The organism is Lactococcus ileimucosae, from assembly GCF_943193185.1.
Lineage (GTDB): Bacteria > Bacillota > Bacilli > Lactobacillales > Streptococcaceae > Lactococcus > Lactococcus ileimucosae.
Genome location: NZ_CALPDE010000006.1, coordinates 1 through 86,702, shown reverse-complemented (window position 1 = coordinate 86,702; position 86,702 = coordinate 1). Strand labels below are relative to the sequence as shown.

83 protein-coding genes and 1 pseudogene are annotated in these 86,702 nt (G+C 39.6%); 14 read left to right on the top strand and 70 right to left on the bottom strand.

Annotation, left to right across the window (positions count from 1 at the left end; genetic code table 11):
* Nucleotides 1-174: 174 nt before the first annotated feature.
* The 35 genes from esaA to NFR51_RS04300 all read right to left on the bottom strand — a co-directional run bounded on the left by esaA (nt 175) and on the right by NFR51_RS04300 (nt 37,716).
* Nucleotides 175-2,958 carry a type VII secretion protein EsaA gene (esaA, locus tag NFR51_RS04470; protein ID WP_251712538.1) on the bottom strand — a complete coding sequence of 928 codons (2,784 nt, stop codon included), beginning with the start codon at nt 2,956-2,958 and terminating at the stop codon, nt 175-177.
* A gap of 71 nt (nt 2,959-3,029) precedes the next feature.
* Nucleotides 3,030-3,377: a DUF4176 domain-containing protein gene (locus tag NFR51_RS04465; RefSeq protein ID WP_251712537.1), complete on the bottom strand. Its 348-nt coding sequence runs from the start codon at nt 3,375-3,377 to the stop codon at nt 3,030-3,032.
* Nucleotides 3,364-4,074 carry a hypothetical protein gene (locus NFR51_RS04460; RefSeq protein WP_251712536.1) on the bottom strand — a complete coding sequence of 237 codons (711 nt, stop codon included), beginning with the start codon at nt 4,072-4,074 and terminating at the stop codon, nt 3,364-3,366. The genes NFR51_RS04465 and NFR51_RS04460 overlap by 14 nt, the downstream gene beginning before the upstream one ends.
* Complete coding sequence (locus NFR51_RS04455) at nt 4,068-5,312, bottom strand: T7SS effector LXG polymorphic toxin (protein WP_251712535.1); 1,245 nt, start codon at nt 5,310-5,312, stop codon at nt 4,068-4,070. Before NFR51_RS04455 ends, NFR51_RS04460 begins: the two co-directional genes overlap by 7 nt.
* Nucleotides 5,303-5,659 (bottom strand): hypothetical protein, encoded by a 357-nt coding sequence (locus tag NFR51_RS04450; RefSeq protein ID WP_251712534.1) that lies wholly within the window; start codon nt 5,657-5,659, stop codon nt 5,303-5,305. The genes NFR51_RS04455 and NFR51_RS04450 overlap by 10 nt, the downstream gene beginning before the upstream one ends.
* Nucleotides 5,660-5,662: 3 nt before the next feature.
* On the bottom strand, nt 5,663-5,941 hold the full coding sequence (locus NFR51_RS04445; protein WP_251712533.1) for a hypothetical protein: 279 nt from the start codon (nt 5,939-5,941) through the stop codon (nt 5,663-5,665).
* 21 nt (nt 5,942-5,962) lie between these two features.
* Nucleotides 5,963-6,409, bottom strand: coding sequence for a DUF4176 domain-containing protein (locus NFR51_RS04440; protein WP_251712532.1), 447 nt, complete (start codon nt 6,407-6,409; stop codon nt 5,963-5,965).
* A 1-nt stretch (nt 6,410) separates the two neighbouring features.
* Entirely contained in the window at nt 6,411-10,889 is a 4,479-nt protein-coding gene (gene essC, locus NFR51_RS04435) for a type VII secretion protein EssC (RefSeq protein WP_251712531.1), read from the bottom strand.
* Between the two features lie 5 nt (nt 10,890-10,894).
* Complete coding sequence (gene essB / locus NFR51_RS04430) at nt 10,895-12,022, bottom strand: type VII secretion protein EssB (RefSeq protein WP_251712530.1); 1,128 nt, start codon at nt 12,020-12,022, stop codon at nt 10,895-10,897.
* Nucleotides 12,009-12,272, bottom strand: a complete 264-nt coding sequence (locus NFR51_RS04425) for an EsaB/YukD family protein (protein WP_251712529.1) — start codon at nt 12,270-12,272, stop codon at nt 12,009-12,011. Before NFR51_RS04425 ends, essB begins: the two co-directional genes overlap by 14 nt.
* Nucleotides 12,269-12,739 (bottom strand): type VII secretion protein EssA, encoded by a 471-nt coding sequence (gene essA, locus NFR51_RS04420; protein ID WP_251712528.1) that lies wholly within the window; start codon nt 12,737-12,739, stop codon nt 12,269-12,271. Before essA ends, NFR51_RS04425 begins: the two co-directional genes overlap by 4 nt.
* 46 nt (nt 12,740-12,785) lie before the next feature.
* Nucleotides 12,786-13,076 (bottom strand): WXG100 family type VII secretion target, encoded by a 291-nt coding sequence (locus tag NFR51_RS04415; RefSeq protein ID WP_251712527.1) that lies wholly within the window; start codon nt 13,074-13,076, stop codon nt 12,786-12,788.
* 424 nt (nt 13,077-13,500) lie between these two features.
* Nucleotides 13,501-14,865: an acetyl-CoA carboxylase biotin carboxylase subunit gene (accC, locus tag NFR51_RS04410; protein ID WP_251712526.1), complete on the bottom strand. Its 1,365-nt coding sequence runs from the start codon at nt 14,863-14,865 to the stop codon at nt 13,501-13,503.
* A gap of 193 nt (nt 14,866-15,058) precedes the next feature.
* Complete coding sequence (gene fabZ / locus NFR51_RS04405; protein ID WP_251712525.1) at nt 15,059-15,493, bottom strand: 3-hydroxyacyl-ACP dehydratase FabZ; 435 nt, start codon at nt 15,491-15,493, stop codon at nt 15,059-15,061.
* Between the two features lie 13 nt (nt 15,494-15,506).
* The gene (gene accB, locus NFR51_RS04400) at nt 15,507-15,977 is read right to left on the bottom strand and encodes an acetyl-CoA carboxylase biotin carboxyl carrier protein (protein ID WP_251712524.1); all 471 of its coding nucleotides are present in this window, start codon (nt 15,975-15,977) and stop codon (nt 15,507-15,509) included.
* A gap of 92 nt (nt 15,978-16,069) precedes the next feature.
* The gene (gene fabF / locus NFR51_RS04395) at nt 16,070-17,287 is read right to left on the bottom strand and encodes a beta-ketoacyl-ACP synthase II (RefSeq protein WP_251712523.1); all 1,218 of its coding nucleotides are present in this window, start codon (nt 17,285-17,287) and stop codon (nt 16,070-16,072) included.
* A 56-nt stretch (nt 17,288-17,343) separates the two neighbouring features.
* Nucleotides 17,344-18,075, bottom strand: coding sequence for a 3-oxoacyl-[acyl-carrier-protein] reductase (fabG, locus tag NFR51_RS04390; protein WP_251712522.1), 732 nt, complete (start codon nt 18,073-18,075; stop codon nt 17,344-17,346).
* A gap of 83 nt (nt 18,076-18,158) precedes the next feature.
* Complete coding sequence (gene fabD / locus NFR51_RS04385) at nt 18,159-19,079, bottom strand: ACP S-malonyltransferase (RefSeq protein WP_251712521.1); 921 nt, start codon at nt 19,077-19,079, stop codon at nt 18,159-18,161.
* 95 nt (nt 19,080-19,174) lie between these two features.
* A complete protein-coding gene (locus NFR51_RS04380) occupies nt 19,175-19,396 on the bottom strand; it encodes an acyl carrier protein (RefSeq protein WP_202230300.1) in 222 nt (73 codons plus the stop codon).
* Nucleotides 19,397-19,483: 87 nt separating this feature from the next.
* Nucleotides 19,484-20,461: a beta-ketoacyl-ACP synthase III gene (locus NFR51_RS04375; protein WP_251712520.1), complete on the bottom strand. Its 978-nt coding sequence runs from the start codon at nt 20,459-20,461 to the stop codon at nt 19,484-19,486.
* Nucleotides 20,461-20,901 (bottom strand): MarR family winged helix-turn-helix transcriptional regulator, encoded by a 441-nt coding sequence (locus NFR51_RS04370; protein WP_251712519.1) that lies wholly within the window; start codon nt 20,899-20,901, stop codon nt 20,461-20,463. Before NFR51_RS04370 ends, NFR51_RS04375 begins: the two co-directional genes overlap by 1 nt.
* Before the next feature lie 532 nt (nt 20,902-21,433).
* Nucleotides 21,434-22,375 (bottom strand): iron-hydroxamate ABC transporter substrate-binding protein, encoded by a 942-nt coding sequence (locus NFR51_RS04365; protein ID WP_251712518.1) that lies wholly within the window; start codon nt 22,373-22,375, stop codon nt 21,434-21,436.
* 12 nt (nt 22,376-22,387) lie between these two features.
* On the bottom strand, nt 22,388-23,326 hold the full coding sequence (locus NFR51_RS04360) for a FecCD family ABC transporter permease (protein ID WP_251712517.1): 939 nt from the start codon (nt 23,324-23,326) through the stop codon (nt 22,388-22,390).
* A complete protein-coding gene (locus NFR51_RS04355) occupies nt 23,323-24,273 on the bottom strand; it encodes a FecCD family ABC transporter permease (RefSeq protein ID WP_251712516.1) in 951 nt (316 codons plus the stop codon). The genes NFR51_RS04360 and NFR51_RS04355 overlap by 4 nt, the downstream gene beginning before the upstream one ends.
* Nucleotides 24,263-25,045, bottom strand: coding sequence for an ABC transporter ATP-binding protein (locus NFR51_RS04350; RefSeq protein ID WP_251712515.1), 783 nt, complete (start codon nt 25,043-25,045; stop codon nt 24,263-24,265). The genes NFR51_RS04355 and NFR51_RS04350 overlap by 11 nt, the downstream gene beginning before the upstream one ends.
* Before the next feature lie 199 nt (nt 25,046-25,244).
* Entirely contained in the window at nt 25,245-25,511 is a 267-nt protein-coding gene (gene yidD / locus NFR51_RS04345) for a membrane protein insertion efficiency factor YidD (protein ID WP_251712514.1), read from the bottom strand.
* An 8-nt stretch (nt 25,512-25,519) separates the two neighbouring features.
* Nucleotides 25,520-27,262 (bottom strand): 1-deoxy-D-xylulose-5-phosphate synthase, encoded by a 1,743-nt coding sequence (locus NFR51_RS04340; RefSeq protein WP_251712513.1) that lies wholly within the window; start codon nt 27,260-27,262, stop codon nt 25,520-25,522.
* Nucleotides 27,263-27,325: 63 nt separating this feature from the next.
* Nucleotides 27,326-28,726 (bottom strand): sensor histidine kinase, encoded by a 1,401-nt coding sequence (locus tag NFR51_RS04335; protein WP_251712512.1) that lies wholly within the window; start codon nt 28,724-28,726, stop codon nt 27,326-27,328.
* Nucleotides 28,727-28,731: 5 nt separating this feature from the next.
* A complete protein-coding gene (locus tag NFR51_RS04330; RefSeq protein ID WP_251712511.1) occupies nt 28,732-29,400 on the bottom strand; it encodes a response regulator transcription factor in 669 nt (222 codons plus the stop codon).
* Between the two features lie 601 nt (nt 29,401-30,001).
* The gene (locus tag NFR51_RS04325) at nt 30,002-30,976 is read right to left on the bottom strand and encodes a LacI family DNA-binding transcriptional regulator (RefSeq protein ID WP_251712510.1); all 975 of its coding nucleotides are present in this window, start codon (nt 30,974-30,976) and stop codon (nt 30,002-30,004) included.
* 26 nt (nt 30,977-31,002) lie between these two features.
* A complete protein-coding gene (gene pgmB, locus NFR51_RS04320; protein WP_251712509.1) occupies nt 31,003-31,668 on the bottom strand; it encodes a beta-phosphoglucomutase in 666 nt (221 codons plus the stop codon).
* The gene (locus NFR51_RS04315; protein ID WP_251712508.1) at nt 31,661-33,925 is read right to left on the bottom strand and encodes a glycoside hydrolase family 65 protein; all 2,265 of its coding nucleotides are present in this window, start codon (nt 33,923-33,925) and stop codon (nt 31,661-31,663) included. The genes pgmB and NFR51_RS04315 overlap by 8 nt, the downstream gene beginning before the upstream one ends.
* A 23-nt stretch (nt 33,926-33,948) precedes the next feature.
* Nucleotides 33,949-35,556: an alpha-glucosidase gene (locus NFR51_RS04310; protein WP_251712507.1), complete on the bottom strand. Its 1,608-nt coding sequence runs from the start codon at nt 35,554-35,556 to the stop codon at nt 33,949-33,951.
* Nucleotides 35,557-35,565: 9 nt separating this feature from the next.
* Entirely contained in the window at nt 35,566-35,838 is a 273-nt protein-coding gene (locus NFR51_RS04305; protein ID WP_251712506.1) for a DUF1294 domain-containing protein, read from the bottom strand.
* Between the two features lie 120 nt (nt 35,839-35,958).
* Nucleotides 35,959-37,716, bottom strand: a complete 1,758-nt coding sequence (locus NFR51_RS04300; protein WP_251712505.1) for a glycoside hydrolase family 13 protein — start codon at nt 37,714-37,716, stop codon at nt 35,959-35,961.
* Nucleotides 37,717-37,982: 266 nt separating this feature from the next.
* Between NFR51_RS04300 and NFR51_RS04295 the strand changes: the two genes are divergently transcribed.
* The 3 genes from NFR51_RS04295 to NFR51_RS04285 all read left to right on the top strand — a co-directional run bounded on the left by NFR51_RS04295 (nt 37,983) and on the right by NFR51_RS04285 (nt 41,494).
* A complete protein-coding gene (locus NFR51_RS04295; protein ID WP_251712504.1) occupies nt 37,983-39,218 on the top strand; it encodes an extracellular solute-binding protein in 1,236 nt (411 codons plus the stop codon).
* A 70-nt stretch (nt 39,219-39,288) separates the two neighbouring features.
* On the top strand, nt 39,289-40,638 hold the full coding sequence (locus NFR51_RS04290) for a carbohydrate ABC transporter permease (RefSeq protein WP_251712503.1): 1,350 nt from the start codon (nt 39,289-39,291) through the stop codon (nt 40,636-40,638).
* Between the two features lies 1 nt (nt 40,639).
* The gene (locus NFR51_RS04285; protein WP_251712502.1) at nt 40,640-41,494 is read left to right on the top strand and encodes a sugar ABC transporter permease; all 855 of its coding nucleotides are present in this window, start codon (nt 40,640-40,642) and stop codon (nt 41,492-41,494) included.
* A 35-nt stretch (nt 41,495-41,529) separates the two neighbouring features.
* Here the strand turns inward: NFR51_RS04285 and NFR51_RS04280 are convergent, their stop codons facing one another.
* The 5 genes from NFR51_RS04280 to NFR51_RS04260 all read right to left on the bottom strand — a co-directional run bounded on the left by NFR51_RS04280 (nt 41,530) and on the right by NFR51_RS04260 (nt 46,328).
* Complete coding sequence (locus tag NFR51_RS04280) at nt 41,530-41,886, bottom strand: hypothetical protein (RefSeq protein ID WP_251712501.1); 357 nt, start codon at nt 41,884-41,886, stop codon at nt 41,530-41,532.
* Between the two features lie 321 nt (nt 41,887-42,207).
* Nucleotides 42,208-43,566: an LCP family protein gene (locus NFR51_RS04275; protein WP_251712500.1), complete on the bottom strand. Its 1,359-nt coding sequence runs from the start codon at nt 43,564-43,566 to the stop codon at nt 42,208-42,210.
* 166 nt (nt 43,567-43,732) lie between these two features.
* A complete protein-coding gene (locus NFR51_RS04270) occupies nt 43,733-44,773 on the bottom strand; it encodes a VanZ family protein (protein WP_251712499.1) in 1,041 nt (346 codons plus the stop codon).
* Nucleotides 44,774-45,117: 344 nt separating this feature from the next.
* Nucleotides 45,118-45,780 carry a (d)CMP kinase gene (cmk, locus tag NFR51_RS04265; protein ID WP_251712498.1) on the bottom strand — a complete coding sequence of 221 codons (663 nt, stop codon included), beginning with the start codon at nt 45,778-45,780 and terminating at the stop codon, nt 45,118-45,120.
* A gap of 35 nt (nt 45,781-45,815) precedes the next feature.
* Nucleotides 45,816-46,328: an SAG1386/EF1546 family surface-associated protein gene (locus NFR51_RS04260; RefSeq protein WP_251712497.1), complete on the bottom strand. Its 513-nt coding sequence runs from the start codon at nt 46,326-46,328 to the stop codon at nt 45,816-45,818.
* Between the two features lie 45 nt (nt 46,329-46,373).
* Here NFR51_RS04260 and NFR51_RS04255 point away from each other — a divergent pair, with 45 nt between their 5' ends.
* The 5 genes from NFR51_RS04255 to NFR51_RS04235 all read left to right on the top strand — a co-directional run bounded on the left by NFR51_RS04255 (nt 46,374) and on the right by NFR51_RS04235 (nt 50,257).
* Complete coding sequence (locus tag NFR51_RS04255; RefSeq protein WP_251712496.1) at nt 46,374-46,577, top strand: ferredoxin; 204 nt, start codon at nt 46,374-46,376, stop codon at nt 46,575-46,577.
* Between the two features lie 249 nt (nt 46,578-46,826).
* The gene (locus NFR51_RS04250; RefSeq protein ID WP_202230271.1) at nt 46,827-47,816 is read left to right on the top strand and encodes a mannose/fructose/sorbose PTS transporter subunit IIB; all 990 of its coding nucleotides are present in this window, start codon (nt 46,827-46,829) and stop codon (nt 47,814-47,816) included.
* A gap of 30 nt (nt 47,817-47,846) precedes the next feature.
* The gene (locus tag NFR51_RS04245) at nt 47,847-48,650 is read left to right on the top strand and encodes a mannose/fructose/sorbose family PTS transporter subunit IIC (RefSeq protein WP_251712495.1); all 804 of its coding nucleotides are present in this window, start codon (nt 47,847-47,849) and stop codon (nt 48,648-48,650) included.
* A 22-nt stretch (nt 48,651-48,672) separates the two neighbouring features.
* On the top strand, nt 48,673-49,770 hold the full coding sequence (locus NFR51_RS04240) for a PTS system mannose/fructose/sorbose family transporter subunit IID (protein ID WP_251712494.1): 1,098 nt from the start codon (nt 48,673-48,675) through the stop codon (nt 49,768-49,770).
* 106 nt (nt 49,771-49,876) lie between these two features.
* Nucleotides 49,877-50,257, top strand: a complete 381-nt coding sequence (locus NFR51_RS04235) for a DUF956 family protein (RefSeq protein WP_251712493.1) — start codon at nt 49,877-49,879, stop codon at nt 50,255-50,257.
* A 206-nt stretch (nt 50,258-50,463) separates the two neighbouring features.
* Here NFR51_RS04235 and NFR51_RS04230 read toward each other — a convergent pair whose 3' ends face one another.
* Entirely contained in the window at nt 50,464-51,150 is a 687-nt protein-coding gene (locus tag NFR51_RS04230) for a YitT family protein (RefSeq protein ID WP_251712492.1), read from the bottom strand.
* Nucleotides 51,151-51,404: 254 nt separating this feature from the next.
* On the opposite strand from NFR51_RS04230, the gene NFR51_RS04225 reads away from it, so the two are divergent.
* Both NFR51_RS04225 and NFR51_RS04220 read left to right on the top strand, forming a co-directional pair.
* Nucleotides 51,405-52,523: a cysteine desulfurase family protein gene (locus tag NFR51_RS04225; protein WP_277613150.1), complete on the top strand. Its 1,119-nt coding sequence runs from the start codon at nt 51,405-51,407 to the stop codon at nt 52,521-52,523.
* 2 nt (nt 52,524-52,525) lie between these two features.
* The gene (locus NFR51_RS04220; RefSeq protein ID WP_251712490.1) at nt 52,526-52,870 is read left to right on the top strand and encodes a DUF1831 domain-containing protein; all 345 of its coding nucleotides are present in this window, start codon (nt 52,526-52,528) and stop codon (nt 52,868-52,870) included.
* 320 nt (nt 52,871-53,190) lie between these two features.
* On the opposite strand, the gene tuf is transcribed toward NFR51_RS04220, so the two are convergent.
* On the bottom strand, nt 53,191-54,378 hold the full coding sequence (tuf, locus tag NFR51_RS04215) for an elongation factor Tu (RefSeq protein WP_202231300.1): 1,188 nt from the start codon (nt 54,376-54,378) through the stop codon (nt 53,191-53,193).
* 182 nt (nt 54,379-54,560) lie between these two features.
* Between tuf and NFR51_RS04210 the strand changes: the two genes are divergently transcribed.
* Both NFR51_RS04210 and NFR51_RS04205 read left to right on the top strand, forming a co-directional pair.
* Nucleotides 54,561-54,743 (top strand): SPJ_0845 family protein, encoded by a 183-nt coding sequence (locus NFR51_RS04210; protein WP_251712489.1) that lies wholly within the window; start codon nt 54,561-54,563, stop codon nt 54,741-54,743.
* A 69-nt stretch (nt 54,744-54,812) separates the two neighbouring features.
* Nucleotides 54,813-54,929: a DUF4044 domain-containing protein gene (locus NFR51_RS04205; RefSeq protein WP_202231298.1), complete on the top strand. Its 117-nt coding sequence runs from the start codon at nt 54,813-54,815 to the stop codon at nt 54,927-54,929.
* Between the two features lie 65 nt (nt 54,930-54,994).
* On the opposite strand, the gene ileS is transcribed toward NFR51_RS04205, so the two are convergent.
* The 17 genes from ileS to glmU form a co-directional block, all read right to left on the bottom strand.
* Entirely contained in the window at nt 54,995-57,781 is a 2,787-nt protein-coding gene (ileS, locus tag NFR51_RS04200; protein ID WP_251712488.1) for an isoleucine--tRNA ligase, read from the bottom strand.
* Nucleotides 57,782-58,108: 327 nt separating this feature from the next.
* Nucleotides 58,109-58,936 carry a DivIVA domain-containing protein gene (locus NFR51_RS04195; protein WP_251712487.1) on the bottom strand — a complete coding sequence of 276 codons (828 nt, stop codon included), beginning with the start codon at nt 58,934-58,936 and terminating at the stop codon, nt 58,109-58,111.
* 26 nt (nt 58,937-58,962) lie between these two features.
* The gene (locus NFR51_RS04190; RefSeq protein WP_251712486.1) at nt 58,963-59,760 is read right to left on the bottom strand and encodes a YlmH family RNA-binding protein; all 798 of its coding nucleotides are present in this window, start codon (nt 59,758-59,760) and stop codon (nt 58,963-58,965) included.
* Nucleotides 59,757-60,002 carry a YggT family protein gene (locus NFR51_RS04185; protein WP_202231294.1) on the bottom strand — a complete coding sequence of 82 codons (246 nt, stop codon included), beginning with the start codon at nt 60,000-60,002 and terminating at the stop codon, nt 59,757-59,759. The genes NFR51_RS04190 and NFR51_RS04185 overlap by 4 nt, the downstream gene beginning before the upstream one ends.
* Before the next feature lie 6 nt (nt 60,003-60,008).
* Nucleotides 60,009-60,587: a cell division protein SepF gene (locus NFR51_RS04180; RefSeq protein WP_251712485.1), complete on the bottom strand. Its 579-nt coding sequence runs from the start codon at nt 60,585-60,587 to the stop codon at nt 60,009-60,011.
* Nucleotides 60,588-60,626: 39 nt separating this feature from the next.
* Nucleotides 60,627-61,298, bottom strand: coding sequence for a YggS family pyridoxal phosphate-dependent enzyme (locus tag NFR51_RS04175; protein WP_251712484.1), 672 nt, complete (start codon nt 61,296-61,298; stop codon nt 60,627-60,629).
* Nucleotides 61,299-62,573 carry a cell division protein FtsZ gene (gene ftsZ, locus NFR51_RS04170; RefSeq protein ID WP_251712483.1) on the bottom strand — a complete coding sequence of 425 codons (1,275 nt, stop codon included), beginning with the start codon at nt 62,571-62,573 and terminating at the stop codon, nt 61,299-61,301. It lies immediately after the preceding gene.
* Between the two features lie 27 nt (nt 62,574-62,600).
* Nucleotides 62,601-63,962, bottom strand: a complete 1,362-nt coding sequence (gene ftsA, locus NFR51_RS04165) for a cell division protein FtsA (protein WP_251712482.1) — start codon at nt 63,960-63,962, stop codon at nt 62,601-62,603.
* Between the two features lie 120 nt (nt 63,963-64,082).
* A complete protein-coding gene (locus NFR51_RS04160; RefSeq protein ID WP_251712481.1) occupies nt 64,083-64,958 on the bottom strand; it encodes a DegV family protein in 876 nt (291 codons plus the stop codon).
* Between the two features lie 10 nt (nt 64,959-64,968).
* Nucleotides 64,969-65,697 carry a 23S rRNA (guanosine(2251)-2'-O)-methyltransferase RlmB gene (gene rlmB, locus NFR51_RS04155; RefSeq protein ID WP_251712480.1) on the bottom strand — a complete coding sequence of 243 codons (729 nt, stop codon included), beginning with the start codon at nt 65,695-65,697 and terminating at the stop codon, nt 64,969-64,971.
* A gap of 395 nt (nt 65,698-66,092) precedes the next feature.
* Nucleotides 66,093-66,218 (bottom strand): hypothetical protein, encoded by a 126-nt coding sequence (locus tag NFR51_RS10750; RefSeq protein ID WP_277613148.1) that lies wholly within the window; start codon nt 66,216-66,218, stop codon nt 66,093-66,095.
* A gap of 402 nt (nt 66,219-66,620) precedes the next feature.
* The gene (gene asnA / locus NFR51_RS04150; protein WP_251712479.1) at nt 66,621-67,625 is read right to left on the bottom strand and encodes an aspartate--ammonia ligase; all 1,005 of its coding nucleotides are present in this window, start codon (nt 67,623-67,625) and stop codon (nt 66,621-66,623) included.
* A 457-nt stretch (nt 67,626-68,082) separates the two neighbouring features.
* Nucleotides 68,083-69,393 (bottom strand): aminopeptidase C, encoded by a 1,311-nt coding sequence (gene pepC / locus NFR51_RS04145; protein WP_251712478.1) that lies wholly within the window; start codon nt 69,391-69,393, stop codon nt 68,083-68,085.
* A 75-nt stretch (nt 69,394-69,468) separates the two neighbouring features.
* Nucleotides 69,469-70,149 (bottom strand): 5'-methylthioadenosine/adenosylhomocysteine nucleosidase, encoded by a 681-nt coding sequence (locus NFR51_RS04140; RefSeq protein WP_251712477.1) that lies wholly within the window; start codon nt 70,147-70,149, stop codon nt 69,469-69,471.
* Nucleotides 70,150-70,250: 101 nt separating this feature from the next.
* Nucleotides 70,251-70,529: a cell wall synthase accessory phosphoprotein MacP gene (macP, locus tag NFR51_RS04135; protein ID WP_251712476.1), complete on the bottom strand. Its 279-nt coding sequence runs from the start codon at nt 70,527-70,529 to the stop codon at nt 70,251-70,253.
* Entirely contained in the window at nt 70,522-71,106 is a 585-nt protein-coding gene (locus tag NFR51_RS04130; protein ID WP_251712475.1) for an NUDIX hydrolase, read from the bottom strand. Before NFR51_RS04130 ends, macP begins: the two co-directional genes overlap by 8 nt.
* Nucleotides 71,107-71,138: 32 nt before the next feature.
* Nucleotides 71,139-72,515, bottom strand: coding sequence for a bifunctional UDP-N-acetylglucosamine diphosphorylase/glucosamine-1-phosphate N-acetyltransferase GlmU (gene glmU, locus NFR51_RS04125; RefSeq protein WP_251712474.1), 1,377 nt, complete (start codon nt 72,513-72,515; stop codon nt 71,139-71,141).
* 147 nt (nt 72,516-72,662) lie between these two features.
* Between glmU and proC the strand changes: the two genes are divergently transcribed.
* Both proC and rpsO read left to right on the top strand, forming a co-directional pair.
* Nucleotides 72,663-73,454 (top strand): pyrroline-5-carboxylate reductase, encoded by a 792-nt coding sequence (gene proC / locus NFR51_RS04120; protein ID WP_251712473.1) that lies wholly within the window; start codon nt 72,663-72,665, stop codon nt 73,452-73,454.
* 273 nt (nt 73,455-73,727) lie between these two features.
* On the top strand, nt 73,728-73,997 hold the full coding sequence (rpsO, locus tag NFR51_RS04115; RefSeq protein WP_202231280.1) for a 30S ribosomal protein S15: 270 nt from the start codon (nt 73,728-73,730) through the stop codon (nt 73,995-73,997).
* A 153-nt stretch (nt 73,998-74,150) separates the two neighbouring features.
* On the opposite strand, the gene pknB is transcribed toward rpsO, so the two are convergent.
* From pknB to NFR51_RS04060, 11 genes and pseudogenes are all read right to left on the bottom strand, one after another.
* Entirely contained in the window at nt 74,151-76,055 is a 1,905-nt protein-coding gene (gene pknB / locus NFR51_RS04110) for a Stk1 family PASTA domain-containing Ser/Thr kinase (RefSeq protein ID WP_251712472.1), read from the bottom strand.
* A complete protein-coding gene (locus NFR51_RS04105) occupies nt 76,055-76,828 on the bottom strand; it encodes a Stp1/IreP family PP2C-type Ser/Thr phosphatase (RefSeq protein ID WP_251712471.1) in 774 nt (257 codons plus the stop codon). The genes pknB and NFR51_RS04105 overlap by 1 nt, the downstream gene beginning before the upstream one ends.
* 20 nt (nt 76,829-76,848) lie before the next feature.
* Nucleotides 76,849-78,120: a 16S rRNA (cytosine(967)-C(5))-methyltransferase RsmB gene (rsmB, locus tag NFR51_RS04100; RefSeq protein ID WP_251712470.1), complete on the bottom strand. Its 1,272-nt coding sequence runs from the start codon at nt 78,118-78,120 to the stop codon at nt 76,849-76,851.
* Nucleotides 78,110-79,063, bottom strand: coding sequence for a methionyl-tRNA formyltransferase (gene fmt, locus NFR51_RS04095; RefSeq protein WP_251712469.1), 954 nt, complete (start codon nt 79,061-79,063; stop codon nt 78,110-78,112). Before fmt ends, rsmB begins: the two co-directional genes overlap by 11 nt.
* Nucleotides 79,064-79,366: 303 nt before the next feature.
* Nucleotides 79,367-80,023, bottom strand: a complete 657-nt coding sequence (locus NFR51_RS04090; RefSeq protein WP_251712468.1) for a deoxynucleoside kinase — start codon at nt 80,021-80,023, stop codon at nt 79,367-79,369.
* A 256-nt stretch (nt 80,024-80,279) separates the two neighbouring features.
* Entirely contained in the window at nt 80,280-82,607 is a 2,328-nt protein-coding gene (locus NFR51_RS04085; RefSeq protein WP_251712467.1) for a primosomal protein N', read from the bottom strand.
* Between the two features lie 145 nt (nt 82,608-82,752).
* Nucleotides 82,753-83,112, bottom strand: coding sequence for a DNA-directed RNA polymerase subunit omega (gene rpoZ, locus NFR51_RS04080; protein ID WP_202231425.1), 360 nt, complete (start codon nt 83,110-83,112; stop codon nt 82,753-82,755).
* Nucleotides 83,113-83,197: 85 nt separating this feature from the next.
* Nucleotides 83,198-83,821 carry a guanylate kinase gene (gmk, locus tag NFR51_RS04075; protein ID WP_251712466.1) on the bottom strand — a complete coding sequence of 208 codons (624 nt, stop codon included), beginning with the start codon at nt 83,819-83,821 and terminating at the stop codon, nt 83,198-83,200.
* Nucleotides 83,822-84,119: 298 nt separating this feature from the next.
* Nucleotides 84,120-84,803 (bottom strand): type 1 glutamine amidotransferase domain-containing protein, encoded by a 684-nt coding sequence (locus NFR51_RS04070; protein ID WP_251712465.1) that lies wholly within the window; start codon nt 84,801-84,803, stop codon nt 84,120-84,122.
* A gap of 344 nt (nt 84,804-85,147) precedes the next feature.
* Nucleotides 85,148-85,528 (bottom strand): GNAT family N-acetyltransferase, encoded by a 381-nt coding sequence (locus tag NFR51_RS04065; RefSeq protein WP_439108853.1) that lies wholly within the window; start codon nt 85,526-85,528, stop codon nt 85,148-85,150.
* Nucleotides 85,529-85,998: 470 nt separating this feature from the next.
* Nucleotides 85,999-86,702: pseudogene (locus NFR51_RS04060) on the bottom strand (hypothetical protein); the annotation flags it as partial.

Sequence of the window (86,702 nt, the reverse complement as noted above, 5' to 3'; positions counted from 1 at the left end):
ATGTTACGTTTACTTTCTGAGTCTATAGTATAAAAAAAAAAGGTCAAATGAAATGAGTGTTTGATGAGAAAAGGGTGGTTAGTTTGGCTGGGGATTGCTTTTAGGCATGAGAAAAGAAGCCCCGACTGGAGCTTCTTAACTTTATGTTATTGAATATCCTCTGCTTTTATTATCTCAAACTTTCTTATGCTTTTTCGTGATTGCTCGAGAAATAAGGGTACCTAGCACACCCAGCAATAAACCTAGGATAAAGATAATCAGCCAACGCCAATCAAATTCCTTTTTGATTGAATCAACTGCTTCTGTAAGATTCTTAATGCTAAATGGCTGCGCAAAGAAGTTAAATATTTGATTTTTATCAGCAGCTTGGCTACGGGTATTCGACAGAACCTTACTGAAATTGTTATTGTAATCTTCACTCTTATTGAACGAACTATTTCCATCATTCAAGAGATTGTCTGTGTTTTTCAGCAGTTTTTCTGCAGAAGCTTTTGTCTCCTGCGTTGTCGCGACCAGCCGGTTAAATTCGTCAGCATTGTCTTTAATCATATGGGCACTTTTAGCGGTTTCTTCTGCCCTTTGTGCTGTGTTTGTTGACAGTTCGGAAATAGTTTTGTAAAGGTCATCACTGGCTGCTTTGTCTTGATAGAGCGCGACATCAGCAGAATTATATTCTTGCCAAGGTTTTAAGGCGAGTGTCTGCACATCATTTTTCTTCCATGATTTGTAATATCGGTCAATTGAGACCAGCGTATCATTATACCAGTTGAAGAGTTCGCTCATATTTTGTTCAAAATATTTCTCTGGTAACTGATTATCGTTCAAATTGTCTTTAGCTTTGCTTAAATCATCAATACTTCCATTTAGGGCAGTAATTGACTCAATCAAAGTTACAATATTCTCTTGACCTGCCTCTTGATACGCCTTTACATCACTGTCACTTAGGCGTTTTTCCAGTTGAGACATGTCCATATTGCCATACAGGTTGTAAATAGATTTTGGTGATGCGTTTTTAAAGTCCTCCAATGTGTTCATTTTATTCACAGAAGAATTTGGTACCCCGTAAATCCATGTGATAAGAGTAGCAGCCTTATCGATATTCCCCAAGAGTTCAGCAACCCTTCCAAACTTATTCCCGCCTAAATAATCAGAAATTTCATTTCTTGGATACAGTGTGTAATCCGCTGAGGTAGAATTCTTCTTCAGATTTTTTTCACCCCAGCCAAATTCAATGCTTGCCTTTGTACTCTGTGCAAGGGAAACGTCATAAACAATCGTGAAAGTTACATCTTCACCTTTTTTATCCTCTTCTGTCCCCTCTGTGCTTTTGTTGTAAAGAACAAGAGTGTTATTTCCCCTATCAATAATCTCACCTTCTTTTGATTTTATGCTTGATCTGTCCTTATTGTAGGTTACTTGAGCTCCTGTAATTTTAAGCGGTTTAAGCTCATATTGTTTCCCTGCAGGAACTGTGATGTTTAACGTTTGGTGGAAAGACTGTTCCGTTGTGTTGACTGTAGGGATATCGAGAAGGAATAATACTTGTCCTTGCGACACCTTTTCACCAGATGCCTGTAACGCATTCCCGTAGCGTTCAATCAAGTTCAAGTCTTTTTTGTATTGAGAAACATCTACCCCAGAAGCTTCCATAGCCTCAAACAAAGCCTTATAGTTTGAAATTTCCCAAGGTATTTCTCCCAGTAATTTTTTCAGATTTGATAGGTAAGCTGTGTCATTAAGATTATCCTCGTGATTAAATGATGTTATCTTTTGAGCCAAGGCTTTCCTTGCTAGCTTTTCTGCCTTTTTAGTATCTTGTAGAACATCTATCACCTTATTAAAGTCCTCAAACTTTAAGTCTTTTTGAGCAAAAAATTGCTCATAGAGTCCAGCTTCTAACTTGAATAAGTCATCGCGATTATCATTAAGGGCCCCAAGCTGTGTGTCCAAACTTTTCCGCAATTCTTTGATATTTTCATTGTAATCCGTCACTTGCTTCTGGAGATTGGCAAAGAGACCAGATGTCTTACCGTTACCCTCATCTTTATAAAAAGGAGATAAGTTATTGAGTGTATCAAGGTAGAGACCATCAAACTGTTTAAAATAAGCTTTTTGATCTTCTTCTGCTTGATTGATGATAGCTTGATTACCATTTTTCAGATTGACATCTGCGATTTCTTTTTGAGTATCAAAGTACTGCTTTAAGCGAGGCAACTGGTTGTTAAATGTTTTGCTTGTTGAGTCTAGCATGCCTTGTGTCGACTTGCTAAAACTATTTTGCGAAGCAATCCACGCGCTATTTGCTGACTTTAAACTTTCAGCTGCGGTTACAACAGAGGAGTAGTTTTGATTGGTTGTCTGAAATGGACCATAAACTTGATTAGAAAGGTTCGTCAATACTTTCCCATGATTTGCAATGACGGCATTCATGTTATTCTGAGCTTCTAAGATATTCCCTGCAACTGAAGCATAGTACATCTTGACAATACTTTGATTGAAATCACGCAAGATGGTCGTAATCTTATCATCAAGTAAGTTCTGGGACAACTCTGACTGGTTGTTTTGCAGTTTATAATTGACCTGAGACTGTATCGGGTTGATATCCTGTAAGGTCAAGATATCATGAGAGAAGTTTTGCGGAATATAAATCACCGCATCTACTGCCTTATCCTTATAAGCCCGGTCTGCGACAGAACGTGAAACAACTTGCCAGTTGTATTTCGTATCTCCGGATACTAAATTAACAAAGTCTCTCCCAAAATTATAGACTTTCTTGTTAAAACTCGATTCCTTATCTTCATTGACCAAAGCAATCGTTGGTTTTGAGACGGTTTTCTGTGTCTTTTTATTAAAGCTCAAATAAGCAAAGACAGCTATAAGAGCAAGCACAGCAACCGTCAATAAGCCAATAGAGAGCCATTGTTTTTTCTTCACATTTTTTACAAATTTTTTCTCCATAATACTTCCTTTATTTTTCTACTCTTTACTACTGACGATTTCTTTAAATCATCACTAGTAATTAGTAGAGGTTATTCTACTAATTTATTTTCTTCAAGAAATTGACTGACATCTTCACGAATGAATGTGTCACTATTTTTTTCTTGATATTCCTTCATATTTTTTAGATACTGCTCATTCTCGCTATCCGTATAGCCCTCAAATTCAATTTCATCTATATCTTCATGATTAAAAAAGAATACTTTGTCTTCCCCGGCATATCCCATAGGGTACATGACCGCCGAATAATCAAATAAAGCTGGCTTTTCCTTGTTGAAACGATTTAATAAGTTCGAACGACCAATAATCAACATCTTCACTGTACCCTCTTTAAGATACACCAAACTTCCTAATGGAAGCAGTTTTTTACTTTCCTGCATTACTCTCTCCTGTACTCTCTAAAATATATAAATCTGCTGTTCGTAAAATTCCTGCGTAAGCAAAAAGCCCTAACCAAGTTAAAATTGTTAAAACAACTATGCCATTGGTATTATAATTATTCCCCAAAGCTAGAAGAAGAAATATAATACCAATTACAAATATTCCTATGCCAGCAGAAAAAATAAAATCTTTAAATTTCAGTTGAATCAACTTTCTCCTTAATTCAAACCTTTCTAAAGGAATTTTTTTTTGAATAGCTTGCTTACTAATAAAATTGGCAATCACCCACATCAAAAAGCTAGAAATAACAATAAATATAGAAGGAGGAATGTGAAAAAACTTAAGAGTTGTATCCAAAGGTTTTTCAAATAAATTAAGCAAACCGATCATTACCGTACCAACTGCTCCTACACCTAATATTCTTGCTAAAAATGTGCCTGTTAAGGCTTTTGTAGCAGATGACATCATATCTAGTTCACTGGTTAAATATTTTTCCCACTCAGAAATATCCATTTCATTTGGAATTAAATATACATTAAATTTCCGCCTTTTCCTGACGATCGGAAGATAATTAAAAATGTTGGTACCAGGCCAATGATCCACAATAGCTCGTTGACCATCAGGCATTACAATAAATAAATATCTGATGCTAGGAAGACCACACCATTTAATACGCACCCATTTTTTCTTTACCATGAAAATGCCTTTCCAACAGAACCAAAGAAATTTGTCACCCCTTGTATAGCTTTACCCACAGTTTTTTCTACATTCTTAGAGGCATCTTTAACAAATTTTTGCTCAACTAACCAATCAACACCTTTGCCAACTATGACGCCTCCAACTATACCAGCAGCAAGAGCCCATCCAGGTCCTGGAATAAATGATGCTACCCCTGCAGCTACGAATGAACCACCTACAGACAAAGCACCATGGATAACAGCCTTACCAACACTCTTATCTCGTTGATAGTCCTCATATCCATCCATAATGCCTCCAACTACTGCAAAACCACCTGCTACGCATCTTCCTAAACTTTTACCAGATTTGCTAGCCAAGTCTTCTGCTTCTTTCATTGCTGCAGCTGTAGCGCCCTTAGTTTTCCCTAAAATTTTACCGTTAGCCATTTTGATTGAATATCTATTTTTATAGATAGCTTCTGCTGCAATTTTTCCCCGTGTCTTTGCCTTATTATGAATAGCCTTCGTTATATTTTCTTCCCAGAGAGATGTGATACTTTCTTCTTTAAGATCTTCTAATACCTCCCCTGCTATTTCTTTCAAACGTTTCAATTCTTTATTATTTTTAATATTAAGTGTAAAATTACCTGCTTCATCAAATTCTGCCGAACTAAAGGCAGACATCATATCCATAACCGCTTTAAAATCTTCCTTTGATGAAGTGAAAAGCGTGTTCACGTTATCATTAAACTCATGCAGTTTCTCAAGCTTTTTTTCAACTTTCTGAATATCATCGTTGACGTTACTCATGTAGGAGGACAATTGTTCTTTTAGATGAACATAGCTTGTGTTCAAATCGCTATTTTCAGGATGAGCTGAAGCGAGCTGATTGTAAGAATTAATTTGTGAAGTTATGGCGGATTGTTGAGCTTTTAAAGCTTGAAGCTGCATATTTAGCTTGTCTTCATCTAAAACTTCATTGCCCACTGCCGAATCATAATCTTTATATTTTTGGAGTTCTGTTTTTAATTTTTCTACTGCCTTTGAGGCTTTTGAAATCGTCGGAAGCACCAGCTGTGAAAACATTCCCTTACCAGCGGTATAGGCTGCCCCAGATAATGCGTTTGTGTCTAAGGCTGATGTCAAATGTTGGCTGGCTTGATTGAGGTTATCAATTATTACTTCCGCAGTTCCGATGTTTCCGTTTAAGGCAGCTATAAGTCCCTGCGATTCAGATGGATTATAGATTAGTCCCATGATAAACTGTCCCTCTCTTTTTGCAATTTTTCTCGTTCTGCTTCAAGTTTGAGTCTCTCTTTTTTATATTCAGCTTTTAATGCCTCTTGTTGCTGAAAAATAAGTTCCGAGATATATTTTTGCTTTTGCTGGGTCTCACTGTAAGCATTTTGCCTGTGACTTCTCCTATTGATGTCGTCGTCAATGGCTTGAAGTTGCTTAAAGCTACTCATCATGATGGTCGAAAAATTTTCCAATGCCTGTTGTGCTTTTTGCTCTTCCAGATACAGTTCATCACTTTTACTTTCTATGGATGCGATTTTCCAATCACATTCTAAGCGCTTGTCTGCTTTTTTATCCTTCGCCATCAATTAAAAGCCCCAGCTCATGTCGGTTAAAGCAACTGCATCTTGCTTATCTCTTTCTTCAATGACCGCAGCCAGCTTAGGGAACTTATCAGCTTGTGTTTTAATACTTGACTGAAGCTTTGTTAGGTCTTCAATGATGCTATTAGAAACCTCTGCTGCCCTTTTCATGCCTGCAATGTTGCTTTCCCCAAGCTCAAACTTTGTATTTGAAGGCTGTCCACTGCTGTTAAACATCGAAACGGCATCTGAAGCTGCACTTATATCTGATTTTATTGCTCCCATTCTCCTTAACCTTTCTTTGATTTACTTTTTAAATTTATAAAAGGGATCTCTTTTTAAGAGTTCTTTTTCATCCTCCACCTTAGGCGGTTCTGAAACAACTGGCTTTTCTTCCTTTTTTTCTTGAGGAAGTGCTGTAGCCTTAGGAGAGCTTCCCATTTTCTTAATTGCCTTTTCCATCCCAGCTATCATGTCAGACAAAAACTTATCGTCTTTTTCATCGCGATAACCTTCGAAGACAATCTTCGTTATGTCAGATTCCGCAAGCGTGATAATCGCATCTGCTTGTCTTGCAGAACCACCTTGTGGATGAGGCGCAACTTGATAGCGTAAAATTGTCTCCCCCGAGCTGTCCTTTCCAACTGCTCTTGCCACAATCACATAAAGTGTCTCTGCTAAAGCATCCATATGGTCAATCTCAACAACTGATCCCAGCCCTAAAAATTGGAGCTTCTTTTCATTTTCAGACATTTTAAGCCTCCTCACTTTCTACAGGAACGACAATGTTAAAGAATTCTTCATCTTTCACCGCATGCAGAACATTTTTATTGACAACTTCTTTCTTCACTTCCAGAGGAAGATTTTCAATCAGATGCTGACTGTTTAAGTCACCGCCAAAGAGAATCTGATAAGCATTTTCACGCACAGCCGTTGTAGGCATGTTGAAACTATTCCCTACACGAGTGAAGTAATCCATCACAATCAATTGCTTGTTAGGATTATTTTGAGTGAGTAAGGAAACCAGCTGTCCTTGTTGAATGTTGAGTTGCGTCACAAGGTCTGCAAGTCCATTCATGATTAATACACGTACTGTTGTCGATTCTTCTTCTAACCAAGCCTTCAATGCCTTTTGAAGATCCATATTTTGCGTGATGATCGCTTCTTTCGAGATATATGCAGTAGCTTGAGATGCATAGTGTTCCAAGTTCTTGCTGGCATCGATTAAGACAAGCTCTGCCTCGCCAGCAGCTTCAAATATCTGTTCCATCAAGAAAGGCATCAGTAGTTTAAACTGCTTTGCAGATGCAGGGAAAATCCCCAAACTCTTCGCTTCAAAGAATTTGAAGAATTCTGCCTGAGCACTTAATTTATTGAGTCCTAGAGGCATCACGTGTTCCTCACGGCTAATCAGTGATTCGTAGGTTTCCGGTGTCAATTCATCAGGAACCATTGGAATTTCATCTGGTAAAGCCCCTTTCCATTCCTCTTTCATTGCCACGATTTCTTGGTCAAGTGCTGCAAGTGCCTCCACTTCATTTTCTTCCCTTGTAGGCAGGTATATTTGAAGGGCTAAAGGTTGCTCTAATTTAATTTGTGCACGTCCTGGAAGCTCCACCTGTTCTAATTTCTCACGGCCAAAGAGATTGCTGAGGTCTCCATCTTCATTTAAGAAGAGTGCCATCTTTGTCTGAATATTGGCCATCATATTCATGCGGATAGCATTATAACGGCCTGCAGTGAGTACCAAATAAATTCCTACAGCAGCACCTTCACGCAAAACTTTCAGTAAAAGATTGTCAATCGTATCTTTACGATTATCATTTGGACTTAAGCCGTCATAAGAATCTAAAACATTCACAATGATTGGCAGTTCATGTTGCGTTTTACTTTGATACTGTTTAAGATTAGCAACGCCTACTTTCTTGAATAAAGCCTTACGTTCTGCCAGATTTTGTTCCAGGCGCTGAAGCATTTTTTGGAGTTTTTCATTTTCTTCCAAGGTCACGATATCTGCTACATGAGGAAGCTCTTTCAGTGGCAATAAGCCATTGGTTCCAAAGTCAAATAGGTTGAATTGAACCTGCTCTGGTGTATTCTGACGAGCCAAGTTCATAACAAGCGTTTGAAGGGCGGTGGACTTCCCAAAACCAGGACTTGCAAAAAGCACTGTGTGAGAGCTTTCTTCCAAATCATAGTTATAAACTTCTTGACTTTGCAAGCTTGGAATATCAAGCACACCAAAAGGAATAGACAGGTTGCGCTTTTCCTCCCTTTTCACTGGTTCTGTTACAATTGCTCCAGCTAGATTTGGTAACCAAGGTTTATCTGGTTTTGTATAGCTTGATTCCTCAAAGGTCTTCACAATTTCTTGTATCGTCGCCTGTAATTGCGTAGGGAGTTCCTCTTTATCATGATTTTGGTCAATCACTTCTTCACGAGGGTCATAGAAAAGTTCCCACTGTCCAGCAGCATTGATATGGAAGATACGCTCATCTTTTGTTTCCTCCTGTGTAGCATGCGGATTGTATTCTACTCCTCCGTAACCAGATTGGAACAGCTCATAAACTTCACTCTCACCTACACGAAGGTAACCACGCCCTGCATTAGTAATGTGTGCGGCATCCCCTGTCTTAATCAAAGCTCTCGAGTTAGCCTCATCTGACATCTTCAAAGCAACTTTAGACTTAGAGTTGGCATCAATCTGGTCATTGACCACACCATCGGGCTTTTGAGTCGCTAATATCAAATGCACCCCAAGGGAGCGTCCGATACGCGCTACTGATGTTAACTCATCCAAAAACTCTGGAACATTTTCTTTGAGTTCCGCAAATTCGTCTGAAACCAGCATGAGGTGAGGCAAAGGTTTTTCTGGATACTTCACTCCCTCACGTGGATTCAAACGCTCACGGTAAAGCTTCGTATAGCCTGCAATATTTTGAACCCCGTATTCTCTGAATTCACGTTGACGTTTTTTGAGCTCTGCATTAATGGAAGCCAAAGCTCTCGCAGTGCCAGCACCATCCAAATTAGTAATTGATCCCATGAAATGTGGGAGATCAACCAAGGTATCTGCAATTCCTCCACCTTTCCAGTCGATGATAAGCATACCTATGTCTTCTGGAGAAAAATTAATGGCTAACCCCATCAAGTAAGTCGTCAGAAACTCAGACTTACCAGATCCAGAAGTTCCCCCTACGATAGCATGCGGACCATGTACTTGTTCGTGCAAATCCCAAAAGGCAAATTCTTTCTTTCCTTTCCATCCGATCATAGAGGCAATGGACTTACTTGGTTCTGCTTGGGCCCAGCGGCTCGCGATATCCAAATCTTCGACTGTTTCGACCAAATATTGCTCCAATAGGCTAAGGCGCTCAGGAATCGCATTTTTCTCCACTTCCATATGTTCTAAACTGGACATTTGACGAAGAATGACTTCAAAATTTTCTTGACTTTCAAGCGCTGGATAAGGATGATATACCTTATCCATATGGTGGCCATTATCTTGAATGAGTACCCCAGCCTGCTGGTTCTTCACTTCTACAAGAGCAGTGATTGTTTCAGGTAAGAGTTTCTTATCCTCTTTACACCAAATCACAGTCACTCCCAGATCAGACATGTCTTCAGCTAAAAACTCATTGAGTCCATGTCCCGCCAGATAAGAATCGTCAAAAATTGTAAAGACAAAATGAGGAAGGAAGGTTGGTTTCTCACGCCCTGCTGCATTCAACTCTTGCTGCCGCGAATTAATGATTTGATAAAAACTAGAAAGCACCATGTCCCGAGATTTGGCATTATGCACTATTCCTCGCGTATTAATACCTTGTACCTTAAAATGGGGAAGAAAACGCCATTTGTGCCAATCTTTTGCATAGGCTTTTTCAGGTACTAAGGCAATAAAGTTAAGGTCACGGTAAGAATGAAAGAAGGCCAGTTGCAAGTAGAGATTGGAAACTGTATCTTTTAGCAACTCATAGTTCCCGATTAGTCCAAGAGTTTGATGTCTTAAATCCAACGTCACTGGTGTATCTTCTTGTTTAGTGTATTTTCCCACCAGTCCTTTAACATGGCTGGCCCACTCACCCTCATCACGCGGCGTATAGTCTGTTTCCACCTTCAAGCCGGAAGGCTGTGTCCCTGTTCCCAAAGAAACTTGCAAAAAGTCCTTATTATTGGCCATGCGTTCATAAAGACGTGAATCATATTTTTCAATCTTCTCCAGTAATCTCTGTGGAGAAGGTTGTTGATAATGCAGCACTTTATTCTCTTGACGGTGCACTTGGTTTAGCTTGGAAGTAGTCTTTGCTAAATAAATCTGATAGTCTTCTTCCCGTTGCCTTTCACGCTCTAGACGGTCCTTTTTCTCAGTACGGTATTGTGTGACTGTAAAAACAACAGTCATTGCACTGACAAGCGCAGTCGCCATCATCATAAGCGCGTTACGTCCTGCTAAAAGTGTTGTCAGACCTCCCGCCACAAGCATTCCTATAGGAGGCAAAATAGCTTTGAGTAACCCACCTTTAGGTGCTTGTTCCTTGTCTCCTATCTTTTCAAACTTAAAACTTTCTTCCGGAATTTCTAGATTCAAGCGAGGAGAACGACGATATTCAGGGAAATCTTGCGGTTTTTCCAGCTTGCGCTGTTGCTCCAAGAAAAACTCAGGATTGAAAATCACCTCTTGCGAAAAAGCTGTCACTTTCCATTGTTCAGAACGTCGCTCTATCATCAGTTCAGGCGTAAGAAGAGTGTCACCAATCTTGAACAATACACTCGTACTCTTGTTCAGCTTCTCATCGTTATAATAAACAAAGTCCCCTAAGGGTTTTATGAGTGCCAAAGGTTGTGTCTCATCCTCATTGTCAATAATGATGAGGGAATCATCCTGCGTTTGAATAGCACACGGAGTTGTTTGATTATGGATAACAAACTCTTGGTTATCTAAAATCAAAAAATGTGTCTGTAGCTCCTCTGCCAATAAAACAAATAGAGGAATACCGTCAATATCATGCATACCTTTAGAAAGCTTTTCACCGTTAACAAGGAGCTGTTCATTAACGACACCAAACAACAAATGCGCATAAGAAGCAGTCATTTGCGATTCAGTTAATGTCACTTTCTCCAACTTGTCTTTTAATATGAAAATAATATAGAGAATTTCTTCGGGATGACGTGCATCGTAAAGAAAATTCTGATTTTCTTTTTGTGAATGTTCTAATTCAAATAATTCTTTCATACTGTTTATTTTCCTAAGCTTTTACTTAACTCTTGTATTGCTTTATTGTATTCCTCAAGTTTCTTCTGCTTCTCGTCACCATTCATTGTGCTGTTCAATTTTGTAACTTGATAAAGATCGGTGTAGGCAAGCAAAGTCAACTGGTCATCGCCAATGTTCTTTGCTAAATTCAGAGATTTTTCAAACTCGCCCCGTCCTTGATAAATCCAATAATTCAACGTATTGTCATCTGTTGTAGAGGAAATATTATTTAAAATTGCCGCTTTTTGAGTTTGACTCAAATCTGCTAAATGAATGGAAGAAGATGCCATGACAAAACGTGCTTCTTTAGGAAGCTGTTCGGGTTGGTAAGCCTTCAAATCTTCTAAAGTTTTATCGTAATGATTCGTGATAAAATCTGATTGTGCAGCCATAATTGCTTTTTGCTTAGGTATGGTTACTTTTTGATCCATAAAGGTCAAAGCTCCCATTATAATTGCAGCGATTAAGGCAGCAGAACCCGCATATTTGAAGAAACTATAGCGACCTTTGGAAACCTTAATAGTAGAGGCTTCTTCCCTTTGTCTTTCACGAGAAAATTTTTCTTCCAACAAAGCATCTACTTCTTCAAAATTGCTGCAAGCCACTAGAGACTGGCTAAACTTGTCTCTAAGACTGGCTTCTCCTCCTACAAGATTTTCATAAGAGATTTTGGAATTCAAAATTGACAAAATAAGCGCCTTATATTGTGAAAGAAACAGTGCTCTGTCTGTTTCCATAGGTGCAACTCCTTCTTTCATACCAACATGAATAAAAGAGAGTTTTCCATCTGTCAAAAAGATATTTTCTGGATGGACAAAAGGTACTCTGTATCCTGATTTTTGAGCAATCAAATTTTTTAATTTTAGAGCCAGCTCCAGACGTTCTATCTCCGACCTTGCTTGAGTCATAAGAGAAGACAAACTTTTAGCATTACGCATCAGCTTGTAGGAAATTTGAAAAGTATATTCCTCATCTGTAGATGCAGTCAAATCTGTTTTATTCTTGATAAATTCCAATTCTTGTTGGTTGACCTGCGTTCCTGTTAAAAAAACAATAAAACGATTTTCTTCCCTCTTAACCGTTAATGTATCCTGTCCATCAAATAATTTCATTTTCTTCTCCTACAATGAGCTGTAATATATCTCCATTTCCCAAACCCAGCTCTTTTAACGTTAATCCACTTTCAAGAGCCAATGACTTACCTTTAACAATAAAACTCCATTTTTCTGGTAAGCTTTGTCCCTTTGCTTCAAAAGCTTGACTCAGCAATTCAATCAAACGTTCTGAAGTAACCATTGACGGGATAGCTAAGTCAACTTGTTTTCCTATCCATTCTAAACTGATTTCAATATGATCTTTCATCGCTTCCTCTTTCGTCTTGCAAAACGTCTTGCCACAAATCCTGTCAAAACCATTAAAGGTATCGCCAAAATAAGTAATACAAGCATTCCTTTAGTTTTGGCTTCTGTATTTAAAGAAGTCGAAGCAACGTTTGCCTGTTTATAGTCTTTAAATAATCCCGTCCTTACATTTTGAACATTTGTTTTATACAACTTATTCTGACTGTTTTTATTAAAATCTATAGCTTGAACATGCTTAAGAGTTTCTGCTTCTTGCTTTTCTTTCTCTTTTTCCTTTTCATATAGGGGTGTCGAGAATAGCTGAGAACGGATTCCAAACTCCGAAACACTTGCGCCTCCCCCAGATTGGTTAGTTATCATCTCAGACTGAAGCTGTAAACTTCCATCACTGTCTCCCTGTACAGAGACAGGTGAATACGTCAAGAAAAATAGGACGCCAAAAAACCATAAAAATTTATGCTTTTTCATTTATTCTCCATAAAAAACAAAATAAGCACCACAAGGGTGCTCACTTTTAAAATCCAAAACTTTGAGCATCTTGTGCATCACGTTCTGCGACTGTATCCGCATATTTATTCAGTTGCTGATTAATATTTTCTAGCAATTCTTCAAACTTTTGAACATTTTGATAAAGTTGGTTGTACTGTTCCAAGTAAGCTTGGAAAGCTTGACCTTTCCACTCTTCCGCGATTGTGCTGTTCATTGAATTTACACGTTGAATCGCTTGTTCGATTTCTTCTTTAGATTGGATGTAAACTTGCGCTTGTTGTTTGAGTTCTTCAGGTGTGACACTAATTGTTGCCATTTTCATTCTCCTTTAAAATAATATAATATATGTAATTAAAAAATTATTACCTTACTTTATTGGGGCATGATGTATCTGTTTTATAAGAAAGCAGATAAATAAAAATGAGAAAGTGTATCGTTTTCTCACAATATTATTTTACCATTCTCCATTATATCTTGTCAAAGAAAAACAGGAGTCATTTTTGCTATAAAACATAGATAGGATCTGTGCAAGAACAGTTTTTATACCAAGGAAAACCAGATGGAGATCAATAGAATGCTCAGAATAAATCTGTGATAAACTTCACTGTTAACACTGGACACTCACCTCTAAAATTGCCATAAATTAATCAATCAGCCTTAACATTATCGTAAAAGAAAAAGTGGTGAAGAGGGGTTTGAAACCTCTCTTCACCACGCGTCTCAGTGTCGTTTTCTTCTACTCATTTTTCCAAATACTCCGGCAAAAATGTATTGGCTAAAAAGCTCGTGTCATAGTCTCCGGCAATAACATTATCATCTGAAATTAACTCCAGTTGGAAGTCAATATTGGTTGTTAAACCTTCCACATCGAATTCCAACAAAGCACGTTGCATTTTCATCAAGGCTTCAAAACGGTTTTCACCATGGACGATAACTTTTGCAATCATTGAATCATAATAAGGTGGAATGGTGTAGCCTGTATACATGGCTGAATCCACACGCAAGCCTACACCGCCACTTGGTAGAAACAGATTGGTGATTTTATCTGGGCTTGGGGCAAAGTTAAATTTAGGATTTTCTGCATTGATACGGCACTCAATAGCATGTCCCTTGAACTCAATATCTTCTTGTTTCACAGACAGTTCTTGACCATCTGCAATTCGAATTTGTTCCTTAACAATATCCACACCTGAGACAAACTCGGTTACAGGATGTTCAACTTGTACACGTGTATTCATTTCCATGAAGAAGAAATCGCCTGAAGCTTCATCCAAGAGAAACTCAATTGTTCCTGCGTTTTCATAGTTCACATGTGCTGCTGCTTTGACAGCAGCTTGGCAGATGCGCTCTCGTAAAGTATGTCCAATCGCGACAGATGGGCTTTCTTCAAGAACTTTCTGGTTATTTCGTTGGAGGGAACAATCACGTTCTCCTAAGTGAATAACATTGCCATGTTGGTCTGCTAAGATTTGGACTTCAATATGACGGGCAGGGAAAATCATACGTTCGATAAACATGGCACCATTGCCAAAAGCAGCTTTGGCTTCAGCAGTAGCTGCTTCGAAAGCGGGGACGAGTTCTTCTGCATTGCTAACTTTACGGATACCTTTTCCACCACCGCCAGCTGATGCTTTCAGCATGACAGGATAGCCGATCTTATTGGCTAAATCCAGTGCTTCTTCACTCGTATACACTTCACCTTCAGAACCCGGTGTTACAGGAACGCCTGCTTTAACCATTTCTGCACGCGCGTTAATTTTATCTCCCATCATATCCATGACCTGGGCTGAGGGACCGATAAATTTGATATTCATTTCTTCACAAAGACGTGCAAACTTTGAGTTTTCACTCAAAAAACCAAAACCTGGATGAATGGCTTGAGCTCCAGTAGCAACAGCGGCTTCTAGAATATTGTTCATATTCAGATAAGACTCTGTTGCACGGGCTGGGCCGATACAGATAGATTCATCTGCCAACGCAACATGGAGTGCATCACGGTCCGCTTCTGAATATACGGCAACAGTAGCAACGCCGAGTTCGCGCGCTGCACGTATAATACGTACAGCTATTTCACCACGATTGGCGATTAAAATTTTATTAAACATAGATTGATAACTCCTATCAAGCTCTTTTTCCAAAGGATTTCCTCAGTAAAAAAGGAGAAAGACAGTCTTTCTGTCTTCTTAACCTCTGCTGTAACAAACCATCTTGGGTGGATTTAAGCCAAAGCTTTGACTCTGCAAAGTACACTTACTTTTAAAAGTTGCCACAGACTAACTGTGGCATATTTGATATTATTTATTTTCCTAAAGCAAAAGTCAGCGTACCCTTTGCAGCTAATTTACCGTCAACTTTGGCTTCTGCTTCAACAACAGCAATAGGTCCACGGCATTTGATAAATTTCGCGTGCAAAACCAGCTGATCACCAGGGACGACTTGCTTTTTATACTTTACATTATCCATTCCTGCATAAAAAACGAGTTTTCCTTTGTTTTCAGGTTTTGAAAGTTCCAAAACACCTGCAGCTTGTGCCAAAGCTTCCATAATCAAAACACCTGGCATTACTGGATATTGTGGAAAATGCCCTTGGAAAAATTCCTCGTTAATCGTCACATTCTTGATAGCTGTAATTTCATCGTCCGCAATATCAATCACACGGTCCACTAAAAGGAAGGGATAACGGTGAGGCAAGGCCTCCATAATTTTTGTGACGTCAATATTTACTTCTGCCATTTTTACCGCTCCTTTATTTGATGCGTACTAATTCTTGACCAAATTCAACCACATCCTCAGCATTGACCATGATTTCAGTGATTACACCATCTTTAGGTGCTGGAATTTCGTTCATAACTTTCATTGCTTCAATGATGAGTAAGGTTTGACCTTTTTTGACTGTATCTCCCACACTAACGAACTCAGGTTTGTCTGGTGCTGGTTGTAAGTAGGCTACACCGACCAAAGGACTTGTTACTGCTTCGCCTACTGCTGTAGCAGCTTCTTCCACGCGTTCTGTTTCTACAGCAAGTTCTGTGTGGCTTTCGCTTACAGGTACTGGCGCACTTGCTTTTGCTTCTGGAATTGCTGTTCCAGCTGCTGCAAGAACTTTATTTTCATTTTTTGAGAAAGACAGTTCTCCTTCTGCTGTGCGCCAAGAAAATTCACGCAAACTCGAACCATCAAACTGTGACATCAAATCTTTTACTTCATTAATATTCATTTTTATATCCCGCTCGCTTTCTTTTCCACAATCTAAGTTAAACTGCACTTAAACTCTGAGAAAGAAAGCAGAGTGCTTATCTTTCTTTTAAACTAATCTGTGAATTTTTTAAAGGCCAATACGGCATTGTGTCCACCAAAACCAAAGTCTTGTGACAATGCGTAATTAATCTCAGCATCTTGACCTTGACCAAGAACGACATTGATAGTCATGCCTTCATCCAATTCTTTTGTTCCAGCATTTACTGGTGCAAACTGATTTAAAATAGCTTGTACAGTCGCTACTGCTTCGATAGCTCCTGTCGCTCCAAGAGCATGCCCGTGTAAAGCCTTTGTTGATGAAACCAAGGCTCTATCCCCAATGACATTGTGGATAGCTTTTGCTTCTGTTTCTTCATTGGCAGGTGTTGATGTACCGTGTGCATTGATGTAATCAACATCTGCTCCAGAAATACCTGCTTCCTCTAAAGCAAGCTTCATCGCATTTTCAGCACCAACACCTGACGGCGTTGTCATATGATAGGCATCGTTGGTGTTACCATAACCAACAATCTCGGCTAAGATATTTGCACCACGTGCTTTCGCATGTTCAAGGCTTTCCAAAATCAAGACACCTGCACCTTCACCCATAACAAAGCCCGAACGGTCTTTATCAAATGGACGACAAGCAATTGAAGGATCAGCCTCTTTTGTCAATGCAGTCAAGTTGGCAAACCCAGCAATACCGAGCTCACAAATCGCAGCTTCAGCACCACCGGCGATAATGGCATCTGCATAACCATGTTTGATTTCACGGAAAGCTGAACCAATAGAGTTTGCCCCTGCTGCACATGCTGTAACTTCTGCACGAGATACGCCACGCGCACCCGTGCGCAAGGCAACGTTACCTGTCGCCATGTTGGCAATCGCCAAGGGCACATAGAGTGGTGTGACTTTACGTGGACCTTTGAGCAGCGCTTGTGAATTTTTTTGTGTTTGCTCCAAGCCACCAATACCTGAGGCCATGATACACCCTAAGCGATCATAATTTGTGTTCTCTGGAGTAATGCCTGACATTTCCATAGCTTCAAGCGCAGCATAGACAGCATAAAGTGAAAAAGTATCCATGCGACGTGCATCTTTTTTCTCAAAATGCTTTTCAAATGGGAAATCTTTGACTTCTGCTGCCACACTAATACCTGTAGCTTCTGCATCAAAGCGCGTAATTGGACCGATACCTGTTTTACCGGACTTAAGGCTGTTCCAAAATTCTTCTGGTGTATTACCGATAGCACTGGTTACACCGTAACCTGTAATGACTACACGATTCATCTTTTTCTCCTTTGGAGTTTGTTACAAACTTCTTTTTAGACTAATCTGGTGTAAGGCTACATGGCCATGCCACCGTCAATAGACAATACTTGCCCTGTCATATATTCTTGCTCAGCAAGGAATTTCACGACTGTAGCAACTTCTTCTGGTTGACCAAAGCGTTTCATTGGGATTTGGGCCTTCATTGCATCCTTGACTTTATCTGAAAGAACTTCGGTCATGTCAGAATCAATAAAACCTGGTGCTACAGCATTGACACGTACATTACGTCCTGCAACTTCACGCGCAATTGATTTTGTCAAACCAATCAACCCAGCTTTTGAAGCTGCATAGTTGGCTTGACCAGCGTTACCAATTAAGCCTACTACAGAAGTAATATTAATGATTGCGCCTTCTCGCGCACGCGTCATTGGCTTCAAAACAGCTTGTGTCATGTTAAAAGCACCTGTGAGGTTTATTTTCAAAACAGCTTCAAAATCTTCTTCATTCATTTTCAAAGATAAACCATCACGCGTTATCCCCGCATTATTAACCAAAACATCAACTGAGCCTAAAGCATCAACTGCTTCTGCTACCATACGTTTGGCATCATCAGATTGCGAAATATCGCCAGATACGCCGACGGCTTTAACCCCAAAAGAAGTGAACTCTGATAAGAGGGATTCAGAAATAGCTGAACGTCCATTGATAATCACGTTCGCACCAGCTTGTGCAAACTGTAAGGCAATCGCTTTACCAATACCACGTGTTGAGCCTGTCACAAAGACATTTTTATTTTTAATTTCCATTATTTTTCCTGTTCTTATGATTTTTAATTGCTCTCAAACCAAGTTCTACAGCGACAAGTAGCACTTATTTCGTAAGTTTAAGCCTAATCTTCTGCCAATAAAGCGTTGAGCGATACAAGGTCTTCAACATTGGTGAAACTTGCTTCTTTATCTATTTTTTTGATAAAACCGGAAAGGACTTTGCCAGGACCAACTTCAATAAAGCGTTCCACGCCGAGTGCTTTCATTGTTTCAACGGACTCGTAGAAGCGTACCGGCTCCATTACTTGACGCGTGAGAAGTTCTTTTATTTCTGAGTCCTGCATCACTTTTGCTGTCGTATTGGAGATAAGCGCCAACTTAAAGTTATTAAAATTAACCTGTTCAAGATCTTTGGCTAACTTTTCACTTGCAGGTTTCAAGATTGCTGTATGGAAGGGGCCAGAAACTTTGAGTTCAATCATACGCTTTACGCCAGCTTCTTTCAGAAGTTCAACGGCGTAATCCACTGCGGCCGCTTGACCACCAATAACAGTCTGTGCAGGTGTATTATAGTTAGCTGGACTCACAATTCCACGTTCTGATGCCTTTGTACAAATGTCTTCGATTAAAGCAGCATCTGTATTCATCACAGCAACCATCTTACCTGATCCTGTTGGCGCAGCTTCTGTCATATATTGACCACGTTTTGCTACCAAAGCAACAGCTTCTGCAAAACCAAGCGCACCACTAGCTACCAATGCAGAGTACTCTCCTAGAGAAAGGCCAGCCACAAGGTCTGGTTGAATCCCCTTCTCTGAAAGCAAGCGAAGAATCGCTACAGATGTTGTTAGAATAGCCGGTTGGGTATATTGTGTCTCGTTGAGTTTTGCTTCATCATTATCAATTAACTCACGAAGATTATAACCCAAGACTTGACTTGCCTGATCAAAAGTTTCTCTGACAATGGCAAATTCATCAAAAAGGTCTTTAGCCATTCCCAACTTTTGAACGCCTTGACCAGAGAAAAGAAATGCTGTTTTCATATTTTTTAATTTCACAAAATTTAATTTTTGTGACACTTCCTAATTTTCAAAATTTATTACAAGTGAAAAACGGGGCTTTCACCCCATCATTCCGTTTATTGTTGAGCTTCAACGTATTTTACGAGATCAGCAACAGTCTTCATGTCTGCTTCTGTATCTACTTCAACATCAAACTCATCTTCAATATCATTAATAATTTGGAAAAGGTCAAGTGAGTCCGCATCGAGTTCTTCAAATGAAGTTTCGAGTGTTACTTCTTCTTTTTCTTTGCCGAGTTCGTCAGCGATGATGTCTTGTACTTTTTCAAATACTGCCATTTTATTTCTCCTTAATGTGTAGAAAATATATATATTATAGTGTGATAAATCACTCGTATAACCAAATGTAAGATTTGTCTTTCTTGTTTAAAGATTGACAATGAGCGTGCCCCAGGTGAGACCTCCGCCAAAACCCGTTTGGACAATTTTAGAATTTCTGTCCAAAGAAAGTTTACCATTTTTTACAGCTTCTGACAAGAGAATAGGTATAGATGCTGCACTCGTGTTACCATAATCCTGCATGTTCTGTAGGAATTTACTACGTTCAGCACCTAACTTCTTAGCCATTTTATCCAAAATTCGAGAGTTGGCCTGATGCAACAAAAAATAATCAATATCTTCTGGCTTCAAGCTTGCTTTTTCTAAGGTTTCTTGGATGTTTTTTGGAACATCACGAACTGCAAAATCAAAGATAGCACGCCCATCCATTTTGATAAACTCTGCAACAGGTTTTGATCGACCTAAAAGTTCTGGCTGGAGTTCTAAGTGATTAGAAGTAAGCGAATTTCCTCTTGAGCCATCTGTGCGCAAATGTTCAGCGATAATTAAGGGCTTTGTTCCTGTATTTTCCAAGAGAACTCCTCCTGCACCATCGCCAAAAAGAACGGCCGTGGAACGGTCAGACCAGTCCAATGACTTAGACAAGACTTCTGCCCCAATAACCATACCACGTGTATATCCACCTGCAATCAATTTCTCAGCAGTGGATAAAGCAAAAACGAAACCAGAACAAGCTGCTGTCAAATCATAAGCAAAAGCACGATGCGCACCGATTTTTGCTTGAACCAACGCTGCCGTACTTGGCATACTGCTATCTGGAGATATCGTTGCCACAATGATAAAGTCAATTTGGTCCGCTGATAAATCAGCTTGGAGGAGTAATTGCTCACCTACTTTGGCGGCTAAATCACTGGTATTTTCGTCAACTGTAATGTGTCGCTGCTTAATACCCGTCCGTGAATAAATCCACTCGTCACTTGTGTCCATGATTTTTGCCAAATCGTCGTTTGACACAATATTATCGGGCACATAATGTGCCGTTTGGGTAATTTTAGCGAAAGGCATTATTTCATATTCTCCAATGACTTGTGTAGTTCTTCAAGCTCACCTGCAAGTTTGTTCTCCGTTGTCCCATAAACACTGGACATAAGTTTTTCTGAAATCTGACGGAAAAACTCACTATGTGAGGCACAAAGCGCTTTACCCTTTTCTGTTAAAACGACATGCGCCACACGCCGATCACGATCTGAACGCTCGCGTCTAATATATCCCTTAATTTCCAAGCGATTGAGTGTAATGGTAATTGTTGAGAGAACCAACTTTTGGTTCTTGGCAATATCCGTAGCTCGGCAAGTTCCTAAAGTATGGATAAGTGTCAGTTGTTGAAGCTCTTTCACAGTCACATCTGGATAATCGGAATCCTTCAAGAACTGTTCTTCTAAGTTCATGAAATCGTGGAAAAGTTGAATCAACCATTCATTAATTTTGTCAAAATCTGTTTTCATTTGTACGTCCTGATATTTTGATGATGCAAACCATTTACAATACAAAATTGTACCATAATAAAAATAATTTGCAAGTGCTAAGTAGTTTGAGAGATGACAAGGCATGAAAAAAATTATGAGAAGGCGACAAAATTACCCAGCCTATTTCATCCTTAAAAGCCGAGAAACCTCACTCAAAACGGCTCATCTTTCATCAAAAATGCCTTTCGTGTATTTGCCGTGAACCCGAGAACTCAACTCCTCCACGATTTTAAGGCTCCCAGATAATTGCGGATAAAAAATAAGAACCTTTTATCTGTCAACTTTCTCAAATATATTTCTTTCTCAGAAGACTTTAACGCACTTCTATTGCTTTGAGCTTTTCGTCTCGTCTACTTGTGCTTAATTTTATTATAACAAAATAAAAGTTAAATATTCTCTACCTTTTCCAAATTTGAACTGTCTTTAACACAAAAGTTGACGTTTTGATAACTTTTTTACATTTTGTATAAAAAACTCTTGGAAAATCATCCAAGAGCCAGCTTTGTCTTCATTATTTGGTTTGACGAATGAGTGCTTCAGTGTAGTCAGCAAGTTGCTCCATTGATGCTGTCGGACCACCAAAGAAATACACCTTGTCATAGTCCATTGTAACAACATGTCCTTCTTTAACTGCTTTTAGATTTTTCCAGACAGGATTTTTCTGAAGAGCTTCATACTGCGCTCTATCTGCATTTTTAAAATCTACAAATATATAATCCGCATCAAAGTCTTTTAAGCTTTCAGCGTTAACTTCCGCATAGCCCATTCCCTCGGATAGCTCTGTCATCTTGGATGACTTTTGAAAACCTAGACCACGTGTTAATGCTTGACCACCGCGAGCAAAGTTATCTCCATAAGCATAGATTTTATCACCTTGCAATTCTAATAAAGAAATTCTCGATTTTGCTGGATCTATGCCATGCTTTTTAAGTTTCTCTCTTTGTGTCTCCGCTTTTTTATCAAATTTTTTGATAAATTCTTCCTTTTCGCTCTCACGGTTGAGAAGTTTAGCAAAGAAATTCAAAGATTTATCCATAGTGTTCACCTCTTGGTAGTTCACCAGAACGGTGGGAGCTATCTTTTCATAATCTGAAACTTGACTTTTATCCACAGTCACAATCAAATCTGGTTTCTGAGCAATGAGTTTTTCCAGATTAAAACTTGGGGACCCTAGTTCCACCATATTCTCTTTTTGTTTCTTTGAGAGGTAAGGGTTTGGAAAGGTCCACGAGTCTGTTCCTACCACATTTCCTCCTAATGTTACGATATCGTCCGGATAGTTTTGTACAGCGATACGTTCAGGGTGAGCAGGTACTTCTACTTCTCCATTCAGAGCTGCAAAGGTTACTTTTTCAGCTTTTTTTGATTGCGATACATCTAAGCTCGAACAGGCAGAAAGCCCTAAAAGCCCTACTGCTGCTAAAGTTAAAGAAAATAATTTAAGATGTTTCATACCACTCCTCTTTCAAATTTTTTGTATTAAGTATATGTAGTAAGGCGCACCTATGAGCGCGACCATAAAACCCAGAGGTAAACTCGAAGGGGCAATAATCGTTTGTGAGAGGCTATCCGCTAATAGCAAAATAATCATGGCTACAAATGCTGTTGCCCAAGAACGTTTTTTGAATTCAAATCCAACAAGTTCACGCGCTATATGTGGTGCAATCAAGCCAATAAAAGCCAAACCGCCGACCAACAAGACACCTATTGAAGCAAAAAGTAAAGCCAGTATATAGAATTGCATTTTACTTTTCTTGACATCCAAGCCTAGACTTATCGCCATCTCTTCTCCAAGGCTTAGTACCTCCAATTTTTTTCTGTAAAAATACAGGATAATGAGGCCGATAACTAATAAAAAACATGTCAAAGCAAGAAAAGCCTGATTGGTTTGCCACACATCCCCCGACAGCCAGACTGCAACTTGCTGAAAATCAAAACGGTTAATGGTCAATTGCATCAAGGTAATTAAGGCTTGAAAAAGAGCTGTAATTCCAAGTCCTATGAGAAGAACGCGAACATTACTCGCATTTCTCTTCAAAGCAAGCTGGTAAAGTAGGACAAATGCAAGCAGGGCACCCAGTGAAGCAAAGATGGGATACATAAAAACCCAAACTCCGGACAGTTTCAACCACTGACTGAGGAGGAGAAAAGAAACAGCCCCAGCACTCGCACCACTCGTAATCCCCAAAGTTCCAGCATCAGCCAGAGGATTATCCACCGTCGTTTGAATGATAAGACCCGCCATCGCCAAGGCCACCGCAGCAATAAGGACAGCCAGAACACGTGACAACCTAAACTGTGGAACAAGTATAGAAAGCAAGGTCCAATCTGTGGAAAAATATGTCAAATCTATAATAATCAATGCAAGTAGAGTAAGGATCAAAAGTAAAAATTTCTTTTTCATTTTTCCTCCTGACTCATTGTGTAGATAAAGAAGACTGCTCCAACGACTAATGTCAAACTCCCAGCTGGAAACTCATAGGGTTTAAATAAATTCCGCGCCAAGGTGTCGGAAATAAGCAAAAGTAAAATCCCTAATAAATTAGTCATAAGGAGTTTCTTCAAAAAATGGCTTCCCACAAGTCGTCCTGCTAAATGCGGTGCCATCAGTCCGACAAAACTAATCACCCCTACACTTGAAACGGTAACACCACTCGCTAAAGCAACCATAATCATGATCAACAATCTCAATCTATTTACTGATACACCTAAGCTCGTTGCCATCTCTTCACCAAGGGACAGCAATTTTATTTGATTCGCAAAAAGCAACATCAGGCAAACAAAGATAGCCGCCACAGCCATCAAAATTTCCAATTTTAAAAGCGTAACACCTGAGAATGAACCAACAATCCACAGAAAATACGACTGCGTATTTTTACTATAAAAAGTCAATATACTCGCAAGACTTGTAGCAAACAGCCCTACAGAAGTCCCTACAAGCACAACTTTCATCGGTTGAAATTTACTTTTTACAGTTAAGAAAGCAACTATTATCAGTGCTATAAGCGCACCTAAACTGGCTACCACTGTACCCAGCCAGCCACCAGTTGAAAGTTTAAATACCAAAAGCAAGGCAAGCGCAAAACTCGCACCTCCTGATATACCCAATGTGGATATCTCAGCAATGGGATTACCCGTCATAGTTTGAACTAAGAGACCACTACTTGATAAAAGGATTCCCACAAAGACTAAGGCAAGTAAACGAGGCACACGCAATTGTAAAACAATGCTTTCCCGCCAAAATTGACTCAAACTATAGTTTTGCTCGCCCAGCATAAGGTAAAGCACAGATAGAACGATCAGCAAAATAAGGATAAAAACAATCTGGTGAGGGAACTTTCTAATCTTCATTTTTAACCCCTGTGATCATCAAAGATTGGCAAAAAAGATCTCGCCCTAGCCGAACCTGCAAACCAAAGCTCTCGTGAATAACTTCTTCTGTGAATAACTCTTCTACAGGACCCGAAGCAAAAATCTCCCCCTCTTTGACAATAACCATATTATCTGCAAAACGTGCAGCATGGTTCAAGTCATGAATCACATAAACAACTGTCTTTTTCCTCTTTACAGCAAAGCGCTTTAATAATTTCAGTATATCCAGTTGGTGCAAGAGATCAAGATATGTTGTGGGTTCATCTAGAAGAATGATTTCGCTGTCCTGGACCAAAATCATCGTAATAAAGACCCTTTGACGCTGTCCACCAGAAAGCCGTTCAACGTGTTGATCCCGTAAATCCCAAACTTCTGTTTCCTGCATGACCTGCTTGATAAATTTCCTATCTGTTTCAGATAAGCTCTGCTGTGTGAGCTTTTGGTGGGGAAATCGTCCAAGACTTACTAATTCATAAACCGTGATGTCACTCGGCACCTGCAGCGCCTGTGGGAGCAAAGTTAATATCTTAGCAATGTCTAAATTATTCCAATTTGTGAGACGTTCATCCCTATAGATAACTTCTCCCTTATACTTTATTAGACGGCCTAAGGCTTTCAGCAAGGTTGATTTCCCTGAACCATTTACTCCGATAATCGCAGTGGTCTTCCCTTGCTCGATTTCCAAGGATATGTCCTTTAAAACCTGCTTTTTCCCATAATATACATTTAAATTTTTTACCCCAAAATACATGAGTTTTTCCTTTTAGCTCTAGTCACTCTACAGCGCTAATAATGTCAAATACTTTTTACATACCCCATTAAAACATACTTTACAAAAGTTAACAAGTAATTTCTCGATTATTTTAAAATTAAGAGACAAAGTAAAACCCTCAAGCCCTATAGCCTGAAGGTTACTGTTTTCCCTTTCATCTCTGATGATATCAAATGCTCTAAGATTCCTTTGTTTCTTCTTCCGGAATCTCATAATTTCGTCTTAAAGAAAACTTGTCAGGGACCAAATCATAGCCCGGCTTGCAAAAAGGATGGCAACGTAAAAGACGTGCTGAACCCATCGTAATCCCTTTTGCTGCCCCATGTTTTTCGATCGCTTGAATCATATAGTTCGAACACGTCGGATAATAGCGACAAGCTGGTGGCAGAAGAGGAGAAACGAATCTCTGGTAACCATGGACAGTCTTAACTAATATTTTTTTCATTTTCCCCTTTATTTTAAAGCTTCTAAAATATCTGCAACCATAAGCTCTGGTGTAAGATGATAGCGGTCATAAAGTTCTTTCATGGCAACAGAGTCATTAAACTCTTTGGCCGCACCATAGTTCAGTGTTTTAACACCAAATTTTCCAAGATAGCCCGCAACTTTTTGACCAAATCCACCATCAACTACGCCGTCTTCTATAGTCACAAACACCCTGTGATCGGCCGTTAATTTTTCCAAAGTTTCCTTGTCCAAATCAGCGACAAACAAAGGATTGATTAATGTTGCTTTTATGTCTAACTTTTCAAGGGCATCCCTCACTTTCTGCCCATGACTAAAGAGTCCACCGAGTGCTAAAATTGCTACTTCTGTCCCCTTTCGAACAATGTCATACTGTGCTTTGCTAAAGTCAATCAGACTTGAAGGACGGTTCTCTACCCCATGCTCTGGAATTTGCAAGATTACTGGACTTTCTTTTTGAGTGAGCGACCAATCCAACATCGCAATCAGCTCCTCTTCACTTGTAGGCGCCAAATAGACCAAATCTGGAATATTTGAAAGCATCCCTATCGCAAAGCTGCCCTGATGCGTTTTATCAGAACCCGAAATGGAAGCAGACTTTACAATAACTACAGCCGGCTCTTTATTGATAGCCAAATCATGTAAAAATTGATCGTAAGCACGCTGCATAAATGTTGAACTGTGGAATATCATTGCACGGGCACCGCCAGCTGCAACTGCACCTCCAAATGTTGTGACATACTGCTCAGCTATGCCCGCATCAACATAATTTTCTGGATGCTTTTCAGCAAATTCCTTAAGATTATTAATCATTGGTATGCCTCCATTTACAGCGACAAGCGGCATGCCTTCAGAGACTTTTTCTTCCATATAGTCGAGAATGATTCTTGTATAGTTTTTCGTCTCACGACTGTTTTTCAATGTGCCGTCTTCTAGGTTGAAAGGTGAACGCCAGTGAAAGGCTTCCTTCATATCTATGGCTGGCTGATAACCATGCCCTTTTTCGGTGTTAATATGTAAAACAATGGGGTGTGTAATGTCCTTCACTTCTTCAAAAAGGGCAATCAAAGCATCAAGATTATTCCCTTCCGCCAAATATTTATAATCTAGGCCAAAAGCTTTGAACATATTATTTGGAGACTGTCCATTTGTCTCACGTAATTCAGCCAGTCCCTTGTAAATCCCTCCATGATTTTCTGCAATTGACATTTGGTTGTCATTGAGGATAAGAATAAAGTTGTGCTCATAGGTCCCTGCGTTACTGATTGCTTCTAAGGCCAAACCGCCAGAAAGTGAGCCGTCCCCCAAAACAGCAATAATGTTGCCTTGTCCATCGGTCAAGTCACGTGCTTTGGCAAGGCCTAGAGCATTAGCGACAGAAGTTGAAGTATGCCCCACAGTAAAGAAGTCATGCTCAGATTCCTCTTGACTGGTATAACCTGTAATTTCATGGAAATGTCCATCCTCAAAGCCATGTTTACGTCCTGTCAGAATTTTGTGGGGATAAGTTTGATGACTAACATCCCACACAAATTTATCCACAGGCGAATGAAAGACCTTATGCAAGGCAATGGTCAGTTCAACAACACCAAGATTAGGACCTGTATGTCCACCAATCTTACTCACCTTATTCAACACAGACTTCCGAATATCGGAAGCAAGTTCTGTCAGTTCTGAGCGGCTAAGGTTTTTTATATCTGCTGGTATTTTTACTTTATCTAAGATAGTCATTATTGTTTCTTTCTTACTTCTTTTTCTACTTTTCCATAGTGGATAAGTTCTCACTCTATTCTATTACTTTTTGCTCACTTTTGCTGATTTTAGAGACGGGCTTGTACGTAAACGAACAACAAACTTTGTTCCCCTCGGATGGTTGTCCTCAACAGCTATTCGTCCATTATGTGCTTCAGCGATTTGCTGTGCTAAAGAAAGACCAAGTCCTAATCCACCTTTTTGACGTGTTCTCGCCTTATCTACACGGTAAAAACGATCAAATATCTTCTTCTTATCCCCAGCACTGATTCCTTCACCATTATCCGCCACACTCAGTATAAGGGTCGAACCATTTTTTTGGACATCTACTTGAATTTCACCATCCTCGCCCGTATATTTCATGGCATTATCAAAGAGAATAGTCAAAAGCTGCTTGACAAGACTTTGATCTAAACTCAGACTTCCTTCAAATTTTAAAGAGGTTTTTAGAGATTTATCAGAACCTTCTGCCAAGAGCTGATAGTTACTAAAAATTGCTTCAAAAAATTCTTTGTCAGTGGCCTCTGGATTTATTTTGATGTTATTATCTTGACGTGCCATGTTAAGAAGGTTACTTGTTAACAAGCGCATGTTTCGGACTTCAGATAGGCTCTCCGAAATGTTCTCTGATTCCTCGATGATTGTCGCATTGGGATTCTGGAAAAGGAGCTCCAGTCGGTTTTGTAAAATTGCAAGAGGCGTTCTCAACTCATGGCTGGCATTTTCCACAAAAGCTTTCTGCTTTTCATAGGCCACCATCACGGGACGTAAGGTCCAGTTTGCCAAGTACAAGCTAATAATAACAGAGATAAACCAGAACATAACCATCGTGGTAATGATGATAAAATTACTCCGGCTCAAGCTATCTTGAAGCTGATCCACGTTACTAAAGACTTGGATATAAGCCACGCTGTTCTCTTCTGATACAGTTGATTGTGGTAAGGCCAGCGTGATATAACGATAGTGCCAATCTGCCCCATAAGGATTTCTAATCGAGATAGACTTGATCTGTCCAACAGCATCCTTATCTAACTTTGCTACTTTTTCAAGTTGATAGCGAACCACGTCAACTGTGATAATCTGCTGCTGACTTTTCCCTGTTGTCTTGCTTACATCTACTGCCCCTGCAGGTCCTAATATATTTCCCTCAGCATCATACATCACGATACTGTTTGTAGGACTGTAGCTGCCTTGATTAATTTCAAAAGTCCCCTGACTTATTCCCGCTTGATTAAGCGCTAGCGCTCTAAGAATATCTGGATTAGCAGCCAAATCACGTAAATTTTGATCTGTTGACTTATATACTCCACTGGTCAAGACTTGGAGGATAATGACTGTCAATGCAAAGAAAATAATGGTGAAATCTAGAAAAAAATGAAGGAAATTTTTCCCATCATTTTTCACAATTGGCATCAATTTTATTTTTTCTATTATCTTTTTCATAAGGATTACCGTAAAATATAGCCGACATTGCGTAAGGTAGCTAGATTTTGGGCAAAGTCAGTATCTTTTAGTTTTTTACGGATTTTACTCATATATACTTCAACTACAGTCACTGTCGTATCACTGTCAAATCCCCAAATACGGTCAAAAATTTGCTCCTTGGGTAAAATAACGTTTTGGTTCTGCATCAGATAAACGACAAGATCAAACTCCTTGCCTATCAACTCCACAGGTCTATCATCAACAAAAGTCGACTTGTTCGTCAGATTTAAACGCACATTGCCATAGGAAAGACCGTTAGCATCTTCAAGTTTTCCTGTACGTTTCAAAAGCGCCTGAATACGTGCCTTCAACTCATCAAGATAGAAAGGCTTGGTCAGATAGTCATCTGCCCCAATATCGAAACCGTGCATCTTATCATCCAATGACTCTTTTGCTGTCATAATCAACACCGGTGTATCAATTTTTTGATCTCGGAGTTCTTTGAGGACTTCAAAACCATCCTTTTCAGGCAACATCAAATCTAAAAGAATCAAATCATAGATGCCCATTTCTGCCTCATAAAGTCCCTCTTCACCGTCAAATACTTGCTTTACCTCAGCAAAAGATTTTAAAAAATCATAAACTGATTTTGACAAAGAGAGGTCATCTTCAACTAATAATATTTTAATCATCGTATCCATCTTTCTTATATTAACGGGAGAATCATTTGCTCAACGTTGTCCCGTCCCTTCCCTTTATTTTACACTATTATGACCTTTTTTTCTTATTTAAAGCTAAAAGTATCCAGGTTAGCGCCTTTTATTGTTGAGCAAGTTGAAAAAGAGAGAGATTGAGCTATTTTCTCCTTGTTTTTCTGGTGAATAAATAAGAGCGGGACGAACACTCTTAGGGCTTATCGCAAAAATGAACGCCATTTCCTACCTGCTCAAACCGCTGTGAAATCAAAAAGTAAATATGTCAGGAGGGGCTTCCCTATCCATTTTGACAAGAACAGCCTTATTTTTTATGCCTCGGTTGGAGTGGTCGTGCACACGACAGCAATTTAACATCGCACGTCTCTTAAGCAATCATCAATCGTCTGTCGTTTAAAATCGCTAAAATACAAAAGTCCGACTTGTGTGCACAAGGGTTAGACTCCTCTTCTGGTTTTCTCTACTAATTTCCTCCGATAAGTAGAAAAAGATAAAGGAAGTAATAGAAGCCTTGGAGTCAGAAAAAATACTCAAAACGAAACGGCTGTTGGCACTCGCTTTGAGTATTTTATCGTTCACCTTATTTTTTTCGATCTGTGCTTTCTCGCAAGATAAGCTCAAATGGAATAATAGTTTTATCGTGAAATCCTCTCTCATTCTGAGTTAAAGCTAGGAACTTCTCGACAGTCGCAGCACCAAGTCGAACAATATTAATATCAAAAGTTGTCAGATAGGGATGAACGATGGTTGAAAAGGCGGAATTATTATAGGTGATTACACTGACATCTTCGGGTACTTTGAGCCCCTGCTCCGCTAAACGTGCGATAACCTTGAGCGCTACGACCTCATCCATAACCACTAAGCCTGTTTCTGTTTGTAGGGACATGTCTTCGTCAAAAACAAGCAATTTGGGCTGCCTTTTTCTCTTTAACATCTCATCTTGATAGCCTTGATATCGTTCTTTAAAAACTTCACCGTCTTTAGTATCTGTTACAAAAGAAATCTCATCATGTCCTAAGTCTATCAAGTATCGTGCTGCTTCGTGTCCCATTAAGACATTATCATTATCCACATGGGTAATTTCATTTTGTTTCTCAGTTGGCGTACCGAGGAGTACGAAAGGAATTTTCTTATCCAAGAGATAATCTCGCACGCTGTCCGTTTGTCCAGCGTAAAGTACGATAAAACCATCTACGCGCTTTTCAGAATACATTAAGGCAACCTGCTGTTTGAGCTCGCTTTCTTTGTATCCTGTGACAACGGCAATAGAGACATCGTATTTGCGTGCTGTTTCATTTATGGAAGTTAAAACCTTCATATAGAAAGGCTGATTAGACTTGTCTTCAACAGGTGGAAAGACAACACCAATAGTATTTGATTTTCCTGAAGCTAAAATCTGAGCCGCTACATTACGCGTGTAGCCTAGTTCTTGCATTGCTTTTCTTACTTTCACTTTGGTCTTTTCACTGATTTCCGGACTGTCTTTGAGCACGCGACTAACAGTTGAAGCATTGACCCCAGCTTTTTTTGCGACGTCTTTTATGGTAACGGCCATCTTTTATCTCCTGACTCTACTCTCTTCTACTTATTCTCCCAAACTTTTGTCAATAATTCAAGAGACAGAGCGCTTGTATCGGGAACGAGGGCGATATCTGTACCTAATTCCTCGGTAGAACCTACACCGACAGGTACAGCACCAGCAGCCTTTATGGCCGCAATACCAGCCTGGGCATCCTCAATCCCAATACAAGAATGGATAGGCACATCTACTCCAGCAGCGGCAGCCAAGAAGATATCTGGTGCTGGCTTAGAAAAAGCAACTTTTGCTGGATCAGCAATCGCATCAAAATACCCACTTAAACCCATGGCTTCGAGAAGAAAGGGACCGTTTTTTGAAGCGGAAGCCAAAGCAATCTTGATGCCCGCCGCACGTAAGCTTTCTAATAAGTCAAGAATCCCAGGATAAACATCGTCTGGTCCAACTTCTTGAATCATCCGCACATAGTTATCATTTTTTCGTTTTGCGAGCTGAGCAAAGGCTTCGGGGTCATAGTCATCCATTTTACCCCCAAGCTCCAGTATTTTTCTGAGCGAATCTTCTCGAGATACACCTTTCAACTGCTCATTGAAAGTCCTGTCGACTCCTGAAATCCCCAGCTCTTCAGCCAGAGCTTTCCAAGCCTGAAAATGGTACTCGGCAGTATCTGTAATGACACCATCTAAGTCAAATAATACAGCTTTAAACATGTTTCACCTCTGTTTCATATGTATCTTTCAGATGTACTTTTTCTCCGTAAACTTCAAGCTCTATCGCATCACCCTTAAGCAACTCAAGCACTAACTTTTCACCTACGCTAACTTTGAGCAAACGTCCCCGATAATTGATGTGGAAGCTGTAAGATTCCCAAGCTTTCGGAAGGAAAGGCGCAAAGCTCAATTGACCATTCCAAGTTTTCATTTGAGCAAAACCTTGGACAATAGCCAGCCAAGAGCCGGTCATTGAAGTAATGTGTAAACCGTCCTCTGTGTCATTGTTATAGTTGTCCAAGTCTAAGCGTGCTGTACGCTCATACATTTCTACCGCCTTATCCTCCATGCCAAGCTCCGCAGCCAAAACGGCATGAATCGAAGGCGAAAGTGAGCTTTCATGGACTGTTAGGGGCTCGTAAAAATCAAAATTACGGCGTTTTTCTTCTAAGCTATAGCGATCACCAAAGAAATAAATTCCTTGCAACACGTCAGCCTGCTTGATATAAGGGGAACGCAAAATTCTATCCCAAGACCAGTTTTGATTCAAAGGCAAATGTTCAGGTTCCAGCTCAGCCACTGGTGTCAAGTCCTTATCCAGGAAGCCATCATGTTGGACAAAAATCCCTAGCTCCTCATCTTCTGGATAGTACATGTGCGCAATGATGTCTTTCCATTTTGCCAACTCATCTGCTGACACCGCTAAATCTGGACGAGGATACTTTTCCAAGCTTTCTAATGTATAAGCCAAAACCCAGCTGGCCAATGTATTGGTGTACCAATTATTGTTAATGTTGTTTTCATATTCATTTGGACCAGTAACACCATGAATCATGTAAGCTTTTTTACGCTCTGAATAGTGGACACGGTCTGCCCAAAAGCGAGCAATCTCCACAAGAACTTCTAAACCTTCATGAGCCAGATAGCTTTCGTCCCCTGTATAGTTGGTATAGTTATAGATAGCATAAGCAATTGCGCCATTACGATGAATTTCCTCAAAGGTTATTTCCCATTCGTTATGACATTCTATCCCTGTAAAGGTTACCATCGGATAGAGGGCCCCAGCCAAATCTTGCTGTCTCGCATTGTGCTGTGCCTGAGGCAGTTGTTTATGACGATAACGCAAGAGGTTTTCTGTAACCTTCTGATCTGCTAGAGCGAGGTAGAGTGGTACAGCGTAAGCCTCTGTATCCCAATAGGTTGCGCCGCCATATTTTTCTCCTGTAAAGCCTTTAGGGCCAATGTTTAGACGTTCGTCTTCCCCGTAATAAGTAGCAAAAAGCTGGAAAAGGTTAAAACGGATACCTTGCTGCGCGAGATCCGAACCTTTGATTTCAACATCAGCAAGTGCCCAACGTTCAGCCCAGGCTTGCACGTGTTCCTGTAAAAGTTGCGCATAATCCTTTTCATTTATAACTTGTTCTAACTCAAGCAAGGCAGCTTCCATCTCTGTTAAATCTGCATAATCACGGCTGGTCAGAACAAGGACACGCTTTTCAAAATGCAGTTCCTCCTGCTCTAAAACAGCTTCATGAAAATCAAGGACTTTTTCATCTTCTAGCTCCTGCCCTTTGGCTTGAAAATCACCTTTGAAGCTTTGGCCTGCGAGTACCGTAAATTGTTCCACACCAAAAGGATTAGCCACCGTTTGACTGGCAATATAGGAACCTGTGTGGCTTTCCCCTTTATCTAAAACAGCCCAGAATTTTTCTTCATAATTTGAATCTTCATTGTGCACATCTGCATCAATAAAAGACTCTGTCCGAATCACGTGCGCCTTGCCGTCCAAGCTCTTGAAGCGGAAAGAAAAGACGGCTAACTCAGGGTGAACAATAGACAAGAAACGCTCAACTGACACAGCCACACCTGCTTTTTCATAATGGTAAGAGAGTGTCCCTTTTTGCATATCTAGAGCAATATGAAAGTTTTCGATAGTATCCGCATACAGGTCTACTTCTTCTCCATCAATAAAGACAGAAACACCAGAGAAATTCATCGCATTAATGGCCTTGCCAAAATATTCAGGATAGCCATTTTTCCACCAGCCAACACGCGTTTTATCAGGAAACCAAACTCCTGCGATATAGGTACCTTGATGGTGATCGCCTGAATATTTTTCAGAAAAGTTTCCACGCATCCCCATATAACCATTCCCCAGCGAAGTCAGGGACTCCTGTAAACGGCGTTCCTCTTTTTCCAATGTATTTGACTGGATTAACCAAGGGTCAACTTCCATGATTCTATTGATTTTTTTCATATTTTCTTCTCCCTTTCTTACTCTTAATTTTTCTTAAACACATGGTATTCCCAAGGCAAAAGACTCATTTTTTCTTCAAGATTTCTTTCACGGCTCCCGAGAATGTGTTGATAATCCTTTGTCTCAAGCTCTGAAAAATCCAAATGTGCCTTTGTTTTCCCCAGATTAGTAATAATCAAAAATGCCTCCCGTTGATATACAAAAGCGGTCAGATGGCGCTCAAAGAGAAAACGAATGCTGCCTTGCGCGATGTCTTCTTCCTCATGCCGCAGACGTATTAAATCTTTATAAAGATTCAAGAGCTCTTGTGCATTTTTCACATTGATTTCCTTATAGTCTGGATGAATCGGCATCCAGGGTTTCCCGCTTGTAAAGCCCGCATTAGGACTATCATCCCATTGCATTGGTGTACGTGAGTGGTCTCTGCTGTTCGCCATGACCTTGTCTAGGGCTTCCTTTTCAGTGAGACCCTGAGCTAAAAGCACTTCATAAGCATGCCTAATCTCAGTGGCATCCGTTTGCGCTATATCCGTAAAGGGAAAATTACTCATCCCTATCTCTTGTCCTTGATAAATGAATGGCGTTCCTCTTAAAAGCATATACGATACTGCAAGACACTTGGCAGAGGCAATACTGCCATCACCGAAACAACTGATTGCTCGGGGCTGATCATGATTTTCAAGGTAGAGCGCATTCCATCCCCGAGCCAGCATATCTTTCTGCCAACGCATGATTATCTTCTTGTAAGCATATATCCAAGTATGTCCAGGGTTTCCTTCTTGACGAACATTATGCTCCAACTCAAAAATCATATTAAGATAACCAGAACTTGCATCCGTCCAATCTGGAGCCTCTGTTGAAGTTACACCCGATGCTTCACCTACCGTTAATGCATCATATTGGTCAAATATCTCTTTTAAGTCAGACATATACTGCTCAATTCCTGACACATTCATAAAAGGTTGCCAGGGGTCATTTCCCTTTAATGACTTGATTTTAAAATCCCAATCTTCCTTTTGAATATGGGAAATGGCATCCAAACGGAAACCATCCACACCGAACTCCAACCACCATCTAATCATCTTATAGATTTCTTGACGCACGTGTGGTTTTTTCCAGTTCAAATCTGGCTGTTCTTTCGCAAAGACATGAAAATACGCTTGCTCTGTCTTTTCATCGTAGGCCCAAGTTGAACCGCCAAAAAAAGACTGCCAGTTATTAGGCATTTCATCTGGTTTAGCGTCTGCCCAGTGATAATAAGCCCGATAGGGATTATCTTTTGATTTTTTAGCTTCAATAAACCAAGGATGTTGGTCTGAAGTATGGTTAACAACCAGATCCATGATAACTTTTAAGCCACTCGCATGTGCCTTTTCTAAAAGTTCTTTCAGGTCTTCCAAACTTCCAAAACGTTCATCAATACTGTAAAAGTCTGATATATCATAACCACCATCAACTTGTGGACTTTTATAGATTGGATTTATCCAAATAAAATCTACTCCCAAATCTTTCAAATAGGGCAATTTTTGAATGATTCCTTGCAAGTCACCAATGCCATCACCATTACTGTCTTTAAAAGACTTGGGATAAATTTGGTATCCTACCATATGTGAGAAATTTTCTTTTTTCATTTTTTAACCTTAAACTGTATAGCTTAGAATTAAAACAAGCAAACCTACATCAATCAATAGCCCGACTAACCAAGCCAGCCAAAAATACCATTTCCGCGTTTTATGATGGCAAATTTTTCCAGCTAGAAATGCACCGAAACCACCACCGAAAATAGCTTGCATGACCAAGGACTTTTCAGGGACTCGCCAGGCATGTCTCTGTGCTCGACGTTTATCTATAGCGTAGACAACAAATACGATAATATTCCAAACCGTCAGAGCAATCAATAGCATCTCTCTCATTTTCATCTCCCTCTTCTCTATTATGACAAATTTTTTCAATATAGGAAGTAATATAGAAAAGAGCGTTTTCTGCCTAGGAAGTGGTCATCAGCTACCTGTTGTTTAAGAAACTTATTTTAATTATTTTTTATAAATTACAAATCCATCTTTTTGAACTTGATTTTCCTCTGTCAGATGCGCCAGAAGCACTTCATTTCCTGTAAATTCTACAGGTTGCTCACCCGTATTAAAGACTGCACTAATTTCGCCACGTACGAGTTTTACAAGGCCATTCGCATCATCAATCACTTGCCATTCCACATCGGACTGACTCAATATGTCCGCATATTCGCGGCGGAACGCTACCAATTCCTTAAAGAAAGCAAACATCTCTAAATCTTGGTGTTCTTCCGCCCAAGGCATACACTTACGACAGTCTGGATCAGCTCCACCATCTAAACCATACTCATCACCGTAGTAGATACAAGGGACCCCAGGCTGCATATACATAAAGGCTTGAACTTGCTTGACCAAGTCTTTATTACCTTTTGCTTGTGTCAACAGTCGTGGCGTATCGTGCGAATCCAGAATGTTAAACATCACTTGGTTGGTTTGCTTGCGGTAAAGCATAAGCTGAGCGTTAATGGTTGACACCATTTGCTCCAAGTTCAATTCTTTTTTTACAAAAGTGTCAATAATGGCGTTTGTATAGGCGTAATTCATCACTGCTGAAAACTCGTCTCCGACAAGCCAAGGCTGTGCAGAATGCCAAACTTCTCCTAAGATGTAAAAGTCTTTCTTAGCCGCATCGCAAGTTGTACGGAATTTCTTCCAGAAAGCATGATCAACCTCGTCCGCAACATCCAAACGCCAAGCGTCAATATCACACTCTTTAATCCAATATTCTGCAATGTTTAAGAGGTAATCTTGAACCTCTTTATTTGCAGTGTTTAACTTGGGCATATGCGGTGTGAAAGCAAAAGTATCATATGTTGCCGACTCCGCAACTTCAAAGTCATCCGTTGCGACATAGCTTGCCGGCCATTCATTGATATGGAACCATTCTGCGTATTTGGAATTTTTTTGATTTTTCAGAACGTCCTGCCATTGCGGACTTGTATCACCAATATGATTAAAGACCGCATCCAGCATGACTTTTATCCCACGTTGATGCGCCGCTTTTACCAATTTTTTGAAAACGTCCAAGTCACCAAAATGCTTGTCAATTTTCAGATAATCTTCAGTGTCATACTTATGATTGGAATGAGCTTGGAAAACAGGGGTAAAGTAGATACCATTGATCCCCAAGTCAGTCAGATGATCCAGATGATCAATCACACCTTGAAGATCGCCACCATAAAAATCTTGACGTTCTGGTGACTCTGTTGGATCCCACTCTTTTACTCCTTCCGGATTAATTGCTGGATTTCCATTGGCAAAACGTTCTGGGAAAATCTGATACCAGACAGTATTTTTTACCCAATCTGGTGCCTTGAAACGATCCACTTCATGGAAGAAAGGCATACGAAAGGCTGCATATTTCCCTGTGAGTAATTTATCTTCATAGGGCAAGATACCTGAATCTGTGTAAACAATTTTTTCTCCATCATGTCCTGTGATTAGAAATACATAATCCATTCGCTTATGCGGTACACCGACCTCTGTCATATAGAAGTCACTTTCCTCTGTAGAAAGAGCATATCGCATTTCTGCTTCTTGATAATCCCAAGCTTTCGCCGTCTGACCCTCGCGTTCTGAAAACATATAGGGATCACCATAGATTAATACGACACTTTTAACGTCATCACGCGCCACTCTTAAACGTACATGGATTGTCTCTTCCGTATAAAGATAAGCAAATTCTGACTCTGGGCGATGATAAACAGCTGCTTTGTTCATAAATAAAGACCTCGCTTTTTTGTTTTTCTTCATTTTAGCACAAGCTCAATTTTTACGCAACCGTTTGCAAATATTATTTTAAGTTCTTTCATTTTCAAACAGAAAATACATTATCTGGCACATCTGATACATACCTCCATTTTATATATACCAACTTTTTAAAGTAACCAAATTGTAACACACCAGAACTTGACAAAACGGAAGCGTTTGCATAAAATAGAATTATAAAGCAAGAAAAATTATTTTCGAATTTAGGAGGAAATATTATGAACACATGGAAAAAAGTTGCTCTGAGTAGTGTCTCTCTCATTGCTCTAGCCAGTCTAGCTGCGTGTGGCAACAGTAAAGACAGCGGAAGTTCAACTTCAGCTTCTTCAGATGCAAAAGACCATAAGGGTTCGGTGACACTTTGGGTTGACCCTGCAAATGTCGCTTCTTACAAAGAATTGATCAAGGACTTCAACAAGGAATATCCCAACATCAAAGTCACTGTTACCCAATCTCCAAACGGTTCTGCAAACGCTAAGCAAGATGTAAGCAAGGACCCAGCTAAGGCAGCAGATGTCTTCAAAGCGCCTAATGACCAGTTGGGTGCTATGGCTGAGGCAGGTTATATCAACCCGCTTTCTCCATCAGCTACAGACTGGGTGAAATCTAACGATATCCCAATCGCTGTTGATGCTGTTTCTTGGAAAGGCAAACTCTATGCTTATCCACAAGATGAACAATCAAACATTGTTTACTATAATAAAGCAAAATTTAGTGAAGCACCAAAAGATTGGTCAGATTTCACTGCTGAAAAACCAATTGGTACGGACTTTACAAACTCCTACAACTGGTATCCTGTCTTCCTTTCTAATGGCACATATCTCTTTGGTAAAGATGGTGAAACAGTTGATGGTACAGATGCAAACACAGAAGCAGGCGTGCAAGCAATGGCATGGTTTGCTCAACAAAAATCCAACCCAGGCGTAAAACAATCTGGTACAGCACTTCTTTCAGACCTTAAATCTGGTAAAACATCAGCTGTTCTTGATGGGCCATGGGATGGCGCTACAATCAAAGAAATCCTTGGTGATAACTTTGGTGCCTCAGCCTTACCAACAGCAGACTTTGGTTCTGGTTCTAAACAAATGCAAGCTTTCTCTGGTGTAGGTACATTGGCTGTTAACTCACAATCTAAAGATCCTGTTGCTGCTTCTGCCTTGGCACAATACTTGTCAAACACAGAATCACAATTAGCTTTGTACAAGGCTAATAATGCAATTCCAGTATCAAAAGAAGCCCAAAAAGATTCTGAAGTTGCTAAAGATCCTGTTGCTCTTGCAGTAATCAAACAGGTAGAAAATGATACTTTGATGCCTAAGATGCCACAAATGGCAACTTTCTGGAACTTAGCAGCTCCACTGATCGAAAATGCCTATAAAGGTAAAACTCCAGCTGCACAATACCAAGCACAACTTGATAACTTCGTGAAATCAATCTCATCAGCTACTGAATAATTTAATTAACTCTAAGGGGATTGGGCTCATCCTAATCCTCTTATTTTTTATATAAAAAAGGGTAAAATTTATGTTTAAAAAGAAAATTAAACCATCTCCTGAGGCAACATATAAAGAAGTATGGCGTGAAGGTGATATTTTCACTAAGCTTAGTTTCTTCATTATGGGTTTGGCTCAACTAAAAAATAAGCAATGGCTTAAAGGTCTTATCTTCCTTATTATTGAAATTGTCTTTCTCTTCTGGCTTATTTTCAATGGTATAAGCGCAATTAGTCTTTTGAGTAGTCTAGGACACGTCAAGACAAAACAAGTCGTTTTTGATGAAGCTCGCCAGATTTATGTTACACAACAACCTGATAACTCAATGCTCATTCTCCTTTTCGGCGTAATGGCACTGGTTTTCATCGCGATGTTCGCTGTCATCTACATCACAAGCCTACGCTCAACACGTCATCTTTATGCCTTAAACCGTGACGGAGAGCATATCCCAACTACTCTTGAAGACTTAGCAACACTTTTGGACAGTCGTCTCCAGTATACGTTGATGGCTATACCTGTACTTGGTATCTTAGTCTTTACGATTGCCCCACTGCTCTTCATGATTACCATCGCCTTTACCAACTTCAACCAAGAGCATCCTATTGGCTTTTCTTGGACTGGCTTTGCTTCCTTTGGTCAAATCATTACCGGTAATATCGCTGGAACTTTCTTCCCTGTTTTGGGATGGACACTCTTCTGGGCAGTTGCAGCCACAGCTACAACCTTCTTCTTCGGCGTTTTACTTGCCTTGCTCATTGAGTCCTCAGGTATTAAATTCAAAGCTTTCTGGCGCACGATTTTTGTGATTGTCATGGCCGTTCCTTCATTCGTCTCTCTCTTGATGATGAATATGTTCTTGGACAATAACGGACCATTGAACAGCTGGCTCCAGAGTATCGGGCTCATCGATCATCCTATTCCATTTCTGATGGACTCTTTGCTGGCTAAGATTTCCGTTATCGGTGTCAATATGTGGGTCGGTATCCCTGTATCCATGTTAATTTCAACAGCGATTATTCAAAATTTACCACAGGATCAGATTGAAGCCGCTAAAATTGACGGGGCTAACAGCTTCCATATCTTCCGTTCGATTACATTCCCACAAATTTTATTCGTTATGACACCCGCTTTGATTCAACAATTTATCGGGAACATTAACAACTTCAACGTCATTTTCCTCCTAACGGGGGGGGGGCCACTGAATGCGGAATACTTCCAAGCAGGGTCAACAGACTTGTTGATTACTTGGCTTTATAACTTAACCATGAAGTCCATCCCAAGTTACAACATCGCCTCTGCTATTGGTATCATCATCTTTATCATCTCCGCTACAGTTTCTCTGATTGCTTACCGTCGTACAAATGCTTTTAAGGAGGGCTAAAATGAAATCATATAAACGCCAACGTCAGGCTTCTTTGGTCTTAAGATATGTTATCCTAACCTTGCTGGCAATTATCTGGATTTTCCCGATTATTTGGATTATCTTAACCAGCTTCTCAAAAAACAACACAGGATTTGTTTCAACCTTCATCCCACAACAATGGACACTCGATAACTTTATAGGCATCTTTAACAACCCCGTTTATCCTTACGGTAACTGGCTTATCAACACTTTTGTCATCGCTGTTATCTGCGCAGTGGTAAATACATTAATCACTACTGCCATGTCCTACGCACTCTCCCGCTTACGCTTCAAGCTACGTAAGCCCTTCCTCCAGCTGGCTCTCATCCTTGGGATGTTCCCAGGTATCATGGCCATGATTGCCCTTTATTACATCCTCAAGTCTTTCGACATGACCAACTTGGCAGGATTAACTCTGGTTTATATCGGAGGTTCTGGTTTAGGCTTTTACATTTTCAAAGGCTTCCTCGACACAATTCCGGCATCTATTGATGAAGCAGCTGTTATTGATGGTGCAACAAAGTGGCAAATTTTCACTAAGATTACCTTGCCACTCTCAAAACCTATGATTGTTTACACCTCTCTTACAGCCTTCATCGCGCCTTGGTTAGACTTCCTCTTTGCCAGTGTTATCTTAGGTGGGGGAGACCCTAAGTCCCGAACCATTGCTTACGGTCTGCAAAACATGATGACCAACTCCAGAGGTTCCTCAGCAACAAACTTTACCCAGTTTGTTGCTGGATGTGTCATCATCGCTATCCCTATCACCGTCCTCTTTATCGCTATGCAAAAATTCTATGTGAATGGTATTACTGCTGGAGCGGATAAGGGTTAAAGATTACAAACTAAAAAACGTCAATTGACGTTTTTTTAGTTGGATGGGTTGACGATGAGGGCGGGACGGAGTCCACCACCGTCATCACTATGATTTACATTTATACCTGCTATGAATCTACCAAACATAACTGAATTTCGATATACTCCCCCCACATCATTAATGGTGCTTCCGTTGAGTCGGATTAGCCACCAAGTATCGCCAGAACCTACGCATCCGGCTTGATTAGAAAAACCTCGCCCATGACCTGATAAACGTGTAATATTTGCAAAGGAAAGTGAAACGGCGCGCGGACTGCCATTCGGATCCACTTGAGTCACATCTGCTTCTGCTATAGGATAACCCTCTAACCTAGCAGGAATCCATCTTTCAAGGTCACCCCAGTCAACCAAGTAAGGTGCCGCCTACTGCGAGTAACAAGAGCGACAGGAGTGCGAGGTTGCGCAGCCGCCGCTGCTTTTTCTTTTCTGGTGTCATAAACTCCTCCTTTGGCATAACGTATACTTTTAGATTTTCATTACACATGCATTTCTAATGTTACGTTTGCTTTCTGAGTCTATAGTATAAAAAAGGTCAAATGAAATGAGTGTTTGATGAGAAAACTGCAGGATCAAAAGCGAAATTCTGGTTCTCCTACCTCTTAGACGCAACTGTCTTAAGAGATAAAAAAAGCGTTCAACTTTGAAGCTGAATGCTTTTTCTGTCTTCTCCAACTATTGTCCCAGTATGTCTTTTGCCTTAGCACTATATTTGTTCATATCGATTAAAAGACCAGAACCACCATACATATCATAAGCTGCCTGCCAGTCATTGTCATCTGGAATTGTTGTAGTTTCTACTCCGCCAAACATTGCAGGTAAAACTTTCGTTAAAAGAAAGGTATTGGGCAAGTTGGTCATGGTTACGGCACGCGCTGTTCCTAAAGCACTCGCCCCGGTGAACAGGGTCAATGGATTTTTCACTTTCGACGTTAGAGTCTCCAGCACTTGCTGCTGGCGTTGGACACGCCCAAAGTCGCCCTGATCATCATGACGAAAACGTGCATAGTTCAAAAGTGTACGACCATCCATGCGTTGTGGACCTTGCTTAATCATCATAAAGATACCACCACCGTCAGGATAGCCCAAGGCTGCTGCCTCTTCAGCACTAAGCTTCCTATCATTAGGCGCCATACCTTCAGTTTCTGCCAAATCATCAGGCACGGGAACCTCATCAAATTTCTGCCCATTGATAGTAGAGAACTTGGCATCAATCTGTACACCACCCGGGAATAAAGAATCAATCACTGTTGCAAAGCTTGAAAAATCGACCACAGCATAGTATTTAGCATTGATACCAAAGTTTTGCTGTAATGTTTGACGCACCAACTCTGCACCTTGGTTCTCATTTTGTTCCCCTATAGTAAAGGCGGCATTGAGTTTCATATTTGGTCCCTGACTGGCATCACCAACGCCAGGAATATTAACCAAAGTGTCGCGCATGAAGCTTACCAGCTGCATCTTGCCACTTCTGCCGATGTTTAGGACCATGATACTGTCTGAGTGCGCTACACCAGAGCTTTGTCCTGGGCGTTGATCTGCACCTAAGAGCAAAATGTTCACAGAACCGTCTGCATTTCCCGCTCCATGAAACTGTTCCGTCTTAATCGCACCACCTTCGCGACTAATCCCGCGCTGATAACCATAAATGAAGAAACCTACCATAACTAAGAGGAGAGCAAGTAAAACAAAGAAAATACGCTTCAACCAGCTTTTCTTTTTTTTCGGCTTTTTAGGTACTTCTTCTGTTTCATAATCAGCTACGTTCTGTGTTTCCTTTTTCTTCCTGCCTTGACGTGCAGAAACCAAAGCAGGCTTCGCCCCTGCTGAACGCCTCGCTCTACTCCGACTTTCAAAAGAAGAAGATTCGGAAGCAGTTCGTTCCTCCTCCATATCTGCAACATATTCTTCCTCAAAAGCTTGGAAACCTTTCAGCTCTTGCAGCAACTCATAATATTCTTGTTTTTCACGTTCGCTTAAATAAGCCTTGTTTGCTTTTAGATATTCAAAGCGTTTTTGTCTATTATCTTTCATTACTTGTCTATTACACCATACTACACAAATAATGTCAACTGCATACCTGAAAGCCCCTATAGAGTTATCTGTGCGTAAGGCTACGAAACAACATTTAGTGAGTTTCAACTCGAACGACGAAAATAAGCCGTCTTGAATTAAGTTTTTGTCCAGCTCAGAACCGCCGTCATGTTGTAGTCAGTTCTGTCCGGCTTAGGCGTTCATACCACAGTTTTTGTCTGCGTGAAAGAGCAGCAAAAAGAAGGTCTATCGTGGGTAGCATTAAAAGTATCAAACAAAGAATAATCAGCAAAAGATTTTGTCCCAGTTCATTTTCTGCTATATAGCCCGAGCGTTGAAGGTAATAGCCTAAAAGTCCTAAAATACCAAAATTGACCAGAAATAAGAGTTGTCGGATAAAAATATTTATACGACCAGCTTCTATTTTTATTTTGAGAAGTTTTTGACCAAAAGTTCTTCTAAAAAGTACAGGAACTGCCACAAAAATTATGAGCAGCGCCATATAGAAATGGGGAACAAAAACTGCTACAATTTCCACTAATATAATATCCACCCCGAAAGCAATACTTCGTCGTATCAGCCCGACTTGAACAGGAGCTGGCTGCTGCGCATCTAAGTCTGGTAAAACTTTCACAAGTAAGCAGGCCATCCCAAAACCGATCAAGCTTCCAACTGTATTAAGCAGGAGGTCATCCACATCGAAAAGGCGATAGGGACGAGGATACAGTCCGAAAAGAGCAGAGCGTTGCAAAAACTCGAAGGACAAAGTCAAGAGAAGGCTTAAAACAAAGGTTTGAGAAAAACTTCTCTTAACCAGATAGCGCAAATAAATCCCAAAAGGCAGCGTTAAAAGTAAGTTGAAAAAAGGCTGAATAAATGTTGGAGCTTTCAAGCCCAAGAGCCATGTACTCCTGTCACTTAATTCTAGAGGATTGTAAGCTATAAACTGACGCACAAACTCAAAAGGAACAAGATTTTGCTCTGGTCCCGTCATCTGCGCCACTTGTTCTACATTTGGCAGTGGAAAAATCGTCATTGCATAGGCACAAACCAGATAAAGTATGAATGAAAAATTAACGAAAAAACGCCAAGGATTAACTCGGCCGTACTTCCGATATTGAACAATCATATAAGGAATAAGGCTAATCAAGAAGAAAGTAAAGAAAAGCAGTACACCAATTTGGATAGCATGGAGGTAAGACAGCATAAGTATCCTTTTTTAATTTATTTTAACCTCATTATATCATCAAAAATCACAAATAGACACTTCAATACTCTGTCCATGTACATGAAGTAAAGTCTGGAAACCTAAAGCTTACAACTCACAACTTCTGCTGGATGAGCAGACTCTAAAATATGTAGACGCTTATTAAAACTAAAAACTACTTTTCAAAAGCTCCTGCCTCACTCTCTGGTTATTATTTTCTCATAGAAAAATTAGTCTGGAACAAAAAACTAAAGCTATAAAATTGACCAAGCGGGGAAAAAGAACCACTTCTTGAACAATTTTATAGCTTTTATCTTTTGGACAAATTTTTCACACACCGTAGATTACAAAAGCTCCCGGGCTTTGGTTTCAATAAAGTCCGCAACTTGGGCGATTGTTTTACCAGTACTGTCCAACAAGATAGCATCATCTGCTTGTTTTAAAGGTGACACAGCACGCGTACTGTCTTTATAGTCACGCGCTTCAATTTCCTGTTTGAGTTCTTCCAAGTCCGTAGGAATATTTTTCTCCAAATTTTCTTTGTAGCGACGTGCTGCCCGCTCTTCCACTGAAGCCACAAGGAAAATTTTCAAATCCGCATGCGGGAGCACAACTGTACCAATGTCACGGCCATCCATAATGATCCCACCCTCACTCGCAATACGCTGCTGTTCTGCAACCAAAAACTCTCGCACAGCACTTAGAGCGGAAATTTTTGAAACATTCTGGGTTACTTCATTTGTACGAATAATTTTAGTGATATCCTCCGTACCCAAAAACACAAGCTGACCGTCTGCTGTATTTTTGAAAAAAATTGGCTTTTTCTTGATTACATCAATAATTTTTTCTGGGTCCTCTGTTTTATTTTGAAGGGCAACTAATGTCGCAGCACGATACATAGCTCCTGTATCCAAATATATAATTCCCAGGTTCTGGGCAACGATTTTCGCGACGGTTGATTTCCCACTTGATGCAGGACCATCAACAGCAATTTGTAACTTTATCATGTTTCTTTCCTATTCACATTACTTTCAATATTTCATTATTCTTTTAGTTTCAACACTTGCCCAGGTGATATTGCCGAACCATCTGCATTATAGCCCGTTGCTGAGATATTGTTGAGACGCGCGATAACGGACCAGTCCACTCCAGTTTTAGCAGCTATCTTACTTGGATCATCTCCAGCTACAATCGTATAGGTTGCTCCTTCTTCAGCTGAAGAATCTTCTGGCGTTTCTGAGGGAACAGTTGTACTTTCTTCTGGCTTAACTTCTCCAGTGTTTTGCTCTGCTTGCTGTTCGCCATTTTGATCCACTTTCTTTTCTGACGTTTCCTGAGCAAAGCCTCCACTTTGTTGCGTTTGATTATTCCAAAGAATAAAGGCAATCATAAAGCCAACCAACAAGAACATTGTAACCACGGTAAAGGTCAAAGCTCGCGAAGTTAATGACTTATTACTGCTCTGCTTCTTCCCCTTTCCACCTGAACGTCTCCTCTCAGAATCCTCACGCATGGCTTTGTAGATTTCTTTGTCCCATGGTTCTTTTTCTGCCACAACTTTTTCCTTTCCTTTTTAATCTTTTTATATTATCATCAATTTATGAAAATAAACATAATACCAGAAAACTGTATCGCATGCGGTCTTTGCTATTTACACGCCCCAGATGTCTTCGACTACCATGATAATGGTATCGTTAAATTAAATAATTCAGACAAACTTGAAGAAAAATATATTTTTGATGATAAAATAATAAGTGCAGCTAAGGCTTGTCCAACGGCTGCAATAAAGATTATCAAATCTTAAAATCTTAAACTCTGATATTCATTTTATCATAAAATTACTCCTTTTTCTAACTATTTTGTGATGTCAAACATGTCTTCTTCATGTATATATAGCTTATGTTTGTTGCATAAGTTTTTTTGTTTTCATTTTTTAAATTAAAATGACAGATTTATGAAACCAGTTTCATAAATCCTTGCAAATGTTTTCAGTTTATAGTACACTAAGACAGTAATAATTATATTATATAAAAACTTAAAGGAGGTTACTCAATTGAGTATCGGAATTGTTATTGCGAGCCACGGTGAATTCGCCGCAGGCATCAAGCAATCTGGTTCAATGATCTTCGGTGAGCAAGAGAAAGTACAAGCCGTCACTTTCATGCCTAACGAAGGACCAGATGACTTGCGTGCCAAGATCGAAGCCGCTATCGCAACATTTGATGCTGAAGATGAAGTCCTTGTCCTTGCTGACTTGTGGAGCGGTTCTCCCTTCAACCAAGCAAGTGCAGTGATGGGTGCAAACCCAGAGCGTAAGGTAGCTATCATCACAGGCCTCAACTTGCCAATGCTTATTCAAGCCTATACAGAACGCATGATGGATGCTTCTGCAGGTGTTGAACAAGTTGCAGCAAATATTATTAAGGAAGCGAAAGCTGGTATTAAAGCATTGCCAGAAGAGCTCAATCCTGCTGAAGAAAGCGCTGCTCCAGCTGAAGCTGGTGTATCGGCTGCCGCTATCCCAGAAGGTACTGTTATTGGTGACGGTAAGATTAAAATCAACCTTGCCCGCATCGACTCACGCCTTCTCCACGGTCAAGTTGCAACTGCTTGGACACCAGATTCAAAAGCAAACCGTATCATTGTTGTTTCTGATGCTGTAGCCAAAGATGAGATGCGTAAAACACTCATCACACAAGCTGCTCCTCCAGGTGTCAAAGCCAATGTTGTACCTATCAAGAAAATGATTGAAGTTGCTAAAGACCCACGTTTTGGTGAAACTAAAGCACTTCTCTTGTTTGAAACTCCTCAAGATGCACTGGCTGCTATCGAAGGTGGTGTTCCTATAACTACACTTAACGTGGGTTCTATGGCACACAGCACAGGTAAAACAATGCTTAACTCCGTATTATCTGTCAACAAAGATGATGTTGCCGCTTTTGAAAAGTTACGTGATCTCGGCGTTCAGTTTGACGTTCGTAAAGTCCCTAACGATTCTAAATCTGACTTGTTTGCTTTGATTAACAAAGCAGATGTTAAGTAAAATTAAATATTATTAGGAGAAATTTATAAAATGAGTATTATTTCAATCATTTTAGTTCTTATCTTCGCGTTCTTAGCTGGACTTGAAGGTATCTTGGACCAATGGCAATTTCACCAACCAATTATTGCCTGCTCATTGATCGGTATCGCTACTGGTCACATGGCTGCAGGGATTATCTTGGGTGGTTCATTGCAAATGATCGCCCTCGGTTGGGCTAACGTTGGTGCCGCTGTCGCACCTGATGCTGCACTCGCTTCTGTTGCTTCTGCTATCTTGATGGTTCAAGGTGGTAACTTCGACTTGACACACATCACTGGTGTTATCGTACCTGCTGCTATCTTGTTGGCAACTGCTGGTCTCGTACTTACTACTTTGGTTCGTTTCCTCTCAGTTGGTATCGTTCACTTAGCGGATGCTGCTGCTGAAAAAGGTTCTTACTCAGGTGTCGCTGGTTGGCACATGTTCGCACTCCTTCTTCAAGGTTTGCGTATTGCTATCCCTGCTGCAATCATCCTTGCTATCCCTGCTGAAACAGTAACTGCTGCCTTGAACTCAATTCCTGATTGGGTATCTAAAGGGCTTGCTGTAGGTGGTGGTATGGTTGTTGTTGTTGGTTACGCAATGGTTATCAACCTCATGGCAACTAAAGAGCTATGGCCATTCTTCTTCCTCGGATTTGTACTCGCACCACTTTCTTCAATCACTTTGATCGGTATGGGTATCCTTGGTGTTGTTATCGCTCTTATCTACCTCAATCTTTCTAATAACGCTGGTAACGGTGGAACTGCTGCTTCAAGCGGTGACCCAATCGGCGATATTCTCAATGATTACTAATTAGGAAGGAGATTTTATAAAAATGGAAAATACAAATAAAAAGTTTAGCCTTTCTAAAAACACTCGTTTAAGCGTTATGTTCCGTTCAATGTTCCTTCAAGGTTCTTGGAACTACGAACGTATGCAAAACCTTGGGTTCCTCTACTCAATCATCCCAGCATTGAAGCAGTTCTACAAACCAGGTTCTGAAGAAGCTAAAGAAGCTTTGAAACGCCACATGGAGTTCTTCAATACTCACCCATATGTAGCTGCACCTATCGTCGGTGTTACATTGGCCCTTGAAGAAGAAATCGCTAATGGTGTCGAAATCGACGAAGCAGCTATCCAAGGTGTGAAAGTCGGTATGATGGGACCTCTTGCTGGTATCGGTGACCCTGTCTTCTGGTTCACAGTACGTCCTATCGTTGGTGCCATCGCTGCATCACTTGCAACTGGTGGTTCTATCATTGCTCCAATCTTCTTCTTCGTTGTTTGGAATGCAATCCGTATCGCTTTCTTATGGTATACACAAGAGTTTGGTTACAAACAAGGGACTGCAATCACTAGCGACCTCGGTGGTGGTATGCTTCAACAAATTACTAAAGGTGCATCTATCCTTGGTATGTTCATCCTTGGTGTCTTGATTCAACGTTGGGTTAACATCAGCTTCACTGGTCCTAACGCAATGCTTCCTTCTAAACCTTTAGCAGACGGTGCATACGTTGGTGAATGGCTGGATAAAGCAGGTAATGTTGTGGTCCAAGGTGCTCAAACTGGTACAACACCTGACGGTGTTGCGAAGTTTGATTGGTTAGACCAAGCAGGTAACATCGTAGGTAACGGTGTTGCAGGTCAAGACGGTTTCGCACATTATGTCACTGTAGATCAACTTAACGCGATTGATGGTTCTACATTAAGCCATATCTTAGGTCAAGTATCATCTGGCCTTGGCTTGAGCCCAGAACAAACACAATCTCTCCAAGACGTGTTTAATTCATTAATTCCTGGATTTATCGCATTACTCTTGACTTTCCTTGTTCTTTGGATCTTACGCAAATGGAAAAACAAAAATGCTCCATTGTTCATCATCATGGGTATGTTCGTTCTTGGTATCATCCTTCACGTTGCAGGTCTTGCTTAATAAGATTGTAAAACAAGAACAAAATCGTCGTGTCTTAGCGGCGATTTTTTAATAAGATTATTTTTGTTATAATAAAGATATTAACTATCGTTAGGAGCACTAAAAATTGGCACAATCACTTAATACTAAGGTAGACTTTACCACATCAGCTATCGCTTACTTAGGTTTTGCTGAATACGGTAAAATTATGATTGGAGATAGAGCTTTTGAGTTCTTCAATGATGCAAATGTTGAAAAAAACATGCAATTCCCTTGGGCCTCTATTAAACGTGTAGAAGGCGATGTTTCCGTTTCACGAAAAGGAAAAGTTAAAATTGGACGTCAGTTTATCATCGTCTTCCGCAATGAACAACGTGTGCGCTTTGCCACAAAAGATTCTGGCACTGTCCTTAAATATATTCGTCAATATATCGGAAATGAAAAAGTAGTTCGTCAGAAAGGATTTTTCGATAGATTCTTCAGCCTTTTTCGCCGCAAAAAGAAATAAAAGTTCCTGCTTTAAGAGAAGCATGACATAATCTTTCTTAAACGCAAGACATCATAAGAAAGGTTGGAACAAAAGTCTCGAAAATAAAAACGTTTAATCACACGCTTAGCAAATTAAGCGTGTTTTATTTTTGCTTTTACCTAAAAATCAATATTTTTAGCCCCAACCCTTTCCAACAGAATCAGCTCCTCCATTACACAATGTGTTTATGAATCTCTTTCTTCTTTTTCTCTCCTCTCCCGTCTAAAAATATTAAAATACAGTTTATCTAAAACTTTGTCACGATAGTCTTTTCTCCCAATAAAACGTGTCACTTTACTAAAGATATAACAAGAAAGTAGAGTAACTGCAAAATTAGGAAAGGCCAAGTAAGTTACCAAAGAGAGCCCCATAACGACAACATCAATACCGAAAAGTACACGATCAATGGTAAATTCCCAGCGGTCTTCCATGATACGACTCAGAAGTATCGAACCTCCAAAAGTTCCTTCAGATACAACGACCAGTCCTGCTCCTATGCCTGACAAAATGCCATCCGATATTCCTGCAAAGATAATTTGACTGAACTGGAAGCCATCAATTCCCATGGCTTCATAAATCAGCATCCATAAACTCATAGCCGCCGCTCCTGGGATACTAAGAAGCAATTCCCGCCGACTTAGAAGTTTCCAGCCAAAGAGAAACAAGGGGATATTAACAACAAAAAAAGTCAAGGCAGGGTTTATTCCAAAAACAAAGTCGACAAATACCGAAAAACCGGCAATACCATTGCTGGCTAAATAGTTAGGTATTACAAAAAGCCTCACCGATAAAATATAAAACCCTACTCCAATAATAAGAACAATTAAATCCTTGATAAACTGTTTATCTATCTTCACACCAATGATTGACATAAATTCCCCCTTTGTTCTATAATAACATTTGCCTTTTGAAAGAACTAATGATTTCTGAATGAAATTTTCACTTCCAATGAAATTTTATCCATTTTCTATGAAGTTTCTATGTAATATGTTTGAATTACAGACAAAAAGAGTAAAACATGGTAAGATAGAAGTAATGGAAACTTATGATTTTAGAAGAAATTCAAAATCTCTAAAAAGCTTTTAAAATAAGGTTTTAGAATAAGACGGAAAGAGAGGGATTCTCAATCATATACCTAGACAATGCCGCAACAACGCCCCTACTCCCTGAAGTTGTTGAAGCTATGACCGACGTTCTCGTAAACAACTTTGGCAACCCTTCCAGTACACATCGTTTTGGGCGTCAAGCAAGTCAAATTGTGCGTCAAGCACGTGAAACGGTAGCACAAGCACTACATGTCCCCCCTGGCACAATCACATTCACTTCTGGTGGAAGCGAATCAAATTCGACTGCCCTGATTGGTTACGCCTTAGCTAACCGCCAAAAAGGGAAACATATCATTACTACAGCGATAGAACATCCTTCTGTACTTAATGCACTTAACTACTTAAAAAGCCGTTATGGCTTTGATGTTACCTTTGTTCGCCCGCAACATGACGGTTCTTTTCCTGCTCATTTGATTAAAAATCTACTTCGTGAAGATACACTTCTTGTATCCATGATGATGGCCAACAATGAAACCGGTCAGCTGCTTCCCATTAGGGAAGTCGGGCAACTTTTAGAAAATCATCAAGCAGCCTTTCATGTTGATGCGGTGCAGGCCATAGGAAAAATCCCTGTATATCCTGAAGAGTTGAAAATAGATTTTCTCTCCGCTAGTGGTCACAAATTTCATGGTCCCAAGGGTGTTGGCTTTCTCTATCACCGCCCTAAACTACAGTTTGACAGTATCATTCATGGTGGTGAGCAGGAAGAAAAACGTCGTGCAGGTACAGAAAATCTTCATTCTCTCATAGGCATGGCCAAGGCTTTACAACTGGCTACCGAGAACATGAACAACAACTATTTACATGTCGAAAAACTCAAATCTCTTCTACTTCAAGATCTCTCAGATGTAGATTGTTATACCCATGAGTTCGGTCCCTCCATGCCTCATGTTGTCAATCTTGGCTTTCCAGGACGAAACCATGATTTGCTTTTGACAAAGCTTGATTTATCAGGAGTAGCCATTTCAACTGGTTCAGCATGTACTGCAGGAACAGTAGAACCCTCACATGTTCTTGAAGCGGTGTATGGAAGTCAATCCCCTCAACTTAAGGAAAATATCCGTGTTTCCTTTTCAGAACTCACTACCGAAGATGAAGTTCACGCTTTTGTTAAACTATTAAAAGAAAGGGCATTATAATTATGGCTTTTATTACTGAAAAACATCTTGAAGACTGCAAATACAGCTACAAGTTGTCACATAACGTTAAAAAATTCACACTCAAAGATACAACCTTCGTTCAAAACAATGTTGGAAATTTTGAATTCAAACGGATACTTGAGGAAGTTCCAAATTCAGGACAAGGTTTCCTCTTAAAAATCATCATCAATCCTGATTTAACTGGATTTAAAATGTCAGTCACTGATAAATCAGGCTTACGCAATGTTAATATTTTTAAAAATGCTAGTAAAATCATTCAAGACAAATTTTACTTCCAAATGGATGTTTTCGTTGATCGTGACATTTTTATAAAGACTGAAGTATAAAAACGCTTGAGTTCTGAGAGCAGCTGAAAAACCCGAGAAAAAGAATTTCTCGGGTTTTGTCAACCTGCAGTGCTCATCACTAAAATAGAGTTACAGTAAAATAGGTAGAAAGTTGTCTTTGGGCAGCTTTTTACTTATTTGAGCACTACAATATTTAGTGGTGTCGCCCCTCAGGAAGAATAGTGCAGTTCCTGAATTTCTATGGTTTTTTCTACAAAAAATGATAGTAGATTTTCATCTAGCGCCATAGATAATACAGAAGCATTAAAAAAACTCACCCAAAGGCGAGATTTTTTAAGAAATAATATTATTTCTATAAATTATTCTTTGATTTCAGCTACGATACCTGAACCAACAGTACGTCCACCTTCACGGATAGAGAAAGTAGTTCCTTTTTCGATGGCAACTGGGTGGATAAGTTCAACGTCGATATGAACGTTATCACCAGGCATTACCATTTCAGTACCTTCTGGAAGTTTAACTGAACCAGTAACGTCAGTTGTGTGGAAGTAGAATTGAGGACGGTAGTTATCGAAGAATGGAGTGTGACGTCCGCCTTCTTCTTTGCTCAATACGTAAACTTCACCTTCAAATTTAGTGTGTGGAGTGATTGAACCTGGTTTAGCAATAACTTGACCACGTTCGATTTCGTCACGTTGAACACCACGAAGAAGTACACCAACGTTATCTCCAGCAAGACCTTCTTCAAGTGTTTTACGGAACATTTCGATACCAGTAACGACAGCTTTCTTAGTATCTTCTTTGATACCAACAATTTCAATTTCGTCGTTGACTTTAACAGTACCACGTTCGATACGACCTGAAGCAACTGTACCACGACCAGTGATTGAGAATACGTCTTCGACTGGAAGCAACAATGGTTTGTCAGTATCACGTTCTGGAGTTGGGATGTACTCATCAACAACATCCATAAGTTCTTCAACTTTAGCAACCCATTGAGGTTCACCGTTCAAAGCACCGAGAGCTGAACCAGCAATTACTGGAGTATCGTCACCTGGGAAGTCATATTCTGACAAGAGGTCACGTACTTCCATCTCAACAAGTTCCATAAGTTCTTCATCATCAACAAGGTCAGCTTTGTTAAGAAATACGATAAGGTATTTAACACCAACTTGACGTGAAAGCAAGATGTGCTCACGTGTTTGTGGCATAGGTCCATCAGTTGCAGCAACAACAAGGATAGCACCGTCCATTTGAGCAGCACCAGTGATCATGTTTTTAACGTAGTCCGCGTGACCTGGGGCATCGATGTGAGCATAGTGACGTTTGTCAGTAGAGTACTCGATGTGAGCTGTGTTGATTGTGATACCACGTTCGCGTTCTTCTGGCGCAGCATCGATTGATGCGAAGTCAGTTTGAGCAGCCAAACCTTTATCTGCCAATACTTTAGAAATAGCAGCTGACAATGTAGTTTTACCATGGTCAACGTGTCCGATAGTACCAATATTTACGTGCGGTTTGCTACGATCGTAAACTTCTTTAGCCATTTTAAAATGTCTCCTTTGAGAAAAAATATATTTTTTATAGGCAGTTATGCTATTACACAAACTACCGTTCCTTAACATTATACTGGATTTTCCTTGTAATTGCAAACTTTATTGCAATTTATCTGGCTTTTTTTAGCTTTTCATAGTAAAATATATAGAAAATAGTAAGGAGAAATATCAATATGGGATTAACTTTCAGAAAACGTGATGATTTCGGTAAATTGATGGAGGATTTAGGAGTATCTACTGAAGACTTGAAGACAAATAAAACTTCTGTAACCTCTGATAAACAAGAAGATCCATTTGCAAAGTTTTTAAAGCCTAAAGATACCTCAAAAGAAACAAAAGTGAATACTGGCAAATAGTGTGACATTTTACTTATTTATTGCTAGAATAGTATAGAATAAAGAAATAATATTTATATAGAGGAAACTATGGCTTACAAAAAGAAACAAAAATCCACTTTTCAAAAAGTAACAATGGTTGTTGTCGTTGCAATGCTTGTACTTATTATCTTTAGCTCTTTAGCTATGGCACTGTCTGCGTTTTAAAAGCTACTTGAAGCAGTTTTTTATGAAACAAAAAGGCTTGGTCTATAAAAAACCAAGCTTTTATTTTATTCAAATCCAACAGTCAATACTTCTGGAAACTCATTTTTCACAATTTGAGCACAGTTTGAGCAAAGGGATTGAAGATGCTCATTTTCGTCCTTGCCTACTGTTTCATCTGTTCGGCGACAACGCTCGCACACTTTTCCTGCCGCTTTCTCTACAAGGATAGCAACATCATCAAATTTGAGGGCTGCTTCTGGCGCTTCTTCATTTGATACTGAGAAATCAGAAACAATAAGCAGTTGTGCGATATTTTCATCAAGACTTACAAGAAGACTTGAAACAACTTCGTTAGGATAGATTGTAACCTTAGCTTCAAGTGACTTACCAATCAGTTTTGCTTCACGTGCCTCCTCAAGTGCTTTGAGAACTTTCGCACGGAAGCCAAGGAATGATTCCCACTCTCCCAGAAGTTCTTCTGAATCAGTAAACTCTTTAGCCTCAGGCATTTCTGCGAGATATGCAAAGTCTTCTTTTTCAGCTTCAAGATACGACCAGATTTCTTCTGCCGTATGTGGAAGGATTGGAACCAAGAGTTTTGTTAAGTCCGCAAGCATTGTATACATAACGGTTTGCATTGAACGGCGATCTGCAGCATCTGCTGCTTCAATGTAAACAACATCTTTGGCAAAATCAAGGTAGAAAGCTGACAAATCATTGGTTAAGAAGTTAATGACTTGTTTGTAGACACTCATAAAGTCATAAGAATCATACGCTGCACGAATTGATTTCACCAATTCATTGAACTTCACAAGCATATATTTATCAACACTGCGCAAGTTTTCATAAGAAAGACCATTTGTATTCTTGTCAAAGTCATAGGTATTTGCAATCAAAAAGCGCATGGTATTACGAATTTTTCGATAAACCTCAGAAACTTGATTAAGAATCTCCATAGAAACACGCACGTCTGCTTCTGTATCAACAGATGCTACCCATAGGCGAAGGATGTCCGCACCAAGTTTTTTGGTAACATCTGAAGGCAAGATGGTGTTGCCGAGAGATTTGGACATTTTACGTCCCTTTCCATCAAGTACAAAGCCCTGTGAAAGTACGGACTTGTATGGAGACACGCCATTGACAGCAACAGAGGTCGTGATTGAGGAATTAAACCAGCCACGATACTGGTCCGAACCTTCAAGATACAAATCTGCTGGATAAGACAGATAATCACGCGCATTGAGCACTCCATTCCATGATGAACCAGAGTCAAACCAGACATCCATGATATCCTTTTCTTTTGTAAATTTACCATTTGGTGAGCCAGGATGTGTGAAGCCCTCTGGTAGGAGTTCTTTTGCCTCACGTTCAAACCAAATTTTTGAGCCATGTTCAGCAAAAAGATGAGCCACATGTTCCGTAGTTTCTGGTGTAATGATAGCTTCTCCATTTTCTGCATAAAAGATAGGAAGCGGTACCCCCCATGCACGTTGACGAGAAATAACCCAATCTCCACGATCACGTACCATATTGTACAGACGTGTTTTTCCCCAAGGAATAATCCATTTTACTTGTTCAATCTCACTGAGAATATTTTCACGGAAATCTTCAATGGAAGCAAACCACTGTGGTGTGGCGCGGAAAATAACTGGTTTTTTTGTCCGCCAGTCATGGGGATAACTGTGGGTAAAGAAGTCAAGTTTAAGTAAAGCGTCTTTTTCTTCTAGCCATTTGCACACAAGTTTATTTCCATCGTCATAGAAAACTCCTTCCAAACCTGGAGCTTCATCAGTATAATAACCACGGTTGTCTATAGGTGAAAGTACGTCAAGTTTGTATTTGCGGCTGTAGAAATAGTCATCTTCACCATGACCTGGTGCAGTATGGACGAGTCCTGTACCAGAGGTAAGAGTGACATAATCCCCATTCATCACCAATGATTCACGATCATAAAATGGGTGCTGTGCAGTCATTCTATCCATTTCTGAACCTTGGATTGTTTGGAGAACTCTTGGGTTTTCCCATTCCAATGTTTCTGAGACCTGCTTAAGCATTTCTGAAGCAACAACAAACTTTCGTGTCCCAACTTCAACTACTGAATATTCATAGTCAGGATGGACAAAAATGCCCAGATTTGCAGGAAGTGTCCAAGGTGTTGTAGTCCAGATAACAAACTCTGCATCTTCTGGTAGCAATTCTTTAACATTCTTAGCCTTGAAAGCAACGAAGATAGAAGGCGAGCGTACATCTTGATACTCAATTTCTGCTTCAGCTAATGAACTTTCGGATGAAGGAGACCAGTAGATTGGTTTTTGTCCTTTATAAATATAGCCCTTTTCAGCCATTTTACCAAAGACACGAATTTGAGCAGCCTCATATTCTGGTGAAAGTGTCAGATATGGATTTTCCCACTCTGCCAAAACACCCAAAGACTTAAAATCTTCCCTCTGCATATCTACTTGTTTAAGAGCATATTTGCGACATTCTTCAAGATAATCCAGCACATCCATCTCTTTACGATTCACGCCAGCTTTTGAAAGTTGTTGCTCAATTGGCAGGCCGTGTGTATCCCAACCAGGGACATAAGGTGCCCGGAAACCAGACATTGACTTATAGCGCACAATAATATCTTTTGAGATTTTATTCAAGGCATGCCCAACATGGATATTACCATTTGCATAAGGAGGACCGTCATGGAGCATAAAGGAGGGCTTTCCTTCATTAAGTTCCTGACGTGCTTCATAAAGTTTGGCCTCTGCCCACCCCTTTTGCCAGCCTGACTCCTTATTCGGCAATCCTGCACGCATCGGGAAAGCAGTTTTTCCTAAGTTCAATGTGTCTTTGATTTTCATATTTTACACCTTTCTTTTAATAATTTTACTTACAGCTAAACGGAGAGACTCACACTGTAGTGTGAATCATTTTTATTTCCATGCCATTTACTTTAGGATGAAAATAAAAAACGGTCCTTCGAAAAAGGACGAAAGACCGTGGTACCACCTTAATTTTTTTCACTCTAAACTCGTGAAAACTCATTATGTACGTAACGTGTACAGCGTCTAAACTTACTTTGTTGGGTCTAGAATAATTTAGGTGATAAGCCGAAAAACAGGGAATATGAGCCTCTCATCAACGCTCACTTGCTGTAAATATGTTTTTCTTTTCTTGTCCTAAATTTTTTATTTAATTTCAGATGACTCTACTTTAGGAGCATCTGTCTGTAATTCGGGAAAAACTGGATAAGGTTTTGTCTCACCGATTGTGTCCAGTACCTCCCCCACTGGAGGCATAGAAAGGGGGCCTGTTTCACGAACTGGGGCTACAATTTCTTCGACAGCTTGTGTGGCTTCAGCTTCCTCCACTTTAGGCATTTCAAGGGATTCGCTTCCTCCAGGTCTCTCTTCATCTGCAATTTCTTGGCGAACTGTATTTCCCTGCAATGAAGTATTGCTCAAGTGTGTATCCACAATTTCTTGAAGTTTTTCTTCTGGATTTGTAACATGGGAAGAGGTAGTTTCCAAAGTATCTTGCCAGTCTTCCGAATGAATACTTGCTAACTGCGCCTCAATAATGGAGGTCATCCGTTGATGATAAAGGCGCATTTTCCGTTTTAAATCATCTGTATCGCGTACCAAGCGACGGGCATCGTCTGATGCTTGGTTAAGAATTGTTCCCGCTTCTTTCTTAGCTGACTCGATGATGAGCTGACCTTTTTGGCTTGCTTCAGCAATAATACTATTTGCCTCACTTTGAGCTTGAACCCGCAAATTATCCGCCGCATCCTGTGCAACGACAATTGACTTATTCAAGGAATCCTTCATGTCATCAAAGTATTTTACGCGTTCCCGCAAAGCCTTGAGTTCCCGATCTTGCTCTTTGATTTTTTGTGCAAATTCATCATAATCGCGTACGATGATATCCAAAAATTCTTCAATTTCCTGTTTGTTATAACCACGCATTTGTGTGTTAAATGTTTTATTTTGAACATCTAAACTATTTAATGCCATAAGTACCTCCAACCTCTTAAGAGACTCTATTTTTTCTTATGATTCTTAGTAATTTCACATTCGACTTTCTGCTTGCCCTTTTTCGTTTCGCCTAAAAATCTCAAGATTTTAATGCGTCCAAGGCCGCGGACACTGACCAAATCACCTTGTCCAACGGGAAAATCTTTTTTTTCAATTTCAAGGTAATTTAACTTTACCTTTCTTGATTGTAACATATTTACGGCAAGATTGCGAGAAATTTCGAAAGTGCTTGCAATGATTTTATCAATACGTAAACTTGAAACTAAGACATTTTTTATAATCGAAGAAGATTCTGTTTGAATTAGCTCTGCAAATGGCTTTTCAACAAACTGAACCGGAACTAATCCTATTTTAGTAATATTCTTCTGAAAAATTTCAAGAAGATGTCTGGAAACAAAGATTTGGGCGCGCGCCTCACTTAGGATAATATCTCCCAGCTCTGACCGACGTACACCTGTTTGTCTTAAAAAACTTCCCAAAATTTGTGAATGCTTCAGCTGATGGAACTTATTTGCGTAAGAAATTTCTAATAAGGCCAAATCAAAATCCTCCAGATTTAAATTGTAAAATTCTGGAGCTAAAATTATTTTTGTAAGTTCTGTTTTCGCAATTTCTTGAGTAGAAAAAATCTGAAGTTCCCGCTTATTTACTAAAGATTCAAGGATTTTGACCTCTCTTGGATTTAGGAAATAAGTTGTAACTACAGAATAATTGTTTTCCACACGATCAATCCAGTCTAAGACACGATCAATAAATTGTTTTTCATCAGGATGAAAATGCTGATAAATACTTTCTTGACTCATAATAAACGCAAAAGTATTTGTTGAATGACCTGTAAGGCAATTACACCAAGTACAATGGTGAAATCTAATCCTGCAAAACGTAAGGGAATCCCTTCAAACAGGCTTAAGTAAGGTCTTGAAATTTTGATGATAAAGCGTCCTATAGCTGTATCATAAAGGCTTGGTACCCAACTCATTAAGGCATAGGCTACCAAAACCCATGTATAGAGACCAATTAGTCGAATTAAAATATATATAATCATAGTTTATCAAATATCGAAGTTTTCAAAGTTTTGGCCTGCCAAGATACTAAGCTCTCGGGAAGCATCAACTGTGATATTCGCCGGTGTTAATAAGAAAATCTGTCCACCAACATTTTGAATATCACCATCAAGTGTGAAAACTACTCCAGTCAAAAAGTCAATTGAACGTCGTGCCTGATTGTCTGGCATAAATTTGAAGTTGACCAAAACAGACTCTCCATTTTTGACGATACGCGCTGCTTCCATAATATCAGAATAGGCACGTGGCTCTTTGATTGCAATAACTTGTCCTGCACTTGTTGTGGCTTGATTCATCATGGGTTTTTGAACTTTTTTCTCTGTTGTTTTATTGTTATTTGTCGCTGAAGAAAAAGATGCAGGACGCTTAGAAAGTGGTTTAGCTTGATTTCTTTCCTGTGATTGAACCGGACGATTCATTCCTGTCATTTTCTTTTCTGTATTTACTGCCGAAGACTTTTGCGGTTGCGCTTGCGGTTTTTGAGCTGCTACTACAGGCTCATCATACTCATCATCGTCCTCTTCGAAAAATTTCTTTAATTTATCAAATTGGTCTTTTAAGGCCATACTTCCCTCCGTTATCAACGCTTAGATTTCACACAAGTTTCACTCAAAAAATGCTGTACCGATTCGGACAAAGGTTGCTCCCTGCTGAATGGCTCTTGTATAATCACGACTCATCCCCATACTCAACTCCGTACATGGAATATTAGGAATCCCCTTAGCCGCAATTTCAGTTTGCAATTGCCTCATCGAAGCGAAAATGTTATCCAACTGTTCATCATCAGCATTAATCGGCGCCATAGTCATTAAACCAACAATTTCTACATTCTTTAACTGTGAAATTTCTGCTAAAACATCATCTATTTCTTTGGGCGAAAAGCCATGTTTAGTTGTTTCTCCAGAAATATTGACCTCTAAGAAACATTTTATAACATGTTCCGCACGCTTTTCAATTTCTTTAGCAAGTTTGATAGAATCTAAAGCATGAAAATAATCTACTCTATTAATAACATCTTTCACTTTACGGCGCTGTAAGTTACCGATAAAATGCCATGTAATATCTTTATCTTCTAAGGCCTTATATTTCTCAAGAAATAAATCTGTACGATTTTCTGCTAAATGATGAATCCCTGCCTCAACAACTTGAGCCGCTTTTACAACATCAACATACTTGGTAACAGCAATCACTTGGACTTCTTGATTTGAATAAGCAGATGTAGCCTTTGCCACATCTACCCTATTCAAAATATCTTTAACATTTTCTGCTATACTCATTTATTTACGGAAAAATGGTGGTGTATCAATATCTTCATCTGCGGATGGGATACCTGAGAAACTTGTTACACTTGACGCGCTTTCACGGTTTTGGTTTCCGTTTTGACGTGGTGATACATCACGTCGAAGGTCCCAGTCGCCAAAGGCTGAACCAGAACTTTGAGCCGGCGCTTGTTGTCCATGTGTAAACTGTGAAGTCTGAGAGTGGCGTGGCGCTGAGCTTGCGGCTTGATTCATCGAATTGTGCTGGAAGCTAGGCTGACGGCGTGGTTCTTCTGTCACTGGAGCTGACGATGAACCTAGATACTCATCAGAAGCATCTCGTGAAACCCCAGTTGCCACAACAGTGACACGAATTTCATCGCTGAGTGAATCATCAATAGATGTTCCCAATAAAATATTGACATCATTGCCGGCTGCTTGAATAACAATTTCAGAAGCATCTTGTGCTTCGATAAGACTCATATCCATACCACCTGTAACGTTCAGGAGAACGTTTTCAGCACCTTCAATTGTTGTTTCAAGTAGAGGGGAGTAAATAGCTTTACGCGTTGCCTCAATGACACGATCTTCACCTGTTGCAACACCGATACCCATAAGGGCATCTCCCTTGTTCGCCATAACCGTTTTCACATCGGCAAAGTCAAGGTTAATCATTCCTGGATTTGTGATTAGGTCTGTTACCCCTTGCACACCCTGACGTAAAACATTGTCTGCTTCACGTAAAGCTTCTGTCAATGGTGTTTTCTTATCAACAATTTCCAACAAATTGTTGTTTGAAATGATGAGTAGCGTATCCACATTTGTGCGAAGGTCTTCAATACCTTCAGTTGCAAAATAGCTACGCTTTGAGCCTTCAAAGCCAAACGGACGTGTAACAACTGCTACTGTCAAGGCTCCAATTTCTTTAGCAATCTGAGCTATTACTGGTGCAGCTCCTGTACCAGTACCTCCACCCATACCAGCTGTAATGAAGACCATATCAGCACCTTCAAAGGCTTGTGCGATTGTCTCTGCTGACTCCTCAGCTGCACGACGTCCAACCTCAGGTTGTGCACCTGCGCCAAGTCCGCGCGTCAATTTAGGCCCGAGCTGGATTACTGTATCAGCTTTTGAACTACGCAAGGCTTGTACATCTGTATTGGCCACGATAAAGTCAACGCCAGAAACGCCTTCTTCAATCATACGGTTAACTGCGTTTCCGCCACCGCCCCCAACACCGATAACTTTAATTACAGCGCCTTGAGCAATTTCTGTATCAAATGAAAATTCCATGTTTTATTTCTCCGTTATTAAGTCATTTTAGTCAAAAAGGTTTGAGAACATGTTGCGCATACGGTCTACAACACCTTCTTTTTCTTCCTCAGGTTCTGCTGCTTGCGTAGCTGGACGAGTTGGAACTTCTGTTTGGTAGAAGTTATTCGCTTCTTCATAGTTCATCGAATCTGCTGGTTGAAGAACATTTTCTTCATATTGAGCAGCAGGTGCAACGTATGTACCGTCAGAAGTAATGGCTTGTAACACAAGTCGATCAATATCTGTACGTTCACCAACATAGTTCACAACACTAATCACTTGAGCAAACGCTGGATTACGCAAACCCATTTCGCTTGGAACGAACAGACGTGCATTCATACCAATAACTTTTGTCGCCAAGTTGACAGTTCCAGGCATGGCTGCAGCGCCACCAAGTAGCACAACTCCACCAGGATAATCCAAGGAACGCGTATTTTCCAAATCTGATTTAACACGGCTGAAAATTTGTGTCAAACGTGCTTCAATAATTTGTGAAAGATAGTATTCTGTGATTTCTTCTGGATCGGTTTGGCCGACCACATCAACTGGGAAATATTCTTCCTGACTGGCCCGTTCTGTACTGGCCTCCCCGTAGTTAAGTTTTAAGTCTTCTGCCTCACTCAAGGAAGTGTTCAAGACAGTCGAGATATCACGTGTTACGTAGTCGCCGCCTTCCGGACTTGTATGTGCAAACTTCAGCTGTTGATCACGAACTGCTGAAACTGTGGTTTGTCCAGCACCAAGATCAATCATAACCGTGCCAAACTCACGTTCTCCTTCTGAGAGAACATAATGGGCCATAGCAAGTGGTGCAATAACAAGGTTATCTACAATCAACCCTGCACGCTCAACAACTTTACGAATATTATGCACTAATGTTTTTGGGCCTGTGTAAATGATACCACGCATGCCCAGACGTACACCAAACATTCCACGAGGATCAGAAATCCCTGTAAAATCATCAACTGTAAACTCTGTTGTTTCCACCGAAATGATTTCACGTTCTGGAACGACACCACGCATCAATGCATTTTGCACGGTTTGCATAACGTCATCCTCTGTAATTTCTTTTGAATTTCCGATAATAGGAACCATGCCTTGGCAGTTTTCCATTTCGAGTTGATTTGCAGGAATGCTGACATTAATCCTATCAATCGTAATTCCCGCACGTTCTTCTGCAGCGTTGACAGCTTTACGTAACGCTGTCGCGACCTTTTCAATATCTACAATGATTCCATTTTTCAGACCGTCAGATTTCGCATTTCCGACACCAATTATATTCATTTCATCTGAGACGTATTCTGCAACCAACACTTTTATAGTATTTGTACCAATGTCAACGCCTGTATAAAGTCCACTTTTTAGCATAAAAGCGACCCCTTTCCTCACATATCACAATTCATATTTTCAATTTATTGAGTTTACACTCATCTTATATTTTAACACAAAATCACAGTAAAACAAGAGTTCAACTGTGATTTTTTTACATTATTTCCTATTTTTTTTCGCAATTGAAAAAATCGCCAGAGTTCCAGCACCTGTATGGGTAACAATTGTTGGGCTCAAAGGACGGATGTCAACAGTGTCAACAAGATGACGCGCCAGAATTATATCTTTAACTTCTTGGGCTGCCGCATCACTTCCAGAGTAAGCAACTATTATACGTGGATAAGACAAATCTATTTCTTCAAGAGTCCTATCAACTAAAGCCTTTATAGCCTTCTTTTTCCCGCGTACTTTAGACAACTGTGTCAACTTTCCTTGCGTGTCAACGGTAAGCAGGGGTTTGATATTTGCCATAGTTCCCACCATAGCTACTGCTTTAGGGATTCGCCCACCCCGTGCCAAATGGTTTAGATCATCCACCATAAATAGGCTGTTCAACCGTAAGATAAGGTTTCCTAGGACATCTAGTGCTTCTGGCAAACTTTTTCCAGAATCACGCAGTTTCACCATTTCTTGAACTAGGAAACCTTCGCCTGAAGCTGAAGCCAAGGTATCCACTACAGTGATTTTAGCCTCAGGATGCTCTTCTAATACCATATCGCGAGCAATGACCGCTGACTGATATGTCCCTGAAAGACCAGATGAAAAGGCCAGATAGACCATCTCCTGTTCTGGATTTTTCTTTACATAATTTTTAAACAGCTCTGTAAATTGTCCTGAATTGATTTGGGATGTTTGAACCGCTTTCCCTAACTTAATTTCACGTAAGAGATGGTCATTATCCAAGCAATTTTCACCTACCGTTGGATAGCTTTCATCCCCAATGGTAACCGTCATCCCCAGAACTGCTATATCATTTTTTTGCACATAGTCTTCACTCAAATCTGCTGTTGAATCTGTAATAATTCGAAAAGTCATCTTTCTCCCCTTACATTCTGTTTCTAAAAATTTCGTACATCAATACACTGGCTGCGACACTTGCATTTAAACTTTGTACATGTCCAACCATTGGAATAGTAATCATTTCGTCTACTTGTTTTTTGAGGTTTTGTCCTATACCTTTCCCTTCATTTCCGATGACTAAAGCAATTTTTCCAGAAGTATTCCATTGAGAATAAATTGTGCCATCCATATCTGTACCAAAAATCCAGAAACCCGCTTCCTTCAATTTGTTTAAGGTATGCGAAAGATTAGTCACACGCACGACAGGTATATGCTGAAGCGCTCCTGTACTTGCCTTGACAGCAGTGGGAGTGATTCCAACCGATCGATGCTTAGGAATGATAATCGCATCTACTCCCGTAGCATCAGCTGTTCGAGCGATTGAGCCAAGATTATGAGGATCTGTTAATTCATCTAAAACTAAAAATGTCGCTGCTTCTTTGTCTGCCACTTTTGCTAAAAGCGTTGCTAAATCAGCATAAGAAAACTCGGCGACACGTGCAACAAAACCCTGGTGTACACCATTTTTTGATATTTTATTTAATTCTGTTTTGGGGGTCCAAGAGATGTTTACTTTTTTTTCACGTGCCAATTCCTTGATTTTTTCAACGTTCTTTCCACGTAATTTTTCCTCGACATAGAGTTTATTTACTACGCCTGCATTGAGCGATTCTGTCACAGCATGTAAGCCATAGACGATATCTGTATTTTCCATATTAATATTATAGCAAAAAACACCATGAACTCTCTGTAAACCAGCACTATGACAGCTATTTGACAGAACGTTTCACGTTTCTATTTTCCCTACTTTTCCTCCTTTTTCCAATACTTTTAGGGAATATTGGTTACTCTCAAAAGATTATAGTAAGTCCCCCTTAACACTCGCCTTGCTGGTGCTAAGCTCAACCTCAATATGAATTGTTGAATTGCCTCTCCCTTTATCTCTGAGATTTTTATCTTCCTAAATTCTTTTCAAAATAGTGATACTTTCCATTGTCTCATTTTTTATAAAACATTGTTTCTCCTCGTTTACCAAGCAGGAGAAATGTTATGAACTCTATTATAACATTTCTTGCCGCTTTTCTCCCCTGCTTACCAATAATCATAAAATCATGCATAACCTACCATGATGTTCTTTCTCGGTCCAAGGACATATGTAATACATTCTGGATTTCTCCTCATCTGACTAATATAGATTTGTACTGCCTTTAGCTTGTACTCAAAAATTTTTGTCATTCATATGCTCCACATAAATCTGTAAACCTCCCTGCCATAGTTCCCTACTCCTTTCCAAACACAATAAATTTTGTAGACTTCGATGATTTTATATTATAATCTCTAATATTTTCATGCCATTCTTCGTCCCATTATTCCTTTCTTTGAAACTTATTCTCTCTATTTAAGACAATGGTTGGAAGCCATAACAAAAACTTGGGCTCTGACAAGTCTCATACACTTCTAATCTTGTGACATTTTACATCCAATGCCTATTAACTAGAAAAAACAAAAAAAGCCCTCGATTACTCGCAAGAGTTGAGGGCTTTAGAATCAGATTTTTATTAAATTAAACGGGACATTCTAACTGCTACGCAAGATGTAAATCATTGACATTAGTCCAATATCTTAAGCCTTAGTTTCTCAAAGTAAGAAAATTTTATCTTTACAAGCAGCAATTGTTTCTTCATCCCATAAAGAAACTTGAACTTCACCAATATGTGCTTTACCGAGTAGTAACATACACATACGACTTTGTCCAATACCACCACCAATTGTTAATGGCAAGTCATTATTAAGAACTTGCTGGTGAAAAGGATACTCTAAACGACTCTTAGCGTTAGCTTTCTCTAATTGATTAATCAGAGCTTTGTCATCAACACGAATTCCCATACTCGATAATTCTAAGGCACACCCTAAAGGCTCATGCCAGAAGAGCAAATCTCCATTTAAAGTCCAATCATCATAGTCTGGTGCTCGCTTATCGTGTGGCTCACCGTGATTTAGTAAGTCACCAATTTGTAAGATAAAGGTAGTCGGATGTTCTTTAACATAAGCATTTTCTCTCTCTTTTGATGTTAAATCAGGGTAAAGATCTGCTAATTCTTGACTTGTAATGAAAGAAATCTTTGTATCTATTACTGTTTCTACTTTAGGATATTTTGTATGCAAACGGCTTGATGTTTCAGCGATAGCATTGACCAAATCTTGCACTGTTTCTTTTAAGTAGTCAATGGTTCTTTGCTCTCTTGAAATTACTCGTTCCCAGTCCCATTGATCCACGTAAATAGAGTGAAGATTATCTAATTCTTCATCACGTCTAATGGCATTCATATCTGCGTAAAGACCATTCCCTACATGAAAGTCATATTGTTTTAAAGCAGCTCTTTTCCATTTAGCCAAAGAGTGTACAATTTCTCCATTATTATTTAGAGCTGGAACATCAAATTTTACAGGTCGTTCGTTTCCGCTCAAGTCATCATTTAATCCCGAATGCTCATCGACAAAAAGCGGTGCAGATACTCTTTTTAATTTTAAACTTCCTGTTAGTGCTTCTTCAAAACAACGTTTAATAAATCCAATGGCTGTCTGTGTATCGTAGACATCCAGTATGGATTTATAGCCTGTTGGAATAATGGTTTTTTCCATAAAATTTAATAACTCCTAAATAATCTTGCTGATTATTATATCATAATCCTACAGATAATATCCATATCGAAATTAATGCAAGGAAACCCCAAAATAATAGCTCCGAAAGTTCTTCCCCCATCTAAACTTAGCGTATTTTTTAACGCGTTCTTGCTACTCAAAACTTGTATTATTTCATCAAATAAAATTTGATGTGTGTGGTACAGCACATTAAAGACCATTGAATGATAGACTCACACAAAGTTTGAAGTGCTTTACTAATGCTAAGTGCTTTCAAAGCCCACCATTTATAATTGTAGCAAAAAAGTTGCCCATTCGGGACAGTCTCTTCTGAAAAGTCGGACTTATCCAAAATTAATAAAAATAGAAGCGCCTTAGAACATGTGCTTCTATTTTTATTTTCATGATTTATTATTTTTTCATTCACTCATTTGAGGACAACTTCTCTCTTTAGTTTTTAAGCTAAAGCGCCCATTGGGTCCCATGGCAACAGCACCTGTGGCTCTGCATTATAAGCTGCAAGTTCCTCAGCAGTGAGTAAATCTTTACGGACCACGATTTGATAAGTGTACTCATCCATCCAGGCATCAGAAGCGACAAAATAGCCTTTCTTACCGACATCCTTGCCCCAAGAGTTTTCTACTTTCCATTTTGTAGGCTCTCCATTTTTATCCAAGTCTACTCCCGTCAAGACCATGGCATGTGTCATCAAAGATTCTGCATAATCTAAACGTGAAGCTTTATCCTGTGTAAACTGAATGTCAAGAGCTGTATCAAAATCATAAGCATCAAGCGTCAGCAAGCCATCTTTAGTGTTCGACATCTGACCTACATCACAACCAAACCAAACGGTTTCTCCTGCTTGCATTTGTTCAATGGCCAATTTCTTAAAGCGTTTCATATCAAGGTTTAAATGTCTAACAGCTCGAGCGCCTACCACATTACCCAGAAATTCCACTGTATAAGATTTATTATAGGGCTTATCGGCAGTTGGAGCATTGATAACAGAAACATAATCATCAAGCTTAATATCTACGTACTTGGCATAAAATTCTTGCGCAGTACCAGAAAATTTCTCCAATGTATTTTCTTTGTCACGGAAAGCATACTCAAAATTTTGAGGTGGCAGTCCAAGAGTTGCAGCCAAAAAGTTAAATATTTCTTGCAACATGTCCTCTTTAAGTGCCTGAACATCTTGTCCTTTTTTCAAAGCCTCTCTCAATAATTGTGCATCCTGACGCAGCAACTTATCTAAGTATTGATTCAGTGCACGTGAGTTTGATGAAGCCACTGACTCAGGATAAATGTCTTTCGGAACAACACCATATTTTTCAAAGAGTGCAACAACCATATCCCATTGTCCCCCATCTTGTTGGGGTGTTTGAAGCAAGAATTTCAAACGGCGATCATCCATATCTACGTTATTGATAATTTGCTCCATAAACCAATTTGACTTTTCGTATTTATCCCAAAAGAAAGTGTATGCTTGTGACAGTTCGAAATTTTCCAGCTTGTACTGTCCAATCATTTTGTGACGGAAGGTGTTCAAGGCAGCAAACATCCAACAACGACCTGATTGTTTCTGATCAGTTACCTTATCCTGTGTCAAATCAACTGAGAACTCAGGAATATTATTTGCATGTGAACTGCGCACCTCAAGTGCATTGAGAAGTCCGTTCTTAGTTGCTGCATTTTCAACAGCACGAAATTTAGGATTTTCTGCAAAGTTGTTATAAAGTTTTTGTGTAAAATCTTGCGTAAGTGTCATTTAATACCTCTCCACTTCTATATATTAATTTTATTATTGTAACTTTTTATAGCAAAAAAGTCAGCTAATTGCAACTTATTCTAGATTGTTCAGAAAATTTATTAATGTCTGAGCAGACTTTCGTCCTGCTTCAATGATAAATTCATCAAATTTAACACTGGCATCATGACGCGCCGTGTCTGATATGGCGCGAATGATTACAAAGGGCTTCTTCATAGCGGTTGCTGCCTGCGCAACTGAGGCTCCTTCCATTTCAACAGCAAGAACATCAGGAAAATGTTTTTTAATCTCAGCAATACGACTTTCGCTAGCAACAAAACTGTCTGAGCTTGTAATCAATCCCACACTTGGATAATCTATAACTTTTCTTAACTCTGATACAAAGTATTTACTGCTTTCAAAGTATAGCGGCTGCTGAGCCATTTGACCATAAGCATAGCCAAAAGCCGTAACATCTACATCATGATAAGCCAACTTATCAGCGACAACAATATCACCAATTTTCAAATTGTGACTCACAGCTCCCGCGGATCCAGTATTGACAATAGCATCTACGTCAAAAATCTCAACAAGCAGGGTAACTGCTATAGCTGACATGACCTTGCCAATGCCTGATTGTATTAAAACAAGCTCATGACGTCCAATTGAACCTGTGTGAAAAACATAGCCATGACGTGTTATTTTGCTGTCCTTGTCCAAATTTTCTACAAGTGTACGCAGCTCTTCTTCCATCGCACAAATGATTCCTAACTTCATCCTAAACCCTCCTTGTATTTTCATGAGTGTCAAGTATAGCTACACTCCTATTATAATATAAAATTTTAAAATAAACCTCACAATACAATGTGAGGTTTATTTTAAAAGTAATACCAGAAAAATAATGCACCTATTCCAATTACGATAAGCAAGGTGATAAGCAACCATTTATTTACACGGCTACTTCTTTTTTTCTGCTTTGCATTTTCAATACGACGACTTTTATAGACAGAATTCTTGGATAAGTCACGTTCAAGCTTGTCATATTTTTCTGCAAGCTCTCTATCATTTTCTAATTCTTCCTTTAGACTTCTCTCTAAACGTCTTCTCTTCCTCTCTGCTTCTTTAATGATATCATCTGTCAAAAGTGGTTTAGGCATCTAAATCTCCTTGTGTTTTCAGATTTTGAAGCTCCCAATACCACACAGCCATGATTGTTTTGGCATCACAAATTTGCCCTTCTTCAATCATTATTTTTGCTTCTGGTAATGTAACTTCAATCACTTCAAGAAACTCCCCTTCATCCTTAGGGCGAGGATTTTCAAGCTTAGTAAGGCCATTTGGAAAATAAAGATATGTTTTTTCAGATGAAAACCCTGGTGTGCCATAAAAGCTACTTATCTCTACGAGCTGTTCTGCTGTATATCCCGTTTCTTCTTCTAGCTCACGTAAAGCAGCAGCTTTCGGATTATCCAACTCATCATTTTCTAATTTTCCTGCAGGAACTTCGAAAATAAATTTTTCAAAAGCTTTACGGTACTGTCCCACCAAAATCAATTTATCATCAATTATCGGTGCGACTGCAACACCCCCATTGTGAAAAACCAGTTCCCTTGTTCCCATCGTATCATCGGGCAAACTGACTAAGTCCTTCACAACTTGAAAAATTTGTCCGTGAAAAATTTGCTCACGAGACAAAGTAGGTTCTTCAAACTTCTTCTCGTCAAATTCTCGCATTTTTATCTCCGTTATCTTTATTTTTTCTTAGTTTACTCACCACGAAAATGCGGCAAGCGTCGTGCTGCTCCACTCTTCTCAACTTGACGTGAACGTCCAATAGCAATGCTCTCAGGTGCAACATCTTTGGTAATTGTTGACCCTGCCGCAGTCAAAGCGTTCTTACCGACACGCAATGGAGCAACCAAGGTTGAGTTCGAACCAATAAACGCGAAATCCTCAATCTCTGTAGTGTATTTATTTTGACCATCATAATTTACTGTGATTGTTCCCGCACCGAAGTTGACTTTTTCCCCAACTGTTGCATTGCCAATATAGGTAAGATGACCTGCTTTTGTTCCTTTGCCAAGCGTTGAGCCTTTAATCTCCACAAAGTTACCTACATGGACATTCTCGCTCAGTACAGTACCAGGACGCAGATGAGCGTAAGGTCCAACATTGCTCATAATATTCATCTTACTACTTTCTACCCATGATGATCGAACTTCACAATGCGAATGAATTTCTGAGTCTTCAATACGACTGCCACTTGTAATCAAGGTTTTCTTACCAATCACTGTATTACCCATGATTTGCACATTGGGCTCAATGATGGTTTCTTCGCCAATTTCGATATCCGCATCAATGTAAGTTGTCTCTGGGTCGATAAGTGTTACACCATTTACCATGTGCTGATGATTGATACGGCGACGCATAATTTTTTCAGTTTGCGCTAGAGCAACACGATCATTTACTCCTAGGCTTTCATCAAAATCTTTTAGTATGTAAGCCGCAATTGTCTTGCCTTGATTTTTGAAAATTTCAATGACATCTGTGAGGTAGTATTCACCTTGGGCATTGTCTGTCGTCAGATTTTTCAAGGCAGAGAAAAGTGCTTTATTGTCAAAAATATAGGTTCCCGTGTTGATTTCTTGAATAGCTTGTTCTACTGTTGAAGCATCTTTTTGCTCTACAATCTTTTCAACAGAGCCATCCGAACTGCGAACGATACGCCCATATCCTGTTGGATCAGGAGCAATAGCTGTTAAAATCGTTGCCGTTGCCTTTTGAGTCACATGATATTCGAATAATTTCTCTAAAGTTTCACCTGTGATGAGTGGTGTATCCCCCGCGATAACCAGAGTCGCCCCTTCTTCGTTTTCAAGTAAATCTGATGCAATACGTACAGCATGACCCGTTCCTAGCTGCTCATCTTGTTTCACAAAACTTGTGCCTTTAGGAAGAGTTTCAATCACTTTATCTGCTTCGTGACCAACGATAACAATGCGTTTCTCCATATCAATTTGGCTCACATTTTTTAATACATGACCAAGCATTGTTTTCCCCGCCACATTGTGAAGAACTTTCGGTAAAGATGATTTCATCCGCGTGCCTTTGCCCGCTGCTAGTACAATTGCAAATTTTTCCATTTTATGTGGCCTCCAAAACCTGTAAAATTTCTGATTTAATATACAATAAATTATATCATATTCTAAGAATATTTCTAATTATTGTCTTTACACCTCTGAATATGCTAAAATAAAGAGAAGTTTTACGCTAAAGAAAATGGAGATAAGATGAAAACAATTGGTTTTATAGGTGCCGGTAAGATGGCATCTGCTATCATTGCTGGACTTGATAAGTCAAATGTTCGTGTACTTATTTCGGGTCGTGATTTGAGAAAAACTCAAGAACAAGCGGATAAATTAGGGGTCTTTGCTAGTCACTCACACAGTGAACTTGTGGAGCAATCTGACCTTATCGTTATGGCGGTTAAACCTCAAATTTTACCTAACGTTATGGAAGAGATTTCCCCTCACTTTACCAAGGATAAAACACTTATTTCTATTGCAGCTGGTGTTGATTTGGAAGAGCTTTCAGATATGTCTAAGACATATGATTTTCCAATTATCCGTGTTATGCCTAATATCAACGCACAGATTCAGAAGTCAACCACTGCCATTGTACGCAATGAATATGTAAGTTCAGAAATCTATCAATTAACCCAAGACATTTTCTCTTCGATTGGGACAGTTCATGAAATCGCCGAAAAAGATTTCCCTGCCTTTACAGCGATTGCTGGTTCTAGCCCAGCTTATATTTATATGTTTGTTGATGCTCTGAGCCGAGCAGGAGTACTTCATGGTATCCCTAAGGAACAAGCCACAAAGATTGTTGCCGAAACTGTTTCTGCCTCAGCTCAAATGATTCTTGAATCCGGTGAAGGACCATGGACATTAGTCGATAAGGTCTCAAGCCCTGGAGGAACAACCGTTGCAGGTGTTGTTTCTCTGGAGCAAAATCGTTTTGTAGCTACAGTAATTGATGCAATAACTGCAACAGTCGAAAAAGAAAACACTTTAAACTGAACCCCATCTTTATATACCGACAAGGACACAAACGCCTTTTTTGACGAAAGTTGGATATTTTAACAGAACTTAAGCACGTTTTTTTACAATGAAATAATGCGAGAACTCTCCCAACTTTTCACCTGCCTTTGTCGTGTCTTTGCACTAAATAAGCTTGTAAAAATTATAAAAATAGTGTAAGATAGGAGAGTAGTTTTTTACAACTCATTCTTGGTTTTGCGTTTTGCCTACGTTCTACTCGGAATGAGCAATAAATGAAAAGGAGAAAAACTCATGGCAATTTCAAAAGAAAAGAAACAAGAAATCATCAAGCAGTATGCACGTACTGAGGGCGACACTGGTTCACCAGAAGTCCAAATCGCTGTTTTGACTTGGGAAATCAATCACCTTAACGATCATATTAAAGCACACAAAAAAGACCACGCAACTTACCGTGGATTGATGAAAAAAATCGGTCATCGTCGTAATCTTCTTGCTTACCTTCGTAAGAAAGATGTTCAACGTTACCGTGAACTTATCGCTTCACTTGGTCTTCGTCGTTAAGATTTTAAAACTGTCTTCGGACAGTTTTTTTGAATGCTGTCAAAAGCCTCTAAGATGAAAAAACGCTTAACCTATGCATAAGATTGCTGTGGTTAAGCGTTTTTCCGTTTTTTGTTTTTTCAGTGGCCTTATAAATATTGAACATTTTTTATCTTAAGGTGACTGAGTCGTTGTATTCTTTCCATCTTCTGACGCAGGAGCTTCTGATTTGTCCCCGCCATTTTCTGGTTCTGGTGAAGATTCTGTTGTTTCTTTAGTTGTTTCTGAAGTTTGATTATCATTGTTATTGTTGCTAGTACTTGCTTTAGCAATTGTCAATGTAACCCTTGTATTCTTAGGATTAAACTTACTGCCTGGTGCAGGAGCTGTTTGTGTGACATAATAGCCATTCAAGTTAGAGCTTGAAACCTCACTTGCTGTACTAGCATCCACAAAAGTAATGTTAGAAGTAGGTACACCAAGACTTTGCAGTTGGTTAAGGTAACTAATTGCTGAGGTTGAACTTAAACCTCCTGAAGTGTAATCAATTGCTGGCATTGTCACGGTGTCTCCCTCAGATACGTCAAAACTAATTCGATCATCACCTGTTGGATCAAAGAAATTACCTTCCGCTGGTGTTTGCTTCACTATGGTTCCTGATGGCTGAGAACTTGTGACATAGTTTATATTAATTTGACTTTTGCTGACATTTTTATTCAATACCAAATCATCAACAACATCTTCATATTTCTGACCCACATAGTCTTCCATCTTGAAGCCAGTTGCACCTTGAGAAACGTAAATATCTACTCTACTGCTTTTTCGAACGTTCGATCCAGCAGTGGGATTTGTACGTGTAACCTTATCTTTTTCAACCGTAGAACTGAGCTCTTGAATAACATTTCCAACTTCAAGATGATTCTCTCTAAGCTTACTTTCCGCCTCTGCTTGGGTCATGTTCGACACATTAGGTACAGATACATTTTGCGGGCTTGTGATCATCCAAGCCGCAATCCCTCCACCAACAAGTACAAGAGCAAGGATAAGCCAGCCCAGTAGAGCCTTCCGTGATTTCTTCTTCTTTGGTACCTCAGGATCCGTTTTTCTCTCTTTTTCAATCTCTTTATTGATTTTTTCTTCCTGAGGGTTGTCAATTAAAGGTTTTGTATCATAGGGATCGATGAGTTTGCTAGGCAAGGCCTTTGTCGCATCAAGATCTTGATCAAAAGTAAGTTTAGGTTCTCCTTTCCGATCAAGACTTGTTGCAGTAGCCAAGTCAGTCATCATTTCCTCAACATTTGTATAGCGATTATGAATATCTTTAGCTGTTGCTTTAATCACTACATTTTCTAACGCTTGCGGTACATTTTTGTTGATGTTGATAATACTTGGCACATTTTCTTGAAAATGCTTCAAGGCAATAGCCACAGCTGAATCTCCATCAAATGGAATCTGTCCTGTCAAAAGTTCAAATAGGATGATACCAATAGCATAGATGTCTGATTGTAATGTAGCATTAGCCCCACGTGCCTGCTCGGGAGAGAGGTAATGGACACTTCCAAACATAGTATTTGTTTGAGTTAGACTTGTCTCAGTCAAAGCCTTAGCAATACCAAAATCGGTTACTTTGACATTACCACTCTGTGAAAGCAATACATTTTGTGGTTTTAAGTCACGATGAATAATCCCATGATTATGCGCACATTCCATGGCTGAGAGAATTTCTGACGTAATATTAATCGCTTCAGCATTTGATAATGGTGCATGTTCATTAATGTATTGTTTCAGTGTCATGCCATCAACATATTCCATAACGATATATTGTTGATTTTCAGACTCTCCGACATCAGATATGCTGACAATATTAGGATGCGACAACTCAGCCATTGCAAATGCTTCTCTTTGAAAACGTGCAATAGCAATGTTATCATTCTCAAAGTTTGAACGTAAAACTTTAATGGCTACTTGACGATTATCAAGGTACATATCCTCCCCTTGATAAACATTCGCCATTCCTCCGCGACCAACTTCCTTGATAATTTTATAGCGTTCTGCGAAGATTTTTCCGATTTGTATCATCAGCCGGCCTCCACATCTTCATTCACCATTGCTGGTTGAGCATCAATTTTCACCAAAATTACTGTGATATTGTCGTGACCACCTGCTTCATTTGCAAGATTGACGAGTGTTCTTGTCTTTTCTTCTATGCTGACCTCAGAATAAACAACTTCTAAAATCTCTTCTGGAGAAATCATGTTTGTCAATCCGTCAGAATTCATCAAAAGATAATCACCAGCTTGAACATCCACAGCTTGTAAATCTGCTTGAACCTCTGCTGATTGGCCAAGAGAACGCGTAATGATATTCTTGTTGGGATGCATTTCAGCCTCCTCCTCGGTAATCTGACCCGCATCTACTAGCTCTTGTACCAAAGAGTGATCTGTGGTTATTTTTTGTAACTCCCCATCGCGAATCAAATAGGTGCGGCTGTCACCAACATGAGCTGAAATAATTTTTTCCTCTTGCACTGCCAAGGCTTCAAGAGTTGTTCCCATCCCTTGATACTCATCGAGTTTTCCTAAGTTTGCAATATTCTCGCTTTCATTGCGGATTTGATTGCGCAACCAAGTTTCCAGCGTTGACACTGGTGTGCCATCATCAAAAAATGATTCTTCCCACAGTTTTCCTAAATCTTCGACTGTTAGTTTACTGGCGACATTTCCTGCCTTATGTCCGCCCATACCGTCTGCTAAAAGAAACAGACGGTAACCTGCACGATTGACATAAGTACCAGCAAAATCTTGATTGGCAGTACGTTTCATACCAATGTCTGATAAAATACTATATTCCACTTTTGCTCCTTATAAAAGAATTAAAGTTTTCTGAATTTCGCAATAAAGAAACCATCCGTATGATACATTTCTGGTGTGATAAAAATACAGCCTTCTGTGATGATGTCTTCTTTTTCATGCGAGATCTCAACCTGTTCAAATTCTGGATGAGTTTCGAGGAATTTTTTAACAACCTCAAAGTTCTCTTCATCAAAAATTGTGCAGGTACTGTAGACCATTATACCATTTTTCTTTAGCTTTTTCGAAGCACTGTCCAATATTTTCAATTGAATTTCCTGCAAATTAAGAAAATCCGAACTTTCCTTACGATAGCGAATGTCAGGTTTACGACGAATTAAGCCAATACCAGAACACGGTGCATCAACCAAGATACGGTCAAAGTCTGCCTCGTCTGCAAAGTGTTCTGCGATTTGAGTAGCGTCTGCCTTAACTGTCGTTATTTTCTCCCAAACCCCTTGACGTTTTGCATTGTCTTCGATAAGTTTCAGTTTATGGTCATACAAATCACAAGCTACAACATGTCCCGTATCCAGATATTGTGCAATATGCGTTGTCTTTCCACCAGGGGCAGCACAAGCATCAAGCACGCGCTCGCTTCCCCGTAGTTCAAGTTGGGGCGCTACTAATTGACTTGTTTCATCTTGAATCGCGAATTTTCCCGCCATGAATTCTGGTGTATGTGAAAAATGTCCATGTTCCGCAACACGACCAACAGGAGAAAGTTTGGAAGCACTGGTACCCGAAAGTATAACATTTGGATCAATCATACGGAGACTTGCCTTACTTGGCTTTTCTAAGCTTTCAAGAATTTGGCCAGTGCGTTTTCCCCCAAACTGTCTCACCATTTTATCTAACAGCAGTTTAGGCATTGAGTATTTAATTTCCCAAGTTTTAGGTTCTTCATTTTTTCGTTCTGAGCGCATAAAATGACGCAGAACAGCATTGACAAAGTTCCCTGCTTGTTGTCCGTCTTTACGTTTAGCAATTTTTACTGCCTCATCAACGGCTGCTGAAGTTGGCACCTTATCCATAAAAAGAATTTGGTAGATCGTCATAATCAGAAGCATCTTAGCCCAAGGCTTTGGTGTTTTTTTTAAGAAAGGCTCTAAATACCATTCCAATAGTCTTTCTTTAGAAACTACACCATAGACCAAAGCTGTTACAAAATTACGATCCAAGTCCGAAAGGTCCGTCTCGCGTAAAGTTCTGTCTAAGGCAATATTGGCATAGGCATCATTTCCAAAAATGTCATTGAGCACATCAAGTGCGACTTGTCTTGCATTATTTGCCAAACTGATCACCTATATTCACTTTCTGTCCCAAACCATTGAGAAAACTTACAATATCCATCTTCGGTTTTCCAGCAGGCTGTACTTCAAGAAGCTCCAAAGCCCCTGAGCCTGTTGCCACTAAGAGCGATTTTTTTGTTTTGTCAATGATTTCACCCGGCTGGCCATGTTTATCCGTGACGACTGGTCGGCTATCGTAAATTTTAAAACGTCCTTGGTTCCATGTTGTGTGTGCTACTGGAAAAGGATTCATCCCCCGAATTTGATTAAAAATCTGACGGTTGCTCTTTGTCCAATCAATTTTTTCTTCTTCTGGACTTATATTAGGTGAAAATGTCGCTTGACTTTCCTCTTGCGCTTGCGGCTTGATTTCTCCAGCGACATATAGAGGAAGCGTTTCGAGGAGAAGGTCACGACCGACAAGGGCTAATTTTTCAAACATTGTGCCCACGTTATCTTCTTCTAAAATAGGAGTAGAAGCTTTCGCAACCATATCCCCTGCATCCATTTTTCTAACCATTTCCATAATGGTTACGCCCGCTTCTTTCTCATCATTCATAATGGCATAATGGATAGGGGCTCCACCACGATATTTAGGCAACAGGGAAGCATGAACATTAACTGCAAAAGCCATTGCATCGAGCAATTTCCCAGGCAAAAATTGACCAAAAGCTGCCGTTACAATCCCTGCGCCCTGTGCTCCATATGCCATAAGCTCTTCCATTTCTGGAGAGCCCGATAATTTTTCCGGTTGTAAAATTTTCAAGCCTGCTTGAAGTGCCAACTCTTTCACCGGAGTTTGACGTACTTCTTGCTTACGTCCCACCTTACGATCAGGTTGCGTGACAACGGCTAAAATCTCATACGTTTGACTATCAATTAAACCTCTCAAAATGGTTTGTGAAAACTGGGGAGTCCCCATAAAAATTATTTTTGTTTTTTTCATCGTGTCATTTTACACAGCGATTCTACTCTTTCTTGTCAGCCTTCTTTTAAATCTTCTGAACTGACTTACTTATAACTTACTTAAGAAAAAATAGCTCTTCTGTATTTCTCCTCCTCCTGTTTTACTTCTCATAGAACTTTTTAAGTAAAGTGTCTGTCCCTCATTATAACACTTTCTTAACTTCTATTTCTTTTCGCATGCCTCATTCACAGAAAGTATAAAGGATAAAAAAAATATAAGCAGCTTATGACGAACAAAAAGAGTCCCTTCTCTTCCTCCCTTTGAGCCAGTCATATTCTGAAATCATTTATAACTTTCATCCTCGATTTCTGCTAATTTCTGCTTAATTTCCTGTATAACAAATGCTCTAGCAGTTTCATCCTCTACAAAATCATATTTATCTCCATCAATTTGCATTTTAGGGCAACTGTTGAAGGACACAAACCATTTTTCATATCTTACATTCAGCTCTCGGTAGTAATCATACAGTGAGGAATCATATTCTAACTGTTCAAATTCCCGCCCACGTTTTTGTATCCGTTCCAACATCTTCTCAAAAGAAACACTGACATGAACCAAAAGATCTGGACGTCGCTTAAAAGTTAGGCTCTCGATTTCTTTTAACATGTGTTTTAATAAAGAGTCATAAACTTCTACTTCGATTGCTGTAGCTCGTCCTAAATCTGCATTCAGATGAAAGAGTAAACTGTCTTCATAAATAGAGCGATCCAAAACATTATCATTATGCAAAAGCGCTCTTTTTATTGCTTCAAATCTCTTGTTCAAAAAATAAATTTGCAGTAGAAATGCATATTTTTGTGGGTCTCGATAAAACAGAGGCAGAACCTGATTGTCCTCTACACTTTCATAAAAAGCTTCTACCCCCAACTCTTCTGCCAGCATCTTGGTAAGTGAACTTTTGCCAGCTCCAATCGTTCCAGCCAATACTATCACTGTCATTTTATCTTCCTATACCTCCCCCTTTCTACCAAAATATTTATATCGAAAAAATGCAGTTCCCCTCCTGCAAATGCAGTTTTTCTTACATGAATACTTGAAAACGCTCCAAAGCACAAATGCTCCATATCATGCTTTAGAGCGTTTTTGTTATAACACACCAACAGACACCTCCCGCATTTAGGAAGGCAAGCTGTGAAGACTGAGTACATTAGAGTCTTCTTACTTTATAGTATGCAGCTGAGATCATTTATCCTTTTTACACAAAGCTTTGAGGTTCACTGTCAATCAAAACACGTAAATTTTTATTTTCTCGTTTTTGTGTTAGATCAAGTACCTGATTTAAGACTTCTTCTAATTGAGCCTCAAAGCGATACTTCACCAGAATCTGATAATGGTAAAGATTATGAGTACGCGCAATAGGTTTGGGAGTCGGACCTAAAACCTTAGCCTTATCTGATAGTTTTTCTTTCACCAAGCTTGCAATCTCATAAGCTTTTTTGGCTACAATATCTTCATCTTTGTGACTCACCAAGATCTGTACAGTAAAATAATAGGGAGGATAAGAGAGCTGTTGACGGTAATACATTTCTTGACGATAAAAAGCTTCATAATCCTGAGCTGCGACCAATTTAACTGCATAATGTCCTGGATTAAAGGTCTGAATAATCACTTCTCCTTTTTTATTTGCACGACCTGCACGTCCCGCAACTTGCATCAGCAGCTGAAAACTTCGTTCACTGGCGCGAAAGTCAGGCAGATTTAATCCCGTATCTGCATTGATTACACCGACCAAGGTCACATTAGGAAAATCCAAGCCTTTAGCAATCATCTGCGTTCCTAGAAGGACATCAGCATCATGTGCTCCAAACTTGCTTAAAATCTTTTCATGCGCATTCTTTGTTTTTGTTGTGTCCACATCCATTCGCAAAATACGTAAATCTGGAAGCAGCTTTTCTAGTTCTTCCTGAACCTTCTGAGTCCCTGAACCATAATAGCGAATTTTGCGCCCGTTACAGTTGGGACAAACTTGTGGAATCGCCTCTTGATGCCCACAGTAATGGCAATTTAACGTTTTCGTATCCATATGTAGAGTTAAAGAAATGTCACAGTTAGGGCAGCCAACCACAAAACCACAATCTCTGCACATTACAAAAGAACTATAGCCGCGACGATTGAGCATTAAAATAACTTGTTCTTTTCGTTCAACCTTCTCTCGAATTTTCTCCAAAAGAATGTCCGAGAAATTGCCTGACTGATCACTAAGATTGCTCCGCATATCTACGATTTGTACTTCAGGCAAGAATGCTTGTTCACTTGCACGGTGTTTAAGCGTTAATAAGTGATAAACACCTTTCTGTGCACGGGCTCGACTCTCTAAGCTTGGTGTCGCAGAGCCAAGAATCAGACGCGCGTGATGATATTTTGCACGTAACAGTGCAACATCTCTTGCATGATAACGCGGGTTAGAATCCTGTTTATAACTTGTTTCATGTTCCTCATCAATGATAATTACTCCAAGATTTTCCAAAGGAGCAAAAATCGCGGAACGCGCCCCCACAACAACTTGTGCATGTCCTTCCTTTATCTTGCGCCACTCGTCATATTTTTCCCCATCTGATAAACCAGAATGCATGATGGCAACTTTTTCTCCAAAACGGGCAATGAAGCGATTGGACATTTGTGGTGTTAACGCAATCTCCGGAACCAGCATAATCGCTGTCTTTCCCTCTTTTAGTGTATGCTCAATAACTTGCAAATAAATCTCCGTTTTCCCTGAGCCTGTCACACCCTCAAGCAAAAATGGTTTATCGGCGGAAGCAATAATGGCATTAAACGCAAGTTCTTGTTCTTCATTTAGAACTTTAGGCTTATCAGGCGTTACGGCCTCAAACACGGCTGCTGTTCTAGAAACTTCCTTTTGCGTTACTTCTACAAGCGCATTCTCCACAAAATACTTAATGACAGCAGAGGAGAAAGGAAGGTCTTTCTGAGGAATCATCTCTTCCTGACTCAAAAGATAGCTTTTCAATTCGGCACGCTTTTTTGCTGCCTTACCGAATTTAAAGTCAGCCAACTTTGCACTGGCTTTCACGTATTTTTCTATTTTTTTATTTTCTTTAGACCTTGCAGAGTAACTCACTTTCAAGTGCCCCGACTTGACTTCTTTCAAAGCCTCTATTTTTTGACTTTCACTCAGTAAGCTCCATTTCCTTTGAATGCCCTCTGAATCTGTTAGGATTTTATCGTAACTTGAATTAAGGAGATTGGGCAGCATCGCTTTTAGACAAGAGATTTTATATGAGAAAACAGTATGTCGCATTTCATCCGCTAATCTAAGTTGTTCTGCTGTCAAAACCGGTTCTACATCTAAAAGCTCTGCAATTTCTTTAAGCCCCGAATCTTCTTCCTCCGACAAATCAATAACAATCCCTTGAACCAAGCGGTTAGCTGCACCAAAAGGAACATGGACACGCATCCCTGTTTCAATCAAATTTTCTAAGCCACTGGGAATTGCATAAGAGAATGGCTTGTCTGTCTGCATCAGAGGAACATCTACAATAATTTTAGCCGTTTTTTTCAACATTTTTCTCCTCTGCTTTGATCTTTTCTACGCAAATCTAATAATATAAATTATAGCAAAAAGATGAGAACACATGTAAACTTTAGATTGTTGAAAAAAGCTTTCAAAAGTTTTAGTTCCAAACCTTTGAAAGCTTTTTTTATACCTGTTATTCTGCTGCGGCAGCTGCAGCTTTAGCTGCACGATTTCCTTTTTGTTTGGCTTCTTCTTCAGCTTCTTCCTTGGCGATTTGTTCGCGAATGAGCTTTTCAGCCATCTTTTGTTGAAGACGTTCAAGCTCACGCTTTTCTTTCAATGTTTCACGTTTTGCATCTGGAGAAGGGTGTATAGTTACTCTGCCTTCGGCAATTTCTTCCAAAGCCTGTAAGGTACGTTTAACAGATTTGAATTCCATCGTCGGGCGCTCACCGTCACGTAACTCATGCGCACGTTTTGCTTCCAAAACGACAAGTGAATATTTTGAATCTACATTTTGTAGCAATTTATCGATTGAAGGTTCTAACATCATATCAGTTTCCTCTTTCCTCTTTTATAGGTTATTTAGATTGTAGCAGTAAGCACTACTGTGAGTTGACACTCCTTATATTGGTTATCTAAATGTTTTCATCCAATTTATCAATCATATGCGCATAACGTTCCATTACACGATCTACACGGTAGTGTTCAGCCTCAATAATCTTGATGACCCGTTCAGCAGCAAGCTCAACCTTGTCATTAACCACAGCGTAATCATATTCGCTCATTAGACGAATTTCTTCTTTAGCTTTTTTCATACGATTATTAATAACTTCAGCGCTATCTGTGCCACGCCCAACAAGACGGCCGCGTAATTCTTCCAAGTCTGGAGGAGTCAAGAAAATAAATACACCATCTGGCACCTTCTCCTTCACTTGGAGCGCACCTTGCACCTCAATTTCAAGGAAAACATCTTTTCCTTCATCTAAAGTTTGATTGACATAAGTCAAGGGCGTGCCATAATAATTTCCCACATATTCAGCATATTCTAGCATCTCCCCTTTACGAATCATTTCTTCAAACTCCTCACGCGTACGGAAATAATAATCCTTGCCATCCACTTCACCAGGACGCTGAGGACGCGTTGTCATTGAGACAGAGTAATCAAAATTATTTTCATTTTCAAAAATTTTCGCACGGACAGTCCCCTTTCCAACTCCCGAAGGACCAGAAAAGACAATTAATAAACCACGTTCAGGCATCTCTTTAACCTCACTTATTGTTTACAATCTATTCTAGCAAAGTCTAGACACCATATCCACTTTGTGTAACAAAATGTAACTTTAATTAATTCAATTGTAACATATCATTCTAAATTATAAAAGCTGCAAGGGTTATCACTAACACCACTCCTTAAATAGCGCAATGGAACTTTTAAGTTATAAAAGAAAAAAGCGGTTGTGTAAATCCTACACAATCGCCTCGCTCCATGGCGTTAGAATTTTAGTTTAACTCAAAGTCAGCACACGTCAAGTACAACATTCATCCATCAAAATACAGCTACTCTAGATTTTTCAGTAGTAGTTTAGCTACCGCCCTACCTGACATCGGATTTTGACCTGTAATCAGCTGTCCATCTTGTACTGCAAATGATGCAAAGGGACGCTTTTTAACAAAATGAGCCCCTCTTTTTTTACTTTCTCTCTCTGTTCCAAACGGTACGTGCCTATTTTTCCCACTCAATATTTCTTCAAGTTGCGTAAACCCTGTAAGTGTTCTATGTGCAATTAAAAATTCATCATCAGATGTTTTTAAATTAAGCAAGCCGCAAACACCATGGCACACCGAAGTGACATAACCCCCTCCCTGATAAATTTTTTCTGCTATATCTTGTAGTTCTTGATTATCTGGAAAGTCAAAAATCACACCATGTCCACCCGTATAATAGATGGCGGCATATTCCTCAGGTTTAACCTGTTCTGGATGAAGTGAATGAGATAAGGCACGCCTCTGAAAATCAACTGAGCTGTAGATTTCAAACGCTTCATTATCCGCATAAAAGGCTTTCAAACTTCTTGGATCAATTGGCACATAACCACCTAGCGGACTAACATAATCTACTTGATAGCCTGCTTTTTGTACTTCACTTACAAACTCCGTTGCTTCAGCTAGCCATAGGCCTGTAGCTTCATGAGTTGTAGGAAATTTATTTACATTTGTTAATACGATTAATATCTTTTTCATTTCTTTTCCTGCTTTATAGGTATAGAGATACAGCTTTAAACTGCAGTTAAATTCTTGATTGACATTTTTCTATCGAAGAATCCCCAGCGATCATTCCCCTTGATTGACAAAGTCTGCGACTTCTCTCAGCAGTAAATTTTTTTGGTTTCATGGAGCGGTGTCCGACTTGTCCGCCCTTTTCGCGCACTCATCTTTAGTTTAGCTGTACTTTTACTTACTGCATAGCATTCAGTAGAGTTCTTAACCTCACGATAAAACTGCGAGCTATTGATAAATCAATAGCTTCTGGCAGTTATTTTATCACTGTCCAACTTTTTCACTGTATCTAAAAGGACTGAGACATCCTATAGCACCTTCAAAAACCTTTTCTGTGATTTATCTGAATGATAACCCAGATGCGCATAAAATTCATGTGCCTGTCTACGCTTATCTGAAGAATTTAAGCGTATCCCCCACAGGTTTCTTCGTTTAGCTTCTCTCTCCAGCTCCAACAGCAAGGCCTTGCCCACGCCTTGATTTTCATGGCCCTTAGCGACTGCGAGTCCTAAGATGTTAAACATGGGTTCAGAATAAATACTCTCGTACAACTCAGCGTGAATATAGCCTATTGGAACTGCGCTTCCATAAACCCTGATAAAGTGGTTTTCCTTATCTGCGGTTAATTTTTCCAGCTGTTTTGCTACCAATTCAGCGGAAACCTCATAACCTAATTGCTCAGCAGTAATATCTCTTAAATGCTTTGCATCCGCTACTGTAGCTTCTCTGATTATCTTTTTTCCTCTAAATCATTCATTTTGAAACCCTCTTTCCTACTCTACAATGATATTATTCTTCAACATCAAGTCCTTTCAACTTGCTGCAAATCATATTACTACTTATAATCTGGTCTATCTCCAAATTTTTAAAACAAACATATGAAGATTAATAATTTCCAGATATATCCTTGTTCGTTTCGACTGTCAAATTATACTTTTATTATAGCATAAGCAAAATTGACACATGATTTATAGGATTCTTACTTCTCCGACTGATTGTACTATACCTTCTTCTTGAAATATTAATTTGATAGCTCCTAGCAAAAATAAAATCACTCAAACGAAGTAAAATGAAATGACGTTCTGAGTGATTTTATTTTGTAATTTTTGGTAAAAACAAACTTATATTTTTTGAGTTTTTTATGGAGTGATGCTTTCCTTTAAGAAGGTTGGTTGATAAATATAACTGGTCGTATTGATAATCTTTGCCCTAATCTATTTGCACCACTACGCAATTGACCACGACTCCCGTCATTATATGCTTGAGTTATACGCCAAGCACGTTCGTGTCCTTCAACTACTCCTGCAGGAGTTCGGAGCCACCATCCAGCATTATTAGAAGATAAACGTTCATTAAAATTAGGAAAAGCACGATCTGGACCTGATAAGCGAGTCACATCGGCTAAGGAAAGAGAGAAAGCACGTGGAGTCCCACTTGTATCAACTCGAGTTTCATCTTCTGCAACATCTGGGAAATCATGTAGATTAGTTGGTATCCATAGATTAGACTCTCCCCAATTGATTTCTTGTTGGCTCACTTTCCCATCGTTTTGAAATGTATTTGCTACAGGCCGAACCATAGATCGGACTGCTAAATCAAGATTATTATACCAATCGCTTAAAGTATTATCTTGGTTGTCGAAAGTGGTACTGCCAAGTGAGGCATTCCGAATAATCATATGATTCCCCCCACCTTGATTCTCCAAATAACGATACTGCTCCCCAGCCATAGTAAAGATGGTCCCCGGTGCCATGAGGCTAAAGTTAATTTGGTTAGGTTGGACATCATCATCTGGTCCCGGGTTCCCCCAGTTGTTATCGATAGAACCGTTCTGTACGGCTGTCAGGAAGTCTGACAAGTCAT

Bases quoted from the DNA above. Each gene is read 5' to 3' on its own strand.
- esaA (WP_251712538.1), bottom strand. From the start codon at position 2,958: ATGGAGAAAAAATTTGTAAAAAATGTGAAGAAAAAACAATGGCTCTCT.
- NFR51_RS04465 (WP_251712537.1), bottom strand. From the start codon at position 3,377: ATGCAGGAAAGTAAAAAACTGCTTCCATTAGGAAGTTTGGTGTATCTT.
- NFR51_RS04460 (WP_251712536.1), bottom strand. From the start codon at position 4,074: ATGGTAAAGAAAAAATGGGTGCGTATTAAATGGTGTGGTCTTCCTAGC.
- NFR51_RS04455 (WP_251712535.1), bottom strand. From the start codon at position 5,312: ATGGGACTAATCTATAATCCATCTGAATCGCAGGGACTTATAGCTGCC.
- NFR51_RS04450 (WP_251712534.1), bottom strand. From the start codon at position 5,659: ATGGCGAAGGATAAAAAAGCAGACAAGCGCTTAGAATGTGATTGGAAA.
- NFR51_RS04445 (WP_251712533.1), bottom strand. From the start codon at position 5,941: ATGGGAGCAATAAAATCAGATATAAGTGCAGCTTCAGATGCCGTTTCG.
- NFR51_RS04440 (WP_251712532.1), bottom strand. From the start codon at position 6,409: ATGTCTGAAAATGAAAAGAAGCTCCAATTTTTAGGGCTGGGATCAGTT.
- essC (WP_251712531.1), bottom strand. From the start codon at position 10,889: ATGAAAGAATTATTTGAATTAGAACATTCACAAAAAGAAAATCAGAAT.
- essB (WP_251712530.1), bottom strand. From the start codon at position 12,022: ATGAAATTATTTGATGGACAGGATACATTAACGGTTAAGAGGGAAGAA.
- NFR51_RS04425 (WP_251712529.1), bottom strand. From the start codon at position 12,272: ATGAAAGATCATATTGAAATCAGTTTAGAATGGATAGGAAAACAAGTT.
- essA (WP_251712528.1), bottom strand. From the start codon at position 12,739: ATGAAAAAGCATAAATTTTTATGGTTTTTTGGCGTCCTATTTTTCTTG.
- NFR51_RS04415 (WP_251712527.1), bottom strand. From the start codon at position 13,076: ATGGCAACAATTAGTGTCACACCTGAAGAACTCAAACAACAAGCGCAA.
- accC (WP_251712526.1), bottom strand. From the start codon at position 14,865: ATGTTTAATAAAATTTTAATCGCCAATCGTGGTGAAATAGCTGTACGT.
- fabZ (WP_251712525.1), bottom strand. From the start codon at position 15,493: ATGGCAGAAGTAAATATTGACGTCACAAAAATTATGGAGGCCTTGCCT.
- accB (WP_251712524.1), bottom strand. From the start codon at position 15,977: ATGAATATTAATGAAGTAAAAGATTTGATGTCACAGTTTGATGGTTCG.
- fabF (WP_251712523.1), bottom strand. From the start codon at position 17,287: ATGAATCGTGTAGTCATTACAGGTTACGGTGTAACCAGTGCTATCGGT.
- fabG (WP_251712522.1), bottom strand. From the start codon at position 18,075: ATGGAAATTAAAAATAAAAATGTCTTTGTGACAGGCTCAACACGTGGT.
- fabD (WP_251712521.1), bottom strand. From the start codon at position 19,079: ATGAAAACAGCATTTCTTTTCTCTGGTCAAGGCGTTCAAAAGTTGGGA.
- NFR51_RS04380 (WP_202230300.1), bottom strand. From the start codon at position 19,396: ATGGCAGTATTTGAAAAAGTACAAGACATCATCGCTGACGAACTCGGC.
- NFR51_RS04375 (WP_251712520.1), bottom strand. From the start codon at position 20,461: ATGCCTTTCGCTAAAATTACCCAAACGGCACATTATGTGCCCGATAAT.
- NFR51_RS04370 (WP_251712519.1), bottom strand. From the start codon at position 20,901: ATGAAAACAGATTTTGACAAAATTAATGAATGGTTGATTCAACTTTTC.
- NFR51_RS04365 (WP_251712518.1), bottom strand. From the start codon at position 22,375: ATGAAACATCTTAAATTATTTTCTTTAACTTTAGCAGCAGTAGGGCTT.
- NFR51_RS04360 (WP_251712517.1), bottom strand. From the start codon at position 23,326: ATGAAAAAGAAATTTTTACTTTTGATCCTTACTCTACTTGCATTGATT.
- NFR51_RS04355 (WP_251712516.1), bottom strand. From the start codon at position 24,273: ATGAAGATTAGAAAGTTCCCTCACCAGATTGTTTTTATCCTTATTTTG.
- NFR51_RS04350 (WP_251712515.1), bottom strand. From the start codon at position 25,045: ATGTATTTTGGGGTAAAAAATTTAAATGTATATTATGGGAAAAAGCAG.
- yidD (WP_251712514.1), bottom strand. From the start codon at position 25,511: ATGAAAAAAATATTAGTTAAGACTGTCCATGGTTACCAGAGATTCGTT.
- NFR51_RS04340 (WP_251712513.1), bottom strand. From the start codon at position 27,262: ATGACTATCTTAGATAAAGTAAAAATACCAGCAGATATAAAAAACCTT.
- NFR51_RS04335 (WP_251712512.1), bottom strand. From the start codon at position 28,726: ATGAAAAAGATAATAGAAAAAATAAAATTGATGCCAATTGTGAAAAAT.
- NFR51_RS04330 (WP_251712511.1), bottom strand. From the start codon at position 29,400: ATGATTAAAATATTATTAGTTGAAGATGACCTCTCTTTGTCAAAATCA.
- NFR51_RS04325 (WP_251712510.1), bottom strand. From the start codon at position 30,976: ATGGCCGTTACCATAAAAGACGTCGCAAAAAAAGCTGGGGTCAATGCT.
- pgmB (WP_251712509.1), bottom strand. From the start codon at position 31,668: ATGTTTAAAGCTGTATTATTTGACTTAGATGGTGTCATTACAGATACT.
- NFR51_RS04315 (WP_251712508.1), bottom strand. From the start codon at position 33,925: ATGAAAAAAATCAATAGAATCATGGAAGTTGACCCTTGGTTAATCCAG.
- NFR51_RS04310 (WP_251712507.1), bottom strand. From the start codon at position 35,556: ATGAAAAAAGAAAATTTCTCACATATGGTAGGATACCAAATTTATCCC.
- NFR51_RS04305 (WP_251712506.1), bottom strand. From the start codon at position 35,838: ATGAGAGAGATGCTATTGATTGCTCTGACGGTTTGGAATATTATCGTA.
- NFR51_RS04300 (WP_251712505.1), bottom strand. From the start codon at position 37,716: ATGAACAAAGCAGCTGTTTATCATCGCCCAGAGTCAGAATTTGCTTAT.
- NFR51_RS04295 (WP_251712504.1), top strand. From the start codon at position 37,983: ATGAACACATGGAAAAAAGTTGCTCTGAGTAGTGTCTCTCTCATTGCT.
- NFR51_RS04290 (WP_251712503.1), top strand. From the start codon at position 39,289: ATGTTTAAAAAGAAAATTAAACCATCTCCTGAGGCAACATATAAAGAA.
- NFR51_RS04285 (WP_251712502.1), top strand. From the start codon at position 40,640: ATGAAATCATATAAACGCCAACGTCAGGCTTCTTTGGTCTTAAGATAT.
- NFR51_RS04275 (WP_251712500.1), bottom strand. From the start codon at position 43,566: ATGAAAGATAATAGACAAAAACGCTTTGAATATCTAAAAGCAAACAAG.
- NFR51_RS04270 (WP_251712499.1), bottom strand. From the start codon at position 44,773: ATGCTGTCTTACCTCCATGCTATCCAAATTGGTGTACTGCTTTTCTTT.
- cmk (WP_251712498.1), bottom strand. From the start codon at position 45,780: ATGATAAAGTTACAAATTGCTGTTGATGGTCCTGCATCAAGTGGGAAA.
- NFR51_RS04255 (WP_251712496.1), top strand. From the start codon at position 46,374: ATGAAAATAAACATAATACCAGAAAACTGTATCGCATGCGGTCTTTGC.
- NFR51_RS04245 (WP_251712495.1), top strand. From the start codon at position 47,847: ATGAGTATTATTTCAATCATTTTAGTTCTTATCTTCGCGTTCTTAGCT.
- NFR51_RS04240 (WP_251712494.1), top strand. From the start codon at position 48,673: ATGGAAAATACAAATAAAAAGTTTAGCCTTTCTAAAAACACTCGTTTA.
- NFR51_RS04230 (WP_251712492.1), bottom strand. From the start codon at position 51,150: ATGTCAATCATTGGTGTGAAGATAGATAAACAGTTTATCAAGGATTTA.
- NFR51_RS04220 (WP_251712490.1), top strand. From the start codon at position 52,526: ATGGCTTTTATTACTGAAAAACATCTTGAAGACTGCAAATACAGCTAC.
- tuf (WP_202231300.1), bottom strand. From the start codon at position 54,378: ATGGCTAAAGAAGTTTACGATCGTAGCAAACCGCACGTAAATATTGGT.
- NFR51_RS04210 (WP_251712489.1), top strand. From the start codon at position 54,561: ATGGGATTAACTTTCAGAAAACGTGATGATTTCGGTAAATTGATGGAG.
- NFR51_RS04205 (WP_202231298.1), top strand. From the start codon at position 54,813: ATGGCTTACAAAAAGAAACAAAAATCCACTTTTCAAAAAGTAACAATG.
- ileS (WP_251712488.1), bottom strand. From the start codon at position 57,781: ATGAAAATCAAAGACACATTGAACTTAGGAAAAACTGCTTTCCCGATG.
- NFR51_RS04195 (WP_251712487.1), bottom strand. From the start codon at position 58,936: ATGGCATTAAATAGTTTAGATGTTCAAAATAAAACATTTAACACACAA.
- NFR51_RS04190 (WP_251712486.1), bottom strand. From the start codon at position 59,760: ATGAGTCAAGAAAGTATTTATCAGCATTTTCATCCTGATGAAAAACAA.
- NFR51_RS04185 (WP_202231294.1), bottom strand. From the start codon at position 60,002: ATGATTATATATATTTTAATTCGACTAATTGGTCTCTATACATGGGTT.
- NFR51_RS04180 (WP_251712485.1), bottom strand. From the start codon at position 60,587: ATGGCCTTAAAAGACCAATTTGATAAATTAAAGAAATTTTTCGAAGAG.
- NFR51_RS04175 (WP_251712484.1), bottom strand. From the start codon at position 61,298: ATGAGTATAGCAGAAAATGTTAAAGATATTTTGAATAGGGTAGATGTG.
- ftsZ (WP_251712483.1), bottom strand. From the start codon at position 62,573: ATGGAATTTTCATTTGATACAGAAATTGCTCAAGGCGCTGTAATTAAA.
- ftsA (WP_251712482.1), bottom strand. From the start codon at position 63,962: ATGCTAAAAAGTGGACTTTATACAGGCGTTGACATTGGTACAAATACT.
- NFR51_RS04160 (WP_251712481.1), bottom strand. From the start codon at position 64,958: ATGACTTTTCGAATTATTACAGATTCAACAGCAGATTTGAGTGAAGAC.
- rlmB (WP_251712480.1), bottom strand. From the start codon at position 65,697: ATGGAAAATACAGATATCGTCTATGGCTTACATGCTGTGACAGAATCG.
- NFR51_RS10750 (WP_277613148.1), bottom strand. From the start codon at position 66,218: ATGACAAAAATTTTTGAGTACAAGCTAAAGGCAGTACAAATCTATATT.
- asnA (WP_251712479.1), bottom strand. From the start codon at position 67,625: ATGGAAAAAACCATTATTCCAACAGGCTATAAATCCATACTGGATGTC.
- pepC (WP_251712478.1), bottom strand. From the start codon at position 69,393: ATGACACTTACGCAAGATTTTACACAAAAACTTTATAACAACTTTGCA.
- NFR51_RS04140 (WP_251712477.1), bottom strand. From the start codon at position 70,149: ATGAAGTTAGGAATCATTTGTGCGATGGAAGAAGAGCTGCGTACACTT.
- macP (WP_251712476.1), bottom strand. From the start codon at position 70,529: ATGCCTAAACCACTTTTGACAGATGATATCATTAAAGAAGCAGAGAGG.
- NFR51_RS04130 (WP_251712475.1), bottom strand. From the start codon at position 71,106: ATGCGAGAATTTGACGAGAAGAAGTTTGAAGAACCTACTTTGTCTCGT.
- glmU (WP_251712474.1), bottom strand. From the start codon at position 72,515: ATGGAAAAATTTGCAATTGTACTAGCAGCGGGCAAAGGCACGCGGATG.
- proC (WP_251712473.1), top strand. From the start codon at position 72,663: ATGAAAACAATTGGTTTTATAGGTGCCGGTAAGATGGCATCTGCTATC.
- rpsO (WP_202231280.1), top strand. From the start codon at position 73,728: ATGGCAATTTCAAAAGAAAAGAAACAAGAAATCATCAAGCAGTATGCA.
- pknB (WP_251712472.1), bottom strand. From the start codon at position 76,055: ATGATACAAATCGGAAAAATCTTCGCAGAACGCTATAAAATTATCAAG.
- fmt (WP_251712469.1), bottom strand. From the start codon at position 79,063: ATGAAAAAAACAAAAATAATTTTTATGGGGACTCCCCAGTTTTCACAA.
- NFR51_RS04090 (WP_251712468.1), bottom strand. From the start codon at position 80,023: ATGACAGTGATAGTATTGGCTGGAACGATTGGAGCTGGCAAAAGTTCA.
- NFR51_RS04085 (WP_251712467.1), bottom strand. From the start codon at position 82,607: ATGTTGAAAAAAACGGCTAAAATTATTGTAGATGTTCCTCTGATGCAG.
- rpoZ (WP_202231425.1), bottom strand. From the start codon at position 83,112: ATGATGTTAGAACCTTCAATCGATAAATTGCTACAAAATGTAGATTCA.
- gmk (WP_251712466.1), bottom strand. From the start codon at position 83,821: ATGCCTGAACGTGGTTTATTAATTGTCTTTTCTGGTCCTTCGGGAGTT.
- NFR51_RS04070 (WP_251712465.1), bottom strand. From the start codon at position 84,803: ATGAAAAAGATATTAATCGTATTAACAAATGTAAATAAATTTCCTACA.